97 protein-coding genes (2 of these 97 running past the window's edge) are annotated in these 115,343 nt (G+C 71.5%); 39 read left to right on the top strand and 58 right to left on the bottom strand.

Annotation, left to right across the window (positions count from 1 at the left end):
- The 7 genes from CP973_RS34260 to CP973_RS34290 form a co-directional block, all read right to left on the bottom strand.
- On the bottom strand, positions 1 to 951 hold the 5' portion of the coding sequence (locus CP973_RS34260) for an ABC transporter ATP-binding protein (RefSeq protein WP_150247773.1). It extends 102 nt beyond the left edge of the window; only the first 951 of its 1,053 coding nucleotides appear in the window; it begins with the start codon at positions 949 to 951; its stop codon lies beyond the left edge, outside the window.
- On the bottom strand, positions 944 to 1,981 hold the full coding sequence (locus tag CP973_RS34265; protein WP_150247775.1) for an ABC transporter ATP-binding protein: 1,038 nt from the start codon (positions 1,979 to 1,981) through the stop codon (positions 944 to 946). The genes CP973_RS34260 and CP973_RS34265 overlap by 8 nt, the downstream gene beginning before the upstream one ends.
- A gap of 11 nt (positions 1,982 to 1,992) precedes the next feature.
- Complete coding sequence (locus CP973_RS34270) at positions 1,993 to 2,919, bottom strand: ABC transporter permease (RefSeq protein WP_150247777.1); 927 nt, start codon at positions 2,917 to 2,919, stop codon at positions 1,993 to 1,995.
- On the bottom strand, positions 2,912 to 3,835 hold the full coding sequence (locus CP973_RS34275) for an ABC transporter permease (RefSeq protein ID WP_150247779.1): 924 nt from the start codon (positions 3,833 to 3,835) through the stop codon (positions 2,912 to 2,914). The genes CP973_RS34270 and CP973_RS34275 overlap by 8 nt, the downstream gene beginning before the upstream one ends.
- Positions 3,836 to 3,957: 122 nt before the next feature.
- Positions 3,958 to 5,586: a peptide ABC transporter substrate-binding protein gene (locus tag CP973_RS34280; RefSeq protein WP_150247781.1), complete on the bottom strand. Its 1,629-nt coding sequence runs from the start codon at positions 5,584 to 5,586 to the stop codon at positions 3,958 to 3,960.
- Between the two features lie 474 nt (positions 5,587 to 6,060).
- Complete coding sequence (gene typA, locus CP973_RS34285; RefSeq protein ID WP_150247783.1) at positions 6,061 to 7,965, bottom strand: translational GTPase TypA; 1,905 nt, start codon at positions 7,963 to 7,965, stop codon at positions 6,061 to 6,063.
- A 359-nt stretch (positions 7,966 to 8,324) separates the two neighbouring features.
- Entirely contained in the window at positions 8,325 to 10,718 is a 2,394-nt protein-coding gene (locus CP973_RS34290; protein ID WP_150247785.1) for an ABC transporter family substrate-binding protein, read from the bottom strand.
- Between the two features lie 504 nt (positions 10,719 to 11,222).
- Here CP973_RS34290 and CP973_RS34295 point away from each other — a divergent pair.
- The 4 genes from CP973_RS34295 (at position 11,223) to CP973_RS34310 (ending at position 15,307) form a co-directional block, all read left to right on the top strand.
- A complete protein-coding gene (locus CP973_RS34295; RefSeq protein ID WP_150247787.1) occupies positions 11,223 to 11,540 on the top strand; it encodes a hypothetical protein in 318 nt (105 codons plus the stop codon).
- A gap of 84 nt (positions 11,541 to 11,624) precedes the next feature.
- On the top strand, positions 11,625 to 12,485 hold the full coding sequence (locus CP973_RS34300) for a hypothetical protein (RefSeq protein ID WP_150247789.1): 861 nt from the start codon (positions 11,625 to 11,627) through the stop codon (positions 12,483 to 12,485).
- A 15-nt stretch (positions 12,486 to 12,500) separates the two neighbouring features.
- Positions 12,501 to 14,522, top strand: a complete 2,022-nt coding sequence (locus CP973_RS34305) for a fumarate reductase/succinate dehydrogenase flavoprotein subunit (protein ID WP_150247791.1) — start codon at positions 12,501 to 12,503, stop codon at positions 14,520 to 14,522.
- The gene (locus CP973_RS34310) at positions 14,519 to 15,307 is read left to right on the top strand and encodes a succinate dehydrogenase/fumarate reductase iron-sulfur subunit (RefSeq protein WP_150247793.1); all 789 of its coding nucleotides are present in this window, start codon (positions 14,519 to 14,521) and stop codon (positions 15,305 to 15,307) included. The genes CP973_RS34305 and CP973_RS34310 overlap by 4 nt, the downstream gene beginning before the upstream one ends.
- A 99-nt stretch (positions 15,308 to 15,406) precedes the next feature.
- Here the strand turns inward: CP973_RS34310 and CP973_RS34315 are convergent, their stop codons facing one another.
- The 6 genes from CP973_RS34315 to CP973_RS34340 form a co-directional block, all read right to left on the bottom strand.
- The gene (locus tag CP973_RS34315; RefSeq protein WP_150247795.1) at positions 15,407 to 18,469 is read right to left on the bottom strand and encodes a SpoIIE family protein phosphatase; all 3,063 of its coding nucleotides are present in this window, start codon (positions 18,467 to 18,469) and stop codon (positions 15,407 to 15,409) included.
- A gap of 71 nt (positions 18,470 to 18,540) precedes the next feature.
- Entirely contained in the window at positions 18,541 to 18,999 is a 459-nt protein-coding gene (locus CP973_RS34320) for an ATP-binding protein (RefSeq protein WP_150247797.1), read from the bottom strand.
- 474 nt (positions 19,000 to 19,473) lie between these two features.
- Positions 19,474 to 19,890, bottom strand: a complete 417-nt coding sequence (locus CP973_RS34325; protein WP_208853352.1) for a (deoxy)nucleoside triphosphate pyrophosphohydrolase — start codon at positions 19,888 to 19,890, stop codon at positions 19,474 to 19,476.
- 39 nt (positions 19,891 to 19,929) lie between these two features.
- Positions 19,930 to 20,109, bottom strand: coding sequence for an SPOR domain-containing protein (locus tag CP973_RS34330; protein ID WP_150247799.1), 180 nt, complete (start codon positions 20,107 to 20,109; stop codon positions 19,930 to 19,932).
- Positions 20,110 to 20,476: 367 nt separating this feature from the next.
- Positions 20,477 to 22,183: an APC family permease gene (locus CP973_RS34335; RefSeq protein WP_150247801.1), complete on the bottom strand. Its 1,707-nt coding sequence runs from the start codon at positions 22,181 to 22,183 to the stop codon at positions 20,477 to 20,479.
- 866 nt (positions 22,184 to 23,049) lie between these two features.
- Complete coding sequence (locus CP973_RS34340) at positions 23,050 to 23,802, bottom strand: GntR family transcriptional regulator (RefSeq protein ID WP_150247803.1); 753 nt, start codon at positions 23,800 to 23,802, stop codon at positions 23,050 to 23,052.
- Positions 23,803 to 24,130: 328 nt separating this feature from the next.
- Between CP973_RS34340 and CP973_RS34345 the strand changes: the two genes are divergently transcribed.
- Positions 24,131 to 24,853: a PIG-L deacetylase family protein gene (locus CP973_RS34345; protein ID WP_150250691.1), complete on the top strand. Its 723-nt coding sequence runs from the start codon at positions 24,131 to 24,133 to the stop codon at positions 24,851 to 24,853.
- On the opposite strand, the gene CP973_RS34350 is transcribed toward CP973_RS34345, so the two are convergent.
- The 3 genes from CP973_RS34350 to ychF form a co-directional block, all read right to left on the bottom strand.
- Entirely contained in the window at positions 24,850 to 25,812 is a 963-nt protein-coding gene (locus CP973_RS34350; RefSeq protein WP_150247805.1) for an alpha/beta fold hydrolase, read from the bottom strand. The genes CP973_RS34345 and CP973_RS34350 overlap by 4 nt on opposite strands.
- Before the next feature lie 125 nt (positions 25,813 to 25,937).
- Complete coding sequence (locus CP973_RS34355) at positions 25,938 to 26,327, bottom strand: hypothetical protein (protein WP_150247807.1); 390 nt, start codon at positions 26,325 to 26,327, stop codon at positions 25,938 to 25,940.
- Positions 26,328 to 26,682: 355 nt separating this feature from the next.
- Complete coding sequence (ychF, locus tag CP973_RS34365) at positions 26,683 to 27,771, bottom strand: redox-regulated ATPase YchF (protein ID WP_150247809.1); 1,089 nt, start codon at positions 27,769 to 27,771, stop codon at positions 26,683 to 26,685.
- Positions 27,772 to 28,515: 744 nt separating this feature from the next.
- On the opposite strand from ychF, the gene CP973_RS40260 reads away from it, so the two are divergent.
- Positions 28,516 to 29,205, top strand: coding sequence for a DUF6542 domain-containing protein (locus CP973_RS40260; RefSeq protein ID WP_167538564.1), 690 nt, complete (start codon positions 28,516 to 28,518; stop codon positions 29,203 to 29,205).
- On the opposite strand, the gene ppgK is transcribed toward CP973_RS40260, so the two are convergent.
- Positions 29,171 to 30,073, bottom strand: coding sequence for a polyphosphate--glucose phosphotransferase (gene ppgK, locus CP973_RS34375; protein ID WP_150247811.1), 903 nt, complete (start codon positions 30,071 to 30,073; stop codon positions 29,171 to 29,173). The genes CP973_RS40260 and ppgK overlap by 35 nt on opposite strands.
- A gap of 29 nt (positions 30,074 to 30,102) precedes the next feature.
- Positions 30,103 to 31,146, bottom strand: coding sequence for a 4-hydroxy-3-methylbut-2-enyl diphosphate reductase (locus tag CP973_RS34380; protein WP_150247813.1), 1,044 nt, complete (start codon positions 31,144 to 31,146; stop codon positions 30,103 to 30,105).
- Positions 31,147 to 31,575: 429 nt separating this feature from the next.
- Here CP973_RS34380 and CP973_RS34385 point away from each other — a divergent pair, with 429 nt between their 5' ends.
- The 4 genes from CP973_RS34385 to CP973_RS34400 all read left to right on the top strand — a co-directional run bounded on the left by CP973_RS34385 (position 31,576) and on the right by CP973_RS34400 (position 35,903).
- Positions 31,576 to 33,066, top strand: a complete 1,491-nt coding sequence (locus CP973_RS34385; protein ID WP_208853353.1) for an APC family permease — start codon at positions 31,576 to 31,578, stop codon at positions 33,064 to 33,066.
- Positions 33,067 to 33,310: 244 nt separating this feature from the next.
- Positions 33,311 to 34,546 (top strand): exodeoxyribonuclease VII large subunit, encoded by a 1,236-nt coding sequence (gene xseA, locus CP973_RS34390; RefSeq protein WP_150247815.1) that lies wholly within the window; start codon positions 33,311 to 33,313, stop codon positions 34,544 to 34,546.
- Between the two features lie 10 nt (positions 34,547 to 34,556).
- Entirely contained in the window at positions 34,557 to 34,853 is a 297-nt protein-coding gene (locus tag CP973_RS34395; protein ID WP_150247817.1) for an exodeoxyribonuclease VII small subunit, read from the top strand.
- Positions 34,854 to 35,309: 456 nt separating this feature from the next.
- The gene (locus CP973_RS34400) at positions 35,310 to 35,903 is read left to right on the top strand and encodes a malonic semialdehyde reductase (protein WP_150247819.1); all 594 of its coding nucleotides are present in this window, start codon (positions 35,310 to 35,312) and stop codon (positions 35,901 to 35,903) included.
- A 225-nt stretch (positions 35,904 to 36,128) separates the two neighbouring features.
- On the opposite strand, the gene CP973_RS34405 is transcribed toward CP973_RS34400, so the two are convergent.
- On the bottom strand, positions 36,129 to 36,665 hold the full coding sequence (locus CP973_RS34405) for a DUF4245 domain-containing protein (protein WP_150250695.1): 537 nt from the start codon (positions 36,663 to 36,665) through the stop codon (positions 36,129 to 36,131).
- A 209-nt stretch (positions 36,666 to 36,874) separates the two neighbouring features.
- Here CP973_RS34405 and glpX point away from each other — a divergent pair, with 209 nt between their 5' ends.
- A complete protein-coding gene (glpX, locus tag CP973_RS34410) occupies positions 36,875 to 37,906 on the top strand; it encodes a class II fructose-bisphosphatase (protein ID WP_150247821.1) in 1,032 nt (343 codons plus the stop codon).
- A gap of 112 nt (positions 37,907 to 38,018) precedes the next feature.
- Here glpX and CP973_RS34415 read toward each other — a convergent pair whose 3' ends face one another.
- Positions 38,019 to 38,378 (bottom strand): WhiB family transcriptional regulator, encoded by a 360-nt coding sequence (locus CP973_RS34415; RefSeq protein ID WP_063807882.1) that lies wholly within the window; start codon positions 38,376 to 38,378, stop codon positions 38,019 to 38,021.
- Between the two features lie 360 nt (positions 38,379 to 38,738).
- A complete protein-coding gene (locus CP973_RS34420; RefSeq protein WP_150247823.1) occupies positions 38,739 to 39,554 on the bottom strand; it encodes a DUF1707 SHOCT-like domain-containing protein in 816 nt (271 codons plus the stop codon).
- Positions 39,555 to 39,725: 171 nt separating this feature from the next.
- Here CP973_RS34420 and CP973_RS34425 point away from each other — a divergent pair, with 171 nt between their 5' ends.
- From CP973_RS34425 to CP973_RS34450, 6 genes are all read left to right on the top strand, one after another.
- Positions 39,726 to 41,396: a fumarate hydratase gene (locus CP973_RS34425; RefSeq protein WP_150247825.1), complete on the top strand. Its 1,671-nt coding sequence runs from the start codon at positions 39,726 to 39,728 to the stop codon at positions 41,394 to 41,396.
- 105 nt (positions 41,397 to 41,501) lie between these two features.
- Positions 41,502 to 42,914, top strand: a complete 1,413-nt coding sequence (locus tag CP973_RS34430) for a class II fumarate hydratase (protein ID WP_150247827.1) — start codon at positions 41,502 to 41,504, stop codon at positions 42,912 to 42,914.
- 93 nt (positions 42,915 to 43,007) lie between these two features.
- Complete coding sequence (fomD, locus tag CP973_RS34435; RefSeq protein ID WP_425282049.1) at positions 43,008 to 43,733, top strand: cytidylyl-2-hydroxypropylphosphonate hydrolase; 726 nt, start codon at positions 43,008 to 43,010, stop codon at positions 43,731 to 43,733.
- 282 nt (positions 43,734 to 44,015) lie between these two features.
- Positions 44,016 to 44,699, top strand: coding sequence for a class I SAM-dependent DNA methyltransferase (locus CP973_RS34440; protein ID WP_150247830.1), 684 nt, complete (start codon positions 44,016 to 44,018; stop codon positions 44,697 to 44,699).
- A 47-nt stretch (positions 44,700 to 44,746) separates the two neighbouring features.
- Positions 44,747 to 46,936 (top strand): SpoIIE family protein phosphatase, encoded by a 2,190-nt coding sequence (locus CP973_RS34445; protein ID WP_150247832.1) that lies wholly within the window; start codon positions 44,747 to 44,749, stop codon positions 46,934 to 46,936.
- A gap of 151 nt (positions 46,937 to 47,087) precedes the next feature.
- The gene (locus CP973_RS34450; RefSeq protein WP_150247834.1) at positions 47,088 to 48,551 is read left to right on the top strand and encodes a catalase; all 1,464 of its coding nucleotides are present in this window, start codon (positions 47,088 to 47,090) and stop codon (positions 48,549 to 48,551) included.
- An 82-nt stretch (positions 48,552 to 48,633) separates the two neighbouring features.
- On the opposite strand, the gene CP973_RS34455 is transcribed toward CP973_RS34450, so the two are convergent.
- Entirely contained in the window at positions 48,634 to 50,880 is a 2,247-nt protein-coding gene (locus CP973_RS34455; RefSeq protein ID WP_150247836.1) for a transglycosylase domain-containing protein, read from the bottom strand.
- Between the two features lie 280 nt (positions 50,881 to 51,160).
- On the opposite strand from CP973_RS34455, the gene CP973_RS34460 reads away from it, so the two are divergent.
- From CP973_RS34460 to CP973_RS34495, 8 genes are all read left to right on the top strand, one after another.
- Positions 51,161 to 52,138, top strand: a complete 978-nt coding sequence (locus CP973_RS34460; protein WP_150247838.1) for an SPFH domain-containing protein — start codon at positions 51,161 to 51,163, stop codon at positions 52,136 to 52,138.
- Entirely contained in the window at positions 52,135 to 52,473 is a 339-nt protein-coding gene (locus tag CP973_RS34465) for a type II toxin-antitoxin system antitoxin (protein WP_150247840.1), read from the top strand. The genes CP973_RS34460 and CP973_RS34465 overlap by 4 nt, the downstream gene beginning before the upstream one ends.
- Before the next feature lie 224 nt (positions 52,474 to 52,697).
- Complete coding sequence (locus CP973_RS34470) at positions 52,698 to 53,384, top strand: ABC transporter ATP-binding protein (protein WP_150247842.1); 687 nt, start codon at positions 52,698 to 52,700, stop codon at positions 53,382 to 53,384.
- Positions 53,381 to 55,798 (top strand): ABC transporter permease, encoded by a 2,418-nt coding sequence (locus CP973_RS34475; RefSeq protein ID WP_150247844.1) that lies wholly within the window; start codon positions 53,381 to 53,383, stop codon positions 55,796 to 55,798. The genes CP973_RS34470 and CP973_RS34475 overlap by 4 nt, the downstream gene beginning before the upstream one ends.
- An 85-nt stretch (positions 55,799 to 55,883) precedes the next feature.
- The gene (locus tag CP973_RS34480; RefSeq protein ID WP_003982738.1) at positions 55,884 to 56,408 is read left to right on the top strand and encodes a PadR family transcriptional regulator; all 525 of its coding nucleotides are present in this window, start codon (positions 55,884 to 55,886) and stop codon (positions 56,406 to 56,408) included.
- Complete coding sequence (locus CP973_RS34485; protein WP_150247846.1) at positions 56,405 to 57,094, top strand: ABC transporter ATP-binding protein; 690 nt, start codon at positions 56,405 to 56,407, stop codon at positions 57,092 to 57,094. Before CP973_RS34480 ends, CP973_RS34485 begins: the two co-directional genes overlap by 4 nt.
- A 61-nt stretch (positions 57,095 to 57,155) precedes the next feature.
- Entirely contained in the window at positions 57,156 to 59,600 is a 2,445-nt protein-coding gene (locus CP973_RS34490) for an FtsX-like permease family protein (protein WP_150247848.1), read from the top strand.
- 57 nt (positions 59,601 to 59,657) lie between these two features.
- Entirely contained in the window at positions 59,658 to 62,033 is a 2,376-nt protein-coding gene (locus CP973_RS34495; RefSeq protein WP_150247850.1) for an FtsX-like permease family protein, read from the top strand.
- A 78-nt stretch (positions 62,034 to 62,111) separates the two neighbouring features.
- On the opposite strand, the gene CP973_RS34500 is transcribed toward CP973_RS34495, so the two are convergent.
- Positions 62,112 to 63,068 (bottom strand): LysR substrate-binding domain-containing protein, encoded by a 957-nt coding sequence (locus CP973_RS34500; RefSeq protein ID WP_150247852.1) that lies wholly within the window; start codon positions 63,066 to 63,068, stop codon positions 62,112 to 62,114.
- A gap of 543 nt (positions 63,069 to 63,611) precedes the next feature.
- On the bottom strand, positions 63,612 to 63,953 hold the full coding sequence (locus CP973_RS34505; RefSeq protein WP_150247854.1) for a histone-like nucleoid-structuring protein Lsr2: 342 nt from the start codon (positions 63,951 to 63,953) through the stop codon (positions 63,612 to 63,614).
- A 361-nt stretch (positions 63,954 to 64,314) separates the two neighbouring features.
- Here CP973_RS34505 and CP973_RS34510 point away from each other — a divergent pair, with 361 nt between their 5' ends.
- From CP973_RS34510 to CP973_RS34520, 3 genes are all read left to right on the top strand, one after another.
- On the top strand, positions 64,315 to 64,869 hold the full coding sequence (locus CP973_RS34510; protein WP_030586925.1) for a peroxiredoxin: 555 nt from the start codon (positions 64,315 to 64,317) through the stop codon (positions 64,867 to 64,869).
- 37 nt (positions 64,870 to 64,906) lie between these two features.
- A complete protein-coding gene (locus CP973_RS34515; protein WP_030586921.1) occupies positions 64,907 to 65,440 on the top strand; it encodes an alkyl hydroperoxide reductase in 534 nt (177 codons plus the stop codon).
- Positions 65,441 to 65,528: 88 nt separating this feature from the next.
- On the top strand, positions 65,529 to 67,250 hold the full coding sequence (locus CP973_RS34520; RefSeq protein ID WP_150247856.1) for an alpha/beta hydrolase: 1,722 nt from the start codon (positions 65,529 to 65,531) through the stop codon (positions 67,248 to 67,250).
- Positions 67,251 to 67,305: 55 nt separating this feature from the next.
- On the opposite strand, the gene CP973_RS34525 is transcribed toward CP973_RS34520, so the two are convergent.
- The 4 genes from CP973_RS34525 to CP973_RS34540 all read right to left on the bottom strand — a co-directional run bounded on the left by CP973_RS34525 (position 67,306) and on the right by CP973_RS34540 (position 72,505).
- On the bottom strand, positions 67,306 to 68,754 hold the full coding sequence (locus CP973_RS34525) for an AI-2E family transporter (RefSeq protein WP_150247858.1): 1,449 nt from the start codon (positions 68,752 to 68,754) through the stop codon (positions 67,306 to 67,308).
- Positions 68,755 to 68,904: 150 nt separating this feature from the next.
- On the bottom strand, positions 68,905 to 69,609 hold the full coding sequence (locus CP973_RS34530; protein WP_150247860.1) for an aggregation-promoting factor C-terminal-like domain-containing protein: 705 nt from the start codon (positions 69,607 to 69,609) through the stop codon (positions 68,905 to 68,907).
- A gap of 404 nt (positions 69,610 to 70,013) precedes the next feature.
- Positions 70,014 to 71,336 carry an RNA 5'-3' helicase PhoH2 gene (gene phoH2 / locus CP973_RS34535; RefSeq protein WP_150247862.1) on the bottom strand — a complete coding sequence of 441 codons (1,323 nt, stop codon included), beginning with the start codon at positions 71,334 to 71,336 and terminating at the stop codon, positions 70,014 to 70,016.
- 371 nt (positions 71,337 to 71,707) lie between these two features.
- Complete coding sequence (locus tag CP973_RS34540) at positions 71,708 to 72,505, bottom strand: isoprenyl transferase (RefSeq protein ID WP_050500486.1); 798 nt, start codon at positions 72,503 to 72,505, stop codon at positions 71,708 to 71,710.
- A gap of 123 nt (positions 72,506 to 72,628) precedes the next feature.
- On the opposite strand from CP973_RS34540, the gene mgrA reads away from it, so the two are divergent.
- On the top strand, positions 72,629 to 73,666 hold the full coding sequence (gene mgrA, locus CP973_RS34545) for an L-glyceraldehyde 3-phosphate reductase (RefSeq protein WP_150247864.1): 1,038 nt from the start codon (positions 72,629 to 72,631) through the stop codon (positions 73,664 to 73,666).
- A 238-nt stretch (positions 73,667 to 73,904) separates the two neighbouring features.
- Here the strand turns inward: mgrA and CP973_RS34550 are convergent, their stop codons facing one another.
- Positions 73,905 to 74,660, bottom strand: coding sequence for a prepilin peptidase (locus tag CP973_RS34550; RefSeq protein WP_150247866.1), 756 nt, complete (start codon positions 74,658 to 74,660; stop codon positions 73,905 to 73,907).
- A gap of 32 nt (positions 74,661 to 74,692) precedes the next feature.
- Here CP973_RS34550 and CP973_RS34555 point away from each other — a divergent pair, with 32 nt between their 5' ends.
- Complete coding sequence (locus CP973_RS34555) at positions 74,693 to 75,145, top strand: DUF192 domain-containing protein (RefSeq protein ID WP_150247868.1); 453 nt, start codon at positions 74,693 to 74,695, stop codon at positions 75,143 to 75,145.
- Positions 75,146 to 75,491: 346 nt separating this feature from the next.
- Here CP973_RS34555 and CP973_RS41690 read toward each other — a convergent pair whose 3' ends face one another.
- From CP973_RS41690 to CP973_RS34640, 17 genes are all read right to left on the bottom strand, one after another.
- Complete coding sequence (locus CP973_RS41690; protein ID WP_341874886.1) at positions 75,492 to 76,208, bottom strand: DUF397 domain-containing protein; 717 nt, start codon at positions 76,206 to 76,208, stop codon at positions 75,492 to 75,494.
- On the bottom strand, positions 76,112 to 76,348 hold the full coding sequence (locus CP973_RS41695) for a helix-turn-helix domain-containing protein (protein WP_341874870.1): 237 nt from the start codon (positions 76,346 to 76,348) through the stop codon (positions 76,112 to 76,114). Before CP973_RS41695 ends, CP973_RS41690 begins: the two co-directional genes overlap by 97 nt.
- A gap of 79 nt (positions 76,349 to 76,427) precedes the next feature.
- A complete protein-coding gene (locus CP973_RS34570) occupies positions 76,428 to 77,666 on the bottom strand; it encodes a Cmx/CmrA family chloramphenicol efflux MFS transporter (protein ID WP_150250699.1) in 1,239 nt (412 codons plus the stop codon).
- Between the two features lie 126 nt (positions 77,667 to 77,792).
- Complete coding sequence (locus CP973_RS34575; protein ID WP_150247872.1) at positions 77,793 to 78,374, bottom strand: TetR/AcrR family transcriptional regulator; 582 nt, start codon at positions 78,372 to 78,374, stop codon at positions 77,793 to 77,795.
- A 145-nt stretch (positions 78,375 to 78,519) separates the two neighbouring features.
- Entirely contained in the window at positions 78,520 to 79,392 is an 873-nt protein-coding gene (locus tag CP973_RS34580) for an alpha/beta hydrolase (RefSeq protein WP_150247874.1), read from the bottom strand.
- Between the two features lie 247 nt (positions 79,393 to 79,639).
- Positions 79,640 to 80,269 carry an OmpA family protein gene (locus CP973_RS34590; protein ID WP_150247876.1) on the bottom strand — a complete coding sequence of 210 codons (630 nt, stop codon included), beginning with the start codon at positions 80,267 to 80,269 and terminating at the stop codon, positions 79,640 to 79,642.
- A 3-nt stretch (positions 80,270 to 80,272) separates the two neighbouring features.
- Positions 80,273 to 80,848 (bottom strand): hypothetical protein, encoded by a 576-nt coding sequence (locus CP973_RS34595; RefSeq protein WP_150247878.1) that lies wholly within the window; start codon positions 80,846 to 80,848, stop codon positions 80,273 to 80,275.
- A gap of 32 nt (positions 80,849 to 80,880) precedes the next feature.
- A complete protein-coding gene (locus CP973_RS34600; protein WP_150250701.1) occupies positions 80,881 to 81,615 on the bottom strand; it encodes a pilus assembly protein TadG-related protein in 735 nt (244 codons plus the stop codon).
- Positions 81,612 to 81,818, bottom strand: coding sequence for a hypothetical protein (locus CP973_RS34605; protein WP_244410188.1), 207 nt, complete (start codon positions 81,816 to 81,818; stop codon positions 81,612 to 81,614). Before CP973_RS34605 ends, CP973_RS34600 begins: the two co-directional genes overlap by 4 nt.
- 455 nt (positions 81,819 to 82,273) lie before the next feature.
- Complete coding sequence (locus tag CP973_RS34610; protein ID WP_150247880.1) at positions 82,274 to 83,176, bottom strand: DUF5936 domain-containing protein; 903 nt, start codon at positions 83,174 to 83,176, stop codon at positions 82,274 to 82,276.
- A 39-nt stretch (positions 83,177 to 83,215) separates the two neighbouring features.
- Positions 83,216 to 84,160, bottom strand: coding sequence for a type II secretion system F family protein (locus tag CP973_RS34615; protein WP_150247882.1), 945 nt, complete (start codon positions 84,158 to 84,160; stop codon positions 83,216 to 83,218).
- Between the two features lie 145 nt (positions 84,161 to 84,305).
- Positions 84,306 to 85,643 carry a TadA family conjugal transfer-associated ATPase gene (locus CP973_RS34620; RefSeq protein ID WP_150247884.1) on the bottom strand — a complete coding sequence of 446 codons (1,338 nt, stop codon included), beginning with the start codon at positions 85,641 to 85,643 and terminating at the stop codon, positions 84,306 to 84,308.
- Positions 85,640 to 86,065 (bottom strand): TadE family protein, encoded by a 426-nt coding sequence (locus tag CP973_RS34625; protein ID WP_150247886.1) that lies wholly within the window; start codon positions 86,063 to 86,065, stop codon positions 85,640 to 85,642. The genes CP973_RS34620 and CP973_RS34625 overlap by 4 nt, the downstream gene beginning before the upstream one ends.
- Positions 86,062 to 86,448, bottom strand: a complete 387-nt coding sequence (locus tag CP973_RS41230; RefSeq protein ID WP_244410189.1) for a TadE/TadG family type IV pilus assembly protein — start codon at positions 86,446 to 86,448, stop codon at positions 86,062 to 86,064. The genes CP973_RS34625 and CP973_RS41230 overlap by 4 nt, the downstream gene beginning before the upstream one ends.
- A gap of 3 nt (positions 86,449 to 86,451) precedes the next feature.
- Positions 86,452 to 87,849: a CpaE/TadZ family protein gene (locus CP973_RS34630; protein ID WP_244410190.1), complete on the bottom strand. Its 1,398-nt coding sequence runs from the start codon at positions 87,847 to 87,849 to the stop codon at positions 86,452 to 86,454.
- 13 nt (positions 87,850 to 87,862) lie between these two features.
- A complete protein-coding gene (gene cpaB, locus CP973_RS34635; protein ID WP_208853355.1) occupies positions 87,863 to 88,585 on the bottom strand; it encodes a Flp pilus assembly protein CpaB in 723 nt (240 codons plus the stop codon).
- 184 nt (positions 88,586 to 88,769) lie between these two features.
- A complete protein-coding gene (locus CP973_RS34640) occupies positions 88,770 to 89,786 on the bottom strand; it encodes a hypothetical protein (protein WP_244410191.1) in 1,017 nt (338 codons plus the stop codon).
- Between the two features lie 343 nt (positions 89,787 to 90,129).
- Between CP973_RS34640 and CP973_RS34645 the strand changes: the two genes are divergently transcribed.
- Positions 90,130 to 91,215, top strand: coding sequence for a chitinase (locus CP973_RS34645; protein ID WP_150247888.1), 1,086 nt, complete (start codon positions 90,130 to 90,132; stop codon positions 91,213 to 91,215).
- Positions 91,216 to 91,307: 92 nt separating this feature from the next.
- Here the strand turns inward: CP973_RS34645 and CP973_RS34650 are convergent, their stop codons facing one another.
- Positions 91,308 to 92,216, bottom strand: a complete 909-nt coding sequence (locus CP973_RS34650) for a S1 family peptidase (RefSeq protein WP_150247890.1) — start codon at positions 92,214 to 92,216, stop codon at positions 91,308 to 91,310.
- A gap of 203 nt (positions 92,217 to 92,419) precedes the next feature.
- Between CP973_RS34650 and CP973_RS34655 the strand changes: the two genes are divergently transcribed.
- Both CP973_RS34655 and CP973_RS34660 read left to right on the top strand, forming a co-directional pair.
- Positions 92,420 to 93,781 carry a M14 family metallopeptidase gene (locus CP973_RS34655; protein ID WP_150247892.1) on the top strand — a complete coding sequence of 454 codons (1,362 nt, stop codon included), beginning with the start codon at positions 92,420 to 92,422 and terminating at the stop codon, positions 93,779 to 93,781.
- Positions 93,782 to 93,875: 94 nt separating this feature from the next.
- Positions 93,876 to 94,406 (top strand): DUF1648 domain-containing protein, encoded by a 531-nt coding sequence (locus tag CP973_RS34660; protein WP_150247894.1) that lies wholly within the window; start codon positions 93,876 to 93,878, stop codon positions 94,404 to 94,406.
- 165 nt (positions 94,407 to 94,571) lie between these two features.
- Here CP973_RS34660 and CP973_RS34665 read toward each other — a convergent pair whose 3' ends face one another.
- The 4 genes from CP973_RS34665 to CP973_RS34680 all read right to left on the bottom strand — a co-directional run bounded on the left by CP973_RS34665 (position 94,572) and on the right by CP973_RS34680 (position 98,590).
- Positions 94,572 to 96,053, bottom strand: coding sequence for a GntP family permease (locus tag CP973_RS34665; protein ID WP_150247896.1), 1,482 nt, complete (start codon positions 96,051 to 96,053; stop codon positions 94,572 to 94,574).
- A 126-nt stretch (positions 96,054 to 96,179) separates the two neighbouring features.
- Entirely contained in the window at positions 96,180 to 96,590 is a 411-nt protein-coding gene (locus CP973_RS34670; RefSeq protein WP_150247898.1) for a RidA family protein, read from the bottom strand.
- A 12-nt stretch (positions 96,591 to 96,602) separates the two neighbouring features.
- Positions 96,603 to 97,361 (bottom strand): IclR family transcriptional regulator, encoded by a 759-nt coding sequence (locus CP973_RS34675; RefSeq protein ID WP_030373954.1) that lies wholly within the window; start codon positions 97,359 to 97,361, stop codon positions 96,603 to 96,605.
- Positions 97,358 to 98,590, bottom strand: a complete 1,233-nt coding sequence (locus tag CP973_RS34680; RefSeq protein ID WP_150247900.1) for a sugar kinase — start codon at positions 98,588 to 98,590, stop codon at positions 97,358 to 97,360. Before CP973_RS34680 ends, CP973_RS34675 begins: the two co-directional genes overlap by 4 nt.
- A 153-nt stretch (positions 98,591 to 98,743) precedes the next feature.
- Between CP973_RS34680 and CP973_RS34685 the strand changes: the two genes are divergently transcribed.
- Positions 98,744 to 100,084, top strand: coding sequence for an amino acid deaminase (locus CP973_RS34685; protein WP_150247902.1), 1,341 nt, complete (start codon positions 98,744 to 98,746; stop codon positions 100,082 to 100,084).
- 250 nt (positions 100,085 to 100,334) lie between these two features.
- Positions 100,335 to 101,951: an N-acyl-D-amino-acid deacylase family protein gene (locus CP973_RS34690; RefSeq protein ID WP_150247904.1), complete on the top strand. Its 1,617-nt coding sequence runs from the start codon at positions 100,335 to 100,337 to the stop codon at positions 101,949 to 101,951.
- Here the strand turns inward: CP973_RS34690 and CP973_RS34695 are convergent.
- Positions 101,887 to 103,737: a P-loop NTPase fold protein gene (locus CP973_RS34695; protein ID WP_167538566.1), complete on the bottom strand. Its 1,851-nt coding sequence runs from the start codon at positions 103,735 to 103,737 to the stop codon at positions 101,887 to 101,889. The genes CP973_RS34690 and CP973_RS34695 overlap by 65 nt on opposite strands.
- 274 nt (positions 103,738 to 104,011) lie before the next feature.
- Here CP973_RS34695 and CP973_RS34700 point away from each other — a divergent pair, with 274 nt between their 5' ends.
- Both CP973_RS34700 and CP973_RS34705 read left to right on the top strand, forming a co-directional pair.
- Positions 104,012 to 105,223, top strand: a complete 1,212-nt coding sequence (locus tag CP973_RS34700) for a pyridoxal phosphate-dependent aminotransferase (protein ID WP_150247906.1) — start codon at positions 104,012 to 104,014, stop codon at positions 105,221 to 105,223.
- 115 nt (positions 105,224 to 105,338) lie between these two features.
- A complete protein-coding gene (locus CP973_RS34705) occupies positions 105,339 to 105,755 on the top strand; it encodes an SCO4983 family protein (RefSeq protein WP_150247908.1) in 417 nt (138 codons plus the stop codon).
- Positions 105,756 to 105,877: 122 nt separating this feature from the next.
- On the opposite strand, the gene CP973_RS34710 is transcribed toward CP973_RS34705, so the two are convergent.
- A complete protein-coding gene (locus CP973_RS34710) occupies positions 105,878 to 107,701 on the bottom strand; it encodes a phosphoenolpyruvate carboxykinase (GTP) (RefSeq protein ID WP_150247911.1) in 1,824 nt (607 codons plus the stop codon).
- 243 nt (positions 107,702 to 107,944) lie between these two features.
- Between CP973_RS34710 and trhA the strand changes: the two genes are divergently transcribed.
- A complete protein-coding gene (gene trhA / locus CP973_RS34715) occupies positions 107,945 to 108,673 on the top strand; it encodes a PAQR family membrane homeostasis protein TrhA (RefSeq protein ID WP_150247913.1) in 729 nt (242 codons plus the stop codon).
- Positions 108,674 to 109,086: 413 nt separating this feature from the next.
- On the top strand, positions 109,087 to 109,719 hold the full coding sequence (locus CP973_RS34720; RefSeq protein WP_150247915.1) for a TetR/AcrR family transcriptional regulator: 633 nt from the start codon (positions 109,087 to 109,089) through the stop codon (positions 109,717 to 109,719).
- A 110-nt stretch (positions 109,720 to 109,829) separates the two neighbouring features.
- On the opposite strand, the gene CP973_RS34725 is transcribed toward CP973_RS34720, so the two are convergent.
- From CP973_RS34725 to CP973_RS34745, 5 genes are all read right to left on the bottom strand, one after another.
- Positions 109,830 to 110,297 carry a MerR family transcriptional regulator gene (locus CP973_RS34725; RefSeq protein WP_150250708.1) on the bottom strand — a complete coding sequence of 156 codons (468 nt, stop codon included), beginning with the start codon at positions 110,295 to 110,297 and terminating at the stop codon, positions 109,830 to 109,832.
- Positions 110,298 to 110,433: 136 nt separating this feature from the next.
- Positions 110,434 to 111,459: an MDR family NADP-dependent oxidoreductase gene (locus CP973_RS34730; protein WP_150247917.1), complete on the bottom strand. Its 1,026-nt coding sequence runs from the start codon at positions 111,457 to 111,459 to the stop codon at positions 110,434 to 110,436.
- A gap of 144 nt (positions 111,460 to 111,603) precedes the next feature.
- Complete coding sequence (locus CP973_RS34735) at positions 111,604 to 113,640, bottom strand: thioredoxin domain-containing protein (RefSeq protein ID WP_150247919.1); 2,037 nt, start codon at positions 113,638 to 113,640, stop codon at positions 111,604 to 111,606.
- A gap of 261 nt (positions 113,641 to 113,901) precedes the next feature.
- On the bottom strand, positions 113,902 to 115,164 hold the full coding sequence (locus tag CP973_RS34740; protein WP_167538568.1) for an MFS transporter: 1,263 nt from the start codon (positions 115,162 to 115,164) through the stop codon (positions 113,902 to 113,904).
- Positions 115,165 to 115,233: 69 nt separating this feature from the next.
- Positions 115,234 to 115,343 carry the 3' end of an alpha/beta fold hydrolase gene (locus CP973_RS34745; protein ID WP_150247923.1) on the bottom strand. Its footprint extends 1,018 nt past the window's final position, so 110 of the gene's 1,128 nt are visible here — the last part of the coding sequence; the start codon falls outside the window, past its right edge; it ends in the stop codon at positions 115,234 to 115,236.

The raw sequence follows: 115,343 nt of genomic DNA on the forward strand, positions 1-115,343 counted from the left end.
CGGGAGTTCCTCGGCGCACTTGTCCTGGGCCTTCCAGCAGCGGGTGCGGAAGCGGCAGCCGGACGGCGGGTTGGCCGGGGACGGGACGTCGCCGGTCAGGATGATGCGCTCGCGGCCCTCGCGCGCGTCGGGGTCCGGCACGGGGACGGCCGAGAGCAGCGCCTGGGTGTAGGGGTGCGTCGGGTGGTCGTAGATCTGCTCGTCCGTGCCGATCTCCGCCATCTTGCCGAGGTACATCACCCCGACCCGGTCGGAGATGTGCCGGACGATGGACAGGTCGTGCGCGATGAAGAGGTAGGAGAGGTTGAACTCGTCCTGGAGCTTCTCCATCAGGTTGATGACCTGCGCCTGGACGGACACGTCCAGCGCCGAGACCGGCTCGTCGCAGATGATGATCTCCGGGTTGAGCGCGAGGCCGCGGGCGATGCCGATGCGCTGGCGCTGGCCGCCGGAGAACTGGTGCGGATAGCGGTTGACGTACTCGGGGTTGAGGCCGACGACGTCCAGCAGCTCCTGCACCTTGCGGCGCCGGTCGCCCTTCGGGGCCACCTCGGGGTGGATGTCGAAGGGCTCGCCGATGATGTCGCCGACCGTCATCCGCGGGTTGAGCGAGGTGTACGGGTCCTGGAACACCATCTGGATGTTGCGCCGTACGGCCTTCAGCGCGCGCCCGGACAGCTTGGTGATGTCCTGGCCCTTGTAGAAGACCTCGCCGGAGGTCGCCCGCTCCAGGTTCATCAGCAGCTTGGCGACCGTGGACTTGCCGCAGCCGGACTCGCCGACGATGCCGAGCGTCTCGCCCTGGTACAGCTCGAAGGAGATGCCGTCCACGGCCTTGACCGCGCCGACCTGCTTCTTGAACAGGATGCCCTGGGTCAGCGGGAAGTGCTTGACCAGGTTGCGGACTTCGAGGATGGGCTCGCGCCGCGTGTCCTTCTCGGGCTCAGCCATTGATCGTCTCCTCCCAGAAGTGGCACGCGCTGCCGCGGGCGTCGGCGACGGTGTGCAGCGCCGGCACCTCCGTACGGCAGATGTCCTGCGCCTTCGGGCAGCGCGGGTTGAACGCGCAGCCCGGCGGAATGTTGAGCAGGTTGGGCGGCAGGCCCTTGATCGCGTACAGCTCCTGGCCCTTCTGGTCCAGGCGCGGGATGGAGTCGAGCAGACCGCGGGTGTACGGGTGCGCGGGGCTCTTGTACAGCTCGTGCACGGGAGCGTGCTCGACGATCCGGCCCGCGTACATCACCGCGATCTTGTCGGCGACGTCCGCGACCACGCCCAGGTCGTGGGTGATCAGGATCAGGCCCATGTTGAACTCGCGCTGGAGGTCCGCGAGCAGATCCATGACCTGCGCCTGAACGGTCACGTCGAGGGCGGTGGTGGGCTCGTCCGCGATGATCAGGTCCGGCTCCAGGGCCAGCGCCATCGCGATCATGATGCGCTGGCGCATACCGCCGGAGAACTGGTGCGGGTAGTCGTCCACCCGCTTCGAGGCGGCCGGGATCTTCACCCGGTCCATCAGCTCGACGGACTTGGCCTTGGCCGCCTTCTTGCTCAGGCCCTGGTGGACCCGGAACATCTCGCTGAGCTGGTAGCCCACGCTGAGTACCGGGTTCAGGGAGGACAGCGCGTCCTGGAAGATCATGGCGATCTTGGCGCCACGGATCTTGCGGCGCTGTTCGCCGGACATCTTCAGCATGTCCTGCCCGCGGAAGAGGATCTCCCCCCGCGGGATCTTGGCCGGCGGCATGTCGAGGATGCCCATGATGGCCTGCGCGGTGACGGACTTGCCGGACCCGGATTCACCGAGCACGGCCAGCGTCTCGCCCGCGCCGACACTGTAGTTGACGCCGTTGACGGCCTTGACGACGCCGTCCCGGGTGTGGAATTCCACGTGCAGGTCGCGGACTTCGAGGAGGGTGCCCTCGCTCTTGTCCCGGTCCCGCTGCGTGGGAACGTCCGCGGGTTTGGAGATGGTGGTCACGTACGCCTCCCTCAGCGCAGCTTGGGGTCGAGGGCGTCGCGCACCGCGTCGCCGAGCATGATGAACGCCAGCACCGTGATGCTGAGGGCGCCCGCCGGCCAGAGCAGCATGTGCGGCGCGTTGCGCACATCCGTGGCGGCGGTGGAGATGTCGATGCCCCAGGAGACCGTCGGCGGCTTCAGGCCGACGCCCAGGAACGACAGCGTCGCCTCCAGGGAGACATACGTACCGAGCGCGATGGTCGCCACGACGATGACGGGCGCCAGCGCGTTGGGCGTGATGTGCCGCAGCAGCATCCGCGAGGTGCTCGCGCCCAGGGCGCGCGCCGCCTGCACGTAGTCCTGCTGCTTGGCGGTGATCACCGAGCCGCGGGCGATACGGGCGATCTGCGGCCAGCCCAGGATCGCCATCAGCAGCACGACGGTGAAGATCGAGCCGCCCTTGATGACGGACAGGAAGACGATGCCGCCGAGCAGGATCGGGATGCCGAAGAAGATGTCGCCGATCCGGGAGAGGATCGAGTCCCACCAGCCGCCGAAGAAGCCGGCCAGGCCGCCCATCAGGCAGCCGAACACGGCGGCGAGCAGGGTGGTGCACACACCGACGACGACCGAGGCCCGGGCGCCGTAGACGGTGCGGGCGTAGACGTCGCAGCCCTGGGTGTTGAAGCCGAAGGGGTGGCCGTCGGCCGGGCCCTGCTTGGACTTGGTGATGTCGCAGGCGTACGGGCTGGTGCTGGTCAGCAGGCTCGGCCAGATCGAGATGACGACCAGGAAGAGGATCAGCACCGCGGAGATGTAGAAGATGGGGTTGCGCCGCAGGTCGCGCCAGGCGTCGCCCCACAGGCTGCGGGGCTTGTCCGCCTTCAGCTCCACGCCGACGACATCGGCCGCGTCCACGGGTGCCTGGGTGTGCACGGAGGTCTCGGTGTCAGGCATAACGGATCCTCGGGTCCAGGACCGCGTAAAGCAGGTCGACGAGCAGGTTGGCGGCGAGGAAGACGACCACGAGGATGGTCACGAAGCCCACCACGGTCGGTGAGTTCTGCCGCAGGATGCCCTGGTAGAGCTGGTAGCCGACGCCCTGGATGTTGAAGATCCGCTCGGTGACGACGGCGCCGGCCATCAGGCCGCCGATGTCGGTGCCGAGGAAGGTGACGACGGGGATCAGCGAGTTGCGCATCAGGTGGACGGTGACCACCCGGCGGCGCGGCAGGCCCTTGGCCGTCGCGGTGCGGATGTAGTCCGAGCGCAGGTTCTCCGCGATCGAGGTTCGGGTGAGCCGGGACACGTACGCCAGCGAGACGCCCGCCAGCACGATGCCGGGCAGCAGCAGCTGGTCGAAGGTGACGTCGATGGAGACCGCCGGGGCGGCCCAGCCGAGCTTCACGCCGATGAAGTACTGCAGCACGTAGCCGGTGACGAACGTCGGGACCGAGATCACCAGCAGCGTGAAGACCAGCACGCCGGTGTCCACGATCCGGCCTCGGCGCAGGCCCGCGATGACGCCGAGGGTCAGGCCGACCACCAGCTCGATGGCGAACGCCACCAGCGTCAGCTTGATGGTGTTCGGGAAGGCGTTGCCCATCAGTTCCACGACCGGGGTGCCGTTGAAGGACGTACCGAAGTCGCCCTGGAAGATCCCGGCCATGTATTGCAGGTACTGGCTCCACAACGGGTCGTTGAGGTGCAGGGACTCCCGGATCGCCGCGGCGGTGGCCGGGTCCGGTGTCCGGTCTCCGAACATGGCGGCGACGGGGTCGCCGATCGCGTAGACCATGACGAAGATCAGGAAAGTGGTGCCGATGAAGACGGGCACCATCTGGAGCAGTCGTCGTATGACGTAGCGCCCCATGTGTCCTCCAGGAAAGCGCCGACGCGGGAACAGCCGGACCCGTTCTCGACGGGTACCGACTGTCCCCTGCCGCCGTAAGCGGTTATGTTCTTCGCGCCCCGCTCAGGGGCGGCTGCGTCGGATCAGCCCTTGACCTTGATGTCGCTGAAGACAGGGACGCTGAAGGGGTTGAGCGTGACGTCGGAGACCTTGTCCGACCAGCCGACGGTGCCGTTCTGGTAGAAGAGCGGGATGTTCACCGCGTCCTGGATGACGATCTTCTCGGCCTGCTTGTAGATGTCGGTGGCCTTCTTGATGTCCGTCTCGGCGGCGGCCTCGTCCATCAGCTTGTCGAATTCCTTGTTGCTCCACTTGCCGTCGTTGGAGCTGGACCCGGTCTTGTACAGCGGGGTCAGGAAGTTCTCGATGTGCGGGTAGTCCATCTGCCAGCCGGCGCGGAACGGCCCGTTCATCTCGCCCTTGGTGATCTGGTTGCGGAAGTCACCGAAGGTGCCGACCGGGTTGCCCACGCAGGCCTTGTCGTCGCCGAGGACCTTGTTGATGCTGTTGCAGGCCGCGTCCGCCCACTGCTTGTGGGAGTCCTTGTCGGCGTTGTAGCTGATGGTCAGCTTGCCGCCGGGGATGCCGCCGCCCTCTTCGATGAGCTTCTTGGCCTCGGTCGGGTTGTAGGTGCAGACGTCACCGCAGAGGTTCTTGTCGTAACCGTTGGCCTCGCCGAGCACCGGAGAGGTGAGGTCGACCATCGGTGTACGGGTGCCGTTGTAGATCTTCTCCGTGATGCTCTTGCGGTCGATCGCCATGGAGATGCCCTTGCGGACCTTCTCCATGCCCGGCTTGTTCCACTCGGGCTTGTAGAACGGGAAGGTGACGGCCTGGTAGAGACCCGCGGGCTGGGTGTGGTAGTTGCCCTTGAGGTCGTTCTTGGCGTTCTTGATCTGCTCCGCCGGGATGTCGTCGTTGACATCGAGGTTGCCGGCCTGGAGGGCGGCGTACGCGGCGTTGGAGTCGGTGAAGACCTGGAGCAGTACGCCCTTGTTCTGCGGCTTGTGGTCACCGGTGTAGTACTTGTTCGGGACGAGCTTCATCAGCTTGCCCCGCTCGTACGAGTCCACGGCGTACGGGCCGTTGCCGACCGGCTTCTTCAGGTATTCCTCGTGCTTGTCGAAGAACATCTTGGGCAGCGGCGAGAACGCCTTGTAGCCCAGGCGGACCGGCCAGGTGCCGAACTTCTTGCTGAGCTTGACGGTGAAGGTGGTGTCGTCCACGACCTTCAGGCCCGACAGCGTCTGGGCGGTCGGCTTGCCCTCCTCCGGGGAGGTCTTGTCGTAGCCCTCGATGTCGGAGAAGAAGTAGGCGTTCTTCTGCTTGTTGGTGGCCAGCGCCGCGTAGTTCCAGGCGTCCACGAACGACTTGGCCGTGAGCGGCTCGCCGTTGGAGAACTTCAGGCCCTTCTTCAGCTTGATGGTGAAGTTCTGGGCGTCGGAGGTCTCGATCGACTCGGCGGCGGCGTTCTTCGCCTCGCCGGTCTTCGGGTCGTACTCCTTCAGATTCATGAAGATCTGGTCCAGCACCTTGCCGCCGAGCACCTCGTTGGTGTTCGCGGGCTCCAGCGGGTTCTGCGGGTCTCCCCAGTTGGCCCGGACGAAGCCGGCCTCGGCACCCGAACTACCGCTGCTTCCACCGCATGCCGTCGCCGACAGGGCGATGGCTATCGCCCCTGCGATCCAGGTGGCGCTCTTGGCACCGCGCATGGGACTGCCTCCTCATGAGTCCATTCACTTCATGGAAAGGAGCTGCCCGCAGCTGACACCCCTGACAGCCAGCGACCAGCCCCTGCTGCTCGTGAGTCGGCGCTCCCCACAGCGCGTGACCCATTGACCCGAGCTCAATGCCCCCCAGTCTCAGTCACCTTCGCCCCATAAACCACGTGTAAGGGGTCTCGGTTTGGTCACATCCGGTTTCCGGAAGTTCGGAATCCGGACAAAACAAACCATCCAGACGGTAACGAAACGGACTGTCGGTGCACCACGTCGCGATCTTCGTCCGCAATTCGGACTCACCATGGCCGGATCGCAACCCAAATCTTGTTGACTCATTGCGATCAATTGCGATATCGGCCGCGCCAGAACGGGAAACGGAAAGCGCCCCACCGGACGGTGAATCCGGTGGGGCGCTCTCGGAGCGTAATCGCCGCTCGTACGCCGGAGGTTACCCGGCGTGACGGATCAGCGCTTCGCGCGCGACGCCGTCCGCGCGCGCTCACGGGCGTCCAGGACGACCTTGCGGATGCGGACCGCCTCCGGGGTGACCTCGACGCACTCGTCGTCGCGGCAGAACTCCAGCGACTGCTCCAGCGAGAGCTTGCGCGGCGGGACGATCGACTCCGTGACGTCGGCCGTGGAGGAGCGCATGTTCGTGAGCTTCTTCTCCTTGGTGATGTTCACGTCCATGTCGTCGGAGCGGGAGTTCTCGCCGACGATCATGCCCTCGTACACCTCGGTGCCCGGCTCGGTGAACAGCACGCCGCGCTCCTGGAGGTTGGTCATCGCGAAGGCGGTGACCGCGCCGGCCCGGTCGGCGACCAGCGAACCGTTGTTACGGGTGGTCAGGGTGCCGAACCAGGGCTCGTGGCCCTCGTGGATGGAGTGCGCGATGCCCGTACCGCGGGTGTTGGTCAGGAACTCCGTACGGAAGCCGATCAGACCGCGCGACGGCACCACGAACTCCATGCGGACCCAGCCCGAGCCGTGGTTGGACATGTTGTCCATCCGGCCCTTGCGCACGCCCATGAGCTGGGTGACGGCGCCCATGTGCTCCTCGGGCACGTCGATCGTCATGCGCTCGACCGGCTCGTAGACCTTGCCGTCGACCTCCTTGGTGACCACCTGCGGCTTGCCGATGGTCATCTCGAAGCCCTCACGGCGCATCTGCTCGACCAGGATGGCCAGCGCCAGCTCACCGCGGCCCTGCACCTCCCAGGCGTCCGGGCGCTCGGTGTCCAGCACGCGCAGCGAGACGTTGCCGATCAGCTCGCGGTCCAGGCGGTCCTTGACCTGGCGGGCGGTGACCTTGCGGTCCTTGACCGCGGCCTTGGCGTCCGCGCCCTTGCCGGTGCCGCCGCGGCCGACCAGCGGGGAGGTGTTGGTGCCGATGGTCATCGAGATCGCCGGCTCGTCGACCGTGATCAGCGGCAGCGCGACCGGGTTCTCCGGGTCGGCCAGCGTCTCGCCGATCATGATGTCGGGGATGCCGGCGACGGCGCAGATGTCACCGGGGCCCGCCACCTCGGCCGGCTTGCGGGTCAGCGCCTCGGTCATCATCAGCTCGGTGATGCGGACGTTCTGCACGGACCCGTCGCGCTTCATCCACGCCACGGTCTGGCCCTTGCGCAGCTCGCCCTGCTCGACACGGAGCAGCGCGATACGGCCGAGGAAGTTGTCCGCGTCCAGGTTGGTGACGTGCGCCTGGAGGGGGGCCGACTCGTCGTACTCGGGGGCCGGGACGGTCTCCAGCAGCGTGGAGAAGAACGGCTCCAGGTTGTCGCTGTCCTGCGGGACGGTGCCGTCCTCGGGCTTGGTCAGCGAGGCGACGCCGTCACGGGCGCAGGCGTAGACGATCGGGAACTCGATCTGGTCCTCGTCCGCGTCCAGGTCCAGGAACAGGTCGTAGGTCTCGTCGACGACCTCGGCGATGCGCGAGTCCGGGCGGTCGGTCTTGTTGATGCACAGGATGACCGGCATCTTCGCGGCCAGCGCCTTGCGCAGCACGAAGCGGGTCTGCGGCAGCGGGCCCTCGGAGGCATCCACCAGCAGCACGACCGCGTCCACCATCGACAGACCGCGCTCGACCTCGCCGCCGAAGTCGGCGTGGCCGGGGGTGTCGATGATGTTGATGGTGATCGGGTCCCCGCCGTCCTTGGGGTGGTACTTCACCGCCGTGTTCTTGGCGAGGATCGTGATGCCTTTCTCACGCTCCAGGTCGTTCGAGTCCATCATGCGCTCGTCGAGGTTCTCCGCGGCGTGCGCGGCGAACGAGCCGGCCTGCTTGAGCATGGCGTCGACGAGGGTCGTCTTGCCGTGGTCGACGTGGGCGACGATGGCGACGTTACGAATGTCGTGGCGCGTGGGCATACTGCGGCGCTTCTCCCGGATCGTGGATGGCGGCACGTACGGTCCGGTACGTGTGCCTGCCGGGCATGAAGACGCCACGGCCTCACCCCATGGTACGTGGCTGGCGCGGCGTCGGCCGCCCCAGGTCGCTCGGACCGGCCCTGACCTGCGGCGATGCAAATCCGAACGGGCATCCCGCACGGGTTGGGCACCTGCCGTTCCCCGCCCGGCCGGACGCGTGACGGGTGGGCGTCACCGTACGCCACGGGTCCGTGCGGCGGGGGGGGGGGACGTACGGCGGCGGGACGTACGGCGGCGGGACGTACGCCCCGGACGATCACCCGGGGCGGCCGTCCCGCCCTGTCACTCGTAGCCCGCCGTCAGCTCTTCTTGTAGCCGATGTCCTGGTAGCGCGGCGTCGAGAAGCCGAAGGCTCCCGCGTTGACCAGGTTCTTCTTCGCGGCGACCACCTCGGGGCGCTGGTAGAGCGGCACCGAGCCGGCCGCCGCCCAGATCCGGGCGTCGGCGCGCTCGACCAGTTCGCGGGACGCGTCCTCGTCCAGTTCGGCCGCCGCTTGGTCGAAGAGCTGGTCGATGTGGTCGGTGCCGACCCGGGTGTAGTTCTGTTCGACGGTCAGGCTGCCGTCGGCGGCTGGCTGCGGCTTGGCGTAGATCGGACGGCCGTCGGTGGCCGGGTAGGCGGAGCCGGGCCAGGTGTAGAGCGCCAGGTCGAAGTCGCCGGCGGCGATGTGGTCCTCGAAGTAGCTCTTGTCCGGCACCTTCTGGACGACGGTCTGCACCCCGATCCGGGCGAGCATCCCGGAGATCCGGTCGGCGACGGTGCGCAGCCGCTCGGAGCCGGGCCCGTCCGGCAGCACGAAGCGCAGGGCGAGCGGCTTGCCGTCCTTCTTCACGGCCGCGGCCGGGCCGCCCGCGGCGGGGTCGGCCGGGCCGGCGAGCGCCAGGGCGTCCGCGCCGACCGGCTTGCCGTCCGCCGCCCGGCCCGCCCCGTCCGGTCCGTCGGGCGTCCGTACGCCGCCGGGCGCGGGGGCCACCTCGATCATCTCGGCGGCGCTCAGCGCGTTGGCCGCCAGCATCTCGTAGCGCCGGTAGTCCGCGTACGCGGCGGTGGCCGTGTCGCCCTCCGCGGTGGTGCGCCGGTCGGCGGCGGCGGTCTTGTAGAAGACGGCGCTCTGCCGCAGCAGCGTGGACCGCTGGAGGTCGGCGGACCGCACACCGGCCGAGGACAGCGGCGTCGTCGGTACGGAGACCCGGACCACGTCGCCGCCCTTCTCGTCGTCGTGGCCGGCGTCCACCTTCTTGTCCGGCTTCTGCGGCTGGGCCGTACCGCCCGGCGCGCGCCAGCCCGCGTCCGCCAGCATCGCCCGCGCGGCCCCGGTGTCCGGTCCACCGAGGGCGTCGCTGTGGTCCGCGTAGCCGGGCTGGCCCGCCATCAGCAGGTGGCTGCCGAGCGGGCGGTTCGGCAGGCCGAGCGGCTTGAGCACACTGTCGGCCAGCTTCTGCCGGTCGATGGCGCGGGCCACCGCGCGGCGCACCCGGTCGTCGTTGAGCGGATCGACGCTGCCGTTGAGGGCGAGCTGTGTGTAGGCGGGTTCGAGGGCCTTGCGGACGGTGTAGCCGCGCAGCGCCTGCTGCTCGGCGGTGGCCGCGCGGCGCGGCGGTACGTCGTCGCCACCGGGGGCCGGGGAGCGCTCGGCGTCATCCCCCGCGCCCTCCGCGCGCCCGGCTTGCGAGGCACCGTCGGGCGCCCCGGCGCCCGGCGAGCCCGAGCCGACACCGGGTGAACCGGCGTCGGGCGCCCCGGCGCCCGGCGATCCGCCCTTCCGGGACCCGGTCCCCGCCGCCCCGGACGGCGCCGGCCGCCCCGCCGCGGTGATCTTGCGGGCGTCCTCCGGGTCCACCTCGGCCAGGTCGAGCGTCCCGGCGGCCAGCGCGGCGGCCCGCCTGTCGCGCGGCACCGCCGTCAGCACCACCTTGTCCAGCTTGGCGGGCGCGCCCCACCACTTCGGGTCGCGGGCGAGGGTGAGGGTGCCCGCCTGCTCGTCACGGCCTTGCACCGCGAACGGCCCGGCCGTCTCCTTCAGCTGTTCGCGCGCGCTGTCGTTGAAGGCGCGCGCGTCGCCCATCACGCTCTTCGGGTACAGCGGCGTGAACAGCGACTTCCAGTCCGCGTACGGCTTGGCGAAGGTGACCTTGACCTCGCGCGCGCTGCCGCCCCGCTCGACCTTCTCGATCCGGTCGTACCCGGCGTTGCGCGCGCTCCAGTACGCGTTGTCCTTGCCACGCAGCGCGTTCCACTGGGCGGCGAAGTCCTCCGGGCCGACGGCGCGTCCGTCGCTCCACCGGGCCTTCGGGTTGATCTTGTAGACGACGGTCTGGCGGGGCTCGCGGTCGGTGACGTCGGCGGCGGCCAGGTAGTCCGGGTTGCGCTGCGGGCGGCCGCGCTGGTCCAGGGTGAACAGCCGGGGCAGTACGGCGTCGGTGACGCGCCGCGTGGCGGCGTCCGCGCGCGCCTGGAAGGCGTTCAGGGTGCCGGGCATGGCGTCCACCGCCCAGCGCAGCGTGCCGCCCTGGCGCACCCGGTCGCGGGCCGCGGCGGCGATGTCCTGGGTGCCGGGGGCGGCTTCCCCGGTGTCGTCGCCCCCGCCGCAGCCGGTCAGCACCGGCAGCGGCAGCAGCACTCCCGCGGCGAGGAGCGCGGCGCGGCGGCGCCTGCGGCAGGCCGCGCCGCCTGGCCTGACGGGGTGGGTCATCACGGTTACCTCCGGGGCTCGCCCGCGCCGGGCCACCGCGGCGGGCCGCGGGGCCACGGATCACGTTCGGCCGACTTTGCGGCTCATCACACCTATGGCTCCACCACTGAAGGCGACCGGCCCCGGTGCGCGCGGGCGACACGTCGGCCACGGCCGGGAAGGCCACCCGCCCGGCCCAACCGCGCGCGCTCCGGCGGCGGTCCCGGTGCGCGCGCGACCTCGTACGCGAGACCGTCCGGCCCCGGCCGTACGGGCCGCGCGAGGGGAGAGCGTACGGGCCGGCGCCCGCGGGCGTACACGCCGCCGTACAAACGCACGTCCCGCGGTACGGCACGACGGCGCACACCTGCCGAAACACGCCGGTCCGGTTCCGCAATCGCGGCAGATCCCTTCCCAATCGCGACTGTGACGCGCGACACTCGCAGGCGCACGCCGCTGCACCCGGGCCGGCGCCCGGGGCCGCGCGGAACGGTGCCGACCACACCCGCGGAGGTGAGGCAAGTCATGTCACTTCAGGACGACCTGACGGCTGTTCAGCGCAACTTGGACGATCTGGAACGGTCGGTCGGACGACTGGAGCAACAGGTCGGCGGCGGCCTGGACATACGCCGCGTGCGCAGCGACACGGATCATTTGCGCGAAAGCCTGCGACTGCTGCGGGAGGGCGCCGCCGGACCGGCCCGCGAGCGGCCCGCGGGCGCCGGGCCCGCCCCCGTACCGGGCCCCGAGATCGTGATCATCCCGGACACGCCGTATGACACCGCCCTGTGGGCCGGCGCGGAGGACGAGGGGCTCGGTTCCCTCGGCCGCCGGACGCCGTAGGGCACGCCCCCGTACCGCCGCTGAGCCGTACCGCCGCTGAGCGCCACCCGTCCCACCCCAGACAGCCGTCCACGGAGACCGACGTTGGCCACTGGCACCGAACCCCAACCGCATACCGACGCACGCGGCGCGAACGGCGCGTCCGGCCCGTACAGCGCCGGAGTGCACGCCCCTTCGCGCGCCGCGATTCCCGCCCGCCACCTGCGCACCGACCGCTGGTGGCTGTACCCCGCCACGACCGCGGCGGGACTGTTCGCCTTCGTCGTCTACTCGACGTGGCGGGCGTTCGCGAACGCGGACTACTACGCCGCGCCCTACGTCTCGCCGTTCTACTCGCCGTGCCTGGCGGAGAACTGCCACCCGATGCGCGGCGGCCCGAACTGGGAGGTGTTCGGCAGCTGGTGGGGCCTGTCCCCCGCGCTGCTGATCCTGATCTTCCCGCTGGGCTTCCGGCTGACCTGCTACTACTACCGCAAGGCGTACTACCGCGGCTTCTGGGCCTCGCCGCCCGCCTGCGCGGTCGCCGAGCCGCACAAGAAGTACACCGGCGAGACCCGCTTCCCGCTGATCCTCCAGAACATCCACCGCTACTTCTTCTACTTCGCGGTGATCGTGGCGGGCATCCTCACCTACGACACGGTGCTCACCTTCCGCAACGCGGACTACGAGTGGGGCCACATGGGCCTGGGCACCCTGGTCTTCCTCGTCAACATCGTGCTGATCTGGGCGTACACGCTCTCCTGCCACTCCTGCCGGCACATCGTCGGCGGCCGGCTGCGGCACTTCTCCAAACACCCGGTGCGCTACCGCCTGTGGGGCTGGGTCGGCAAGCTCAACGCACGGCACGCGGCGCTCGCCTGGGCCTCGCTGATCAGCGTGGCCGCCGCCGACTTCTATGTCTTCCTGCTCGCCACCGGGGTCTTCGACGACCCGCGGTTCTTCTAGGAAGGGTGCCTGGTGATGACGCAGCTGGACCGGCAGGAGTGGGACGTCGTCGTGGTGGGCGCGGGCGGGGCCGGGCTGCGCGCCGCCATCGAGGCCCGGGAGCAGGGCATGCGGACGGCGGTGATCTGCAAGTCGCTGTTCGGCAAGGCGCACACGGTCATGGCCGAGGGCGGCATCGCGGCCAGCATGGGCAACGTCAACGAGGGCGACAACTGGCGGGTCCACTTCCGCGACACCATGCGCGGCGGCAAGTTCCTCAACCACTGGCGGATGGCGGAGCTGCACGCCCGCGAGGCGCCGCAGCGGGTCTGGGAGCTGGAGACCTGGGGCGCCCTGTTCGACCGCACCCCGGACGGGCGGATCTCGCAGCGCAACTTCGGCGGCCACGAATACCCGCGCCTGGCGCACGTCGGCGACCGTACGGGCCTGGAGCTGATCCGTACCCTCCAGCAGAAGATCGTCTCCCTCCAGCAGGAGGACGAACGGGAGCTCGGCGCCCATGACGCCCGGTTGAAGGTCTTCCAGGAGTGCACCGTCACCCGCGTCCTGAAGGACGGCGACCGGGTCGCGGGCACCTTCTGCTACGAGCGGGAGTCCGGCCGCTTCTTCGTCCTCCAGGCGCCGTCCGTGGTGCTGGCCACCGGTGGCATCGGCAAGTCCTTCAAGGTGACCTCCAACTCCTGGGAGTACACCGGTGACGGGCACGCGCTCGCGCTGCTCGCCGGGGCGCCGCTGATCAACATGGAGTTCGTCCAGTTCCACCCGACGGGCATGGTCTGGCCGCCGTCCGTCAAGGGCATCCTCGTCACCGAGTCGGTCCGCGGCGACGGCGGGGTGCTGCGCAACAGCGACGGCAAGCGCTTCATGTTCGACTACATCCCGGACGTATTCAAGGAGAAGTACGCGCAGTCCGAGGCCGAGGGCGACCGCTGGTACGACGACCCGGACCACAACCGCCGCCCGCCCGAGCTGCTCCCCCGCGACGAGGTCGCGCGGGCCATCAACGCCGAGGTCAAGGCGGGCCGCGGCTCCCCGCACGGCGGTGTCTTCCTGGACGTGTCCACCCGGATGCCGGCCGAGGTGATCCGGCGGCGGCTGCCGTCCATGCACCACCAGTTCAAGGAGCTGGCGGACGTGGACATCACCGCCGAGGCGATGGAGGTCGGGCCGACCTGCCACTACGTGATGGGCGGCGTGGAGGTCGATCCGGACACCGCGGCGGCCACCGGCGTCCCGGGCCTGTTCGCCGCCGGCGAGGTGGCCGGCGGCATGCACGGCTCCAACCGGCTCGGCGGCAACTCCCTGTCCGACCTGCTGGTCTTCGGCCGCCGGGCGGGCCTGTACGCGGCCGAGTACGCGCGCTCGCAGTCCGTACGGCCCACCGCCGACCCGCTCCAGCTCGACGCGGCCGAGGCGGAGGCGCTGCGGCCGTTCAGCGCCGAGGGGCCGGACGCGGACCACGCCGGCCGCCCGGCCGAGAACCCGTACACCCTCCACCAGGAACTCCAGCAGTCGATGAACGACCTGGTGGGCATCATCCGCAAGCAGGGCGAGATGGAAGAGGCCCTGGAACGCCTCGCCGACCTGCGGGTACGGGCCCGGCGGGCCGGGGTCGAGGGCCACCGGCAGTACAACCCCGGCTGGCACCTGGCCATCGACCTGCGCAACATGCTGCTGGTCAGCGAGTGCGTGGCGCGTGCGGCGCTGGAGCGTACGGAGTCCCGCGGCGGGCACACCCGGGACGACTACCCGGAGATGGACCGGCGCTGGCGCCGGGTCAACCTGGTCTGCGAACTGGCCGACGGCGGCCCGGACTCCCCGCCGCAGGACCCGGCCACCGGGCAGATCCGCCTCACCCGCCGCCGGACCCCGCCGATCCGGCCCGACCTGCTGGAGCTGTTCGAGCGGGACGAGCTGGCGAAGTACCTGGCGGAAGCGGAACTGACGGCGGCGGCCGCGGGGACGGCCGAGGCGGCGCCTCCCGGGCCGGGGGTGCCGGCCGCCGGAACGACGGACGACGAGGAGACGAGCCGGTGAGCGCGCAGTCCGACGCCTACAAGGCGCACTTCAGGATCTGGCGGGGCGACGCGGACGGCGGCGGCCTGGAGGACTTCCGCGTCGAGGTCAACGACGGCGAGGTGGTCCTCGACATCATCCACCGGCTCCAGGCCACCCAGGCACCCGACCTGGCCGTGCGCTGGAACTGCAAGGCGGGCAAGTGCGGCTCGTGCAGCGCGGAGATCAACGGTCGGCCGAAGCTGATGTGCATGACCCGGATGTCGGTCTTCGAGCGCGACGAGACGGTCACCGTCACCCCGATGCGTACCTTCCCGGTCGTCCGCGACCTGGTCACGGACGTCTCCTTCAACTACGCCAAGGCCCGCGAGATCCCCAGCTTCGTCCCGCCACCCGGCCTGGCGCCCGGCGAGTACCGCATGCGGCAGGAGGACGTCGGCCGGTCGCAGGAGTTCCGCAAGTGCATCGAGTGCTTCCTGTGCCAGGACACCTGCCACGTCGTACGCGACCACGAGGAGAACAAGACCGCCTTCGCGGGGCCGCGCTTCCTGATGCGCATCGCCGAACTCGACATGCACCCCCTGGACGCCGCCCCCGAGACCGGCCTCGACCGCAAGCGCACGGCCCAGGAGAACCACGGCCTCGGCCACTGCAACATCACCAAGTGCTGCACCGAGGTCTGCCCGGAGCACATCCGGATCACCGACAACGCCCTGATCCCCCTGAAGGAACGGTCGGTCGACCGCAAGTACGACCCGCTGGTCTGGCTGGGCAGCAAGATCCGGCGGCGGAACCGTACGGACTGAGGTCGGGCCGTACGGACCGAGGTCCGGGACCGTACGGAGTGCTGCCCGGGCCCCGTACGGACCTGAGGGCGCCCGGGCCCCGTACGGATACGGGCCCGCTCAGAACAGGCTCAGCAGGGCGTCCGCCGGATCGGGGACGGCGGTTTCGCCGTCGGGCAGCGCCAGCTCGAACCAGACGGTCTTGCCGCGGGGCGTACGGCGGCTGCCCCACCCGGCGCTGAGGAGGCCGACGAGTTGCAGGCCCCGCCCGCCCTCGTCGGTGTCCCGGGCCCGGCGGCGGCGGGGCTGTGCCAGGTCCGCGTCCCAGACCTCGCACACCAGCGTGCGGTCCAGCAGCAGCCGCAGCCTGATCTCGCCGTGGCCGTGCCGCAGGGCGTTGGTGACCAGCTCGCTGACGAGCAGCTCCGTGGTGTCCACCAGGGCCTCCAGGCCCCAGTCCGTGAGCTGGTCACGGGCCAGCTCACGGGCGCGGGAGACCGAGCGGGCCTCGGGGGCGAGGTTCCAGTCGCCGACGGAGTCCTTGGGCAGGCCGTGCACCCGCGCCATCAGCAGGGCGATGTCGTCCTCGCCGTGCCGGGTGTCCAGCGCGTTCAGCACGTGGTCGCAGACGTCCTCCAGCGGGCGCCCGGTCTCCGACAGGGCCGTACGGAAGGCGTTCAGGCCCTCGTCCAGCGGATGCTCGCGGGATTCGACCAGGCCGTCCGTGTACAGGGCGAGCAGCGCGCCGTCGGGCAGTTCGACCTCGGTCTCCTCGAACGGCTCGCCGCCGACGCCGAGCGGCATGCCGGGCGGCACGTCCAGCAGCAGCGCGTCCTCGCCCTCCTCGACCAGGATGGGCGGCAGATGCCCGGCGTTGGCGAACGTACAGCGCCGGGTGACCGGGTCGTACACGGCGTAGACGCAGGTGGCGAGGTAGACCTCGGACAGGTCGGCGGTGCCGGGGCCCGGCCGGGGCGTCTCGGCGGAGCAGTCCGCGGACGCTTCGGCGGAGGCCGCGGTACGGCTGCGGGGGGCGCGCGCGGTCGTACGTGCGCCGCCGCCGGTGGCCCCGAGCCCGCGTGCGATCTCGTCGAGGGCGGAGAGCACCTCGGCCGGTTCCATGTCGAGCAGCGCCAGGGTGCGTACGGCAGTACGCAGTTCCCCCATCGCGACGGCGGCCCGCAGCCCGCGGCCCATCACATCGCCGACGACCAGCGCAGTCCGGTGGCCGGGCAGCTCGATGACGTCGAACCAGTCGCCGCCGACCTCGGTGGCGGTGGTGCCCGGCAGATAGCGGCAGGCGATGTCCAGACCGGCCGCCTCGGGGTCGCCGGGGGGCAGCAGACTGCGCTGGAGGATCAGCGCGCGCTCGTGCTCCCGGCGGTACAGCCGGGCGTTGTCGATGCAGACCGCGGCGCGCGCGGCCAGTTCGACGGCCAGGGCGGTGTCCCGTTCGCCGAACGACTCGCTGCCCTTCGTACGGGAGAACTGCACCAGCCCGACCACCGTGTCCCGGGCGACCATCGGCACCGCGAGCGTCGAGTGCACCACCGAGCCCAGCTCGGCCCGCTCCTCGCCCTCCCGGCCCGGGATGATCTGCGCCTGGGCCGTACGGAGTGCGCCCGCGCACGGGGAGTTGAACGGGTAGCGGTGGACGGCGCCGACCGCGACCGGGCCGTCCTCGCCCTCGCCCTCCGGGACACCGCTGGTCGTGGTGGCCAGCGGCGCGTCGGAGACGGCGCTGGCGAAGGCGACCCGGCGCAGCTCGGCGCTGCCGTCGGCCATCCCCGGCGGCGCCTCGTCACCGGCCAGCAGCCCCTGGTAGAGATCCACGGAGGCCAGGTCGCAGAACTGCGGTACGGCCACGTCCAGCAGCGTGCGGGCGGTGGTCTCCAGGTCCAGGGAGTTGCCGATACGGGCGCCGGCCTCGTTGAGCAGGGCCAGGTTGCGGCGGGCGCTGGCGGCCTCCCGCTCGGCCCGCCGCCGGCCCGTCACATCGGCGGCGAGGGCGGCGACGCCGATGGGGCGGCCGCTGGCGCCGTGCAGCCGGTACAGGGAGACGGACCAGCGGCGGCGGTCGGCTTCGGCGGCGGTCGGGGGCGCGGGGGCGGGGGCGGGGGCGGGGATGGAGGCGGGAGGCTCCGGGGTGGCGGGGGCGGGGCGCTCCGGGGCGGCGGGGGCGGGGATGGAAGCGGTGGGGAGAGAGGGAGTGGGGCCGGAGGGAGTGGGGCCGGAGGCGGAGGGAGTGGAGGCGGAGACCGTGGGGGCCGGTGAAGAGGGGGCGGGCGTCGCCGGCGGGACCGTACCGACCAGCTGCATCTCCGCGACCGGATCGCCGGTCTCCAGCACCCGCCGCAGCGCCGCCTGGAGCCGGTCCGCCTCGGAACGCGGCAGGAAGTCGTGCGGCCCGCCGCCGCGGTACTTGGCCGCGGGACCGCCGAAGACGGTCGCGAACCGCTCGTTGACGCGCCGGATCCGCAGGTCCGTGTCGAAGAGCACGAAGCCCATGGGAGATTGGCCGAAAACGGCCTGAGAAGCGGCTATATCGGTCTCGATGCCGCGCAGCGCGCGGACGTCGACCACCAGACAGACCGCGGCACGCTCACCGTCCGCGGTCTCGGACGGCATCACGTAGATCTCGGCGAGCCGCGGGCACCCCTGCTCCCCGGCATCCTCGCCTGTCTCCGTCCCCGTCCCCGTCCCCGTCTGCGTCGCCGTCTCGCGCGTGCGGTACGGGACCAGGCCGGTCCACTCCCGGCCGTCGAGGATCTGCGAGACCGTACGGCGGGCCTGTTCGTGCAGCTCATGGGGGACGAACGCGGACACCGGGTCCTTGCCGACGGCATGCCGGGCGGGGATCCCGAGCATCTCGGCGGCACGCTCGCTCCACCGGTCGATGCGGCCGTCGGGGCCGAGCGAGAAGGACGCGACGCGGATGTAGTCGTAGATGGAACCGGGCGGGCTGCTCTGCCATATCGGCGGGCCTTCCGGGCCCTCGGCCCCGGAAGGCCGCTCCGGCCGCGCCGGGCCCGCCGTACCGCCCGGCCCGGCCGGCTGCGCGGGTCCTGCCCCGCCAGATGACTTCTCGCTCACGAGCCCCGTCCCCTCCAGCTCATCGTGCCCGGACCGGACGAGCCGAGTATCCAGCACCGCGGCCATCCGGAACACGGTCTTCACGATCACAGCACAGTCTCGATCGCAGGCCGTCCACAGAATGTCAATGAAACGGCAACGATCAGGCCGCCACCAGACTCCTAACCCGCCACAGACAGCTCGAACCACACTGTTTTGCCCGTCCTGCCGTGCCGGGTGCCCCAACGCCGCGACGTGCACGCCACCAGTTGCAGCCCCCGGCCCCCCTCGTCCTCGGGGGCCGCGGCGCGCTCCTGGGGCGGGTCGGGCACCGGATCGGACACCTCGACCAGGAGATCGCCCCCGCTCTTGAGGACCATGCGCACCCCGATGGGCCCGCTGGCGTAGCGCAGGGAGTTGGTCACCAGCTCACTGACGAGCAGCACGGCCAGGTCGGCGGCGGATTCCAGCCCCCACTCCCGGAGTGTCTCGCGGACCACGGCGCGGGCGGTGCGCACGGAGCCGGGCTCGGCCGGGAAACTCCACTCGGCGATGGGGGAACCGGAGATCACACCGCGCCGGGGCGCGTAGGACGCGGACTCGGGGGCCCCTGCCGCTGCGCTGTCGCTCACGCCGATCACTTCCCAGCCCGTGCGAACACCCTCCGGATCGTCCGTGGTGAGGGGGTAAACAGCACATACCCGGTATCAGGGCTGCAATATCGCCCTCAATAGCGCACTGTGGCACAAACGGCGTATTGAGGCGGACGGGGGCTCGCCCCGTACGCCCCGTACGGCGCGGGGGTACTCCGAGGCGCCACCTCGTGCCGCCGGCCCCGGAGACGGCCTCGGTGGCGGCCCCGTACGAGGGAACCGCTCCGGTCCGATGATCGGCCCGTATGGGCGAGGAGAGGGCAGGAGGCGGCTGGGGGCGGGCGGGGTGCGGGTGCGGGTGCGGGTGCGGCACGCTTCCGGATCTCGGGCGCGTACGAGTCCCCGCTCAGGCGCCGGATACGTAGGCGTCCCCGCTCAGGCGCCGAATGCGTACGCGTTCCCGCTCACGCCCCGGCCGCGTAAGCGCTTGCGCTCAGGCACCGGACGGGCATGCGTCCCCGCTCACGCCTCGGCCGCGTAAGCGCTTCCGCTCAAGCGCCGCATCGCCTCCGCGACCGCCGGGCGGTCCTGGTCGAGCCAGTCGACCTCGTGCTCCTGGTCCGGCGCCAGCCAGCGCAGCGCGTCATGGTCCTGGAGGGCGCGGGGCTCGCCGGACACCAGCCGGGCCGTCCACACCCACAGGACGAGCCCGGGACGCAGCGCCCACTCCCCCGGGATGCGCTCCACCGGTTCGGCCTCGATCCCCAGCTCCTCGCGCAGTTCGCGCGTCAGCGCCTCCTCTGGCGTCTCGCCGGGCTCCACCTTGCCGCCGGGCAGCTCCCAGCGCCCGGCCAGCGCGGCCGGGGCGCTGCGCCGCGCGGCCAGCAGCCTGCCGCCGTCGAGCACCGCCGCGCCCACCACCACACGTACGTCCGTCATGCGCGGCAGCCTACGTCCCCCTGCCACCGTCCCCGCACGTCAGGTGGCGGCGTGGTCCACCCGCTCCACGACGTACAGCCGCCCGTGGCTGCGGGTGTCGAGCCGGTCGGCCACCTGCTCCGCTTCCGCGCGGGTGGCGTAGCGGCCGACGCGATAGCGGTTGCCGCCCTCGTCCTGACGAATGACGAGCCAGGGCAGCACCGCGCCACTGTCGGTCATCGCGCCCCTCCGTCCGCCGTCCGGCGCGCCGTCGCGCGCCCCTCCCGATCTGATGCCGAAACCGCATACCGCATATGCCCGAGCCTACGCCCGACCTTTACGCACCGGATACGGCTTTGCACAAAGAGATACCGAACCGGCCATCAGGCCGTGCACGAGAGGCGCCTGTAGTGCGTCCGGCCGCTCCCGGGTCCGTACGCGAACGGTCCGCCCTCACACGAACAGGCGCCGCCGGCGGCTCCTGCCACCGACGGCGCCCGTCGATTTCACTTCACCAGGGCCGCGAGGGGTTGCCCTGCGGTCACACCGCGCAGCCCTGCGAACGGCTCTGCGAACACCCTTGCAAAAGGCCCGGCAAAAGGCCCTGTCAGGCGGTCCCCGCCTCGCACTTGGCGTCCGGCTTGGCGTCGGTCTTCGCACCGTCCGCGCCCGGCTCCCCGGCCGCCTCGGCCTCGGCCGCCGCCAGCGACTCCGCCTCGGCCTGGACCAGCGTCGGGTTGCGCCAGGAGCTGCGGACGCCCCAGACGTAGAAGAGGAGGCCGATCACCGCGACCACGAGGATGTCCCAGCCCGCCGGCAGGTAGCCCTTGCCGCCGAACTCCTCGCCGCCCATGTACGAGACGCACGCCATGACCAGCAGGTACGCCACCATCCAGGCGCCCGCCTTCAGGTGCGGCTTCAGCTCGGCCCACGGCTTGCGCAGCTCGTACCAGGCCCAGACCGGCAGACCGACCGCCATGATCAGGATGACCTTGCCGGTGAGCGGCCAGCGGCCCCAGTACAGGACGAGCGAGCCGAAGACCATCGCGATGGGCGCGATGACCGGCATGATCTTCAGCTTCACCGGCCGCTTGATGTCGGGCGCGAGCCGGCGCAGCGACATCACCGCGACGGGGCCGGTGATGTACGAGATGACGGTGGCCACCGAGACGATCTCGGCGAGCGAGCCCCAGCCGCGGAAGACCGCGAGGAACAGGAAGGCGATGAACAGGTTGAGGACCAGCGCCGGACGCGGCACACCGGTCTTCTTGTCGACCCGGCCGAAGATCTTCGGCAGGTGGCCGTTCTCCTGCACGCCGTGGATCATCCGCGAGGTGGTCGCGGCGTAGATCATGCCCGTGCCGGACGGGGAGACGAAGGCGTCCGCGTACAGCAGCAGCGCCAGCCAGTTCAGGCCCCAGGCGATGGCGAGGTCGGCGAGCGGCGAGTTGTAGCCGAGGTGCGCCCAGCCGCCGGCGGACTCCAGCTTGCCGCCGGGGACGGCCATCAGGAAGGCGACCTGGAGCGCCACGTAGATGACGAGCGCGATGATGATCGAGTAGACGACGGCCTTGGGCAGCGACTTGCCCGGGTTACGCGCCTCGCCGGCCATGTTCAGCGGCGACTGGAAGCCGTTGTAGGCCCAGACGATGCCGGAGAGGGCGACGGCCGAGAAGACCGCGCTCCAGCCGTTCGGCGTGAAACCGCCGTGCTCCTTGATGTTGGCGGTGTCGAAGTGCGCCAGCATCAGCGCGCTGGCGGTCAGCACCGGCACCACGACCTTGAAGATCGTGATCGCGGTGTTGGTCTTCGCGAAGAGGGAGATCGCGAACCAGTTCAGGAAGAAGTAGAAGATCAGCAGGACGCTGGCCAGGGCGACACCGGTGCCGGTCAGCTCCTTGCCGTCGTAGAGCGCCTTGGTCCACTCGAAGTCCCAGGAGCTCATGTACTGGACGGAGGCGGTCGCCTCCCCGGGTATGACCGAGACGATCGCGATCCAGTTGGCCCAGGCGGCGAGGTAGCCGGCCAGCGAGCCGTGCGAGTACTGGCCGTAGCGGACCATGCCGCCCGCCTTCGGGAACATCGAGCCCAGCTCGGTGTAGGTGAGGGCGATCGTGAGCGCAACGGCCGCGCCGATGACCCACGCGAGGATGGCGGCGGGACCGGCGATGGCAGCGGCCCGCTCGGCCCCGAAGAGCCAGCCGGAACCGATGATCGACCCAAGACCCGTGGCGGTCAGGGCAATGGTCCCGAGGGACCGTCGGTAATTCGAGTGGGAGCCCTGCTCCGCGCTCTGGGTCTGCGTCGTGCTCAACGTGCTTGGTCTCCTGATCTTCCCCCGTGCCGTGCACAAACTTCGCCATCGTAAGAGCGAATTGGAAGATCGGATTCCCAAGCGGGGTCAAAACTCGGGTCTGGCTGAAGGTGTGTGAGGTTTCCAACACAACAATTGGCTGGGCAAATCCGGACATACACCCTTTTAGGGGGTGGCTACTTGCGGGTTACGCGTCAGTACGCAACGTGCGATCTTGGGTCTGGAACCGCCGAAATTGCTCTGAGGGAACGGGTTTCGGCCATTGATGGGGTGGGAAGGAGGCGCTGAATGTGGTGGAGGGCGGCTTCTGGGGGTCTCTTCGGGGGCTCCCTTCGGGGGGCGGAACGGGGCGCCGGAACGGGGGCGGTGGGTTGAGAGGTGGCGGGCGAGAGCCGACGGACGGGAGCGGGCGAGAGCCGACGGACGGGAGCGGGCGGGCGAGCCAGCGGGCAGAAAGGTGGGACAGGCAGGTGGGACAGACAGGCAGCGGACCGGTAGAGCCTTACGGGGACCCACGGCCGACCGGGCCCGGCTGGACCCGCAACCGCCGCCAGGCGTCCCATGGACCGGGCTCCGCCACCAAGCGCCCCGTGAACCGGTAACCACCGCCAGGCGCCCCGTGGACCGGCGACCCCACCAAGCGCCCCCGTGAACCAGCGACCCCCACCAAGCGCCCCATAGACCAACAACCACCACCAAGCGCCCCGTGGACCGGCGACCACCACCAGGCGCCCCGGCGCGATCCCGCCCCGGCCTCCAATGCACCGGCTATCGCACCGGCCATTGCATCGGCTACTGCACTGGCCATCGCATCCCGCTACCGCGCCCCGCTATCGCACCAGCCAGTGCACCCGCTAATGCACCCGCTAATGCACCGGCAGGTGATACGCGACCCGATGGCGGTCGGCGAGCGTGACGACGTCGGCGGTCTCCACCGGGCGGCCACCCGCGAAGTACGTACGCGAGATGACCAGCACCGCGTGGCCCGGCACCCCGCCCAGCGCCATGGCCTCCTCCGCCAGGCCCGGACGCGCGCCGACCTCCTCGACGACGTTGTCCACGATCACGTCGATGGCCGCCATCCGCTCCACCACGCCGCGCCCGGCCAGCGGACCCTCCTCAGGCAGCATGACCGGGGTGCGTCCCGTCAGGTCCAGCGGCTCCCAGGAGGTCGAGAGCATGGACGGCTCACCCTCCGCGCGGAAGAGATAACGCGTGCGCATCACCCGGTCGCCCACCTGGATGCGCAGCCGGGACGCGACGACCGGGCCGGCCTCCTCCCGCTCGCTGCTGGACTCCCAGGTGCCCTTCACCCGCTCGTCGGCCTGCTCCTGCCGGAACGGTGTGGCGCCCACGCCGGTGCGGTAGCCGGCGCGGGCGATGCGGCGCGGGACGGGCTGCTCTCGTACGTACGTCCCGGACCCGGAGCGGCCCTCCACCAGCCCCTCGGCCATCAGGACCTTGCGGGCCTCCAGGGCGACGGTGTCGGAGACGCCGTACTCCTCGCGGATGCGCGCCTGGGAGGGGAGGCGGGTGTGCGGGGGCAGCACACCTTCGACGATCTTCTGGCGCAGGTCGCCGGCGACGCGGAGGTACGCGGGCTGCTCACCGAAAGGCACATGCCCCTCCCAACAGCTTGACAGTCAGCAACAGCGTGGCAACCGCGCGTTGTTGACCGCAAGCCTGGGCCAGTAATTCACTCGAAGTGATGAAGCCCAGCTCAACCAAGGTGCCGATCATCGAAGTTGGCCACTTCAAGACGCGCTTTCCCGGCGGCCCGGCGCGGCCGTACGTTTCGTGCGAAAGTCGGTACGACACGTCGGCCGACAGCCCGGTACGACACGCCCTGCGCGCCGATCGGCGCCCGAGCGGTACGGGAAGGAGCCCACCGTGCCCGACGACACCCACAGCGGCACCGAACTGCCCTCCGCTCCTCCCCTCTCCCCCATGCCGGAGGACTGGCAGCGCGCCCTCGCCGTCGTCGCGCACCCCGACGACCTCGAATACGGCGCGGCCGCCGCCGTCGCCGAGTGGACGGCGGCCGGCCGCGAGATCACGTACCTCCTGGTCACGCGCGGTGAGGCGGGGATCGACGGCCTCGGCCCCCAGGAGTGCGCCACGATCCGCGAGGCGGAGCAGCGGGCGAGCGCCGCCGTGGTCGGCGTACGGACGGTGGAGTTCCTGGACGGGCACCAGGACGGCGTCATCGAGGCCGGGCTGCCGCTGCGGCGCGACCTGTCGGCCGCCATCCGCCGGTACCGCCCGGAACTGCTGATCACCCTCAACCACCACGACACCTGGGGCGAGGTCGCCTGGAACACCCCCGACCACCGGGTGGTGGGCCGCGCCGCCCTGGACGCGGCGGGCGACGCCGGCAACCGCTGGATCTTCCCCGATCTGACATCCGAACCCGGTCTCTCCCCCTGGGACGGCGTCCGGTGGGTGGCGGTGGCCGGGTCCCCGTACCCCACCCACGCGAAGGAGGTCGGCCCCGGTATCGAGCGGGCCGTCGCCTCCCTGGCCGAGCACCGCGCGTACATCACCGGCCTGGAAGGCGCCGGCCAGGACCCGGCCGCCTACGCCCGCGGCTTCCTCGAACCCATGCTGCGCCAGGCAGGCGACCAGTACCGCGGCACCCCCGCCACCCTTTTCCAGCTCTACCCCCGCTAAGACCGGGCCTTCCACTCCCCCGCCCCCACACGCCGGACAAAATCCGCCACCAAACCAGCGACCTCCCGCGGCCGCTGCAGCAACATCGCATGCGTGGCGTCCACCCCCACCACCTCGACCCACCTCTCGCTACGCGCCAACTCGTCCAAATCGGCGTGCAACCCCTTCACATACGCCGCCATCAATTCATCCACCCAAGGCATACCGGGCGTAGAGGGATTGGGCCGCAACGCCCGCGCGATCAACAAAGGCCGCCGCACCCGCCGATAAAGCCCGAACAAATCAATCCCCGCCATGGCCTCCTGCATCCCGAGCCCCGCCACCCGCTCAGGCCGCAGATAAACCTCCCCCTCCGCATTCCACACAGTTCCCCGCCGCACCCCCGCCTCCAACACCCCAGCCGATATACCCAACTCTTCCGCCATAGCAGCGTTATAGGCCAACACGCCCTCCAGCCCACCTCCCGGCAAGGGCCGCCCCATCGCCGCCTCAGCAATTTCCCGAGCTTCCGCCAACCGCCGCACCACATACGCCCTCTCCAACCCCACATACTGCTCGGGCCGCCCCATCCCGTGCCCATCCAGGTTCACCGCACCAGGCGTCCCGTCCAGCTCCTCCAAGCAACAAGCCGCGACCATCCCACCCAACGAGTGCCCCACCACCACGGCATCCGCAATCCCGAACCTCTCCAACACGGCCGCCACATCCGCGACCGCCGCCTCAAACGTCCAAGGCCGTTCCCCACCCCCGGACTTCCCATGCCCCCGCAAGTCCATGGCCACCACCCGATGCCCCTCAGCCACCAGCAGCGGCGCCACAAGCTCCCAATCCACCAGGTTCCGCCCGGCCCCGTGCAGAAGAAGCAGGGGCACCCCGTCCCCACCGTGATCCCGCACAGCGATCTCCACACCGTCCGGCGCGGCAACCCGAATGTCCTCAACGTCATGCGCAGCAGTCATGCCCCCACGCTAGGCCGCCGAAAACCTCCCAAGATCATCCGCAAGAACGTAGATTTCCGGCCCCCGCGCGGCCCATAATGGATCTACCGCACCCGGCGAACCGCACCATGCCGGGACGTCCCGCGTCAGCTCTGCCCAGTGACCTGGGGTACGACAACGGCAGCGACCGCGGAAACCAGCCCGCCGACAGCGATCACCCCGGCGAACTTCTCCTTGGCGTTGGGAAAGACTGCTTGCGTGAGATCGCCAGCTTTGCTGCGCAAGACGATCAGTTTCATCTTCTGCCACCTGTGCTGACGAAGTTCGCACCCCATGAGGATGCCCGCAGCATTTTTCCGGCAGTACGTTTTCCCGTCACGATTCACAGCACCACACCATGTCGGAACCTGAAACAGCGCAAAGGCGCTGACGGCCAACGACAGAATGATGATGAGCAGCCCGGACCCACCATTACCCCAGGCAGCAACCAAGACACCGGCGGCTACATAACCCCAGTACGCACGAATCCCCCTCATATTCACGAAATATACCCTCGGCATTTCCCCTTGAACAGGGCGCACGCAATCCGGCACGCGAGCCGTTGTGCGCCGGGCTCGTGACCTGAATTCCACGCCGGCATTGCCACGGTGCAGCCGGGTACCATCACTCCCGGCACAGCCGTCTCATCGCCGCCCTGCCCACCGCGCTCATGGCGCAGGCACCGACCGACTTCGAGGTCGAGCGGAAAATGACCATCCGGCTCAACGACCGATCAGCCTCGCCCTGGACGGTCTCGTCCCGGCTCAGCGCCGCGGCTGAAGAAGAGCACGCCAAAGGGCCGGTCCCGAAGGAGCCGGCCCTTGCAAACGCGAGAGAAGCTGAAGCGTCCGGTCAGACGTTGAAGCGGAACTCCACCACATCCCCGTCCTGCATCACATAATCCTTGCCCTCCATGCGCGCCTTTCCGGCAGCGCGGGCTTCGGCTACGGAGCCCGTTTCGACGAGGTCGTCGAAGGAGATCACCTCGGCCTTGATGAAGCCCTTCTGGAAATCGGTGTGAATCACACCCGCCGCCTCAGGCGCCGTCGCGCCCTTCTTGATGGTCCAGGCTCGGGTTTCCTTGGGGCCGGCGGTGAGGTAGGTCTGGAGGCCGAGGGTGTTGAAGCCTACGTGGGCGAGGGTGGCGAGGCCGGGTTCTTCCTGGCCTACGGACTGGAGGAGTTCGAGGGCTTCGGACTCGTCGAGTTCGGCCAGGTCGGCTTCCAGCTTGGCGTTCAGGAAGATGGCTTCGGCGGGGGCGACGAGGGCGCGCTGCTCGTTCCTGAAGTCCTCGTCGGTCAGCTCGTCCTCGTCGACGTTGAAGACGTAGAGGAAGGGCTTGGTGGTGAGGAGGTGGAGGTCGTGCAGGAGCTCGGAGTTCTCGGCGCCCTGGACGATGCCGGCGGAGAAGAGGGTGCGGCCCTCCTCCAGGATGGCCTTGGCCTCCTCGACCGCCTTGACCTTCGGGGCCACGTCCTTCTTGATGCGCGACTCCTTCTGGAGGCGCGGCAGTACCTTCTCGATGGTCTGGAGGTCGGCGAGGATCAGCTCGGTGTTGATGGTCTCGATGTCGTCCTTGGGCGAGACCTTGCCGTCGACGTGGACGACGTTCTCGTCCTTGAAGGCGCGGATGACCTGGCAGATCGCGTCGGACTCGCGGATGTTCGCCAGGAACTTGTTGCCCAGGCCCTCGCCCTCGGAGGCGCCGCGGACGATGCCGGCGATGTCGACGAAGTCGACGGTGGCCGGGAGGATCTTCTGCGAGCCGAAGATCTCGGCCAGCTTGGCCAGCCGCGGGTCGGGGACGCCGACGACGCCGACGTTGGGCTCGATGGTGGCGAACGGGTAGTTGGCCGCCAGCACGTCGTTCTTGGTCAGGGCGTTGAACATGGTCGACTTGCCGACATTCGGCAGACCGACGATTCCGATCGTGAGCGACACGGTGGCGACTTCCCGGAGAGGATGCGAGTGGACTGGGCGACGGTGCGTACGGCCCGCTGCGGGGCCGGGGCGGCCGTAAGGGGTGCGGTCCATGGAGGACCGGTCGTCCAGTCTACGGGGCGGGGGAAGGGCCCCGGGTGGGCGGTGGAGGTGCGGGCGTCGTGCGGGGTAGGGGCATGCCCCGGGCGGTGCGGGTACTGGGCGGTCATGCGGGGCGGAGGCACATCCCGGGCGGTGGAGGTACCAGGCGGTCGTACGGGCGGTCATACGGGACGGGCACGCCCCCGGCCGTGGAGGTACGGGCGGTCATACGGGACGGGCACGCCCCCGGCCGTGGAGGTACGGGCGGTCGTACAGGGCGGGGGCACGCCCCGGTCACGGCGGCGCAAGGCCTCCTTCGCGTACGTTGCGTCACACCCATCAGGTGATTTGTACGCCGAATGGTCCGGTCAGGTCAGTCGAAACGCGTGTCCTGTAACCGATTAATCCCACTTGGCGGCCTACCGTTGCCGAGTGGAGCAACACAGAGCGCGCAGCCCTCAGCACAGTCCGCCCCGGACCGTTCGTCCGGCAGCGGGCCAGGACGCACGGCTTCCCCGTCCCGCGGAGGCCGTGCCGCCGAACGCTCCGGACGCCCGGGGCGCGGCGAACACCCCGGGTGCCCCGCGGGCCCCGGGCGGACCGGGTGCCCCACGTGCGCCGGGCGCGGCGGGGCCCGGCGGCGAGACCTCGACCGTCTATCGCGTGCGGGCCCGCCGGCGCGGCCCGCTGGCGCCGCTGGCTTCGGCCGCCGCGCGGCTGCCCTCGCCCCGGCTCACCGGCCTGGGCTGCGGCCTGCTCGGCACCCTCGTCCTGTTCGCCTTCGCCTTCTTCGACCAGTTGCTGTTCGACGGCGCGCCGACGGCGTACGGGGTCTGCTTCGTCCTGGTGAGCGTGTGCGCCGGGCTGTGGGTACGGCCGTACGACCTGATCACGGCGCCGATCGCGCTGCCGATCATGTTCACCCTCGGCACCGTGCCGATCAGCCACCACACGGGCGGGTTCGCCGGGCTGCTGATGGGCGTCTTCACGGTGCTGGCGACACAGGCGGGCTGGCTGTTCACGGGGACGCTGGTCTGCGCGCTGATCGTCGCCGTACGGAAGGCGGCGGCCATCGCGCGGCGGCAGGCCGAGCGGCAGGCGCAGCGACAGGTGGCGCGGGCGCAGAGCCGGGAGTCCGGGAAGGGCAAGGGCGCGAGCGGCGCGGCCGGGAAGCCCCCCGGCCAGACGTCGGGCCCGGTGTCCGGGCGATGGCAGCGGAGGCGCGGGCAGGTGGACGAGGGGCCGGGCCCAGGGCAGCGGCCGGGGCTGGCCCAGGGGTCGCACCACCCCCGCAGCCCCGGGCCACGGGCGGGCCAGGTCAGGGATCGGCCGGCCAGCCGACCTGCGACGTAGACGTAGAGGTAGAGGTAGAGCCGTCGGGGGGAGGGGACGAGGACGAGGACGAGGCGGGGGTGGCCAGGGGGCCCGCTGACGCGCCGGCGCCGGCCGGGGCCGCCGCACCGTCCCGGCTCGCGCCCCCGGCCGCCATCGCCGCGCCCACGATGCCCGCGTTGTTCTGGAGCTGCGCGGGCACGATCTCCGCCCGGATGCCCTCGATCAGCGGCAGGAACTTCGCCGCCTTGCGGCTGACGCCGCCGCCGATCACGAACAGCCGGGGCGAGAAGAGCATCTCCACGTGGGCGAGGTATTTCTGCACGCGGTGCGCCCACTCCTGCCAGCTCAGGTCCTCGTCGTCCTTGACCTTGGTGGACGCCCGCTTCTCGGCGTCGTGGCCGTGCAGCTCCAGGTGGCCCAGCTCGGTGTTGGGGACCAGTTCGCCGTCGGTGAAGACGGCGCTGCCGATGCCGGTGCCGAAGGTGAGCACGATGACCGTGCCGCGGCGGCCCCGGCCCGCGCCGAAGCGCATCTCGGCCACGCCCGCCGCGTCCGCGTCGTTGAGGACGGTGACCGGGCAGCCGCCGGTCCCGTCACCGAGGCGGCCGGCCAGCAGCGCGGCGGCGTTCCGGTCGATCCATCCCTTGTCGACGTTGGCCGCCGTACGGGTGACGCCGTCGGTCACCACGCCGGGGAACGTCGCGCCGACCGGCCCCGACCAGCCGAAATGGTCCACGACCTGCTTGACGCAGTCCGCGACCGCGTCCGGGGTGGCCGGATGCGGGGTCAGCACCTTGAACCGCTCGTCCGCCAGGTCGCCGCGCTCCAGGTCGACCGGAGCGCCCTTGATGCCCGACCCGCCGATGTCCACACCAAAGACCTTCATGCCTAGAGGCTAGGCATGAACCGGTGGGTTCACCCCTCGGCCGCGGTTTTCGCCTCGGCGCGCAGGTCGCGGCGCAGCTCCTTGGGCAGCGAGAAGGTGATGGACTCCTCGGCGGCCTTGACGGTCTCGACGTCCTCGTAACCGCGCTCGGCGAGCCAGTCCAGAACGCCGTGCACCAGGATCTCGGGGACGGAGGCACCGGAGGTCAGGCCTACGGTGGTCACGCCCTCCAGCCAGCTCTCGTCGATCTCCTCGGCGCCGTCGACCAGATGGGCGGCGCCGGCACCCGCGCCGAGGGCGACCTCGACCAGGCGGACCGAGTTCGAGGAGTTCTTGGAGCCGACCACGATGACGAGGTCCGCCTGGGCGCCCATCTGCTTGACGGCGGTCTGGCGGTTCTGCGTGGCGTAGCAGATGTCGTCGCTGGGCGGGGAGAGGAGGTTCGGGTAGCGGCCCTTCAGGGCGTCGACCGTCTCCATGGTCTCGTCGACCGACAAGGTGGTCTGGGAGAGCCAGACGACCTTGTCCGGGTCGCGGACCTCGACGTTCGCCACGTCCTCCGGGCCGTCGACCAGGGTGATGTGGTCGGGGGCCTCGCCGCTGGTGCCGATGACCTCTTCGTGGCCCTCGTGGCCGATCAGGAGGATGTCGTAGTCCTCCTTGGCGTAACGGACGGCTTCCTTGTGGACCTTGGTGACCAGCGGGCAGGTGGCGTCGATGGTGGCGAGCTTGCCGCGCTTGGCCTCGTCGTGGACGACCGGCGCGACGCCGTGCGCGGAGAAGATGACGATGTTGCCCTCCGGCACCTCCGCCGTCTCGTCGACGAAGATCGCGCCCTTCTTCTCCAGGGTCTTGACCACGTACTTGTTGTGGACGATCTCGTGGCGCACGTAGACGGGCGCGCCGTACTGTTCCAAGGCTTTCTCGACGGCGATCACGGCACGGTCCACGCCCGCGCAATAACCACGCGGCGCGGCGAGCAGGACCCGGCGGCGGTCCTCGCGCGGCGTGGCGGCTCCGTCCGGAGCGCTGGCGGGCGACGGGCTGGGCGTAGCAGCAGTCATACGATCCATCGTACGGGGCGCACTTCGGGGTTCGTGCTGCCGTGGGGCGCGCCGGAGTGAACCCGGTGGCGGCAGGCGCACCGGAGTGAACCGGGTGGCGGGAGGTGCGCCGTACGGTAAGGGGCGCGCCGTACGGCAAGGGGCGTGCTGTACGAGGGCAGGACCGCGTCCTCGCCGGGTCACTCCCCCTGGCACGCCCGGTTCCGGTTCCAGTTCCGGTTCCTTCTGGCACGTCCGGTGCGGGCCCTTCTGACACGCCCGGTTTTCGTTCCCTTCCGACACGCCCGGTTCCGGCTCTTCCGGCCCGGCCGGTACCGGTCTCCCCTGACATGTCCCCTCCCCTGGCGCGTCACCTCACCCGGGGCGCGGGCTTGCCGGAAGCTGGAAGGCAGCCGACGATCATCGTCGGCACGTACGTCCCCCGCTGGAGTGACCGTCATGAGCGCACCGTCCGAGCCGAACCCGCCCTCCCGGCCGAAGCCGTCCTCCACACCAGATCCGTCCTCCCCGCCGAATCCGCCCTCCCCGCCGAGCGCGCCCTCCCCGCCACCGTCCGCCGGTGGGCCCCCCGGCGCGTCCACCGACGCCGGGCTCCGGCGCACGCTGACCTTCCGGGACCTGATCGTCTACGGGCTGCTGTTCATCGCCCCGATGGCGCCCGTCGGCATCTTCGGCACGCTCCAGGCCAAGTCGCACGGCGCGATCACCGTCGTCTACATCGTGGCGACCGTCGCGATGGCCTTCACCGCGTACTCATACGCGCAGATGGTGCGGGTCGCCCCGCAGGCCGGCTCGGTGTTCACCTACGCGCGGGTCGGGCTCGGCGACGGCGCGGGCTTCGTCGCGGGGTGGATGGCGATGCTCGACTACCTGCTGATCCCGGCGGTGGCGTACCTCTTCTCCGGCATCGCCATGCACGCGCTGGTGCCGTCCGTGCACCAGTGGGTGTGGACGGCGCTCGCGGTGGTCGTCACCACGCTGCTGAACCTCATGGGGGTACGGACGGCGGCGGTGGCCGGGTTCGTGGTGCTGGCGATGGAGCTGGCGGCGCTGGTGGTGTTCGTGGTGGCGGCGGTGTGGGTGCTGGCCACGGACGGGGCGCGGCGCGGGTGGTCGGTGCCGCTGACCGGTGAGGGCGGGTTCTCGACGAGCGCGGTGCTGGCCGCGGTGTCGGTGGCGGTGCTGTCGTATCTGGGGTTCGACGCGATCGCCGCGTTCGCGGAGGAGACCACGGGGAGTTCCGCGCGGGTGGCGCGGGCCGTGCTGACCTGCCTGGTGCTGGCGGGTGTGCTGTTCGCCGTACAGACCTACCTGGCGGCACTGCTCGCGCCGATGTCGGCGGCCGAGCTGGCGGCGAACCCCGCCGAGCAGGGTGACGCCTTCTACACGACCGCGAACACGGCCGTCGGCGAGTGGCTGCAGAAGCTGGTGGCGGCGAGCAAGGCGATCGGCGCGGCGTTCGCGGCGCTGGCGGGGCAGGCGGCGGCCGGGCGGCTGCTGTTCGCGATGGCGCGGGACCGGCGGCTGCCGGGCGCGATGTCGAAGGTGGACGCGGGCAGCGGGGTGCCGCGGCGGGCGCTGCTGGGCGCCGCGGTGGTGACGCTGGTCGCGGCGGTGTGGGCGGCCCGCCGCGACGACGGCCTGGACCACCTCTCCTCGATCGTCAACGTGGGCGCGCTGACCGCCTTCGGGCTGCTGCACGCCTCGGTGATCGGATGGTTCTGGGTACGCAAGCGGGCCGAGCGGCCGAACGTCCTCAAGCACGTCCTGGTGCCCCTGCTGGGCCTGGCGGTGGTGGTCGCCGTGATCGTGGAAGCGTCCGGGACCGCGCAGACCGTCGGGGCCGTCTGGTTGGTGGTGGGGCTGGTGGTGTTGGCCGTGCAGTACGGGCGCAGGAGGAGCGGTACGGCGGGCGACGCCGAGCGGTGAGCGGCAGGCACCGTCGAACGGTGAGCGGCAGGCGACGCCGAGCGGTGAGCGGCGGGCACCGTCGAACGATGAGCGGCAGGCGCCGTCGAACGGTTAGGGGCGGGCACCGTCGAACGGTGAGCGGCCGCCCACGCCGGAAACGGGCCTGTACGCGGTCGGCCTGGTACTGCCCCGCCCCGCCGCGCTCCCCTCCCCCCGCTCCGCGCCGCCCAGCGCTGTCAGTGCCTGCCTATACGCTCGTGGCATGAGTGTGAGGACGTCTGCGGAGGCGCCGATCCCCGTCGGCGAGGTGTCGCGGCTCATCGGGGGGTGGATCGACCGGCTGGGTGCCGTCTGGGTGGAGGGCCAGATCACGCAGCTGTCCCGGCGGCCGGGCGCCGGCGTGGTCTTCCTGACGCTGCGCGACCCGTCGTACGACATCTCGGTCAGCGTGACGTGCTACCGCCAGGTCTTCGACAAGATCGCCGACGTGGTGAGCGAGGGCGCGCGCGTCGTCGTGCACGCCAAGCCGGAGTGGTACGCGCCGCGCGGCCAGCTCTCGCTGCGCGCCGCCGAGATCAAGCCGGTGGGCGTCGGCGAGCTGCTGGCCCGGCTGGAGCAGCTGAAGAAGTCCCTCGCCGCGGAGGGCCTGTTCCGGGCGGAGCGCAAGCGCGGGCTGCCGTTCCTGCCGCAGCTGATCGGCCTGGTCTGCGGGCGGGCCAGCGCCGCCGAGCGCGACGTCCTGGAGAACGCCCGCCTGCGCTGGCCCGCGGTCCGTTTCGAGGTGCGCAACGTACCGGTGCAGGGGGTGCACGCGGTGCCCCAGGTCATCGAGGCGGTCAAGGAGCTGGACGCGCTGCCCGAGGTCGACGTGATCATCGTGGCGCGCGGCGGCGGCAGCGTCGAGGACCTGCTGCCGTTCTCGGACGAGCAGCTGGTCAGAGCGGTCGGCGCGGCCCGTACGCCGGTCGTCTCCGCGATCGGCCACGAGCCGGACTCACCGCTGCTCGACCTGGTCGCCGACCTGCGCGCCTCGACGCCGACGGACGCGGCGAAGAAGGTCGTACCGGACGTGGGCGAGGAGTTCGCCCGTATCCAGCAGCTGCGGGAACGGGCGCTGCGCGCGGTCGGCGGCTTCCTGGACCGCGAGGAGCGCGGCCTGGCCGCGGCGCTGAGCAGGCCCTCGATGGAGCGGCCCCACCGGATGGTCGAGGAGCGCGAGGACCAGGTCACGGCGCTGCTGGAGCGCGGTCGGCGGACGCTCGGGCATCTGCTCGACCGGGCCGACTCCGAGCTGTCGCACACTTTGGCGCGGGTGGTCGCCCTCTCCCCAAAGGCCACCCTGGAGCGCGGGTACGCGGTGCTCCAGAGGCCGGACGGCTCGGCCGTGCGCTCGCCCGACGAGGTCGCGCCGGAGGACGAGCTGCGAGCCCGGGTCGCCGAGGGCGAGTTCCGGGTACGGGTTTCCGGCGCACCGTCCGATGTCGGACCCCAGGATTAGGGTGGGAGCCATGGCGAAGGTGAAGACGGACGACACGGCGGCGGGCGGCGCGGCGGGCGCGACGGACGCGGCCCAGCCGGAGGGTTCCACGCTCGGTTACGAGCAGGCCCGGGACGAGCTGATCGAGGTCGTCCGCAGCCTGGAGGCCGGCGGAACCACCCTGGAGGAGTCCCTCGCGCTCTGGGAGCGCGGCGAGGAGCTGGCAAAGGTCTGCCGCCGCTGGCTGGACGGCGCGCGGGCGCGGCTGGACGCGGCGCTGGCGGAGGAGGCCGAGGACGAGGACGAAGCCGAGGCGGCGGCCGAGTAGGGGCTCGATAGCGGTCCGGCGACGGCCCGGGAGCGGTCGGCTGCGCGGGTACGGGGCGAGCCGCCCGGCTGAGCCATGTACGTACGTATATACGGCTGGGGGCCGACGCGGTGGCGTACGCCTGGGAGCCGAGACACGGTGGCGTACGGCTGCGGGCCGACGCGGTGTGCGTACGGCCACGGGCCACGGGCCGACACGTTGACGTACGACTGCGGGTCGGCACCGCCCCCCGCACACATACGGCACGGCACACATACGGCAAGCGTGGACACACATAGGACACGCACACGGCCATGCCCGCGGTAACGGGCGCCGGCACCGCCCTCCGCGCCGCATCCGCACCACACCCCACTTTGTGAACCGAGTCACGATTCCCCGGTATTAGTTGAAACTTAATCTATCTCGGTTAGGGTTGGTACCGAACACGGAAAAACCCCGACCCACCGAGGTGCCCTCATGTCTCTCGCGCTCGACGCCGCCGCCCAGGACCTCCTCTTCCGCGAGGCCCAGACCGCCAACTCGTTCACCGACGAGCCGGTGTCGGACGAGCAGGTGCAGGCCATCTACGACCTGGTGAAGTACGCGCCGACCGCCTTCAACCAGTCGCCGCTGCGGCTGACCCTGGTCCGCTCGGCGGACGCCCGTGAGCGCCTGGTCAAGTACGCCATGGGCGCCAACGGCCCGAAGACGCTGAGCGCGCCGCTGACCCTGGTGCTCTCCACGGACCTGGACTTCCACGAGAAGCTGCCGACCCTGTTCCCGCACGCCCCGGGCATCAAGGACGCCTACTTCTCCGAGCTGTCCGTCCGCGAGGTCGCCGGCGCCCAGAACGCGACGCTGCAGGCCGGTTACCTCATCCTCGGCATCCGCGCGGCCGGCCTGGCCGCCGGCCCGATGACCGGCTTCGACTTCGCCGGCATCGACAAGGAGTTCTTCGGCGACGGCAAGCAGAAGTCCTTCATGGTCATCAACATCGGCAAGCCGGGCGCCGACGCGTTCTTCCCCCGCTCGCCCCGTCTGAGCTTCGACGAGGCCGTGACCACCGTCTGAGCCCCTCCCGCTCAGGACCCCGCATACGACGAGGCCGCCGCACCCACTCCGAGTGCGGCGGCCTCGTCGTGCGGAAAAGTCGTACGGCCAAAGCCATACCGCTCTAGCCGTACAGCCAGAGCCATACCGCCAAAGCCACACCGCTCTAGCCGTACAGCCAGAGCCATACCGCCAAAGCCTCACCGACCTAGCCGTACAGCCAGAGCCGTCCGGCAGGGCAGGCCGTCAGCCCTTCTTGGCCTCCAGCGACGCGGCCAGCTCCGCGAGCCGCCCGTACGGCGCGGTGCCGGTGAGGACGGTGGTGACGCCCTCCTCCTCGCGCACCAGCGCGCGGTACTTCTCGCCCTTGTAGCGGTCCCACTTCACGCCGCCGACGGCCTGCTTGCCCGGCGCCTTCTCGGCGCCCAGCGTGACGTCCTGGATGAACTTCTTCGCGGGCGCGTCGCTCTGCTCCAGCGCCGCGTACTCCTGCTCGGGGTCGAGGAAGCCCAGGTGCCAGGCGCCGCCCTTGCCGTCGTTGCTCGCCTTGTACGTGACGGAGGTGGCGCGCCAGCCCTCGGGCAGGCCCTTGGGGGCGGCGACCGGATACGGCGCGGCACGCCGGGCGGTCGCGAGCTCCACGCGGTAGTCGACCGTCTTGACCGCGCCCACCTCGGCGGACCGGCTGTCGTCGTGCGGGATGAAGAGATAGATGCCCGCGACGAGGGCGCCGATCACCGCCATCGACAGGACCATGTCCCGAACCGTCTGCTTGCCTCGCATACCTGCCACGTCCCTATCGTCCCCCATGCCCGGCCCCGCGAAGACATGCCCCCGCCGTTCGGCGCCCGGCGCGCGCACCGCGGAGACACGCCCGTACAGCGCGTTAACACTGCTCATGCGTAGGGCCCACTGCTCATTCTGGCGACCTACCGATAAAGTCATAGCCACCCTCACCATTCCGGCCGTCGCCGTACAGAAAGGTGCGCTCGATGACCGAGCATCATCTGCCGTCCCAACTCGAGGTCAGCCCCGAGGCTCCCGACCGCAACCTCGCACTGGAACTCGTCCGGGTGACCGAGGCCGGAGCCATGGCCTCGGGCCGCTGGGTCGGGCGCGGCGACAAGAACGGCGCCGACGGCGCCGCCGTCAAGGCCATGCGCGCCTTGATCCACACCGTCTCCATGAACGGCGTCGTGGTCATCGGGGAGGGCGAGAAGGACAACGCCCCGATGCTCTACAACGGCGAGCGGGTCGGTGACGGCACCGGTGCCGAGTGCGATGTGGCCGTGGACCCGGTCGACGGTACGACGCTGACCGCCAAGGGCATGGCCAACGCGGTCTCCGTGATGGCCGTCGCCGAGCGCGGCGCCATGTTCGACCCGTCGGCGGTGTTCTACATGGACAAGCTGGCCACCGGACCGGAGGCCGCCGACTTCGTCGACATCACCGCGCCGGTCGGCGTCAACATCCGCCGGATCGCCAAGGCGAAGAAGTCCGCCGTCGAGGACGTCACCGTCGTCATCCTGGACCGGCCGCGCCACGAGGGCCTGGTCAAGGAGGTGCGGGAGGCGGGCGCCCGGATCAAGTTCATCTCCGACGGCGACGTGGCCGGCGCGATCATGGCGGCTCGCGAGGGCACCGGCGTGGACCTGCTGCTGGGCATCGGCGGTACGCCCGAGGGCATCATCGCCGCGTGCGCCCTCAAGTGCCTGGGCGGCACCCTCCAGGCCAAGCTGTGGCCGAAGGACGACGAGGAGCGGCAGCGCGCGATCGACGCCGGGCACGACCTGGACAAGGTGCTGCAGACCGACGACCTGGTCCGCGGCGACAACGTCTTCTTCGTGGCCACCGGCATCACCGACGGCGAGCTGCTGCGCGGGGTGCGCTACCGCGCCGAGACGGCGACCACCTCGTCGCTGGTGATGCGCTCCAAGTCCGGCACGATCCGCCGGGTCGACTCCGAGCACCGGCTCGCCAAGCTGCGCGCGTACAGCTCGGTCGACTTCGAGCGCCCCAGCTAGCGGCGGCCGGACCGGCGACGGCCGGTCGGCGCGCACAAGCGATCGGGCCGGGACTCCGCCGTCACACTCGGCGGGGTCCCGGCCCGTTACACGTGCCGGGTGCACGGGCCGCTCAGCCGGCGGCCTGCATCCGGGCCGAGCGCTGCAGCTCGGTCTCCCGGCGCCGACGGCGCGCGAGCACGACCCGGCGCTCGGCGGCGGTCAGACCGCCCCACACTCCGTAGGGCTCCGGCTGCACCAGGGCGTGCTCCCGGCATTCGATCATCACGGGGCAGCGGGCGCAGACCCGCTTGGCGGCTTCCTCCCGCGCCAGGCGTGCGGCGGTCGGCTCCTTGGACGGTGCGAAGAACAGTCCCGCCTCGTCACGGCGGCACACCGCCTCCGCGTGCCAGGGACCGGCCTCTTCGCGGGAGGGAACCCGCTGGGGCGGAACAACTGCGGTGTCCTGCAGAGGCTGATGCGGTAGCAGCACGGTCTACTCCTGACGACGGCTTCGGCGAAAGAGTCACCCTTGCCCGTCTCGCTGCGCACGACTTTTCGCACCCCGCAGCCGTACGAGAGACGATGCACCAGCCCTACCCGCTGTACGCGTGCTTATGCACACGGTTGCGAACGGCGTTTGAGCAGTGCGGAAGCGTGGTGAATTCGACCTTCCCGCAGTCCGGAAGACCACCGTCCGCCCGGTTTTCCCCGTCCCACCCGTCGCACCCCGACCGGCCACGGGCGCCGCCTTCACCGACTCCCGTCACAGCCTCCACCGTCACAGCTCCCGCCGCAGCCTCCCCCGCCGCAGGCACCATCTCCACCGGCACCGCCCCCACCGGCAGCCCCGTCAGTCCCAACGCCCCCCGTGCAGACGGCCGTGCCGCTCGCGCCGCTCGTCCCGGCGCTGCTCGTGCCAGGCCCGGCGCCCGTCCCGGCGCTGCTCGTGGATCGCCCGCCGTTCGTCGCGCCGCTGCTCCTGCCACGCGCGCCGGACGCCGCGCAGATCGTCGCGCAGGTCGCGCAGCCACTTGCCGCGCTTGGCCTTGGCCTCGACGCTGCCGAGCACCGCGTAGCCGTTGACCTGGACGATCGGCGCGTCGCCCTCGACCGACTCGTTCGTCTCGACCTCGAAGGCGCCGAGCACGCCGGAACCGCTGCTGCGCAGCGTGACGTTCTCCGGCACCCGGATCTCCACACTGCCGAAGATCGCGGTGACGTTGATCTGGATCTGCTGCTGCTGGAAGATGCCCTCGGTCAGGTCGATCTCCACGCTGCCGAAGACGGCGACGGCGTTGATCCGGCCCGGTACCCGCCAGCGGCCCTTGCGGGTCGAGGCGCTGAAGATCGCGACCATGGTCTGGTCCGGCGGCGCGGCGCCCGTTCCGTCGCCGTACGCGGCGGCGGGCTGCTGCCGGGGGCCGCCGCCCTCCGCGGGCAGGTCCCTCACCAGCGGCTCCAGTTCGCCCATCGTCTTGGCGCGGTAGACCAGGTCGATGCGCTCGGCGTGCTCCTCCGCGTCCAGCCGTCCCACCGCCAGCGCCTCGCGGAGGATCTCCGCGATCCGGTCCCGGTCGGCGTCGGAGGCCCGGATCTCGGCCTCCGCCACGGGCTTGGTCAGGTTCACCGGCTGCTGGGCTCGCTTGGCGAGCGACGATTCGTCCACGGGCAGCAGCGTACCGAAACGCGATAGATCGCGACTAGGGGACGCACGGTCCCGTTCGCGCCCCGGGTGAGCCTTACCTCACAACAGCAACCGCGGGTGGGGGTTCTACGCTGTTCAGGCGCTGCCGCAGATGTCAGCCGAAAACCGCCGCAGAGTGAGGAATGACCCCAGATGCCGGAGTTCGCCTATACCGACCTGCTCCCCGTAGGCGAGGACAACACCCCCTACCGTCTCGTCACTTCGGAGGGCGTGAGCACCTTCGAGGCCGACGGGCGCACATTCCTCAAGGTCGAGCCGGAGGCGCTGCGCAAGCTGGCCGCCGAGGCGATGCACGACATCTCGCACTACCTGCGCCCGGCCCACCTCGCCCAGCTGCGCCGCATCCTGGACGACCCGGAGGCCTCCGCCAACGACCGCTTCGTGGCGCTGGACCTGCTGAAGAACGCCAACATCGCGGCGGCGGGCGTGCTGCCGATGTGCCAGGACACCGGTACGGCGATCGTGATGGGCAAGCGCGGCCAGAACGTGCTGACCCAGGGCCGCGACGAGGAGGCCCTGTCCCGCGGCATCTACGACGCGTACACGCAGCTGAACCTGCGCTACTCGCAGATGGCCCCGCTGACCATGTGGGACGAGAAGAACACCGGCTCCAACCTGCCGGCGCAGATCGAGCTGTACGCCACCGACGGGGACGCGTACAAGTTCCTGTTCATGGCCAAGGGCGGCGGCTCGGCCAACAAGTCCTTCCTCTACCAGGAGACCAAGGCGGTCCTCAACGAGGCCTCCATGATGAAGTTCCTGGAGGAGAAGATCCGCTCGCTGGGCACGGCCGCCTGCCCGCCGTACCACCTGGCGATCGTCGTCGGCGGCACCAGCGCCGAGTACGCGCTGAAGACCGCCAAGTACGCCTCCGCGCACTACCTGGACGAGCTGCCCGCCGAGGGCTCCCCCACCGGCCACGGCTTCCGGGACAAGGAGCTGGAGGAGAAGGTCTTCGAGCTGACGCAGAAGATCGGCATCGGCGCGCAGTTCGGCGGCAAGTACTTCTGCCACGACGTACGCGTGGTCCGCCTGCCCCGGCACGGCGCGTCCTGCCCGGTCGCCATCGCGGTGTCCTGCTCCGCGGACCGCCAGGCCGTCGCGAAGATCACCGCCGAGGGCGTCTTCCTGGAGCAGCTGGAGAAGGACCCGGCGCGCTTCCTGCCGGAGACGACCGAGGAGGAGCTGACCGAGGGCGCGGGCCCGGACCTCGACGCCGTGCGCATCGACCTGAACCAGCCGATGGACGACATCCTGGCCGAGCTGACCAAGCACCCGGTCAAGACCCGGCTGTCGCTCACCGGCACGCTGGTCGTCGCGCGCGACATCGCGCACGCGAAGATCAAGGAGCGGCTGGACGCGGGCGAGGAGATGCCGGAGTACCTGAAGAACCACCCGGTGTACTACGCGGGTCCGGCGAAGACCCCCGAGGGCTACGCGTCCGGCTCCTTCGGCCCGACCACGGCCGGCCGGATGGACGCCTACGTCGAGCAGTTCCAGGCGGCGGGCGGCTCGAAGGTCATGCTGGCCAAGGGCAACCGCTCCAAGCAGGTCACCGACGCGTGCGCCGCGCACGGCGGCTTCTACCTCGGCTCGATCGGCGGCCCGGCGGCCCGCCTGGCGCAGGACTGCATCAAGAAGGTCGAGGTCCTCGAATACGAGGAGCTGGGCATGGAGGCGGTCTGGCGGATCGAGGTCGAGGACTTCCCGGCGTTCATCGTCGTCGACGACAAGGGCAACGACTTCTTCCAGGACCCGGCGCCGGCGCCCACGTTCACGAGCATTCCGGTGCGCACCGCCTGACCGCCCCACGGTTCCGCCGGGCGGTTCGCCGCGCGCGTACCGCCTGACGGACGAAACGTGCCGGTGCCCGGGAACAGACCGCCGTTCCCGGGCACTGACAAAGGTATGAGTGACAACGGCCTGAGCGGCGACAACGGCGAGTACCGGACCGAGCACGACTCGATGGGCGAGGTGAAGGTGCCGGCCCGGGCGAAGTGGCGGGCGCAGACGCAGCGCGCGGTGGAGAACTTCCCCGTGTCCGGGCAGCGGCTGGAGCGGGCGCACATCGAGGCGCTGGCGCGGATCAAGGCGGCGGCGGCCAAGGTGAACGCCGAGCTCGGGGTGGTGGACGAGGACGTCGCGCGGGCGATCCAGGAGGCCGCGGCCGAGGTCGCGGACGGGAAGTGGGACGAGCACTTCCCCGTCGACGTCTTCCAGACCGGGTCCGGTACGTCGTCGAACATGAACACCAATGAGGTGCTGGCCACCCTCGCCTCCGAGCGGCTGGGCCGCGACGTGCACCCGAACGACCACGTCAACGCCTCCCAGTCGTCCAACGACGTCTTCCCCTCCTCGATCCACATCGCGGCGACCGCGGCCGTCACCCACGACCTGATCCCCGCGCTGGAGCACCTGGCGGCCGCCCTGGAGCGCAAGGCGGAGGAGTTCAAGGAGGTCGTGAAGTCGGGCCGTACCCACCTGATGGACGCGACGCCCGTCACGCTCGGCCAGGAGTTCGGCGGCTTCGCCGCGCAGGTCCGCTACGGCGTGGAGCGGCTGCGGGCCGCGCTGCCGCGGCTGGCCGAACTGCCGCTGGGCGGTACGGCCGTGGGCACCGGCATCAACACCCCGCCCGGCTTCCCCGCCGCGGTGATCGCCGAGGTGGCGCGGACGACGGGGCTGCCGCTGACCGAGGCGCGCGACCACTTCGAGGCGCAGGGCGCGCGGGACGCGATCGTGGAGACCAGCGGGCAGCTGCGCACCATCGCCGTCGGCCTGACGAAGATCGCCAACGATCTGCGGTGGATGTCCTCGGGGCCGCGCACCGGCCTCGCCGAGATCAATCTGCCCGACCTCCAGCCCGGTTCGTCCATCATGCCGGGCAAGGTCAACCCGGTCCTGCCGGAGGCGGCGCTGATGGTGGCGGCGCAGGTCACCGGCAACGACACGACGGTGGCCGTGGCGGGCGCCGCGGGCAACTTCGAGCTGAACGTGATGCTGCCGGTCATCGCCAAGAACGTGCTGGAGTCGGTGCGGCTGCTGGCCAATGTCACGCGGCTGCTGGCGGACCGCACGATCGACGGGATCACCGCCAACGCCGAACGGGCCCGGGAGTACGCCGAGTCGTCGCCCTCCGTCGTCACGCCGCTCAACAAGTACATCGGGTACGAGGAGGCGGCGAAGGTCGCCAAGAAGTCGCTCGCGGAGCGCAGGACCATTCGCGAGGTGGTCATCGAGTCGGGGTACGTCGACAAGGGGCTGCTGACCGAGGAGCAGTTGGACGAGGCGCTGGACGTGCTGCGGATGACACGTCCGTAAGGCGCGGGCACTCCCGTAGCGTCGCCCCCGTCCGTAACGGACCGTGCGTCCTGCGTCACGGCGCGGCCACCGGTACGCCACTAAGATCTGCGCATGACAGCGGACATGGTGGAGACGAGGAAGGGCGCCGCCGGGGCGGGGGACGCGCGGGCCGCCGCGGAGCGGGCGGGGCGCTGGGCGCCCGGGGACCGGATTCTGTGGCGGTACCGCGACAACGCCGGCGACGGCATCCACATCTGCCGCCCGATGACCGTCGTCCAGGACACCGACGAGCTGCTCGCGGTGTGGATGGCCCCGGGCACGCCCTGCGTCAAGCCGGTGCTGGCCGACGGGACGCCCGTCCACCGCGAGCCGCTCGCCACCCGGTACACCAAGCCCCGGCGCACCGCGTTCGACCAGTGGTTCGGCACCGGGGTGCTGAAACTGGCCCGGCCGCACGACCCCTGGTCGGTGTGGCTGTTCTGGGAGCCGGGCTGGCACTTCAAGAACTGGTACGTGAATCTGGAGGAGCCGCGCCGCCGCTGGACGGGCGGCATCGACTCCCAGGACCACTTCCTGGACATCTGCGTGTATCCGGACCGGCGTTGGGAGTGGCGGGACGAGGACGAATTCGCGCAGGCGCAGCGGGACGGGCTGATGCCGCCCGCGCTGGCGGCGGACGTACGGGCGGCGGGCCGCGCGGCGGTCGAGCACATCGGCGCGTGGGGGGTGCCGTTCGGCGGCGGCTGGGAGGACTGGCGGCCGGACCCGGCGTGGGAGGTGCCGGGGCTGCCGGAGGACTGGGACCGGCCGGTGCCCGCATCGGATACGCGGGCGTGAGTTCTCCCGCGCGGGGCGCGGTCCGTCCGGTACGGCGGACGCGCCGCCCCGGCGGCAGCCGGGCGCGCTCCCTGGTGCAGGGGCGCGTCCGCCCGCCCCGGTGAGCAGGCCGGGCCGCCGTGTGGCGGGCGAGTGAGCCCCCTTGATGCGCCCCTGGGGATCAACCGTAGGATCGTCCTCCACAAGACTGCACAGGCGTAACTCAAGACTGCACGGAACTGCACGGAGGCGGCTCCCGCGCCGGAGCCCGAACTTGACCGCGGTCGCAGGAGAGGCGAGGTCGTGAGCGCTGAAGGCTACGACGGATACGAGGGCCTGAACGGGTTAGTCCTGGACCGGGCGGGGCAGGCGGAGGCGTTCGACGCGATCGGCGACCGCTACGACGAGGCCTTCCCGCACAAGGACGGCCAGCTCGCCGCGGGCGCCCGGCTCGCGGCCGCGCTGCCGCCCGGGTCCCGGGTGCTGGATCTCGGGTGCGGTACGGGGCTGCCGACGGCCCGTCAGCTGGCGGACGCGGGGCACTCGGTCGTCGGGGTGGACCTGTCCCCCGCGATGGTGGACCTGGCACGGGAGAACGTTCCGGCGGGTGAGTTCCACCGGCTGGACATCGCCGACCTGCGCCACGGCGAGCTCGGCGGGCCCGGCTCCTTCGACGGGGTCACCGCCTTCTTCTCGCTGCTGATGCTGCCCCGCGCGGAGATCCCGTTCACGCTGCGGATGCTGCACTCGCTGCTGCGGCCGGGCGGGCTGCTGGTGCTGGCCATGGTCGAAGCCGATCTGGACGACTGCCCGATTCCGTTCCTGGGCAGCACGATCCGGGTATCGGGTTACCTGCGGGACGACTTGCGCCAGGTCGTGCACGACGCGGGCTTCGAAGTCACCGGGGAGGACTCGTATGCGTATGCCCCGGCCAGTACGGACACCCCACCCGAAATCCAGCTCTTCCTGCACCTGCGACGCGCTTGAGACGCGGCGCGCCACGCGCGCAGCCCCGGACGGATGGAATCCCACGCGTGACGGAGCACCCGACCTCCCACGAACCGCGGCAGGCCGCCCCGCCTGCCGCGTCCTCGGCGACCCCGCACCGGGCGCCGTACACCGCGGCCGCCGGTCCCGGCGGTCTCCCGGGGCGGCCCACGCCCCACGGGCCGGCCGAGGTGGCTGACATGTCTCCCGCGGCACCGCGCGGTGACGATTCTGCGCACACCGCGGACAACCGCTCCGAGGAGCCCGCCGCCGACGCCGGGGGCACGTCCTGGCAGGCGCCCGGCGACGGCGGCACCGCCGGCGGCGTCGGCCGGCCGCGCCCGTGCCCCGAGGGAACGCCCACCGTCCCGCCGCCCGCCGCGCCGCACGGCGTGCCGGTGGAGTCCGGCGCGCGCGGCGACGCGCCCGCGCGGGCGTCCGAGCAGGCCGCGGGACCGGCCGCGCCGCCCGCGCGCTCCGCGCACCCCGCCGAGAGCGGCGAGGTGCTGGCGGCGCGTCAGGCGGGCGGCGACCGGCTGCGCTTCATCGGCGCGGCGACCCGGCGGATCGCGCGCGGCATAGACCTGGACGAGATCGTGCTGGGGCTGTGCCGGGCGACGGTGCCGACGTTCGCCGACGCCATCCTGGTCTACCTGCGCGATCCGCTGCCGGTGGGCGACGAACGGCCGACCGGCCCGGTGGTGCTGCGGCTGCGCCGTACCGACCGGATCCCCGAGGAGCCGGACACCAACGGCGGGCGGCTGCCGATGCTGCCCGCGCAGCCGGACCTGAGCCCGGCGATGGGCGGCAGCGCTGCGGAGCTGTCCGAGGTGCTGCCGGGCGGGCCGCTGGCGGAGGTGCTGCGCGGCGTACGGCCGCTGTTCGGCGAGGTGCAGGCGGCGCGCGCGGCACTGCCGGAGCTGCTCGGCCCGCTCACCCAGCTGCCGGCCGGGCACCGGGTGATCCTGGCGCCGCTGCGCGGGCGGCGCCGGGTGATCGGCGCGGCGGTGTTCCTGCGCCGCCCGGACCGCCCGGCCTTCGAGGCGGACGACCTGCTGGTGGCGGCGCAGCTGGCCACGCACACGGCGCTGGGCGTGGACAAGGCGGTGCTGTACGGGCGCGAGGCGTACATCGCGGACGCCCTCCAGCGCACGATGCTGCCGGACTCGCTGCCGCAGCCCACCGGGGTGCGGCTGGCCAGCCGCTATCTGCCGGCCGCCGAGACGGCCCGGGTGGGCGGTGACTGGTACGACGCGATCCCGCTGCCCGGCAGCCGGGTGGCGCTGGTCGTCGGTGACGTGATGGGGCACTCGATGACCTCGGCGGCGATCATGGGCCAGCTGCGCACCACCGCGCAGACCCTCGCCGGGCTGGACCTGCCGCCGCAGGAAGTGCTGCACCACCTCGACGAGCAGGCGCAGCGGCTCGGCTCGGACCGGATGGCGACCTGCCTGTACGCGGTCTACGACCCGGTCGCGCACCGCATCATGGTCGCCAACGCCGGGCACCCGCCGCCCGTGATGCTGCACCGCGGCGGGCGCGCGGAGGTGCTGAAGGTGCCGCCGGGCGCGCCGATCGGTGTCGGCGGGGTGGACTTCGAGGCGGTGGAGCTGGACGCGCCCGCGGGCGCCACACTGGTGCTGTACACGGACGGCCTGGTGGAGTCCCGCATCCGCGACGTGTGGACCGGCATCGAGCAGCTGCGGGAGCGGCTGACCGAGACGGCGCGGCTGACCGGGCCCAATCCGCCGCCGCTGGAGCCGCTGTGCGACGAGGTGCTGGACATGCTCGGCCCCGGCGACCGCGACGACGACATCGCGCTGCTGGCGGCCCGCTTCGACGGCATCGCGCCGAGCGATGTCGCCTACTGGTACCTGGACCCGAAGGCGCAGACCGCCGGGCAGGCCCGCCGCCTGGCCCGCCGGGCGCTGTCCCGGTGGGGCCTGGAGGAGCTGACCGACCAGCTGGAGCTGCTGGTCAGCGAGGTGGTGACGAACGCCGTACGGTACGCGGAGCGGCCCATCACGCTGCGGCTGCTGCGCACGGACGTGCTGCGCTGCGAGGTCGGCGACGATGTGCCGCAGCTGCCGAGGCTGCGGCAGGCCCGCCCGTCCGACGAGGGCGGCCGCGGCCTGTACCTGGTCAACCGGATGGCCCGGCGCTGGGGCGCGACGCGGCTGAGCACGGGCAAGGTGGTGTGGTTCGAGCTGTCCATGCCGTTCGGAGGCACGCAGTGAGGACAGCGGACGCCGGGCCGCCAACAGGCGTACCGGCGCCCGGACTTCGTCCCGAACTGGACGGCGTCCAACGGTTGCCGACACGGCGTCGGCGGAGTTGACTTCTGGGGTGGCAAGGGACTGACGACCCACCACCGGGAGGCGCACCGCCATGACCAGCTCCGCGCACGACGTCCCGCGTACGACGACCAACGCCGGCATCCCGGTCGAGAGCGACGAGCACTCGCTCTCGGTGGGCTCCGACGGCCCGCTGCTGCTCCAGGACCACTACCTGATCGAGAAGATGGCACAGTTCAACCGGGAACGGGTGCCCGAGCGGGTGGTGCACGCCAAGGGCAGCGGCGCGTACGGCTTCTTCGAAGTGACCAACGACGTGAGCCAGTTCACCAAGGCGGACCTCTTCCAGCCGGGGCGGCGCACGGAGATGCTGGCCCGCTTCTCGACGGTGGCGGGCGAGCAGGGCTCGCCGGACACCTGGCGCGACCCGCGCGGTTTCGCGCTGAAGTTCTACACCGAGTACGGCAACTACGACCTGGTCGGCAACAACACGCCGATCTTCTTCGTGCGGGATCCGAGCAAGTTCCAGGACTTCATCCGGTCGCAGAAGCGCCGCCCGGACAGCGGGGTGCGCGACCACGACATGCAGTGGGACTTCTGGACGCTGTCGCCGGAGTCGGCGCACATGGTCACCTGGCTGATGGGCGACCGCGGCATCCCGAAGACATACCGCCACATGAACGGCTACGGCTCGCACACCTTCATGTGGATCAACGGCGGCGGCGAGCGGTTCTGGATCAAGTACCACATCAAGACGGACCAGGGCATCGAGTTCCTGACACAGGAGGAGGCGGACCGGCTGGCCGGTGAGGACGGCGATGTGCACCGCCGCGACCTGTACACGGCGATCGCGGCCGGGGACGCCCCCTCGTGGACCATGTACGTCCAGGTCATGCCGTTCGACGACGCGCCGGACTACCGCTTCAACCCGTTCGACCTGACGAAGGTGTGGCCGCACGCCGACTACCCGCTGATCGAGGTCGGCCGGATGACGCTGGACCGCAATCCGGAGGACTTCTTCGTCCACGTCGAGCAGGCGGCCTTCGAGCCGTCCAACATGGTGCCGGGCATCGGCCCGTCGCCGGACAAGATGCTGCTGGGCCGGCTGTTCTCGTACCCGGACACCCACCGCTACCGCATCGGCCCGAACTACACGCAGCTGCCGCCCAACCGCCCGCACTCGACGGTGACCTCGTACGCGAAGGACGGCCCGATGCGCTACGAGCCGTCCCGCGCGGCGGCGCCGTACGCGCCCAACTCCTACGGCGGGCCGGCCGCCGACACGCAGAACTTCGGCGACCCGGCGGGCTGGCACGCGGCGGGCGAGATGGTGCGCGAGGCGTACAAGCTGCGCCGGGACGACGACGACTTCGGGCAGGCGGGCACCCAGGTGCGCCAGGTGCTGGACGACGCGGCGCGCGAGCGGCTGGTGAACAACGTGGTCGGGCACCTGTCGAACGGGGTGAGCCGGCCGGTGCTGCTGCGCGCCTTCCAGTACTGGCGCAATGTCGACAAGGCGCTCGGGGACCGGATCGCCGCGCGGTTCGACGGCAACTGAGCCGGAGCGCGGCCGGGACGGAAAACGGCCGTGGCCCCCACCTCGCAGGTGGGGGCCACGGCCGTCGGCGCCGGACGCCGGATCAGCCCAGGTCCTCGAAGCCGGGCGGGCGGCCGTCGTTGCCGTTGCCGCCGGTGCCGGCCGTCGGCGGGGAGGCGGGCGGCGTCTCCGGGGGCTTCGAGGGCGTCCGCGACGGCGAGTGCGACGGGGTCCGGGACGGCGTCTGCGACGGCGTGTGGGACGGCGTCTGCGACGGGGTCTGGGACGGCGTCTGCGAGGGCGTCTGGGACGGGGTGTGCGAGGGCGTGTTGCTCGGCGGCGGCGTGTTGGCCGGGCCGGATCCGGCGCCGAGGTCCGTTTCGAGGTCGAACTTGGCCCCGGTGTTGTCGCCGATCGCGGCGGCGGTGTAGGCGGCCCAGACCTTGGCCGGGTAGCCGCCGCCGTTGACGCGCCCGCCACCGCCGGTGCCCTTGAGCGTGACCTGCTTGCCGCCCTTGGACTCCTCGCCGAACATGCCGACCGCGGTGACCAGCTTGGGCGTGTAGCCGACGAACCACGCCGACTTGTTGTCGTCGGAGGTGCCGGTCTTGCCCGCGGCCTGGTAGTCCGTGTTGCCGATGGCTTCCTTGGCCGTACCGTCATTGACCACGCCGCGCAGCACGGAGGTGACGGTGTCGGCGGTGTTGCGGGTCAGCACCTGGGAGCCGATCGGGTCGGGCAGCTCGGTCTCCTGCGAGCCGTGCTCCGCCTTCTTGACCAGGGCCGGGGTGACCTTCCTGCCGTGGTGGTCGAGGGTGGCGTAGGCACCGGCCATCTGGAGCGGGCTGGCGCCCATGGTGCCGAGCGTCATGGCGGGCTGGACGTCCATCCGGCTGCCGTCCATGCCGAGGCTGACCGCGGTCTTCTTGACCTCGTCCAGGCCCACGTCGGCGCCCATCTGCGCGAAGACGGAGTTGACGGAGTTGTTGGTCGCCTGCTGGACGGTGATCCGGCCGTAGGTGCGCTCGTCCTCGTTCGGCGGGGCGAACGGCTTGGTGCCGCCCACGACCGGGCGCCGGTTGCGCCCGTCGTACACCGTGCCGGGGGTGATCGGCACGCCGGACTGGGTCTTGGCGTGGTTCTCCAGCGCGGAGGCGAAGATCAGCGGCTTGAACGTGGAGGCGGGCTGGAAGTCCGCCCGGGTGGCGTTGTTCGTGTAGTGCTTGGTGTAGCCCGCGCCGCCGTACATGGCGACCACGTGGCCGGACTCGGGGTCGACCGAGACGGCGCCGAGCTGGGCGTCCCGGTCCACCTTGCGGACGTCGGGCTTGAGGTCGTCGGTCAGCTTGTTCTTGACCGCCTTCTCCAGCTCCTGCTGCTTCTTCTTGTCGATGCCCAGGGTGATGGTCCAGCCGCCGGCCGCGAGTTCCTTCTCGTCGACGCCCTTGCGGATCAGCTCGTCGTTGGCGGCGTTGATGAAGTAGCCGATCTGGCCGGCCACACCGGGCAGCGGCTTGGGCTTGATGGGCTGCTGGAACGTCTGCTTCCGCCGGTCCTCGGGGCTGAGCCACTTCATCTCGACCATGTTGTCGAGCGTGTACGCCCAACGCTTCTGGACCAGTTCCTTGCCGCCGGCGGAGGCGATGGCCCAGTCGTACTGGCTCGGCGCCTGGAGGAGGGAGGCCAGGTAGGCGCCCTGGCTGACGGTCAGCTTGCCCACGTCCACGCCGTAGTACGCCTGGGCGGCGGCCTGGATGCCGTACGCGCCGCGGCCGTAGTAGCTGGTGTTCATGTAGCCGGCAAGGATGTCCTTCTTGTCCATCTTGTTGTCGACCTTGAGGGAGATGACGATCTCCTGGAGCTTGCGGCTGACCGTCTGCTCCTGGCTCAGGTAGTAGTTCTTGACGTACTGCTGGGTGATGGTGGAACCACCCTGCTTGCCACGGCCCATGAGCGTGTTGAGGATGCCGCGCGCCGTGCCCCGCAGGTCGACGCCGGAGTCCTGGTAGAAGGTCTTGTTCTCGGCCGCGACGAAGGCGTGCTGGACGTGCTCGGGGATCTCGTCGATCTTGACCGTCTCGCGGTTCACCGCGCCCTTGCGGGCCATGACGGAGCCGTCGGCGTACTTGTAGACGTTGCTCTGGGTGGTGGCCGCCGCGTTGCCCTGGTCGGGCACGTCCACGTACAGGTACAGGCCGATGAAGCCGAGGATGCCCAGCAGGCACACGCCGAGGAAGGCCCCGAGCAGCTTCTTCCAGGTGAAGAAGCGGCGTATGCCGCCCTTCTTGGCCTTCGGCTTCGCCCGGCGGTTACGTCCCTGCGCCGCCCGTCTCGCGTCCGCTCGCCCCATCGCTCCCGCAACTCCAGTCGTTCCGCCCCCAATAACTCAGCTCACGAAGCTAACACCGCATCTGTCGACAAATGCTCATCGATCAAGGCTTTTGCCGACGTGACAAAGAGCACCCGTTCCTGGGGGAACCTCCGGTCAAGGATGCCGCACCCGGCTGAGTACCCTCTTAAAGTGCTATCACTTTGCTAGGGTTGCGCTAGTACCACCGACCAGTACGGCCCGGGCCGCGGCGCCTTGTGCGCGGCAGCCCGGGCACGGCCCACCAGAAACGGGGAGAGACATGTCCGACCAGACACCGGCCGGCGGCAACGACGGGGCGGGCGACGGCGCGCAGCTCACGGCCGACGCGCCGGAGATGCCCCGCCCGCAGGTCCGCGAGACACCGGCGCACAGCATCCCGGGCGGCCTGGGCCTGCTGCTCACCGTCCTCGGCGCGTTCGCCGGGCTCGGCATGATCATCGGTGGCGGCGTGCTCGCCTCGAACGGGCACAAGGCGGCGGGCGTCCCGCTGATCATCGTCGGCGTCCTGCTGATGGTGGGCTCGCTGTTCTGCATGACGGGCGTGAAGATGGTCGCCCCGGGCGAGGCCCGCGTCATCCAGCTCTTCGGGCGCTACGTCGGCACCATCCGCGAGGACGGCCTGCGCTGGGTGAACCCGCTGACCGCCGACCGCAAGATCTCCACCCGGGTGCGCAACCACGAGACCGCGGTCCTGAAGGTCAACGACGCCTACGGCAACCCGATCGAGCTGGCCTCCATCGTCGTGTGGCAGGTCGAGGACACCGCGCAGGCGCTCTTCGAGGTCGACGACTTCCTGGAGTTCGTCGCCACCCAGACCGAGGCGGCGGTACGCCACATCGCGATCGAGTACCCGTACGACGCGCACGACGAGGACGCGCTGTCGCTGCGCGGCAACGCCGAGGAGATCACCGAGAAGCTGGCCGTCGAGCTGACCGCCCGGGTGCAGGCCGCGGGCGTACGGATCATCGAGTCCCGCTTCAGCCACCTCGCGTACGCTCCGGAGATCGCCTCGGCGATGCTCCAGCGGCAGCAGGCCGGCGCGGTGGTGGCGGCCCGCCAGCAGATCGTCGAGGGCGCGGTCGGCATGGTCGAGCAGGCGCTGGCCCGCATCAGCGAGCAGGACATCGTGGAACTGGACGAGGAGCGTAAGGCGGCCATGGTCAGCAACCTGATGGTGGTGCTGTGCGGCGACCGGGCCGCCCAGCCCGTACTGAACACCGGCTCCCTCTACCAGTGAGCGAGGGCGGCTCCCAGGACGCGACCGGGGCCACCGGCCCCGGGGACGGCGGGCAGGCGCCGAAGCGGCGGGCGGCGCAGCGGCGCAAGCAGATGCTGCTGCGGCTCGACCCGCTGGTGCACGACGCGCTCGCCCGCTGGGCCGACGACGAACTGCGCAGCGCCAACGCCCAGGTCGAGTTCCTGCTGCGGAAGGCGCTGGCGGACGCCGGCCGGCTGCCGAAGGGCGCGGGCGGCCTGCCCCGGCGGGGGCGGCCGCCGAAGCCGGCGCAGCCGCGGGAGCCGGCGGGGGACGAGGAGCCGCCGGGCCCGGAGGGCGCCGGACCGCGGGAGTGAGAGCCAAAGGCCGGGGGCCCGGCCCGTGCGCGGGCGGGGTCCCCGGCACCCTTTTCCCCGGCTATACACCATGGGTATACACACCATGTAGTGTGTGGCATGTCCATTGGGGCAGGTCCCTCGGGGCGGCCGCGCACCGTATCCGTACGGCTTCGGCGCCCCCGGCAGCGGCGTCGGCCGCCGCCGTCCGGACCACCCCTGCCCGTACTTCCGGAGGCCCTCGTATGACCCCGGCCGGTTCCCTGCTCACGGCCCGCGCGCTGCACAAGGCGTACGGCTCGACCCCCGCGCTCGACGGCGCGGACTTCTCCATCCACCCGGGCGAGGTCGTCGCCGTCATGGGCCCCTCCGGCTCCGGCAAGTCGACCCTGCTGCACTGCCTGGCCGGGATCATCCGCCCGGACTCCGGCAGCGTGCTCTACGGCTCCCGCGACCTGACCCGGATGTCCGACGCGCAGCGCAGCGCCCTGCGGCGCTCCGACTTCGGCTTCGTCTTCCAGTTCGGCCAGCTGGTCCCCGAACTGACCTGCCTGGAGAACGTGGCGCTGCCGCTGCGCCTGAACGGCGTCAAGCGCAAGGAGGCCGAGGAGCGCTCGCTGGAGTGGCTGGAGCGGCTGGAGGTCGGCGAGGTCGGGGCCAAGCGGCCCGGCGAGGTCTCCGGCGGCCAGGGCCAGCGGGTCGCGGTGGCCCGCGCGCTGGCCGCCCGCCCCCGCGTGATCTTCGCCGACGAGCCCACCGGCGCCCTCGACTCCCTCAACGGCGAGCGCGTGATGTCCCTGCTGACCGACGCGGCCCGGGACACCAGCGCCGCCGTCGTCCTGGTCACCCACGAAGCACGCGTCGCCGCCTACTCCGACCGCGAGATCGTCGTCCGCGACGGCAAGGCCCGGGAAATGGCGGGTCTGGCATGACCGCCCTTGAGCACCGCCCCGGCCCCACGGAGCAGCGGGAACCGTCCGGCAAGGCCCCGGCCGGGCTCGCCGTGTGGGTGCGCGACCTCGTCATGGGCATGCGCTTCGCGGTCGGCAGCGGCCGCGAGGGCTGGGTCCGTACGGCGCTGACCGCCGTCGGCGTCGGCCTGGGCGTGGCGCTGCTGCTGGGCGCCTCCTCCGTACCGAACCTGCTGGCCAACCGCGCCGAGCGCAGCAACGCGCGCAACATCGAGTTCGGGGAGCAGCAGGCGCAGCGCTCCGACAGCTCCTTCCTCTTCCACCGGGTGGGTTCCCAGTTCCGCGGCGAGAGCGTGGACGGCGTGCTGCTGCGCCCGGAGGGCGGCCACCCCGCGCTGCCGCCCGGCGTGGACAAGGTGCCCGGGCCGGGCGAGGCGGTCGTCTCCCCCGCCCTGAAGGAGCTCCTGGAGTCGCCGGACGGCAAGCTGCTGCACGACCGGCTCCCGTATCGCGTGGTCGGCACCATCGGCACAGCCGGTCTGATCGGCCCCAGCGAGTACTTCTACTACGCGGGCAGCGACCAGCTCGTCCTGAAGGACGGGAACGGGACCAACCGCGCCGACACCTACGGGTGGCAGGTCCAGTCCCCCGGCATGGACCCGGTTCTGATGGTGCTGATCCTGGTGGGCTGCGTCGTGCTGCTGATGCCGGTGGCCATCTTCATCGCCACCGCCGTCCGCTTCGGCGGCGAGCGGCGCGACCGGCGGCTGGCCGCGCTGCGGCTGGTGGGCGCCGACAACCACATGGCGCGCCGGATCGCCGCCGGGGAGGCCCTGCTCGGTTCGCTGTTCGGGCTCGCCGTCGGCGCCGGGCTGTTCCTGTTCGGCCGGCAGTTCATCGGCGCGGTCGACATCAGCACTCTCAACGCCTTTCCCAGCGACCTGTCGCCGGTGCCCGCCCTGGCCGTGCTGATCCTGCTGGCCGTGCCGGCGTCCGCCGTCGTCGTGACGGTCCTCGCGCTGCGCGGCATCGCCATCGAGCCGCTGGGCGTCGTCCGCAGCGCGGTGCCGCGCCGCCGGCGGCTGTGGTGGCGGCTGCCGATCCCGGTCATCGGCCTGGTGGTGCTGGCGGCGTTCGGCACGGTCGACAAGAAGACCGGCTCGGTCAACACGTACATGATCGGCGGCGGCGCGGTGCTGACGCTGCTCGGCCTGACGATGCTGCTGCCCTGGCTGGTGGAGGCGGTCGTGGCGCGCTTCAAGGGCGGCCCGGTCCCCTGGCAGCTGGCCACCCGCCGGCTCCAGCTGAGCAGCAGCAGCGCGGCCCGCGCGGTCAGCGGCATCACCGTCGCCGTGGCCGGTGCCATCGCGTTGCAGATGCTGTTCACCGCCGTCGGCGACGACTACACAAAGCCCACCGGGCAGGACGCGTCGCGGGCACAGCTCCAGGTGATGCTCCCGGCCCGGGACGGCGCCGGCACGCAGGAGATGATCGACGCGTTCAACGGGACGAAGGGCGTCAGCGGCGTCATCGCCACCATCAACTCGCGGGTCGTCTCCCCCGGTCCGGAACGGGACGAGGGCGGCCTCCCGCTGAGCACCTCGCTCACCGTCGGCAGCTGCGAGACCCTCCAGGAGATCGCCCGGCCGGGCCCGTGCCGGGACGGCGACGTCTTCCTGATCAAGGGCGGTCCCGGCTCCTACATGGACGAGAACCTGCCCAAGGTCACGTCCCCCGGCGCCACCGTGCTGCTCAACGACTTCGACGAGAACGGCAAGCTCAAGGGACGGCCCAGCCCCTGGGCCCTGCCCCGGACGATCCGCCCCGTCGACGCCCGGCCCGACCCGTCCGGTGAGCAGAACACCGGCCTGTTCGCCACCACGGGCGCGATCGACGTCAGGAAGCTGCCCGACCCCACGGCGCGGGCCATGGTGCGGCTCGACCCGTCCGTCCCGGACGCCGCCGAGCACGCCCGCAACACCGCGGCCCGCATCGACGTGACGGCCAACGCCTTCCAGCTCGTGGACACCAGCGACGACCGGCGCTTCGTCAGCGTCCGCAACGGCCTGCTGATCGCGTCGGTGGCGACCATGACGCTGATCGCCGCCAGCATGCTGGTCACCACCCTGGAACAGCTGCGCGAACGCCGCCGTCTGCTGTCGGTCCTGGTCGCCTTCGGCACCCGGCGCGGCACACTCGCCTGGTCCGTGCTGTGGCAGACCGCCATTCCGATGGTGCTCGGCCTGGCGCTGGCGGTGGCCGGCGGCATCGGGCTCGGCCGGGTGCTGCTGGGCCTGGCGGACAAGACCGGCGTCGCGTGGTCGGTGGTGTGGCCGCTGCCGCTGTTCGGTGCCGGGCTGGTGCTGCTCGTCACGCTGCTCAGCCTGCCGCCGCTGTGGCGGATGATGCGGGCGGACGGGCTGCGTACGGAGTGAGCCGAGCGCCGCCGGGCCCGGGCCCGGCGGCGCTATGCACCGCACGTATACACCACGGCTGTACCGACGAAGTAAGGTGGTCCGCATGTCAATCGGTCATACGCTGCTGGGCCTCCTGGAGTCCGGCCCCCGCCATGGCTACGACCTGAAGCGCGCGTTCGACGAGCACTTCGGCCACGACCGTCCGCTGCACTACGGACAGGTCTACTCGACCATGTCCCGGCTGCTGAAGAACGGTCTCGTCGAGGTGGACGGCGTCGAGGCGGGCGCGGGTCCGGAGCGCAAGCGGTACGCCATCACGGACGCCGGCGTGACCGACGTCGCCCAGTGGCTGGCCCGCCCCGAGAAGCCCGAGCCGTACCTCCAGTCGACGCTGTACACCAAGGTGGTGCTGGCCCTGCTCACCGGCCGGGACGCCGCCGAGCTGCTGGACACCCAGCGCACCGAGCACCTGCGGCTGATGCGCGGCCTGACCGAGCGCAAGCGCAAGGGCGACCTCGCCGACCAGCTCATCTGCGACCACGCCCTGTTCCACCTGGAGGCGGACCTGCGCTGGCTGGAGCTGACGGCCGCGCGCCTGGACAAGCTGGCCGCGGTGATCGGCTCGTGACGCCCGCGGGATCGCTGCTGGCCGCCGAGGGGCTGCACAAGGCGTTCGGGCGGACCACCGCGCTGGACGGGGTGGACTTCTCCATCCACCCGGGCGAGGTCGTCGCCGTCATGGGCCCCTCCGGCTCCGGCAAGTCGACCCTGCTGCACTGCCTGGCGGGCATCGTCCTGCCGGACTCCGGCACGGTCCGCTACGGCGACCACGACGTGACGGGCATGAACGACGCCCAGCGCAGTGCCCTGCGGCGCTCCGACTTCGGCTTCGTCTTCCAGTTCGGCCAGCTGGTCCCCGAACTGACCTGCCTGGAGAACGTGGCGCTGCCGCTGCGCCTGAACGGCGTCAAGCGCAAGGAGGCGCAGCGGCACGCCCGCGAGTGGCTGGAGCGCCTGGAGGTCGAGGACACCGCGGGCAGCCGGCCCGGCGAGGTCTCCGGCGGCCAGGGCCAGCGCGTCGCGGTGGCCCGCGCGCTGGCCGCCCGCCCCCGCGTGATCTTCGCCGACGAGCCCACCGGCGCCCTCGACTCCCTCAACGGCGAGCGCGTGATGTCCCTGCTGACCGATGCCGCCCGGGACACCAACGCGGCCGTCGTCCTGGTCACCCACGAAGCACGCGTCGCCGCCTACTCCGACCGCGAGATCGTCGTCCGCGACGGCAAGGTGAAGGACATGCTGGCGGGCCTGATATGAGCCCGTCCGACGCCCGTCCGCCCTCCGGTCCCGGCGGCGCCCCGATCGGCAGCGCGTCCGGATGACGCTGCTCGGCCCCCGTACCAACGGCGCACCCGCCGGACGCGGCGTCCCGTCGAGCGAAGCCGCCGGACCTACGCTCCCGGCCATGCCCGACTCCCCGCCCGCGGGTCCCGCCGCCTGGCTCCGCGACCTGGTCATGGGCCTGCGCTTCGCCGCGAGCGGCGGCCGGGAGGGCTGGGTCCGTACGGCCCTGACCGCCGTCGGTGTCGGTCTCGGCGTCGCCGTCCTGTTCCTCGGCGCGTCCGTGCCCTCCCTGCTCGACTCCTGGCACGGCCGGGAGAAGGCGCGCGAGAACCTCGGGCAGGCGCACGCGCCGCGGCCCGCCGACAACACGCTCCTGTACGCCCGCGCGGACACCCGCTTCCACCACCAGGACATTCGCGGCCGGCTGGTACGGCCCGACGGCACCCGCCCGCCGAAGCCGCCGGGCGTCGCCGAACTCCCGCGCCCGGGAACCATGCTGGTCTCCCCCGCCCTCAAGGAACTGCTGGACTCGTCCGGCGGCAGGGCGCTGCGCGAACGGCTCCCGTACCGCGTGGTGGGCACGATCGGTGACGACGGGCTGCGGGGCCCGGCCGAACTGACCTATCTCGCGGGCAGTTCCGCGCTGTCCGAACAGCGCGGGGCCGACCGCATCGACCACTTCGGGATGGAGTTCGTCCAGCGCCCGATGCGGGCCCCGGCGGTGGTGCTGGTCATCATGACGTGCGTGGCGCTGCTGACGCCGGTCATGGTCTTCATCGGCACGTCCGTACGGTTCGGCAACGAGCGCCGCGAACAGCGGCTCGCCGCGCTGCGCCTGGTCGGCGCGGACGTCCGCACGACCCGCCGGATCGCCGCCGGGGAAGCGCTGCTCGGCTCGCTGGCGGGCCTGCTGCTGGGCGCCGGGTTCTTCCTCGGCGGGCGGCAGCTGGCCTCGGTGGTGACGCTGTGGGACATCAACGTCTTCCCGTCGGACATCGTGCCGGACCCGCTGCTGGCCGCGCTGATCGCGGTGCTGGTGCCGGCCGCCGCCGTGCTGGTGACGCTGTTCGCGCAGCGCGGGGTGACGGTCGAGCCGCTGGGCGTCGTCCGCAACCGGCCGCCGGTGCGGCGGCGCCTGTGGTGGCGGCCGCTGGTGCCGCTGACCGGTGCCGGGCTGCTGGTGACGGTCTCGCGGGACGTCGGCCGGGTGGACAGCCCGCTCAACACGATCTGGCTGGCCACCGGCGCGACACTGCTGCTGCTCGGCGTCACGGCGCTGCTGCCGTGGCTGGTCGACGCGGTGGTCCGGCGGCTGCGCGGCGGCCCGGTGCCCTGGCAGCTGGCCACCCGCCGCCTCCAGCTGAACAGCGGCGCCGCCACCCGCGCGGTCGCCGGGATCACCGTCGCGGTCGCCGGGGCCATCGCCGTCCACATGACCTTCACCGGCATGCAGGCCGGTTTCGCCGGGGCCTACGCCCGTAACAGCCCGGTGGTCGAGATGACCGGGCGGACCGACGGCTGGGCGCAGGTCCGGCACGCGCTCACGCTGCTGCGCGGCACCGAGGGGGTCCGTACCGCCGGCGGCACGATCGACTCGACCGTCGCGGCGGCCGACGACCGCGGCCGGTACGTGGACGGCAGCGACTTCCGGATGGCGGACAGTGTGTTCGCCACCGTCGGCGACTGCGCCCAACTGGCCCTGATCGCCGACCTCGGCTCCTGCCGGGACGGCGACGTCTTCTTCACCGACAACCTGGAGGACCGCGCCTTCGTACGGCCGGGCGCCCGGCTCAACCTCGACCCGCCCGAGGGCGTCGGCCCCGTCCGCCCCCCGCAGCCGTGGACGCTGCCCGCCACGGCGCGCCCGGTCCGGGCGAAGGCCGACGACGACGGTCTGACCACCCACGGCATCCTGATCACCCCGTCCGCGGTGGACGTCGGCCGGATGCACCAGCCCCTCATGCACCTGAGCGTCCGCTACGACCCGCGCACGCCGGACGCGGTGGAGCACATCCGTACCACCGCCGCGCGGATCAACCCGACGCTGGGCGTGATCGCGCGGGCCGAGAACCAGCACGACGGGCAGTACGACAGTCTGCGCACCGGCTTGTTCATCGGCGCGGTGGTCACCCTGCTGCTGATCGGCGCGGGCCTGGTGATCTCCACCGTGGAGCAGTTGTACGAGCACCGGCGCCTGCTGGCGGCGCTGGACGCGTTCGGCACCCGCCGCGCCACGCTCGGCTGGTCGGTCCTGTGGCAGACCGCGATCCCCGTCGTGCTGGGCCTGCTGCTCGCCGTCGGCGGCGGGCTGGCGCTGGGCGCCCTGCTGCTGTCGCTGATCGACAGTGCGGTGTTCGTGGACTGGCCGGTGGTGGCGGGCATGGCGGGCGCGGGGGCGGCGGTGATCCTGCTGGTGACGGTGGTCAGCCTGCCGCCGCTGTGGCGGATGATGCGGCCGGACGGCCTACGGACGGAGTGAACGCAGGTGGGGGAATCCCGACGGCACCGGGCCCGGCGCTGGTGCCGTGATCTTTCCATGGGCGTACGGTTCGCCGTCGACGGCGGGCGGGAGGGCCGGCTCCGCACGGCGCTGACCGCGCTCGGCGTGGGGCTGGGCGTCGCCGTCCTGCTGCTGGCCGCGGCCGTCCCGCACGCCGTGGCCACGGCGGTCGCACGCGACAACGCCCGCTCCGACGGGGTGTTCGAGGGCACCCGTCCCAGCGCCCGTTCGCTGCTGGTCGCCGAGACCGACACCACCTATCGGCGGCAGCCCGTACGCGGCCGGCTGGTGCAGCCCGACGGCGGCCGGCCCGCCCTGCCGCCCGGCGTGACCCGGCTGCCGGACCCCGGCGAGATGGTCGTCTCACCGGCCCTCGCCGACCTGCTGGCCTCCCCGGACGGCACGCTGCTGCGCGACCGCTTCCCCGGCGTCCGCGTCGTGGGGCGGATCGGCGACGAGGGGCTGGCCGGCCCGGGTGAACTGGCCTACTACCAGGGGACGGACCGGCTCACCGGCACCGGCTCCGGTGTGACGCGGCTCCAGGGCTTCGGCCGCGGCCTCGACCCGCACGACTCCGGGGAGGCCGCCGCCGGCAAACCGGTGGTGCTGCTGACCGTCCTCGTCGGATGCGCCGCGCTGCTCACCCCGGTGGCCGTGTTCATCGCGGTGGCCGTGCGGTTCGGCGGGGAGCGCCGCGACCGGCGGCTGGCCGCGCTGCGGCTGGTGGGCACCGACCGGGCCACGACCCGGCGGATCGCGGCCGGCGAGGCCCTGGCCGGATCGCTGCTGGGCCTCCTCACGGGCGCCGCCCTCTTCCTCGCGGTCCGCTACCCGGTCGCACGGATACGGGTGCTGGGCCTCGGCGTCTTCCCCTCCGACGTGGTGCCCGACCCGTGGCTGACGGCGCTCGTCGCGGTGGCCGTGCCGGCCTGTTCGGTCGGCGTCGCGCTGTTCACGATGCGCCGGGTCACGGTCGAACCGCTCGGCGTGACCCGCTCCGCACCGGCGGTACGGCGCCGTCTGTGGTGGCGGCTGCTGCTTCCCGCCGCGGGCGTCGCGCTGCTGTGGCCGAAGGCGGCCGGTGACGCGGCGATCGTGGGCACCAGGGCCGGGGCCCAGGTGGTCGCGGGCACCTCGCTGCTCCTGCTGGGCGTGGCGGCGGTGCTGCCGTGGCTGCTGGACGCGGTGGTCTCCCGGTTCGGCGGGGGCGGCGCGCCGTCCTGGCAACTGGCCGTGCGGCGCCTCCAGTTGAGCACGACCGCGGCGGCGCGCTCGGTCAGCGGCATCACCGTGGCGGTCGCCGGAGCCGTCGCGGTGCAACTGCTGCTGGCGGGCGTGCGGACCACCGACCCGTCGCTGTCGTACCAGTCGTACCGGCCGTCCGACGCGCACCAGGTTCAGGTCGGCACCTGGTACGGACACCGGCTCGACACCCCTGCCGCCGAGGTGTTCCAGCGGCTGCGGGGCACCACCGGCGTGCGGAACGCGTACGGTGTGCTGCTCGACAGCGCGGAGCCCTTGTCGAGCGGCAGGCCCGACCCGGACGCGGGGACCGTCAGGGAGTCCTACGCGCTGGCCGTCGGCGACTGCGGCGCGCTGCGCAGGCTGGCCCGTATCGACCGGTGCGCGGACGGCGACGCGTTCCTCAGCCGGGGCAGCGGCATTCCGGACGACCCCGCCGACTCCGAAGCGCCACGCCTCCCGGCTCCCGGCGCGCGGCTGGTCATCTCCCCCGATTCCGGCCCGGAGGCCGCCCGCAACCCCACCACCTGGACGCTTCCGCACACCGCGCGCACCGTCGCCCCGCGCGCCAACTTCTTCTCCCTGGCGCAGACCAAGATCCTGGCCACACCCGGCGCCCTGGACCCCGCGCTGCTGCGGGCCCCGGTCGCCGAGGCCGAGGTCCATCTCGACCCGGGCCGCCCGGACGCGGTCGAGTACGTACGCAACGCGGCCGCGCGCGTCGATCCGCTGCTGCACGTGTCGGCACCGGGTGGCGGCCTGCGGGAACCCGGCGTGTACGACATCGTCGGCTCGGCGCTCCAGTCGGGCGCGGTGGGCGTGCTGTGCCTCATCGGCGCGGGCCTGCTCATCTCCGTACTGGAACAACTCCGCGAGCGCAGGCGGCTGTTGTCCGCCCTGGACGCCTTCGGCACCCCGCGCCGCACGCTCGGCCGGTCGGTGCTGTGGCAGACCGCCGTCCCCGTCGTCCTCGGGCTGGCGCTGGCCGTCGGCTGCGGTCTGGGCCTCGGCCTTGTGCTGCTGCACCTGGTCGGCAAGCCGGCGCTGCCGGACTGGCCGGGAATCGCCGCCCTCACCGGTACGGCCGGGGCGGTGATCCTCGCGGTGACGGCGCTCAGCCTGCCGCCGCTGTGGCGGATGATGCGGCCGGACGGGCTGCGTACGGAATAGGCGGGGCGGGCGGACATGCCGCGTACGGAGTAGGCGGGGGCGGGCGGACATGCTGCCTGCGGGGCCGCCCCGCCCGCCTCACTCCACGATCCGTACCGGAAGCCCCCGCATCGCCTCGCGCAGCGCCGCCGCGAACTCCTCGAACTCGCTCTGGCGTGCCGCGCCGGACCGCATCGCCAGGGCGATCCGCCGGGACGGTGCCGGGTCGGCGAAGTAGCCGGTCGTCAGCTGGTCGTTGCGCGCGGTCTCGACGCGCAGCGCGGTGCGCGGCAGGAGTGTGACGCCCAGGCCGCCCGCGACCAGTTGCACCAGGGTGGACAGTCCGGCCGCGCTGGTCGTCACCGGCGCGCCGTCCTCGCGGCCCGCCTCCCGGCAGATGTCCAGCGCCTGGTCGCGCAGGCAGTGGCCCTCGTCCAGCAGCAGCAGGTCCATGTCCTTCAGGGCCTCCCGCGGGATGTCCCCGCGGCCGCCCAGCCAGTGGTCCTGGGGCGCGACCAGGACGAAGTCCTCGTCGAAGAGCGGCAGTTCGGTGACTGTCGGGGCGCCCAGCGGGACCGCCAGCAGCAGCAGGTCGAGCCGGCCCTGCTGGAGGCCGTCCAGCAGCGAGCCGGTCTGCTCCTCGTGGACCTGGAGGTCGAGGTCCGGGTAGCGGTCGTGGACGAGCCGCAGCACGGTCGGGAGCAGGTACGGGGCGACGGTCGGGATCACCCCGAGCCGGAGCACGCCGGTGAACGGCGCGCGGGCCGCCTCCGCCTCCTCCATGAGGTCACCGACCGCTTCCAGGACGGTACGGGCCCGGGCCGCGACCCGCTCCCCGGCCGGCGAGAGCAGCACCTTGCGGGTGGTCCGTTCCAGCAGCTGTACGCCGAGGGCCTCCTCCAGCGCGGAGACGGCGCCGGACAGTGCGGGCTGGCTCATGCCGATCTCGGCCGCGGCCTCGCGGAAGTGCAGGTGCTCGGCCACGGCGACAAAGGCCCGCAGCTGCGCCAGACTGGGCTGTCGCGGACGGGTCCCGGCATTCGTGGGGGACGCCACCGATAGCCACCTCCGATCAGGACCGTCCAGTCTAATGGCGTCCGGACGCGCTCCACGGACCGGAGATTTCCGCGGCGGGTTCCGGCGGGCGGGCTGCCGGACAATTGCCACGGCGGGTTACCGCCCGGTTTCAAGGCGGTGTCCGCGGGCGTCCACCGGGGCGGCCGGCGACCGTACATTCCGGCCTCCAGGGATTCCCCCAGTCTTTTTCGCCGTCGGCCCGCCGGCTCCGGGATTGCCGCCCGGCCGGCCCGCGCCGGATTCTTCAGAGGCGGGCCGCGCATTTTGCGGGCACGGCGGCACACACGCCACACGGACACCTCGTAACGAGGCCGTCGCGGAAACGGATCCGCTCGGCGCGTACCGTTCGCGAATCGTGCGGTTCCGGCTTTTCCACGGCCGCAATCAGCCGCATTTCGGGCGGTGGCAGCCGTCGCCGTTTCCCCGGCGCACCGGCTGCCACCAGCACCTTTCAGCAGGCCGCGCCCCGGACAGCGGCGAAAGGGGCCACGGCGGCGGCATCGTCGCCGATGCCGCGGGGTCCTACTTGTTGGCGTTCTGGTACGCCTCACGGATTTCGGCCGACACGCGACCGCGCTCGTTCACCTCATAGCCGTTCTCCTTGGCCCAGGCGCGGATCTTCGCGGTCTCGCCCGAACCCGAGGAGGAGCCGCTCTTGCGCGCCCCGGCACCCGTCTTCATACGTCCGGTACGGCGTCCGGCCTTCAGGAACGGGCCGATCGCCTCCAGCAGCTTGTCGTAGCTGTCCGGCGCGAGGTCGACCTCGTAAGCAATACCGTCGACCGCGAGGGAGTGCGTGGCGACCTCCGAGGATTCTTCCCCGGTGAGGTCATCCGTGTAAATAGTGACGATCTTCTGTGCCATGCGGGTGATTGTACGTCTCGCGGCTCGCGATGGGGCGAAGCTTTGGCGAGGTGCACGATCCGGGGAACATCGTTTCGGGGATAGCCGGTGGATTCCCCGGATTCCCGTCCCTTTTCGACCGATCCGGCATTGTTGTGCACGAGCCTGCCCGACCTGGAACACCTCACCCGCATCTCGCGCACCCTTCCACCCCAGTCACCACCTCCCACCCCACCCCTCACGCGCGACTGATAGCCAGTACCGATCAACGCTTCTCGATCTGGCTATTTCACTGATCAATGAGGCCTGTGGCAGTGTAGGGAACCGTCCAACCCCTCGCGTAAGCCCTGTATCAGGACTTACGGCACACGAAGGAGAGCCTGTGCTCACTGTCGGTGACAAGTTCCCCGAGTTCGATCTGACCGCCTGCGTCTCCCTGGAGAAGGGCAAGGAGTTCGAGCAGATCAACCACAAGACCTACGAGGGCAAGTGGAAGATCGTCTTCGCCTGGCCCAAGGACTTCACCTTCGTCTGCCCCACCGAGATCGCCGCCTTCGGCAAGCTGAACGACGAGTTCGCCGACCGCGACGCCCAGATCCTCGGCTTCTCCGGTGACTCGGAGTTCGTGCACCACGCCTGGCGCAAGGACCACCCGGACCTGACCGACCTGCCCTTCCCCATGCTGGCCGACTCCAAGCACGAGCTGATGCGCGCGCTCGGCATCGAGGGCGAGGACGGCTTCGCGCAGCGCGCCGTCTTCATCGTGGACCAGAACAACGAGATCCAGTTCACCATGGTGACCGCCGGCTCCGTCGGCCGTAACCCCAAGGAGGTCCTGCGGGTCCTGGACGCCCTGCAGACCGACGAGCTGTGCCCCTGCAACTGGAGCAAGGGCGACGAGACCCTCGACCCGGTCGCGCTGCTCGCGGGCGAGTGAACTGCGGCGAACAGCGGAACTGGAAGGCTGATCTGACATGGCTCTCGACGAGCTGAAGTCCGCGATCCCGGACTTCGCCAAGGACCTGAAGCTGAACCTCGGCTCGGTCATCGGCAACAGCGAGCTGCCCAAGCAGCAGCTCTGGGGCACCGTTCTGGCCTGCGCGATCGCCTCGCGCTCGCCGAAGGTGCTGCGCGAGCTGGAGCCGGAGGCCAAGGCCAACCTCTCCGACGAGGCCTACGCCGCGGCCAAGTCCGCCGCCGCCATCATGGCGATGAACAACGTGTTCTACCGGACCCGGCACCTGCTGTCGGACCCCGAGTACGGCACGATGCGCGCCGGCCTGCGGATGAACGTCATCGGCAACCCGGGCGTGGAGAAGGTCGACTTCGAGCTGTGGTCGCTGGCCGTCTCGGCCATCAACGGCTGCGGCATGTGCCTGGACTCGCACGAGCAGGTGCTGCGCAAGGCCGGCGTGGACCGCGAGACGATCCTTGAGGCCATCAAGATCGCCTCCGTCCTCCAGGCCGTCGGCGCCACCCTCGACGCCGAGGCCACCCTCGCCGAGTAGGTGACCCGGGGGTGCCCGACGGCACCCGACCGGTACGACAGAGCCCCGCGGACCGCCGGTCCGCGGGGCTCTGCGCATAATGAGGCAAATGTCCGTGTCGCTGCTGCATCTGCCCGTCCGGTGGCTCAAGCGCCCCTACTGGGACGCGCCCGACCCCTCCTGGGTCGTCCGCCGCTGGCCCGACCTCACCGCCTGCTGCGTCGCGGCCCTCTTCTTCTGGCTCTCCCTCACCCCGTCGCTGCTCCCCCGCCCGTGGTACCTCCAGGGCCTGGTCGGCGGCATCACGGCCGCCATCGGCTACGCCCTCGGAGCCGCGGCGAGCGGCCTCTTCCGCGCGCTGTGCCGGCGCCGCCCCGGTGAACGCGCCCGCGCCCGCTGCTGGCTGGCCTTCCACGTCCTCGGCATCGTGCTCTCCACGGCGGCCGTCTCCTGGAGCGCCCACGCGCAGCGCCGCCTCCGCCGTCTCCAGGAGGTCGAGCCCTCCCTGGTCTGGCACACGCCGATGATCATTGTGATCGCGGTGGCGGTCTGCGCGCTGCTGGTGCTGCTGGCCCGGTGCGTACGGCTGACGGCCCGCCGGCTCGCCCGGTTCTTCGGCCGCTGGGTGCCGCGCCCGGCGGCGTACGCGATCGGCGTGGCGCTGACCGCCCTCCTGGTCGCCATCGGCTCCAAGGACGTCCTGTACGAGCGCGGTTTCATCGACATCGTGGACCGTATCTCCAAGGCCGCGAACCTGAGCACCGCCGACGGCATCACCCAGCCCCCCTCCGCCTACGTCTCCGGCGGCCCCACCTCCGTGGTCGACTGGACGGAACTGGGCGCCGAGGGCCGCAACTTCATCGGCTCGGTGCCCCGCAAGCGGGACATCGCCGCCTTCACCGGCCGCCCCGCCAAGGACCCGGTACGGGTGTACGTCGGCGAACAGGAGGGCGGTGACGCGCACTTCCGGCGCACCGCCGACCTCGCCGTACAGGAACTGGAGCGCACCGGCGGCTTCGGCCGCAAGGTGCTGGCGCTGCTGGGCACCACGGGCAGCGGCTGGGTGGACCCGCGGATGCCGGAGCCGCTGGAGTACATGTACGGCGGCGACTCGGCGATCGTCGCGACCCAGTACTCGTACCTGCCGTCCTGGATCTCCTTCCTGGTCGACAAGGAGCAGGCGGCGCGGGACGCCCGCGCGGTGTTCGACGCCGTGTACGCCAAGTGGTCCACACTGCCCGCCGACGACCGGCCGAAGCTGGTGGTCGGCGGCGAGAGCCTGGGGACGTACGCGACCGAGGCGGCGTTCGACGGCCTGGACGACATGCTCGGCAAGGTGGACGGCGCGCTGCTGGCGGGGCCGCCCAACGTCAGCCCCGTATGGAAGGAAGTGACCGCCGGGCGCGATCCCGGCAGCCCGGTGTGGCGGCCGGAGTACGACCGGGGACGGCATGTCCGCTTCGCCCAGTATCCGGAGCGGGACCTCAAGCGCCCGGACGGGCCGTGGGAGCACCCCCGGGTGGTCTACCTCCAGAACGCCTCCGACCCGGTGGTGTGGTGGACGCCCGACCTGCTCTGGCACCGGCCCGCCTGGCTCGACCGGCCGCTCGGCCCGGACGTCACCGAAGAGATGCGCTTCTGGCCCGTCATCACTTTCTGGCAGACGACGGTCGACCTGGCGGTGTCCTTCGGCGCGCCGCCGCCGCACGGGCACCGTTACGGCACCGGAGCGGTCGACGGCTGGGCGGCGGTCGTCCCGCCGCCGGGCTGGACCGCACAGGACACGGCCCGGCTGCGCGCGTACGAGGGCGCGAAGGACGCGCCGTACTGAGCCGGACGCCGTTCAGGGCCCGTGGCACGGCCCCGGCCGGGCGCCCGTCAGGTGCTCAGTCCTGCGGGTCGGCCCCCTTCGGCGGGGTCGGCGCGATGTCCAGGGCCGTGGCGCCGTGCGGGGGCGGCGCCATGCGCAGGGCCTGTTCGCGGGAGTACGAACGGAGGTAGCCGACGACGGTGTTGGTGACCGCGACCAGCGGCACCGCGACCACCGCGCCGCCGATGCCGGCGATCAGGCCGCCCGCGGCCACCGACAGGATGACGGCGAGCGGGTGGACCCGTACCGCGCGACCCAGGATGAAGGGCTGCAGGATGTGCCCCTCGATCTGCTGCACCGCCAGCACCACCGCGAGCACCATCAGCGACGCGAAGACGCCCTGCGTCACCAGCGCGACCACGCACGCCAGGGCGCCGGAGACCACCGCGCCCACCAGCGGGATGAACGCGAACAGGAAGATGAAGACGGCGAGCGGCACGGCCAGCGGCACGTCGAGGAAGTAGATGCCGATGCCGATGAAGATGGCGTCGATCAGCGCCACTATCACCGTCCCGCGCACATAGGCGGTCAGCGTGCGCCAGGCGCGCGGGCCGGCGCCCGCCACGCCCTCGCGCGCCGCGCTCGGCACCAGCTTGAGCACCCAGTTCCAGATGCGCCGGCCGTCGTACAGCAGGAAGAGCGTGGTGAACATCGCCAGCAGGATGCCGGTGAGCACCTCCAGGACCACGGTCACGCCCTCCAGCCCGGCCGAGGTGATGGCCTGGGTGTTGGCGCCGACCGCGTCCTGGAGGTTCTTGGCAATGTTGTTGATCTGGTCCTCGGTCACATGGAACGGACTCTTGAGGAGCCAGCCCTTCAGCTCGGTGATGCCTTCCTGGATACGGCTGGACACCGAGTCGATGTTGTCCTGGACCTGCCAGACGACGAACCAGCCGACCAGGCCCATGATGACGAAGCCGGCGATGAACGTCAGCGCCGTGGCGAGCCCCCGCGGCACGCCACGGCGCTTGAGCCAGGCGACGGTGGGCTGGAGCAGCGCGGTGATCAGCAGCGCGGCCACGAACGCCAGCACCACCAGCTGGATGGAGGTGATGGCCTTGGCCAGCACCCAGATCGTGCCGGCCAGGACCAGCAGCCGCCAGCCGGCCTCGGCGGCGACCCGTACGCCCCACGGCACGGCGGCCACCGGGTCGGGGCGGGGAGCGACGGCGGGCGCGTAGGCGGGCGGGGCGGGGACCGAGTTCGGCGGCTGGTGCGGCGCGTCCTCCGGGGGACCGGACGCCCGGCCGTCGGGCAGCCCGGCGGCGTACGGGCCGGGGGCCGGGCCGCCGTACGCGCTGTCGTGCGGCGCCCGGGAACCGTCCGCGCGCTCGGCACGCCTCAGTTCTTCCGGGTCGTTCTCCTCTGCCGCGGCCTCAGCGCGGCGGCGCTGGTCCTCCAGCCGCTGCGCGATCCGCGTCAGACCGGCGCCGAGGCCACCGACCCACTGAGGCAATCTGGACATGTCGCTTCCTCTTCCCCTCCCGCCCCCCGGTGCTGTCAGGACGACGTTACCGGTGACGGACGCACGAAACCCCCGACGCCGTCGCGGCCGGGGGTTTCGCGTACGAAGCGGAGCGGCGACCACCTTACGCGGGGGCCGTCGCACACGTTCCTAGTACCAGTGGTTGGCCTGCCAGAAGGACCAGGCGCCGCACGGACTGTTGTAGCGGCTGTTCATGTAGTTCAGCCCCCACTTGATCTGGGTGGCCGGGTTGGTCCGCCAGTCGGCGCCGGCGGAGGCCATCTTGGTGCCGGGCAGCGCCTGGACGAGGCCGTAGGCGCCGGAGGAGGCGTTGGTGGCGCGGTAGTTCCAGCCGGACTCGTGGTCCACGATGTTGCTGAAGCACTGGAACTGGTCGGCCGGCAGCATCTGCCGGGCGATCGCCTGGGTCTCGGCGATGCTGTAGGACGCCTTGGCGGCGAACGTGGACGCGTCGCGCGTGGCGGAGCGGGAAGCCTCTTCCTTCTCCTTCTCGCGCTTCTTGGCGTCCTCCTCGGCCTTCGCCTTCTTTTCGGCGGCGTCCTTCTTGTCCTGCGCGTCCTGGGCGGCCGCCTTGCGGGCCTCCTCCTGCGCGGACTTCAGCGCCGCGGCGTCCGCCTGCGTGGACGCCTCGTCCGCCTGCTGTGTCAGGGACGCGGTCTGCACCTGGGCCTGCTGGCCCGCGGGTATGTCGGCGATCGTGGTGTCGGCCGCGGCGGCCTCGGTGTGGGCGACCGAGCCCTGCTCCTGGCCTGACGCGACACCGACAACGGCGCCGACGGTGGTGACCGCGGTGGCGGAGGCCACGGCGAATCCCCGGACCGAAATCCGGCTCACACGCTTTCCTTCCAGCATCGTCCGCATAGGTGACCTCGCGGACGCAATCGTGCCCCTGGCGCTGGTCTCCCCTTGTTCCGGCCCCGAACGAGCGGAGGGGACGGCTGGTCACGGGAGGCACTGGCCCGGTACGTACCCCTCGGGGTCCGCGTGGTGCTCGGGCGGCATACGGCGCGCTATGCAGTTCTCGGGGTTCCGCACCGCTGGGGGTGCTGGTGTGCCGTATGCGGGGCCTGACAGGAACCAGACTTTGCCCGAAGCGGACTCGCCGAATCAATTCTCCGTTGCGTGTGAAAGCTCACACCCCGTTTGCCCCAGGTGATTTCCGGAAATGCCCGCGCAGCACGGCGCCGCCCGGCTAAGCTGCTGCGCTCCTGCCGGACGGCGCCGTATGCCACACCCGGTCAGATCCGGCCGTCCTCCAGCATTTCGGTCACCAGCGCCGCGATCGGCGACCGCTCCGAGCGGGTCAGCGTCACGTGCGCGAACAGCGGATGGCCCTTGAGCTTCTCGACGACCGCGACCACGCCGTCGTACCGGCCGACCCGCAGGTTGTCGCGCTGCGCCACGTCATGCGTGAGCACCACGCGCGAGTTGGCGCCGATCCGGGACAGCACCGTCAGCAGGACGTTCCGCTCCAGCGACTGGGCCTCGTCGACGATGACGAAGGCGTCGTGCAGCGAACGGCCGCGGATGTGGGTGAGCGGCAGCACCTCCAGCATGCCGCGGCCCACCACCTCGTCGATGACCTCCGTGGAGGTCACCGCCGACAGCGTGTCGAAGACGGCCTGGGCCCACGGGCTCATCTTCTCCGCCTCGGTGCCCGGCAGATAGCCCAGTTCCTGCCCGCCGACCGCGTACAGCGGCCGGAAGACCATCACCTTGCGGTGCTGACGCCGCTCCAGCACCGCCTCCAGGCCCGCGCAGAGCGCCAGTGCCGACTTGCCCGTGCCGGCCCGGCCGCCCATCGAGACGATGCCGACCTCCTGGTCGAGCAGCAGGTCCAGGGCGATGCGCTGCTCGGCGCTGCGCCCGTGGATGCCGAACGCGTCCCGGTCGCCGCGCACCAGCCGTACGCTGCCGTCGGCCGTCACCCGGCCGAGTGCCTTGCCGCGCTCCGACTGGAGTACGAGCCCGGTGTGCACGGGCAGCCCGGCCGCCTCGGGGAGGTACGCGCTCTCCGCGGCGAAGAGCTCGTCGATCTGCTCGGCGGTGGCGGTCAGCTCCGCCATGCCCGTCCAGCCGGAGTCCGTGATGGCCAGCTCGGCGCGGTACTCCTCGGCCAGCAGGCCCACCGCGGACGCCTTGATGCGCAGCGGCAGGTCCTTGGAGACGACCGTGACGTCGTAGCCCTCCGCCTGGAGGTTGCGGGCGACCGCGAGGATCCGCGAGTCGTTGTCGCCCAGGCGGAAGCCGGCCGGCAGCACCGCCGGGTCGGCGTGGTTCAGCTCGACCCGGAGGGTTCCGCCCAGGTCCCCGATGGGGATCGGGGCGTCCAGCCGTCCGTACCGCACCCGGTACTCGTCGAGCAGGCGCAGGGCCTGCCGGGCGAAGTAGCCCAATTCCGGATGATGCCTCTTCGCCTCCAGTTCGGTGACCACGACGACCGGCAGCACGACCTCGTGCTCGTCGAAGCGGGACATGGACCCTGGATCCGCCAGCAGGACGCTGGTGTCGAGGACATAGGTGCGCCGGCCGTTCTCACGGCGCTGCTTGCTGTTCACCACGGGTGGACGTACCCCCTCGGATGAGGTCGGGGTGCGACGGCGTCGCGGGAGAGAAGTCGCCGCGCCGTCGGGCGGCGGGCGACGGGACCGGGCTCGGGCCCTCGTGCGCGGGCCGAGCGCCGGCCCTCCGCGTCGTCCGTGCGGTCCGCACGGTCGTCCGTGGTGTGCAAAGGGCCTCCCGGGCGGACGGCCCCGTGCCGTCCGCTGAGATACGGCATCCGATGACTGGTCCTGCCGGATACCGACCTGGAAGGGATATTCCCGCGAACGCGCGCCCCCATGCAATGGCATATGACGCACGGTCGGTGAACGCTTGGTTACGGCTTTGGCGCGGGTGGAGTCCCGCGCCAGGAGTTCGTGATCCGGGTGGCCTAAAAACCGTAACGGCGGTGACGTGCGGCGTAGTCGCGCAGGGCGCGCAGGAAGTCCACCTTGCGGAAGGCCGGCCAGAAGACCTCGCAGAAGTAGTACTCCGAGTGGGCGCTCTGCCAGAGCATGAAGCCGGAGAGCCGCTGTTCGCCGCTGGTGCGGATCACCAGGTCCGGGTCCGGCTGGCCGCGGGTGTAGAGGTGTTCCGAGATGAGGTCGATGTCGACGATGTCGGCCAGTTCCTCGAAGGTGGTGCCGCGCTCGGCGTGGTCCAGGAGGAGCGAGCGCACCGCGTCCGCGATCTCCTGCCGGCCGCCGTAGCCGACGGCGACGTTCACCAGGATGCCGGTGTGGCCCTCGGTGGCCTGCTCGGCCTCCTTGAGCACCCGCTGCGTGTCGGAGGGCAGCAGGTCGCGGTTGCCCACGTGGTGGACGCGCCAGCGGCCGTCGGCGGCCAGCCCGCGCACCGTGTTCTCGATGATGCCCAGCAGCGGGGTCAGTTCCTTCTCGGGCCGGTCGAGGTTGTCCGTGGACAGCAGCCACAGCGTGACGACCTCGACGTCGGTCTCCGCGCACCAGCCCAGCAGCTCGGTGATCTTGTCGGCGCCGGCCTGGTGGCCCTGCACGGTGGTACGGCCGTCGGCCCGCGCCCAGCGCCGGTTGCCGTCGAGGATGACGCCGATGTGCTTGGGGACCTGGGCATGGTCGAGGCGGCCTTCGACCCGGCGGGCGTAGAGCCTGTAGACGAGGTTGCGCAACGCGGGCGGGTACGGGATGCGCACCCCGGAAGATCGCAGCATGTGTGGTCAAGCCCCTCCGTGCAAATGGCGGTCGCCCCCGTCGCCTCAAGTCGGCAACTTTACGTCGCGGATGTCCCGGCGACCCAATCAGGTGTGTCACAACTCCGTGATAAGGAGATGACCATGACCGACTCCCCTGTCCACATTGCCGCGAATACGCGCTACGACTCCATGGAGTACCGCCGCACCGGGCGCAGCGGCCTCAAACTCCCCGCCGTCTCCCTGGGCCTGTGGCACAACTTCGGCGACGACCGGTCGCTGGCGTCCCAGCGGGCGATCCTGCGCCGCGCCTTCGATCTGGGCGTGACCCACTTCGACCTGGCGAACAACTACGGTCCGCCGCCCGGTTCGGCCGAGCTGAACTTCGGGAAGATCTTCGCGCAGGACTTCCGGCCCTACCGCGACGAGATCGTCCTGTCCACCAAGGCCGGATATCTCATGCACCCCGGGCCGTACGGCGAATGGGGTTCGCGCAAATACCTCCTCTCGTCGCTGGACGCCTCGTTGAAGCGGATGGGCGTCGATTACGTCGACATCTTCTATTCGCACCGTTTCGACCCGGACACTCCGCTGGAGGAGACGATGGGCGCCCTGGCGTCCGCCGTCCGGCAGGGCAAGGCGCTGTACGTGGGCGTCTCGTCGTACTCCTCCGAGCAGACCCGCGAAGCCGCCCGCATCCTGCGGGAGATGGGCGTGCGGCCGCTGATCCACCAGCCCTCGTACTCGATGATCAACCGCTGGACGGAGGAGGACGCCCTCCTGGACACCCTGGAGGCGGAGGGCATGGGCTGCATCGCCTTCGCCCCCCTCGCCCAGGGCCTGCTGACGGACAAGTACCTGAACGGCATCCCGGAGGGCTCGCGCGCGTCCCAGGGCAAGTCCCTCGACCCGGGGCTGCTCTCGGAGGACGTACGGCGGCGGCTGCGCGGTCTGAACGAGATCGCCGCGCGCCGCGGGCAGTCGCTGGCCCAGCTGGCGCTGTCCTGGGTGCTGCGGGACGAGCGGATGACCTCGGCGCTGATCGGGGCGAGCAGCGTGGCGCAGCTGGAGGCGAACGTGGCCGCGGTGGGCGCACCGAAGATCACGGATCAGGAATTGTCCGAGATCGAGGAGTTCGCGAAGTCGACTGATGGTGTGAACATCTGGGCCAAGCGCGGCTGATTCTGTTCGGTCCGCAGCCCTTTTACGGAACCCTCCCTACTTTCCGTAGAGGCGTTCGTACGTTCCGTGTGCGAAACCCGCCCTGGCGTGATCATGGCGAGATCCGTACCCGGGGCACAAAAAGCGGGCCGGTCCGTGGGGGGGGATACGGACCGGCCCGAGGGGGGGTTTCCACCATAACCCCGCCGAGGGGGTGCTCAGTGCAACTTCAGGTGGAACGGCGCGGCCGTTTTGTGGATCAAGAGGCCGCCGCGGCCCCCAGGAGCACCCCCAGAAACGCCCCGGTGATCATGAAAGGGCCGTACGGGATGGCCTGTTTGAGCCCATCATTACGGCGTTCCGCGCGTCCGGCGCGCCTCAGCAGGACCCCGCAGCCGTAGAGCGCGCCGAGCAGCAGCCCCGCGAACGCGCCAGTGATCAGAATTGCCCAGCCGTACCACCCAAGAGTGACCCCCAGCCCGATCGCCAGCTTGACGTCCCCGAGCCCCATTCCCTCTGGATTGACCAGATAAAGGACGTAATAGAACCCCGCGAGGGCGAGCCCACCGAGGAGCGCCCCGCCCCACGACCCGGCCGCCCCGGTACCGAGCGCCGCACCCCCGAGCAGGAGCACCGCGCCCCCCGCCAACGGCAGGGTCAGCACATCCGGCAGCCGCCGCACCCGCCAGTCGACCACCGCGAGCAGCACCGCCACCGGCGCGCCCGCCAGCCAGGCCGCCAGCTCGGGGCGGGGACCGGTGGCAGCGGCAAGCAGCACGCACACCACCGCCGTGACCAGGACGATCGGCGCCGCGCGCGGCCCGTACGGCCCACACGGCCGGCAGCGTCCCAGCCCCAGCCACCCCCGCCACGGACCGACCACCGCATGGCCGCCCGGGCAGCGGTCCCGCCAGTCCTCCCCCGGCTCGACGGCCAGCCGATAAGCGGGCCGCGGTACGAGGACCCCGGCCACGCAGCCGTACACCGCGGCGCAAACCATCAGCATCACAGGCACACGGCCGACCCTAGGCTGATAAAACGCTCCCCATGGCCCGCTGGCAGAACGGATCAGGAACGCTCCGCTTTGTGCAGGGTGCCGCCGGAGAACCGACGGTTGCGGAAGCCCTCGGGCCGGACGGGGCGGCCGACAGCGCGTCGGGGGCGCCCGGCGGCCCGGCCGCGCCCACCGGCCGGGCGGCGATCCCCCTGGAGATCGCCGCGTCCTACCGTGCGCGCACCCGCGGCCTCCTCGGGCGCGACGGCATCGACGGCGCCCTGCTCCTCACGCCCGCGAGCGCGGTCCACACCTTCCGCATGCGCTTCACGGTCGACGTCGCCTACCTCACCCGGGACCTCACCGTGCTGGCCGTCCGCACCATGCGGCCGGGACGCCTCGGACGTCCCCGCCTCCGCGCCCGGCACGTCCTGGAGGCGGAGGCCGGCGCGATGGCCCGCTGGGACCTGCGCCCCGGCGTACGCGTCACGATCGCCACCCCCTGACCCTCCAGTCCGCCGGCCCGCCACCGCTCGGCAGCTCGGCACCGCCGGCACTCCGCATCAGCTGGTGGCTCGTCTCCCTGCCGCGGGCCGGTCTCTCCCAGGGCAGGAGCAAGCAGACAGGCCCGCGCGATGCGCTTCCAGCTGATCGCGCGTGAGCGGTGCGAAAACGACCATAGGGCACATACCCGCATATGTACTATCTTCCGGCGCCCAGCAGCCCGCCGACTCCGCGCAATTACCCCTTCCAGTCGGCAACCGGCGCCCACAGCCGCGAAATGGCGCCGCCGCGCCGTCAACCCAGGAATGACCGCGCCGCGCCGCACGCGTGCTCGAACGCCGCCCACCGCTACGCGGCGCCCGACGCAGATGCCGGCCCACATCGCCGACCAGCGCATACGGACGCGCCACGCCGCAGAACGCCACCGCCCGTACCGGCATGCCCGTCGGCCTCGATCGCGACATCGGACGTGACGCGCTGCGTCGTCTCCGGCGTGCCGTCGGCGTAGACGATCAGGTCACCTCGGGTGGCTCGTAGCAGTCCTCCGATCGCCGCAGTGCTGGCAGCGACGGCTATGGACGGATCATCGTTCTCACGAACCAGTACTCCGCCATCAGCGCCCACCGCGAGCTCCAAACAGTTGTTGCCTTCGCTGCTGTAGGACGACTTCTGCCAATAAAAGGGGGACACGGGCATGCCTCTTTCAGAGCTCGCTGATGACTTGATGAAGAAACTCACGAGATGCGGCCTCTTGAAGTGCCACGTCTTCGAAGCGACGCATGAAAGTGCGGTACTTCTCCAACTTGCGTAGAGCACCGTCTGCCCGGCACCGGGAAAGACCCCGGCCGAGTAGGGGATCACGAGCACGGTCGCATGTGGCAGCTCGCTCAACTCGGCTACCTGACCGAGCTGTTCCCCGGCAACTCGTCGGCCGCCGAACTGCATACGTAGCGCTGCCTCGTGGATGATCACCTTGAAGGGCGTCGGGGCGTCACCGTAGAGGATCTCCTGCCGCTTGATCCGATGAGAGATGCGGTGCTCGATCTCCGGGGGCAGCGCGGAAATGGGCTGGAGTTGTGCGCGAACATGCGTGCCCGCTCGGCGCTCACTCCGAAGTGACCGGACTCGATGCTGCTGATCCGCGCCGCATTCACGCTGAGCAGTTGGCCCGCGTCGCGCGTGGCAAGGCCTGCACGTTCGCGCAACTTCCGTAGCTCAGCACCGATTCGTTGCCGACGGCCAGTCGGCGCGCTGGTGCGAGCTGTATCGGTGACGGGGCGCCGATCAGTCGGTCACAGCCAGGGCGTCCGGCCTGGCCGCAGTCGTGACGGTCTCGGCCGCTCCCGACGAATGCACCGTTGCCGTACGGGCCTTCGTGCGGCGCTGCAACGCCGCCGCCCACAGGGCCGCCGGCAACACCGCCGCGCCGACCGCCGCGCCCACCCAGGCCACCGAGGTGTAGCCGTAACCCGCGTCGATGGTCAGGCCGCCCAGCATGGGGGTGAGGGTGATGCCCACGTTGAAGGCGGACGTGTTGACCGCCGGGGCCAGCGTCGGCGCGTCCGGGGCGAGGGTGAAGACGCGGGACTGGACCACCGGGTTGGTGACGTAGCCGGTCAGGCCGAGGGTGAAGATCAGCACGATGGTGGCGGCCAGGTTCGCGGCCGTGAGTGCCAGCAGCGCCGAGGCGATGGTCAGTGCGCCGATGCCGAGGAAGAGGGTGCGCAGGGGGTGGCGGTCGGCGGTGCGTCCGCCGAGGGTCATGCCGAGGAGGCCGCCGACGCCGTACAGGGCGAGTACGGCCGGTACCAGACCGGTCGGCAGGCCGCTCACTTCGGTCAGCAGCGGTGCGAGATAGCTGAACGTGACGATGGCGGCGCCGAAGCTGAGTGTGGTGAGGAGGTAGGAGACCCATAGGGCGGGCCTGGCCATGGCCCTGATTTCCCGGCGGGGGGACGGGAGTTCGCCGTGGTCCGCGCGACCGGCGGGCAGTACGGCCAGCAGGGCGAGCAGGCTGACGATGGTCAGGGCGACGACGGCCCAGAACGCCGCGCGCCATCCCACGTGCTGACTCAGTACCGTGCCGGCCGGTACGCCGACGATCGTCGCCAGCGTGAGGCCGGTGCCGACGACCGACAGCGCCTTGCCCTTGGCGCCGGCGGGGACAAGACTCACCGCCGTCGCGGCGGCCACCGCCCAGAAGCCCGCGTACGCGAAGGCGCTGACGACCCGCGTCGCAAAGAGCACCCCGTAGCTCGGGGCCAGGGCGCCGACCACGTGTCCCGCCACGAAGACGAGCTGGAAGGCGGCCAGGGCCGTCCGGCGCGGCATGCGCAGGGTGGCGACCGCGAGTACGGGCGCGCCCACGACCATGCCGATGGCGAACGCGGAGACCAGCAGTCCGGCGTCGGGGATGGAAACCCCGAGGTCGGCGGCCACGTTGGGCAGCAGCCCCGCGAGCATGAACTCGGAGGTGCCTTGGGCGAAGATTCCCAGCCCGAGGAGGTGGACGGCTATGGGCATGGCTTTCACGTGCTCCTGCTCCTGTTTCGGATACGGCGCGGGCGCAGTCGCCCGGCGTTATGTATTGATCAGTTCAAAACGAAGGCAAAAAAGAAGGCGGGCCGCCTCTCGCCGGCCCGCCCCTCCTCACAACGCCGCCATGACCCCCTCCACGACCCCGCTCAGCGCGGCCCGGCCGGCCCCGCAGCGCGCCGAGACGCGCAGGCCGCCGACGGCCGCGATGACCAGGTGCGCGAGGGCGCCGACGTCCTTGTCCGCGTCGATGTCGCCCACCCGCTGCCCGGACGCGAGCGCCGCGCGGATCACCTCCAGCCGCAGCCGGTAGTCCCGCGCGAGTTCGCCCGCGACCTGCTGGTCGCGGGCCGCGACCTCGACGGCGGTGTTGACCACCAGGCACCCCCGGCGGTCGTCCTGGTCGCCGCACTCCTCCTCGACGACCCGCTCAAGGTGCGTACGGATCTTCTCCCGCACCGGCAGATCGCTCTCCATCAGGGCGAACAGTTCACCGTTGCGCTCGCCCATGTACCGGTCGAGCGCCCGCTCGAAGAGGTCGTGCTTGCTCTTGAAGGTGTTGTAGATGCTGCTGCGGCCGAGACCGGTCGCCTCGCACAGGTCCTGCGTGGACGTGGCTTCGTAACCGGCGGCCCGGAACACGTTCATCGCGGCGTCGACCGCCCGCTCCTCGTCGAACTTCCTGGGTCGGGCCATGGGGAGGACAGTACAGGTATTGGAACGCACGGTTCAATACCGAGCCCGTGTCCCTGTCCCTGTCCCTGTCCACGTCCCTGCCTCTGCCTCTGCCTCTGCCTCTGCCCCAAGCCCACCCGCATCCCCATGCCCCGGAAGCCCGGCCTCACTTCAGGTGCCGGGCGAAGAACCGCGCCGCGTCCTCCCCCGCGAACCGCGGGACTCCGGCATGCCCGCCCATGTTGGCGACCAGGGTCTTCTCCCTGGAGCCGAAGGCGTCGAACAGGTCCAGGGCCGCCTGCCGGTCGTTCCCCTCGTCGTCCCACTGCAAGAGCACGTGCAGCGGGACGGTGACCTGCCGGGCCTCCTCGTACATCACGCGGGGCACGAGGCTCCCGGCGAAGAGTCCGGCGGCCACGATGCGCGGCTCGACCACCGCCAGCCGGATGCCGATGGAGATCACTCCGCCCGAGAACCCGACCGGGCCGCCGATCTCGGGGAGCCCCAGAAGGGCGTCCAGGGCGGTCTGCCATTCCGGGACCGCCTCGTCGACCAGCGGGAGGACGAGTGCGTCGACGATCTCGTCACCGACCGGCTCGCCGGCTTCCTTCGCCCGGCGCAGGCCGGCACGGGCCCGCTCGACGGCGGGCAGGCGGGGCCGGTCGCCGCTTCCGGGGAGTTCGATGGTGGCCGTGGCGAAGCCCTGGGCCGCGGCGTGCCGGGCCCGGGCCACCAGCCGGGGGTACATCTTGCGCAGCCCGAGCGGAGGGTGGCCGAGCAGGATCAGCGGTGCGGGCGCGGGTGCGGGTGCGGGTGTGGAGGCGGATGCGGATCCGGGCGCGGATGTGGACGCCGATGCGGGCGCGGATACGGATTCGGACGCGGGCGCGGATCCGGGCGCGGATGTGGACGCGGACGCGGATCCGGACGCTGATACAGACGCGGCCCCGGGCGTCCACAGGATGCCGGGGATCTCGCCGAGGATGAATTCGCGTTCGAGGACGCCGCCGTCGAGACGCTGCTCAGAAGTGAAGTACATGGTCGTGCCTTTCGGGAGTGCTCAGAGACGGCGCTCCCGGACGACGACCTATCGCCCGACCGTGACCCCGCAGGGGAGCACCCATGTCGAAACGTTCACGGGTACCACCTCCTGGTTCTCTCGCACGGCCTCCGAGAAAGTAGCAGTGGCCGCCGTGCTCCGCCAACGGGTTTTCGCCCCCTGTACGCGGAGAGCCGACCCTGCACGCGGACAACCGGCCCGTACGCGGCGAGCCGCCCCGCGAGAACTAACCCCCCGTACGCGGAAAGCTCACCTCGACCCGGCGGTTCTTCTTGCGCCCGTCCTCCGTGGCGTTGTCCGCTATCGGGTACTGCTCGCCGTAGCCGCGGATCTGGAACGTGACCGTCGGCCCGAGGGTCCTGGCCAGTTCCCGCTGGACGGCGTTGGCGCGGTCCTTGGACAGGACCAGGCCGTGGGCGGCCGTGCCCAGGTCGTCGGTGAAGCCGAAGACGCGCAGGTTGGTGGCGTGCTGCTGCTTGATCTCGGCGGCGATGGCGGTGATGCGGGACAGCGCGTCGGAGGTCAGCTCGGCACTGTCCTTGCCGAAGAGGACCTCGGCCTGGAGGGCGAAGGTCACATTGGCGTTGGTGTCCTGCCGCCGCTCGGCACCGTCGTCGGTCTCGACGATGGACTTGATGTTGAGGACCTTCGCGGGGGCGAGCGTCGCGCCCTGGACCATCCGCAGGTCCGGATCGTGCGGGTCGATCTTGACCGGTGCGGTGGTGTCCTCGGAGACACCGGGCGGGTCGTCGGCGCGGGCGGCCGGCGGACCGAGGGTGACGGCCAGGAGGAGGGCGGCGGCCGTGGTGACGGCGGCCCGCGCCGTACGGGTTCGGGTCCCGGACGTGGTGGCCATGGGTCAGTCCGAGATCGTGACGGTGGCGGGCGGCAGGGTCGGCAGCTGGAAGTCGACCTCGGTCACCTTCTCCGGCGGTGCCGGGAACTGGGCGAACAGGGGCCGGCTCTCCCCGGGCTTGAGGCCGCTGAGCCCGGTCGTGCACAGGCATTCGCCCTCGGTGTCGCGCAGGACCAGGTAGCGCTTCTTGCCGGCCTTGTCGACCAGGGCGGCGCCGGAGACGGAGGAGCGCGAGCGCATGCCGGTCTCGTTGGAGCGCCAGTTGATCGCGTTGAAGATCTTGGTGCCCTTGTTGGTGACCGTACCGCTGACCGTGACGAAGCCGCCGGAGTCACGGACCGCGGAATGCAGGGTGACGACCACCCCGTCCGGGCCCTTCATCTCGCCGATGGCCTGGGTGGCGTCGGCGGCCGGGGTGCCGCGGCCGGTGGTCTTGGGGGCGGCGGCCCGTGTCGGCGGTTTGCCGTCGGCCGCGGCGCCGCCGTCGTCCCCGCCGCAGCCGCTCACGACGAGAGCGAGTCCGGCGGCGATCGCCGCGGCGGCCACTCTCCTGGCCTTCGAAGGGCGCCCGGTACTCATGGATGCGATTCCCTCTGCTCGTCGTCGGCTGGTCATTCGGCAAGGCGTACGGAGAACAGGTCGGACGCTTCCGGCAGCTCGCCGCGCGGGTCGGCGAGGTCGATCGTCCACTTCTTGCCGTGCTCGCAGACGAGGTCGAGGGCGGAGCCGGGAGCGGGCCGGTCGTCACCCTGCCCCGTGCCGGGCTCCGGTTCCCGCCCCGTGCCGGGCTCCGGTTCCCGCCCCGTGCCGGGCTCCGGTTCCCGCTCCGGGCCCGCGACGCAGCGCGGCTCCACCACCGCCTTGGCCCGGGCCGAGGCGTGCTTGCCCTCGGTCCCCGGAATGACCGAACGGCCCACCGTCTTACGGGTGTCGGCCTTGACGGCGAACGAGGTGGGGTACGAGCCGGGGGTGCACGTCGCGTCGGCGTCGTTGCGCCCCGCGAACCACTGGGCGTTCCCGCACGCCTCGTCACCGGGAACGCCACGGCCGTCGAGGAAGTCCTGCCACGGCGCGCCCGTACGGACCGCGTCCAGGAGCTCGGTACTCAGCTGGTCGCGGTACTTCTGCCCCGCCGCGAGGGCCGCCGCGTCGGCCGCGGTCTGCGCGGAGTTGCGTACCGCGGCGGCCTGCCCGACCGCGAAGAACGCCAGGGCCAGGAAGAGCAGGCCGGCCACGGCCACGATGTAGACGGGGAACGCCTGCCCGGAGTCTTGGAGCCGTCGCGCGCCGCCTTCCGGCCCGGCGCGCCGGCCCCACCGGCGGGAACGGAGCGCGCGTCCCGTCAGATGCCCACGACCTGGGAGATCTTGTTCGAGATGGCCGTGGCGATCTGGCTGCCGAAGTCCGTGGTCGACAGCACCAGCACGATCGCCACCACCACGGCGATGATGCCCAGATACTCGATCGAGGTCTGTCCCCGGTCGTTCGAGGCCTGCCCCCGGCCGTTCGAGTCCTGTCCCCGGTCGTTTCCGAACAACCGCTTCGCCATCGTGTTCCCCTCCATGGGCGGCCGGGCCGCTCCGGTCCGGATGGTCTGCCCCCGTGGTGTCGCCGCGCGAGCGGGCGCCGTACGGACGGGCCCCGTCCGGTCGGGCGCCGGACGCCCGTGCACCGAACGTGAGCACGCTGCGCACACACGCGCTCGCGACACGAGAAACGTACGCCGGAACACCGGTCCCGGAACAGGGCACACGGCCCCATTCCTTTCCCGGCGAATCGAGTTGAAGCATTTCGCTCCCACCCCCGCCCCGTCCTCGTCGGCAGCGCCGTTTCCGGATGTCCCGGTGGGCCCGGCGGTGCGGCCGGGGCCGGGGAACACATGGATGCCGACTGTGCCATATACCGTTGCGTACGCGAAGGGCGTGTGCACAACGGGGGACCGTTTCGAGACGCGAAAACCGCGCGTGCGGTACGTGAGTTGACGCACCCGCCGCACGGTACGGATCACTTGCCCATGAGTGAGCCGAAGTCGGTGCCCGAGCCGAGGAAGAAGCCCGCGACCAGCAGGATCATCGTGCCGGGCACCATGAACGTGGTGACGACCACGGTCGCCTTGGGTACCGCGCGGGCGGCCCGGCGGCGGGCGTTCTGGGCATCTGTACGGCGCATGTCGTCGGCGATCTGGATGAGCGTGTCGACGATCGGGGAGCCGAGTTCCTCGCCCTGCTGGAGCGCGGTGACGAACTGGGCCACTTGATCGGAGTCGTTGCGTCTGCGCAGTTCCTCGAACGCCTCGCGGCGGCTGACGCCCATGTCCAGCTGCCGCAGGGTGATCCGCAGTTCGTCGGCCCAGGGGCCTTCATACTTGTCGGCCACCCGGTCCAGGGCCTGCCGGAAGCCCAGCCCGGCGCTGACCACGACGGCGAGCACGTCGAGGAAGTCGGGCAGGGTGCGTTCGATGGTGTCCTTGCGTTGGCGAATGGCGGCCCAGATGCCGACCTCGTTCCAGAAGAGGCCGAACGCGACCAGCAGGAGGGCGAGCAGGAGTTGGGAGCGCAGCAGCATGACGAGCGCCCCGCCGAAGCCGAGGAAGCCGTAGACCGCGCGGCGGGCCGCGTAGCGGTCCACGGTGAGGCCGCCCGGGTTGCCCGCGAGATCGATGCGCCTGCGCACCTTGGCCACCCGCTTCTCCCCCATCAGGCGTAGGACGAGAGGCGCGTAGCGCATGCCCATCCGGTCCACCGCCGAGCCGACGACGGTGGTACGTGACGCCCCCATCTCCAGGGCGACGGCGATGTCCGGGGGCAGTCGGGCCTCGCGGCGGTAGAGGGCGATGCCGTAACAGACGCCCGCCACGGAGAGGGCGAGCGCGAGGGCGAGGAGCAGGCCGGTCGTTCCGATTCCCATGGGCGGGTGCCTTCTGACAGGAGGGTGCGGGGGCGGCGGTCAGACGTCGATCTTGGAGATGCGGCGGATCACGAAGAAGCCGGCCGCGTACAGCACGCAGGCCACGACCACCGCGGCCTGCCCCAGGAACGTGGCCGTCATCCGGTCGATGGCCCCGGGCGCGATGCGGTCCATCAGCAGCAGCGTGCCCAGGCCGAGGAACGGCACGACGTACGCCGTGACGACGACCTGGGAGAGCTGGGTGCGCACCTCGCGCCGGGTCTCCTTGCGCTCCTCCAGGGTCTTGGTGAGGTTGCGCAGCGAGCCGACGACCGTGCCGCCCGCGCGGTTGGACAGCACGAGGGTGGTGACGAGCACGACGAGTTCGCGCGAGGGCAGGCGGGCGGCCAGCTCGTCCAGGGCGTCGTCGAGGGAGTGGCCGACGGCGAGCTTGTCGGAGACCTTGGCCAGTTCCTCGCCGGCCGGCGCCTCCAGCTCCTCCGCCGCCATGCCCAGGGCGGTGCGCAGCGCCAGCCCCGCCTGGGTGGCGTTGGCGAGGATGCGGGACAGTTCGGGCAGCTGGTTGATGAACCGCTCGATACGTTTCTGCCGCTGCCAGTTGAGGAAGGCGTACGCGGCCCAGACGGCCGCCACCGCGGCGATCGGCCCGAAGAACGGCGCCAGGACCGCCTGCGCGACGAGCCACACCCCGGTGACCACGGCGAGCAGGTAGACGAAGAACTCGCCGGGGGTGATGTCCAGGCCGGTGGCGGCCAGCCGCAGTTCGAGGCCGCGGCCGAGGCGGGTGGCGCGCAGCCGGCGGTCGACGCCCGTGAAACGGCGGCCGCGGCCCGTCCGGGGCAGGCCGGGGTCGTCGGAGAGCCGGTCGATGAGGGCCTGGTGGCGCTCGCGTCCGGTCGCGTACAGCCGCAGGCCCACCACGGCCAGCACCGCGCAGAGCAGCGTGGTGCCGAGGGTGAGCAGGGCGATGCTGTCCAGGGACATGGGGGTGGGTCCGTCCTCCTGCTGCGGGCTGTGTGGACTGTGGGCTGCAGGTTATGGGCTTATGGGCTGCGGGCTGTGTGGACTGTGGGTCATGGGCTTGTGAGCTGTGGACTGTGGGCTACGGGTCATACGGTCTACGGGGCTGTCACAAGGCTTCCCGGGTGGCCAGCTGGTCCGCCGTGGCGGCGACGCCGAAGGCCGGCGGCACCGGTTCGTCGGCCAGGTAGAGGCGCTCGGCGACCCGGCGCGGCAGCGGGAAGTAGCGGAAGCGGCCGCGTACGGTGCGGTCGGCGCCGCTGGGCTCGGCCTCGAAGCGGCAGACGGTGGCGAGGCGGTAGTCGGCGTGGCCGTGCGAGTCGAGGATGGCGATCTCGCCGATCCGGCGGGAGCCGTCGGCGTGCCGGGCGATCTGCACGATGCAGTCGACGGCGCTGTTGATCTGGTCGCGCAGCGCCTCGAAGGGGACCTTGACGTCCGACATGGAGGCCAGCGTCTGGAGGCGCATCAGGGCGTCCTCGGCGCTGTTGGCGTGCACGGTGGCCAGCGAGCCGTCGTGGCCGGTGGACATCGCCTGGAGCATGTCCAGCGTCTCGCCGCCGCGGACCTCGCCGACGATGATGCGGTCGGGACGCATGCGCAGCGAGTTGCGTACGAGGTCGCGGATGGTGATACGGCCCTTGCCCTCCACGTTCGGCGGCCGGGACTCCAGGCGGATCACATGGGTCTGCTGGAGCTGGAGTTCGGCGGCGTCCTCGACGGTGATGATGCGCTCGCCCTCCGGGATCAGCCCGGAGAGGGCGTTGAGCAGGGTGGTCTTGCCCGCGCCGGTGGGCCCGGAGACGACGACGTTGAACTTGGCGCGCACCAGCGCGGCCAGCAGCATCACCATCTGGTCGTCCAGCGTGCCCATGCCGATCAGCTCGCGCAGCGTGTAGGCGCGGGGGAAGCGGCGGATGGTGAGGGTGGCGCCGTTCAGGGCGAGCGGCGGGATGATGACGTTGACGCGCTCGCCGGACGGCAGCCGCGCGTCGACCATCGGATTGGACTCGTCCACCCGGCGGTTGACGGTCGAGACGATGCGCTCGATCGTCTGCATCAGCTGTTCGTGGGAGGCGAAGCGGACGGGGACAAGTTCCACCCGGCCGTGCCGTTCCACGTACACCTGGTCCGGGCCGTTGACCATGATCTCGGTGACCGAGGCGTCTTCGAGGAGCGGCTCCAGGACGCCGAGGCCGAGCGCCTCGTCCACCACCCGGCGGATGAGCTGCGCGCGCTCGGCGGTGGACAGGACCGGGCCCTCGCGGCTGATGATGTGGCCGAGGACGCGCTCCAGACGGGTGCGGCGCTCGGCCGCGGCCAGCGCGGACATCTCGGCGAGGTCGATCTCTTCGAGGAGTTTGGCGCGGTAGACGGCGACGAGGTGGCCGTCCTCGCGGCCGGTCGGCGGGGCCTCCGGCGCGGCGATGCGGGCTTTGAGGCTCATGGGGCGGTCGTTCCTCCGGGTTCGGCGGGGAGGGCCATGGTGGCGCTGCGGGTGGCGTGCAGGTCGCCGATGCCGGGCAGCAGCACGGGGATCCTGACGGTGGCGGTGGCCTGGACCTCGTCGCCGCCCCCGGTCGCCACGACCTTGGCGCCCGCGGCGGCCCAGTCGCTCATGGCCGCCCTGCCCGCCGCCTCCGGGGTGGTCTTGCGGTCGGCCTCGTCCAGGGTGGCCGTACGGGCCGCGGCGCGCGCTCCCGTACCGGCCTGCTGGACGGCGTACGCGGCCAGGCCGAGCTGCACCACGCCGAGCGCGACGAGCAGCAGGATCGGCAGGAAGCCGAGGAATTCGATGGAGACCTGGCCGCGGTCGTCGCGCCGGACGCGCGGCCTCCTGCCGCTCCGGGTCCTCTCCGTTCCCGTCACGTCCCCTCCTCCTCCGCCGCCCCCGCCGAACCCGTGACCGTCCCCCACGGGAAGTCCGCGACGCCGGGGAAGAGCACCGGCACCTTGAGCCCGACCCGGGCCGTGAAGAGGCCGCCCTGCGCCCCGCACGTGATCTCGGCGCCGCCCTGCCAGGCGCCGGGCAGATCCTTCTTGGCCGCCGCCGCGCAGGCGCCCGCGCCGCCGGTCTCGGTGGCGGTGCCCGCCCGCGCGCCCTTGTCCGCCGCGTTGCCGGCGAGCGCGTACGTATAGCCGACGAGCGCGAACTGCCAGACCAGGGCGAGGGTGACGAGGATCAGCGGCGCGAGGCCGAGCAGCTCGACGGAGACCTGCCCGCGGTCGTCGCCCGGCCGGGCGCGGCGCACGCCTCAGCCCTCCTCGTACGGGCCGGCCGGACCGTAACGGCCGCCCGAGCCGTGCGGACCGGCCGGGCCATGCATACCGGACGACGCGCCCGCCTCCCCGCCGCCCGGCCCGGCCGTCAGCGCCTTGCGGCGCCGCCCGGTCAGCGACGTACGCGCGCGGTGGCTGCCCCGCCCCTGGCGTGCGGCGGGCGCGTCGACCAGGCCCAGCTCCCCCGCCAGCGCCCACAGCGCCTGCCGGACCGTGGAGCGGGCGTCCAGGTCCTGCATCCGGCCGGCGTCGACGTACGGCTGGAGTTCCTTGAAGCCGGCCGGTACGGGTGTGCGCGCGACGTGGGTGCCGGTGGCCTTGGCGACCAGCGGCGGCTGGATCTCGGTGTTACGGGTGAGGCGGTTGACGACGGTCGTGGTGTCCTCGGCCTTGCGGATCTGGAGGCGGTCCCACAGCCGTACGAGGCGCTTGGCGGCCCGTACGGAGACCACGTCCGGCGTGGTCACCAGCAGGGCGACATCGGAGAGCTCGACGGCGGCGGCGTTGGCGGACTGCATCTGGGCGCCGCAGTCCACCACCACCAGCTCGTAGCGCGAGCGCAGCGCGGAGAGGACCGTGCGGGCGGCCCGGTCGTCCACCTCCTCGCCGCGCTCGCCCTCCTCCGGCGCCAGCAGCAGGCCGAGACCGGTGTGGTGGGCGTGCACGGCGTCCTGGAGGACGCGTACGGAGATGTCCTGGATGCCCGCGAGGTCGACGATCGAACGGCGGAACTGGACGTCCAGGTAGGAGGCCACGTCACCGGACTGGAGGTCCATGTCCACCAGCGCGACGCTGCGTCCGGCGGCGCGCGCGGCGAGGGCGAGTTGGACGGCGGTGAGGGTCGTCCCTACGCCGCCCTTGGCGCCCGTGACGGTGACGAGCGTGCCGGCGGGCCCGGCCGCCGCTTCCTGGCCGCCGCCCAGGTGCACCCGTACGCCAGTCGCCCACTGGGCGGCGGCCTGCACCCGGGCGGCCAGTTCGTCGTAGCCGAGCGGCAGGCCGACGACGCCGCGCGCGCCCGCGTCCATGGCGGCGGCGAACAAGGCGGGCCCCGCGTCGGCGGTGATCAGTACGACGCCGACGGCGGGGAAGCGCAGCGCGATGTCGCGGATCAGCTCCAGCGCGGGCACCGGGCCGATGCGCTCGTGGACGAGGACGACCTCGGGGAGTTCGTCCACGGCCGCGGCCGGCGGCCCCGGCGGGTCCGCGGCACCGGCCACCGACCGGGACGCGGCCTGGTCGAGGGCGTTGACCAGGGCCGTCGAGTCGGCGACCGGCGGCGCGGGCTCGGCGCCCGGCAGCTGGCCGATCAGCGAGGACACGGCGCGGGCCGCGTCCGGTTCGCCGACGGCCGCGAGGATGCGGATGGTCACCTGGGCCTCCGGGTCATGTGTCGCCGTCGAGGGTGTAGGTGCGCTCGCCCGGCGGGATGGCGGACTCGGTGCCGGGGGCGACGAGGGCGAGCCGTACGTGGGTGGCGAAGGATTCCGCGTAGGCGACGCGCTGGGCGTCCGCGGTGCTCAGCGCGAAGGTGATCGGCACCGCCTCGGCGGCGCGGCGGTTACTGGCGGAGCGGGTGTCGCCGGGGTCCTTGCTCTCCAGCGGTGTCAGCTTGCCGCGGTCGATGACCTGCGCGTTGGCCACGATCACCTTGGAGACGGGCTTGTCCTCGGGGCGCTTGCCCTCGAAGGTGGCGTAGATGTTCACCCGCGCCCCGGGGTTGATCTTCCCGGCCACGCCGGTGGCCGCGTCGATCATGATGGCGATCTCCTGCTGCCCCGGTTTGAGCGCCGGCCGGTCGACGACCATGTCGTCCTGGAGGAGCGAGCCCTTGTGCAGCGGCGTGACGGCGATCTTCCCGCGCACCCGGGCCAGATCGGTGACGGCGGTGTCCGGCAGCCAGCGCTCCGGTATCGCGACCTGCTCGAACTGGCCCGGGTCGAGCGCCTGGTAGGCGGCCACGTCCGACTTGAGCCGGTACGCGGTGCGCTCGGGCCCGACCTTGGACTCCACGTCGCGGATCACCGACAGCACGCCGACGAACGCGCCGAGCGCGCAGAGGACCGACAGGAGCAGCAGGATCACTCCGCGGCGCTGGCGTGAGTTCATGAGCGCGGAACCTCGCTGGGGACGGGGCGGGCGGGGGCGGTACCGGCCGGGGCCGGGCGGGGCGGGTCGCACGGGTGGGGGCGGGGCACGCGGGGGCCGGCCGGGTCGTCAGGTACGGACGGGCACGGTACGGGCGGGTCCGGCACGGACGGGTCCGGCACGGACGGGCCCGGCACAGGCCGGCTCAGCGTGCCCGTACGGCCGCCCGCCGGCCGGGCTCGGGGCCGGGAACGCCGCCCGGTGCCACCGGGGCCAGGCCGCGCCGCCGCAGCAGGGAGGAGGCGGGCGTGTCGGCGTCCGGGCCGGGGAGGGAGCGCGCGGACCCGTTCGTACGGCGCCCGCTGCCCGGGCCCGCGCCCGGGGTCGGAGCGGCGGACGGCGCGCAGCAGAACGCGCACCGGTCGCCGATGAGTTCGAGACCACACCAGCGGCACTCCTCTCTCCGTACGGACGCCACGAGCTGGTAGAGCACCGAGAGATCCGGGATGGCCGCCGCGAACTCGGCCAGTTTGCGCGTGCCCCACCAGGCCGCCGACTCGGCGGGCAGCGGGACCTCGTACGTCCCCTGCACCTGCCAGCAGCGGGCCAGGACGCCGTCGACCCAGTCGCCGGCCAGCTGGCCGCGCGCGTGGACGAGGCGGGTGGCGAAGCCGGGTGGGCGCAGTCCGGCGTCGGCGGCCCGTTCGGGGTGCCGGTCGAGGTGGACGAGGTGTGGTTCGGGGTTGGCGAGCACCGCGAAGTGCGTACCGGGCACCCAGGAGCGCAGGTGGGAGCGTAGGTCGGTGGCGACCCGGTCGAGCCGGGCCACGCTGCCCAGCAGGGCGCCCGCGTGCACGTAGTGGGACAGCAGGCGGGCCGCGCAGGCCAGCAGGCCGGGGCTGAAGTCGCACAGCGACAACTGCCGGAGCTGGTGGGCCAGTACGGCGAGGCCGAGCGGCGGCAGGTCGAGCGGCACGATCGCGAACCGGTCGCTCTCCAGGACGGCGCGCAGGGTGTGTAGGCGGCGTACGTGGCCCGGCGGGCAGGCGGTGGAGCAGAGCGCGACGAGGTGGCCGTGGTGTTCCAGCACCGCGCCCAGCTCGGTCAGCGCCTCGTCCAACGGCTGGGCGTGCGGCGGGCGGACGACCACGGCGGCCGGGATCTGCCGGTCGGTGGCGGGCAGCGCGAGGTCGGCGCTGGTGACTGCAATCGCGGTCGGCACGTCGCGTCCCCCACTGCGCTGCTGGCGCTGTCGGCACTGTTGGCGCTGTCGGCACTGCTGTTGGCTCAGCACCTTATCCACGAGTTCCGCCCCGGAGAACACGTTCCGGGGTACTCGACCCCCGTCTTGGCATCTCCTTTCCCCCGCCGCCCCCTTGCCTCCGCCCCGCCCGGGGGAAGTCCGCGTTCCGCGCGACCCCTTGACACGCACATTGGTCTGGACCACCTTGTACGCCAGCGCGACGCACCGTGTGCATCACGCACAACACTCGCACCACAACAGCTCAGGGGCCCCTGAACGCGCAGCAGAACCACCAAGCCCAACTCCCCCCACGGAGGCACCAGTGGTACGCGCACGATCAGGAAGAGCAGCACGTTCGGGACGTACGGCACGACGCCGCGCACGGACGCTGGCGGGGCTCGCCGCCGCGGCCCTGACCGCCGCCGGCGTCGTCGCGGCGGGCACCGCAGACGCGTCCGAGGCCACCACGACCGCCACGTCCGCCGCGTCGCGGACCGGCCACTCCCCCACAGTGGCCCGCACCGCGGCCGTACCGAAGCACGCCGTCACCGGCTACTGGCAGAACTTCGACAACGGCGCCACGGTCCAGAAACTCAAGGACGTGAACGACGCCTACGACATCATCGCGGTGTCCTTCGCGGAGGCGACCGGCACGCCCGGCGCCGTGGACTTCCACCTTGACCCGGCGGTCGGCTACGGCTCCGCCGACGCGTTCAAGGCGGACGTCAAGGCCAAGCAGGCGGCCGGGAAATCGGTGATCATCTCGGTCGGCGGCGAGAAGGGCGCGGTCGCGGTCGCCGATGACGCCTCCGCGAAGAACTTCGCCGACTCGGTCGGCAGGCTCATGGACGAGTACGGGTTCGACGGCGTCGACATCGACCTGGAGAACGGCCTCAACTCGACCTATATGACGAAGGCGCTGAAGGCCCTGCACGCCGCGCACAGCGGCGTGGTGGTGACGATGGCGCCGCAGACGGTCGACATGCAGTCGCCGCGGAACGAGTACTTCAAGACGGCCCTGGCCATCAAGGACTTCCTCACGGTCGTCAACATGCAGTACTACAACAGCGGCTCGATGAACGGCTGCGACGGCAAGGTGTACGCGCAGGGCACGGTGGACTTCCTCACCTCGCTCGCCTGCGTGCAGCTGGCGGGCGGACTCGCGCCGTCGCAGGTGGGGATCGGCGTCCCGGCGTCGTCGCGCGCGGCGGGCGGCGGGTACGTGGCGCCGTCCGTGGTGAACGCGGCGCTGGACTGTCTGACGAAGGGTGAGCACTGCGGCGCGTTCAAGCCGCCGAAGAAGTACCCGGAGCTGCGGGGTGCGATGGCCTGGTCCACCAACTGGGACGCGGCGAACGGCAACGCGTTCGCGGCTCAGGTGGGGGCGCACGTGCACAAGCTGCCGTAGCCCCCGTAGGGACGACCGGCCGCGCGGCGCTCGGTGCGCCGCGCGGCCGGTGCACTCCTATGGTCTACGGACCACGTGGGTCCACCCCGCCGTCACGGCTTGGGGAGCACGCACCCCTGCCGCCCCAGGTCCAGCTTGTTGCCGGTGCCGAAGCAGTTGGGGATGGTGTAGATCTGCTGCGCGTAGTTGATGCCCTTGCGCACCGTGACCTTGCCGTTCTGGTCGACCTCGCACGGGTTGTTCATGGTGCAGCGACCGCCGTTCTCGTTGCCCGTGTTGTTGATGGCGGCGACCTTGCCGGAGGCGGTGTCGATGACCGGCGACCCGGACGTACCGCCGATCGTCTTGCAGGCGGGGGTGTAGCGCACGGAATCCTTCATCACGTAGCCCCCCTCCTTCAACTGGTGCACGAACCCGTCGATGTTGCAGGAATAGGTCTTCTTCCAGTAACCGGACACGACGGTGATCCCGGCGCCCTTGACCGGGTGGGTGGTGGCGATGTCCAGCGCCTTGATGCCGTAGCGCTGCTTTATCTGGGCGTAGGTCGAGGAGAGTTCGTAGAAGGACACGTCGGTGTCGGTCATCGTGCCGTAGACGACCTTGGTGGCGCGGACCGTGCCGAGGTTGCCGGCCGAGGCGCTGAGCACGGTGAAGCTGCGGCTGGACGGCTGGTCGACGACGACCTCGCCCGGGTCGGGCATGCCGCTCTCCAGGCAGTGGCCGTTGGACATGACCAGGGCCGGGTCGTTGTCGGTCGAGTTGGGCATCCGGACGATCGAGCCCGAACAGTTGCTGAGCGCGACCGTGCCCGCGAAGGTGACGGCCTTCGCCTTGGGAGCGGTCTGCGCCACGGCCTGGAGCCGCGGTGCCGCCGCGGTCCGGGCCGCACCCCGGTCCGCCGTGTCCGACGTCGTGGTCGCATGGGCCGTACCGGCGGTGCCCGCGAGCGCCGTGGCGCCCAGGACGGCCGTGGCCAGGGCGCCGACGAGAGGTCTGTTCATGTGGGGGTCCTCTCACGCTGGTGAGTCCGGCGTGGCGCCGGACTTGTCGTGCGCATTGTTGGTGCGGCACCGGCCCGTGACAAGAATCTTCCGGAAACACGCGTGAATTTGGCGTGTTTGCGTCAACGAAAGGGATTGACCGAGGCATGCCAACGCCCGAACACTGGCGCCGTCGCTCGCCTCACACCCCCACGGAGGACACCATGCGACGACCCCGAAGACGCGGCAGACGGACCACCGTCCTCACCGCGCTCGTCTCCCTCGCCCTGGCCGCACCCTTCGCCGCGCAGGCCGAGGACTCCCCGCTCCGCTCCCGGCAGGACACGTCCGCCCGCACCGCCGCCGGCACCACGGCCGCGGACACCGGCACACCCCGCCAGTACGAGATCACCGGCCCCGCCACCGCCGCGCAGCGCAGCGCGCTCGCCTCGACGGGCGTGTCCATCGACGAGGTGCACGGCCGCACCGTCGTCATCACCGCGGACACCGCCCAGGCCGCCCTCGTACGCGAACTCGGCTACCGGCTGCGGGCCTTGCCCGCACCGCCGTCGGGCACCGGCGACCGTGTCAAGGACTTCCCCTCCGGCTACGGCAAATACCACAACTACGCCGAGGCCACCGCCGAGATCAACGCCCTCGTGGCCAAGTACCCGGCCATCCTGAGTAAGCGCGTCATCGGCAAGTCCTACGAGGGCCGGGACATCCTCGCCCTCAAACTCAGCAAGAACGTCGCCCAGGACGAGCAGGAACCCGAGGTCCTGTTCACCGCGCACCAGCACGCGCGCGAACACCTCACCGTGGAAATGGCGCTCTACCTGCTCAACGACTACACGTCCAAGTACGGCAGCGATCCGCGCGTCACCAAGATGCTCGACTCCCGCGAGATCTGGGTCATCCCGGACGTGAACCCGGACGGCGGCGCGTACGACATCGCCAGCGGCTCGTTCCGCAGCTGGCGCAAGAACCGCCAGCCCAACGCCGGCTCCGCCAACGTCGGCACCGACCTGAACCGCAACTGGGACTACAAGTGGGCCTGCTGCGGCGGCTCCTCGGGCAGCACCGGCTCGGAGACCTACCGCGGCCCGTCCCCCGCCTCGGCCCCCGAGGTCAAGGTCGTCAGCAACTTCGTCCGCGGCCGTGTCGTCGGCGGCGTCCAGCAGATCAAGACCGCCATCGACTTCCACACGTACAGCGAACTGGTCCTGTGGCCCTACGGCTACACCTACAGCGACACCGCCCCCGGCATGACGCAGGACGACCGCGACGCGTTCGCCGCCGTCGGCAAGTCCATGGCCGCCGGCAACGGCTACACCCCCGAACAGTCCAGCGACCTCTACATCACCGACGGCTCCATCGACGACTGGCTCTGGGGCAACCAGAAGATCTTCGCCTACACCTTCGAGATGTATCCGTCCTCGGCGGGCCAGGGCGGCTTCTACCCCCGTGACTCCGTGATCGCCCGCGAGACCTCCCGCAACCGCGACGCGGTCCTCCAACTGCTGGAGAACAGCGACTGCATGTACCGCTCGATCGGCAAGGAGGCGCAGTACTGCAAGACCGGGTGATCCCTCCCGTGACCGGGGCCGGCCGTGGGCGGGCCCCGGTCACGGCGTACCACGCCTGCTTCCCCACCCGGGACTTTCATCGGACGATTGCCCCATGGCGATCTTCTCCTCCCCGATCCGGCCGTGGCTGCTCCCCAGCGCCGTCCTGCTCGCCGCCCAGACGATCTGGGGCGCGCTGCGCTACCCGCACCTGCCGGGGCGGATACCGTGGCACATCGGGAGCGGCGCAGTGGACACCTGGGCGGACAAGTCGGTCGGCAGCGCGTTCATCCTGGTCTTTGTGTACGCGGGAGTGACGGTGGTGACGGCCGGCAGCGCGGAGCTGACGCTGCGGGTGACACCGCGCGACGAGCTGACGGCCGCGAACACCCCGTTCGCCGCCGCACGGGCCGCCTCTTCCTTGATCAACAGACCCGCCAGCCGGGCCTCGGCCCGCCGCATCGCCCGCGCCGTGCTCCTGCTCAACGCCTGCATCGGCACCTCCCTCCTCATGGGCTGCGGCCTGTTCTGGCGCTCCACACCGGACCCGAACGTGCCCGTCGGGCTGCTCGCGGCGATGCTCGTCCCGGTGCTCATCGGCACCGCGGTGGTGATCGGAGCGGCCGCGCGCGACCGGAAGCGGTGAGGCGGGGGCCCGCCGCCGCTTACGGGCACCATGGGCAGGTTCATGCGCGGCCGCCCGCCCCGGCCGGCTCGGGCGGCACCGTCGTCACCTCGTACGTTCACCACCGCCACGGGATACCGCCCCGAACGTTCATCACCACCCGGGATACCGCCCCGTACGTACCCGCTAAACCACCAGGCTGACCAGCGCCGCCACCCCGAACCCCACCACCGACAACACCGTCTCCAACACCGTCCACGACTTCAGCGTGTCGCGTTCGGAGATGCCGAAGTACTTGGCGACCATCCAGAAGCCGCCGTCGTTGACGTGGGAGGCGAAGATCGAGCCGGCCGAGATGGCCATGATGATCAGGGCGAGGTGGGGCTGGGAGAGGTGTTGGCCGTCCACCAGGGGGAGGACGATGCCGGCGGTGGTGACGATGGCCACGGTCGCGGAGCCCTGGGCCACGCGGAGGACGACGGAGACCAGCCAGGCGAGCAGGATGACCGGCAGGCCGGCGTTCTGGAAGGTGTCGGAGAGGGCGTCGGCCACGCCGCTGCCCTTGAGGACGGCGCCGAAGATGCCGCCCGCGCCGACCACAAGCAGGATGTTGCCCACCGGCTTGAGGGACGCGGTGGAGACGGTTTCCAGGGACTTGCGGGACCAGCCGCGGCGGATGCCGAGGAGGTAGTAGGCCAGGAGCAGGGCGATCGTCAGGGCCACGAAGGGGTTGCCGAAGAATTCGACGACCGAGCGGAGGGTGGAGGGGGCCAGGGCGACCGAGGAGAAGGTGGCGAGGAGGATCAGGACGAGGGGGGTGCCGATGATGGTGAGGACGGTGCCCAGGGCGACCGGCTTCTCGTGGGGCCGGACGCCCGCGGCGGTCTGTTCGGCGATCACCGCGGCCCGGGCCTCCTCGGCAGCCTCCACCATGTCCTGCGGTACGGGGACGAAGATCCGCTTGCCGATCCACGCGGCGTAGGCCCAGGCGGCCAGGACGGCGGGGATGCCGCAGACGATGCCCATGAGGATGATCCAGCCCAGGTCCACCTTGAAGAGGCCGGCGGCGGCGACCGGGCCGGGGTGGGGCGGCAGGAACGCGTGGGTCATGGAGAGGCCGGCGAGCAGCGGCATGCAGTAGAGGAGGATGGATTTGCCGCTTCGCTTTGCTGCTGCGTAGACGATGGGGGCCAGGACGAAGATGCCCACGTCGAAGAAGACGGGGATGCCGAAGATGAGGCCGGTGAGGCCCATCGCCAGGGGGGCGCGGCGTTCGCCGAAGAGGCCCAGCAGGCGCGCGCTCAATACTTCTGCCCCGCCGGACACTTCGAGGATCGCGCCGAGCATGGTGCCCAGGCCGATGATGATGGCGACGTGTCCGAGGATGCCGCCCATGCCGCTCTCGATGAGGGAGGGGAGGGAGGATTTCTGGACGGTGCCGAAGAGTTCGGTGACGGACAGGCCTGCTGCCAGGCCCACGGCTATGGAGACGCCCAACAGCGCTACGAACGGCTGGAGGCGGACTTTGATGATGAGGAAGAGGAGAAGGAGGATTCCCAGGGCGGCGACCGTGAGGAGGCCGGGCGTGCCTGGTATGAGGGCCAGCAGGCCGCCGGTGTGGGGTGGCGTCGGTGGTGTGGCGGGGGCCGCGGCAGCAGCGTGGAACATGTGGTGACTCCGTTGTCAGACAGGGTGGTTCCAGGCAGGGGGGACCGCGGCACGGCGCCCCGTGGGTGTGGGGCGCCGCACCGTGCGGCGGGTTCAGCGGCAGTAACGGCAAGGGGGTCGTCCCGGTCAGCCCAGTACCGCGAGGGCGTCGATCTCGATGAGCAGGCCCTTGGGCAGGCCGACGTACACGGTCGTACGGGCGGCCGGCGCTTCCTTGAGGCCCTCGGCCTCGAAGTAGGCGTTGTAGATCTCGTTCATCTCGGCGAAGTGGTCGACGTCGGTCAGGTAGACGCGCATCATCATGACGTCGTCCCAGGTCGCGCCGCCTTCCTCCAGGATCGCCTTGACGTTGGCGAAGGTCTGGAGGGTCTGCTCGCGCAGGGTGGGGCCGGCCGGGGTGGGGGCCTGGCCCTCGACGGCGGGCAGGAAGCCGACCTGGCCGGCGACCTGGAGGATGTTGCCCTTCTTCACGCCGTGCGAGAACTTGGCGGGCGGGGCGGTGTGGGTGGCGGGGGTGAGGGCGGTCTTCTCGGTCATGGTCAGGCTTCCTTACTGGTCCTTCTGCGGGGTGTTGCCGGAGTACTCCCGGCTGATGGCGTCCGCGGTACGGCGTACCGACGGAAGCAGGGTGAGGAGTTCCTCGGCCGTGACGACCACGTTCGGCGCGGACACCGACATGGCGGCGACGACCCGGCCGTCCGCGCCGCGGATGGGGGCCCCGACGCAGTTGATGGACTCCTCGTGGCCGCCGAGGTCGGTGGCCCAGCCCTGTTCGCGCACCTTGGCCAGTTCGGCGAGGAACGCCGTGGCGTTGGGTGTCGAACGGGACGTGTAGAGGGGGTAGTCGAGCTTTTCGGCCAGCGCGCGGCGCTCGGCCTCGGGCAGGTCGGCCAGCAGCAGCTTGGCGACGGCCGCGACGGTGATGGCGACGGGCTTGCCGATGCGCGAGTACATCCGTACGGGATAGCGGCTCTCCACCTTGTCGATGTAGAGGACCTCGTTCTCCTCGTACACCGCGAGGTGCACCGTGTGCCCGCACTTCTCGTTCAGCTCGACCAGGTGCGGGTGGGCGATCTCGCGTACGTCCAGGTTCTCCACGGCCTGCTGGGCGAGGGCGAAGAGCCGGGCGCCGAGGCGGTAGCGCTGGTCGCCCTGCCGGTAGACCATGCCGTGCTCGTGGAGCGTGCGCAGCAGCCGCAGCGCGGTGGACTTGTGGACGCCGAGGCGGCCGGCCACCTGTTCCAGGTTGGCCGGGCCCTCCGCCAGCAGCGGCAGGATGCTCAGTGCGCGGTCGACTGTCTGACTCATCGTGTACGGACCTCCACCCGTGGGTCGTGCACCCCGTGGCTGGTGGTCTCACCGCTGCGGTCGGTGGGTGTGTCACCGTCGGTCGTCCAGCCGGGGCCGAGTCGCAGTCTCCCCCAGGCGGCGGGGTCGAGGCCCGCAAGGTGGTCGGCGAGGTCGCGGGACGGGGGTGTGCCGAGGTCGCCGGGGACGGTGAGGGAGGCGGCGGCCATGAGGTGGCCGTGCCGGATGCGCTCGAACACGGGCAGGTCGCGGAGGGTGGCGGAGAGGAATCCGGCGGCGAAGGCGTCACCGGCGCCGACGGGCGCGACCACGTCGACCGCGAGGGCGGGCGCGGTGGTGAGCGTGTCGGTGCCGTCCGCCTGGCGGGCGTACACGGTGGCGCCGTGGGCGCCCTGTTTGACGACGAGGACGGCGGGTTCGGGCAGCGCGGCGCGCAGGGCTTCGGGCCCGTGCAGGTCCCAGGCGGCCGCGGCCTCGTCCTCGCCGGCGAAGACCAGGTCGCAGCGGCGGGCGAGGTCGAGGACGATCTCCGGGCCGCGTACGGTGCGGTCCTGCCAGAGGCCGACGCGGTAGTTGACGTCGAAGGAGACGAGCGGGCGCCCGGGGGACGGCGCGGTGAGGGTGCGCAGCACGTCGAGGCAGCTGTCGGACAGGGCGGCGGTGATGCCGGTGAGGTGCAGGACGCGGGTGTCGCGCAGCACGTCGTGGTCGAGCAGGTCCGGGGCCATGGCGGAGGCGGCGGATCCGGCGCGGTAGTACGCCACCTCGGCTTCGCCGGCCTCCGTCCGCGTACCGGTGGCGCGTTCGCCCGCCGTACGGAAGTAGACGCCGGTGGGGCGGTCCGGGTCGCGCTGCACGTGGGAGACGTCCACGCCGCAGGCGGCGACGGCCGCGCGCAGGTGGTCGCCGAAGGCGTCGGCCCCGACGCGGGATATCCAGCGGGCGCGGTGGCCGGTACGGGCGAGGGCGCAGGCGACGTTGGACTCGGCGCCGCCGATGCCGCGCTCGAAGAGGGATACGTCGGCGAGCCGCCCGGGTTCGGTGGGCATGAAGGTGACCATGGATTCACCGAGGCAGACGACGTCGGTGCCCGGCTCCGCGGACCCGGTGCCGGCGGGCGCGCCGACACCCTCCGGCGTGCTGGTGCCGTACGGCGTCCCGCTGCCGTCCGTCGTGTCGGTGCCGTCCGTGTCGGTGCCATCGGTGCGAGCGTTCTGGGACGTGGTCACGATCTCCTGCACTCCTTTGCGTACGGGCTCGTTGAGCCGTTCCGCGACGTGTTACGCACCATTGACCCGGCGATGGCTCGGATGTTAGACAGCTGTAAGCGATATGCGCAATGGGTGTTGCACACAGTGCAACATGAACTGGAGGAGGCCCCCATGGCCGCCGCGCCCCACGCCGACCGCAGCACCACCGGTGCCGCGTCCGGCGCCGACGCAGCAACCGCCGCCCGGCACGCGAAGACCCTCGCGGACGAACGCGTCGACCACCGCTTCAAGGGCCTTCCCCCGGACGCGGACGGCCGTACCGTCGGCGAGCTGGCGGCGGAGCGGCGGAATCTTTTCACCGGCGGCTTCACCACCCCCGTACTCGCCCTGTCCGCCGAGTCGCTGGAGCACAACCTCGCGCTGCTGGAGAGCTACGCCGAGCGGCACGGCCTGGCCTTCGCCCCGCACGGCAAGACCTCGATGGCCCCGCAGCTGTTCGCCGGCCAGCTCGCCCGCGGCGCCTGGGGCATCACCGCCGCCGTCCCCCACCAGGCCCGCGTCTACCGCGCCTACGGCATCCAGCGGATCTTCCTCGCCAATGAAGTCGTCGACGCGGTCGCGCTGCGCTGGCTCGCCGCCGAACTGGACGCCGACCCCGGCTTCCGCTGCGTCTGCTACGTCGACTCGCTGCGCGGCATCGAGCTGATGGACGCCGCGCTGCGCGAGGCGGGCGCCACCCGTCCGCTGGACGTGGTGATCGAGCTGGCCGCGGGCGAGGGCGCGCGGACCGGTGTCCGTACCGACGCCGAGTGCTTCGAACTGGCCGACGCCGTCGCGGGGGTGGACACGCTGCGCCTGGTCGGCGTCGCCGGGTACGAGGGCGAGGTGCCCGACGCGACGCACGAGCGGGTGACCGCCTGGCTGCGCCGCCTGCTCGCGCTGACCGTGGCCTTCGACCGGGCCGGGCGCTTCGCCGACCTGGAGGAGATCGTGCTCAGCGCGGGCGGCAGCGCCTGGTTCGACGCGGTCGCCGAGGTCTTCGCCGAGGCGCCGGAACTGTCCCGGCCGCTGCTGAAGCTGCTGCGCTCCGGCGCGTACGTGTCGCACGACGACGGCCACTACCGCCGTCTGACCCCCTTCAACCGCGTCCCGGACGAGGGCGCCCTGCGGCCCGCCTTCCGCCTGTGGGCGCAGGTCGTCTCCCGCCCCACCCCGGAACAGGCGTTCCTGAACGCGGGCAAGCGGGACGCGGCGTACGACCTCGACCTGCCGCAGGCCCAGGTCGTACGGTCCGGCCGGGACGGCGGCGAGCGGCCCGCCGACGGCATCACCGTCACCGGGCTCTCCGACCAGCACACCTGGCTCCGTACGGAGCGGGGCGACGCCCTGGAGGTCGGTGACTGGGTCGGCCTGGGGCTGTCGCACCCGTGCACTTCCTTCGACAAGTGGCAGCTGATCCCGGTGGCCGAGGCGGACGGCACGGTCGTGGACTACGTCCGTACGTTCTTCTGACCGCCCCTCCCCGGTTCCGGGAGACCCCACGGCGGCCCGGCAGGGCCCCACGATCCCGGCGCGGAGCACCACCCCCGAGCCCCGCGCCGAGCGCCGGGGGCGCCCCCTGCCCCCGGCCGGCGCGTCCCATCCCGGACGCGCCCGGGTCCCGCTCCGGTGCACCCCCCTTCACCGGAGCGGGGCCCGTACGCTACGGCCGCACGCCGCGGCCCGGCCCCGGCCTTCGTTCGACAGGAAAGGCAGTTCGGTCATGGACACCGTGGTCCGCGACGTACGCGTCATCGACGGCACCGGCACTCCCTCCTACCGCGCGGACGTCGCCCTCGACGGCGGCCGGATCGCCGAGATCCGCCGGGAGACCGACTCCGGGCCGCGCCCCGGCGCCGCACGCGTCGTGGACGGCGCGGGCCTGGCCCTCTCCCCCGGCTTCATCGACATGCACGCGCACAGCGACCTGGCGCTGCTGCGCGACCCGGCGCACGAGGCGAAGACCGCGCAGGGCGTGACCCTCGAAGTCATCGGGCAGGACGGCCTGTCGTACGCGCCGGTCGACGACCGTACGCTCGCCGAGGTGCGCGCCCAGATCACCGGCTGGAACGGGGACGGCTCGGACATCGACTTCGGCTGGCGCACGGTCGGCGAGTACCTGGACCGCCTCGACCACGGCTTCGGCGGCCAGGGCATCGCCGTCAACGCGGCGTACCTCGTCCCGCAGGGCACCGTGCGGATGCTGGCGCTGGGCTGGGAGGACCGCGCGGCCACGCCCGGCGAGCTGGACCGGATGCGGCAGCTGGTCGCGGAGGGCATGGAGCAGGGCGCGGTCGGGATGTCCTCCGGCCTCACCTACACCCCCGGCATGTACGCGGACGACGCCGAACTCACCGAACTGTGCCGGGTCGTGGCCCGCTACGGCGGCTACTACTGCCCGCACCACCGCTCGTACGGCGCGGGCGCCCTGGAGGCCTACGCGGAGATGCTCGGCCTGACCCGGGAGGCGGGCTGCGCCCTTCACCTCGCCCACGCCACCATGAACTTCGGCGTGAACAAGGGCCGCGCCCCCGAACTCCTCGCCCTCCTCGACGAGGCCCTGGCGTCCGGCGCCGACATCACCCTCGACACCTATCCGTACACACCCGGCTGCACGACGCTGGTCGCCATGCTGCCGAGCTGGGCGAGCGAGGGCGGCCCCGACGCGATCCTGGCCCGGCTGCGGGACGACGCGGCGGCGGAGCGCATCCGGCACGTCATGGAGGTGGAGGGCGCGGACGGCTGCCACGGCGTGCCGATCGAGTGGGACACCATCGAGATCTCCGGCGTCTCGGACCCGGCGCTGGCGGGGTACGTCGACCGTACGGTCGCCGAAGCGGCGCGGGAGCGCGGCGAGGAGCCGTGGGCGACGGCCCGCCGGCTGCTGGTCGAGGACCGGCTCGGCCCGACGATCCTCCAGCACGTCGGCCACGAGGAGAACGTCCGCGCGATCATGCGCCACCCGGTGCACACCGGCGGCAGCGACGGCATCCTCCAGGGCGCCAAGCCGCACCCGCGGGCGTACGGCACGTTCCCGAAGTACCTGGGGACGTACGCGCGGGAGCTGGGCGTGCTGTCGCTGGAGGAGTGCGTGGCGCACCTGACCGGGCGCCCGGCGGCGCGGCTGCGGCTGCCCGACCGCGGCCTGGTCCGCGAGGGCCACCGCGCCGACCTGGTCCTCTTCGACCCGGACACGGTCGCCGCCGGGTCCACCTTCGACGCGCCGCGCACCCTGCCGACGGGCATTCCGCACGTCCTGATCGACGGCCGGTTCGTCATCGAGGACGGGCGGCGGACGGAGGTACTGGCGGGGCGCTCGGTCCGGCGAACGCGCCTCTGATCAGCCGTATCAGCTCGTCCGCGTCGGCCGCCACGCCGAGCGCGCCCAGCTCGCGGGCGGTGTCCTGGCGGGCGGGCGTGACCCGGCCGGCGAAGAAGACGACGGGGCCGGTGTAGCGCCGCTCCCGGCGCAGCGCCGCCACATGCGCGAACCCGGCCCGGTCGTCCGTGCCGCGGGCGATGTCGGAGATGATCAGGGACGGCATCCGGGCGGCGATGGCGGCGTCGGCGGCCCCGGAGTCCACGGCGATCTCCACGGTCGCCCCTTCCCGGCGGAACCAGGCGGCCAGGGAGGTGTTGTTCTCGGGGCGGTCGTCGACCCAGAGAATCGTGCGGCCGACGAGGGGCGCCTGCGGGTCGACGCCCGGGAAGCCGGCCGTGCGCCGTACGACCGTGCCGGTGCGGGCGTCCGGTATCGCCCCGGCCCCGACGTCCGGCTGCTCCCGCCCCGGCGCCGCCACCAGCGCCGGCGCCCCCTCGCGCAGCCTGCGCACCAGGTTCTCGGAGCGCGGCAGGTCGAGCAGGCCGTCGAGCAGGGAGTTGAACGCGGGGTCGGTGACCATGTCGGGGAAGACGGTGGGCAGTTCGCGTTCCAGCCGCTCCAGCACGGCGTACGGGTCGGTCAGGTTCCGCGGTACGTCGCGCTGCGCCAGGAAGGCTTCGACCACCGGCCGTTCCTCGTCGGACACGGTCGCCGACGTCCGCAGCAGCGTCCGCACCCGCCGGTACGTACAGAAGTCCGCGATCACATCGCCCCCGTCGGCGCCCGGCGGGCTGGTCATCATCCGGTAGAAGTCGGCGTAGAAGTACTGGATCAGTAACGTGCGCAGCACCGCCTCCGGCGGGTGGTCGGCCCACATCGGGTTCAGGGTGGCCTCCAGGACGAAGCCGTTGACCAGCCGTTTGATGCGGCGCGGGTTGCGGGCCGAGCGCTCGGCGAGCAGATCGACCAGCGGCTCGTCGAGGAGTTGCTCGATCCCGGCGGTGCGCGCGCACCACCTGATGTACTCCCGTACGCCCTGGCCGTCGGCCACCGGGATGCGGTAGCTGGTCTGGAAGATCTTCTCCATGAAGGTGGCGCCGGCCGGGGACAGGTCGCGCAGCAGGCCGCTGGGCCCCATCGCGGACCGGTCGCAGCCGATCACGAACGCCAGCCCCGGTACGTCCAGGTAGACCTTGACCGCCTCGCACACCGCCAGCACCGTCTCCTCGGGGCAGCGGTCCAGGTCGTCGATGAAGACGACGAGCATCCGGCGCGGCGAGTAGGCCGCGGTCTCGGCCCACTCCTGGGCCAGGTCGCGGATCGCGTCGCGCATCTCGTTACGGGCCTGGGAGTTGACCGACAGGCTGCTCCACAGTTCGTCGACCAGCCCGGCGGCGCCGAGCGGACCGGCCGCGACGGTCGCCAGCGCGCGCAGGACGCGCAGCACGGCCCGCTGTTCGGAGACCCGGTGCAGGGCCCGCCGCAGCAGCCGCCGGTCGAAGCGCATCAGCACCGACTTGATCAGCCCTTCCAGGGCGTCCGCGCCGGTCGAGGTCCAGGCGTTGTACCAGACGGTGTGCACCTCGGGCGCCGTCGTCAGCTCCGCGTCGACCAGGCGCATCAGGCTGCTCTTGCCCATGCCCCACCCGGCGTCGACGGCGAGGGTGAAGGGGGTGGCGGAGCGGGAGGCGATCAGCAGGTCGGCGAGCTGCCGGGCGGCGCGGCCCGCGCCCAGCAGGTCGCCACCGGCCGAGTCCACCGGCTCGTCGTTGAGCAGCGAGAGCCGCTGCGCGGATGACACCATGTCGCCCCCGTGGTTCGGTGCCGATGGTCCCGCGCCCGGCACCGGCCGGAGTGCGGGCACCGGCGCTCAGCGCCGTGGTGCGCGCCTCCCCGTGCGCGCACCCGCCGGGAGCGTACGCCAGTACGCCCGCCCGGCGGTCCGGCCCCGCCCCGGCCGCCACCGGAACGGCACGTTCCGCACCGTCACGGCAGGTGACCAAACCCACACCCTCCGGCCCCCGAAGGTGAACAAGAACACCAGGCGGGGCGTATGACGCGCCCGTAAGGTGGCTGGCATGCAGGTGATCCAGTCAACGAAGCTCGCCAACGTCTGCTACGAGATCCGGGGACCGGTCCTTGAGGAGGCGATGCGACTCGAAGCAGCGGGACACCGCATCCTCAAGCTGAACACCGGGAATCCGGCGGCCTTCGGTTTCGAGTGCCCGCCGGAGATCCTGGAGGACATCCTCCGCACCGTCGGCACGGCGCACGGCTACGGCGACGCCAAGGGCCTGCTCTCCGCCCGGCGCGCGGTCATGCAGCACTACCAGACCAAGGGCATCGAGCTGTCGGTCGACGACATCTACCTCGGCAACGGCGTCTCCGAGCTGATCCAGATGTCGATGCAGGCGCTGCTGGACGACGGCGACGAGGTGCTCGTACCGGCACCGGACTACCCGCTGTGGACGGCCTCGGTCTCGCTGTCGGGCGGTACGGCGGTGCACTACCGCTGCGACGAGCAGGCGGACTGGATGCCGGACCTGGCCGACATCGAGCGCAAGATCACCGACCGCACCAAGGCGCTCGTCGTCATCAACCCGAACAACCCGACCGGCGCGGTCTACGACGACGAGCTGCTGCGCGGCCTCGCCGAGATCGCCCGCCGGCACAACCTGATCGTGTGCGCCGACGAGATCTACGACAAGATCCTCTACGACGGCGTCACCCACACCCCGTTCGCCGCCATCGCCCCCGACCTGCTGACCCTGACCTTCAACGGGCTCTCGAAGTCCTACCGGGTGGCGGGCTACCGCAGCGGCTGGATGGCGGTCTGCGGCCCGAAGGCGCACGCCGCCTCGTACATCGAGGGCCTGACGATCCTCGCCAACATGCGGCTGTGCGCGAACATGCCCGCCCAGCACGCTGTGGCCACCGCCCTCGGCGGCCGGCAGTCGATCAACGACCTGGTGCTGCCGGGCGGCCGGCTGCTGGAGCAGCGCGACACCGCGTACGACCTGCTCACCCGGATCCCGGGCGTCACCTGCACCCGGCCGAAGGGCGCGCTCTACGCCTTCCCGCGGCTGGACCCGAAGGTCTACAAGATCAAGGACGACCGGCAGATGGTGCTCGACCTGCTGCGTGCCGAGAAGATCATGATCGTGCACGGTACGGGCTTCAACTGGCCCGAGCCGGACCACTTCCGCCTGGTCACCCTGCCGAACAAGGACGATCTGACGGACGCGGTGACCCGTATCGGCACGTTCCTGGACGGCTACGGGCAGTACTGAGTGCCTCCGGGACTCACGCCACACCCACCCCCGGCTGTACGGATCACAACTTTAGACACTGTCTAAGCTAGGATGGTCTCCTAGCCGCCGTTCCGCGTTGCCAGGAGGCCATCCCATGTACGAACCGATCCGCACCAAGTCGGTCCACTCCATGGCCGCCGACCAGGAGGTCCCGCACCGCTCCCGCGCGGAGGAGCTGGACATCCGGCTCGCCGGCCATCTGACCGCGCTGCTCACCGTCACCGACGAGCTGCGCGCCGCCGTGCCCGACCCCGCGCTGGACGACGCCGCCGAGCGCATCGCCGAGCAGGTCGCCCGGCTGCGCGGCGGGGCGTATCCGCTGCGGGCCGCACCGAGCGGCGGCGGCGACCCGGCCCGCGCGCCCCGGCTGCACCGGCGGGCGCGGATGCTGGCCGGCAGCGCCCTGGCCGTGGCCACCTCGCGGGCCGACGGCGCCGCCGCCGCGCTGGCGGCCGAGCGCATGGAGGCCCATGAGGCCGACGCCGCCGTGCAGGAGCTGGCGACGGCCTGAGCGCAAGCCGCCCGCGCCCGTGAGCAGAGACGGCCGGGGCCACGTGTTCGTGCACGTGGCCCCGGCCGTCGACCGTGGCGGTCCGGCGCGCTTCCGCGTCCCCGCCGGACCGTTTCGCCGTACTACCCCAGGCGGCGTACGAGCGCGTGGTACTCCTCCCACAGCTCCTTCGGCGTGTGGTCACCGAAGGTGTTCAGGTGATCGGGGATCAGCGCCGCCTCCTCGCGCCACACGTCCTTGTCGACGGTGAGCAGGAAGTCGAGGTCCGCGTCGGCCAGGTCGAGGCCGTCGGTGTCCAGCGCCTCCTTCGTCGGCAGGATGCCGATCGGGGTCTCGACACCCTCGGCCTTGCCGTCCAGGCGCTCGACGATCCACTTGAGCACCCGGCTGTTCTCGCCGAAGCCCGGCCACACGAAGCGGCCCGCGTCGTCCTTGCGGAACCAGTTCACGTAGTAGATCTTCGGCAGCTTCGACTGGTCCTTGTCCGCGCCGACCTTGATCCAGTGGCCCATGTAGTCGCCCATGTTGTAGCCGCAGAACGGCAGCATGGCGAACGGGTCGCGGCGCAGCTCGCCGACCTTGCCCTCGGCGGCCGCGGTCTTCTCGCTCGCCACGTTCGCGCCGAGGAAGACGCCGTGCTGCCAGGTCAGCGACTCGGTCACGAGCGGTACGGCGCTGGCGCGGCGGCCGCCGAAGAGGATGGCCGAGATCGGCACGCCCTTGGGGTCCTCCCACTCGGGCGCGATGATCGGGCACTGGCCGGCCGGCACGGTGAAGCGGGCGTTGGGGTGGGCCGCCGGGGTCGGCGACTCCGGGGTCCAGTCGTTGCCCTTCCAGTCCGTCAGGTGCGCGGGCTTCTCCTCGGTCATGCCCTCCCACCACACGTCGCCGTCGTCGGTCAGCGCGACGTTGGTGAAGACCGAGTTGCCCCACAGGGTCTTCATCGCGTTGGCGTTGGTGTGCTCACCGGTGCCGGGCGCGACGCCGAAGAAGCCGGCCTCCGGGTTGATCGCGTACAGGCGGCCGTCCTCGCCGAAGCGCATCCAGGCGATGTCGTCACCGATGGTCTCGACCGTCCAGCCGGAGATCGTGGGCTCCAGCATCGCGAGGTTGGTCTTGCCACAGGCGCTCGGGAACGCGGCGGCGACGTACTTCGGCTCGCCCTGCGGAGGGGTGAGTTTGAGGATGAGCATGTGCTCGGCGAGCCAGCCCTCGTCGCGGGCCATGACCGAGGCGATGCGCAGCGCGTAGCACTTTTTGCCCAGCAGGGCGTTGCCGCCGTAGCCGGAGCCGTAGGACCAGATCTCGCGGTCCTCGGGGAAGTGCGAGATGTACTTGGTCGAGTTGCACGGCCACGGCACGTCGGCCTCGCCGTCGGCGAGCGGGGCGCCGAGGGTGTGCACGGCCTTCACGAAGAAGCCGTCCGTGCCCAGTTCGTCGAGGACCGCCTGGCCCATCCGGGTCATGGTGCGCATCGAGACGGCGACGTACGCCGAGTCGGTGATCTCCACGCCGAGCGCGGAGAGCGGGGAGCCGAGCGGACCCATGCAGAACGGGACGACGTACATCGTCCGGCCGCGCATCGCGCCGCGGAAGATGCCCTGCTCACCGGTGAAGATGTCGCGCATCTCCGCCGGGGCCTTCCAGTGGTTGGTCGGGCCCGCGTCCTCCTCCTTCTCGGAGCAGATGAACGTCCGGTCCTCCACCCGGGCGACGTCCGACGGATCGGACGCGGCGTAGTACGAGTTGGGGCGCTTGACCGGGTCCAGCTTCGTGAAGGTGCCCTTCGCGACGAGCTCCTCGCACAGGCGCTCGTACTCCGCCTCCGAGCCGTCGCACCACACGACGCGGTCCGGCTCGGTGATGGCTGCGATCTCATCGACCCAGGAGATCAGCTCCTGGTGGTTGGTCGGGACGGGGGAGGGAGCCGCGTTGTCGCGCGCCACGATCGCTCCTAGATGAGGGTTTGGTCGGACCACTGTCTGCGCACATGCCGGCAGAGCCCGCTTGATGAAGGTGTCTGCCCCTTGGGGGCTGCGACCCGGATGCTTCGCGACCGCTCATCCGGTGCCGACCGCACTCATTTGATCATCCGACCCCGATCCACATCTGTCCAGAGGAGGTTCTCGTGACCGTCACCACTTCCGGACCGAGCCGTAACCTACGGTTGCGTAGGTAGCATTGCGGCCATGACTTCCGCGCCCGACGCCGCCGAAAGCCGCACTTCCCCCGTGACCAGCGCGGCCGCCGACGCAGTCTCCGCGGTCGCCGCGGTGGCCGCGCCACTCAAGCCCAAGCTGCGGGGCTGGCTGCACGCGGGGATGTTCCCCGCCGCCCTCATCTCCGGTGTGGTGCTCACGGCCCTGGCCGACAGCACCCGAGGCCGGATCGCCTGCGCCGTCTACACCCTCTCGGCCTGTCTGCTCTTCGGCATCAGCGCCCTTTACCACCGCGGCAATTGGGGCCCGCGCACCGGCGCGGTCCTGCGCCGACTGGATCACGCCAATATCTTCCTGATCATCGCGGGCACCTACACCCCGCTGACCATGCTGCTGATCCCCGGCACCCGCGGACAGATACTCCTGTGGGCCGTCTGGGCGGCCGCCCTCGCCGGCATCGCCTTCCGCGTCTTCTGGGTGGGCGCGCCACGCTGGCTCTACACCCCCTGCTACATCGCGCTCGGCTGGGCGGCCGTCTTCTTCCTGCCCGACTTCCTGCGCAAGGGCGGCATCGCCGTCCTCGTCCTCGTCGTCGTCGGCGGCATCCTCTACAGCGCCGGCGGCATCATCTACGGCATCAAGCGCCCCAACCCCTCACCGCGGTGGTTCGGCTTCCACGAGGTCTTCCACTCCCTGACGCTGGCGGCGTTCGCCGTGCACTACGTCGGCATCTCACTGGTGGCCTATACGCATTCCTGAGGCGCCCGGCGCGGCATCCGGCCCGCCCGCGGCCCCTCGTCCGCCCCGCGCGCCGACGCCCTCACCGCGCCGGCCCGCGAACCCCCTGCCCACGCGTGGCCGCGGTCTCGACGCCGCGGCCACCTGCCATGTCAGGGCGGCCACCCCGGCCAGGACCAGCGCCACCACCACGGCCGTGCCCCCGACGAGGAAACCTCCGACACACACCGCTGCCGCGAACACGGCGAACACATTGATCGCGGTACGCATACCCGCAACACCCCCTCCGGCATCACTGACAGTGATTTCGCTCTGGCCACAGCGTTACACACGCCACTGACAAACCACAGCCCTCCGGCGAGCAAGGGGACGTCAAGGAAGGCACGGGCGGCCCGGTCCGCACCCGTGGTTCCCGGTCCGAGGGATGTCCGACAATGACCTTCATGGCCTCCGCACAGGAAACCGCCGCGCAGCCCGCCGCACCCAAGGTCGGACTGCGCGAACGGAAGAAGATCCAGACCCGGCAGGCGATCCGCCGGGCCGCCTACCGGCTCTTCGAGGAGCGGGGATACGAGGCGACCCACGTCGACCGGATCGCCGAGGCCGCCGACGTCTCCCCCAGCACGGTCTTCCGCTACTTCCCCACCAAGGAGGACATCGTGCTCACCGACGAGTACGACGCACTCCTGGAGGCCGGTCTGCGGGCCCGGCCCGCCGACGAGACGGTGGCCGAGTCGCTGCGGCACGTCGCCGTCGAGTCGCTGCGGCACATCGCCGGCGAGGAGCGCGCCGAACTGGTCCAGCGCGTCCGGCTCATCCGGGAGGTACCGGCGATCCGCGGCCGTACGGCGGAGAACGCCGCGCGGCACACCGAGCTGATCGGCACCGTACTGGCGGAACGCACCGGGCGGCCCGCCGACGACCTGGAGGTCCGGGTGATCGCCTCGGCCGTCCTGGCGGCCCTCCAGGAGGCGTTGCTGCGCTGGGTGGCGGACGGGCAGCGGGACGATCTCGAAGAGCTGGTCAACCGGACGATGGATGTGCTGGCGCGGGGGCTGCGGCTCTGAGGGGGCGGCAAGAGCCCAGGACTCCCGTGAAAGCTCTCCCCTGCTCCCGGAGGGCTCCCGTAAGAGTTCGCCCCCTACTCCCTGAGAGCCCTCCCAACGAGAGCTCTCCCCTACTCCCTGAGAGCCCTCCCGTACGGAGCCACCCGCCCCGGCACCCTGGCCGGTTCCCCGAGCTGCCGGGCCAGCCGGCCGCGCAGCCTCGTCAGCCGCTCTATCCGGGCGTCCAGGTCGGCCAGCCGGCGGCGGGCCACCGCTTCCGCCGCGCGGCAGTCGTCCCGCCCGGGGCCGTCCTCGTGGTCGCCCTCCGCGCCGTCGCGGGCGCCGTTCCCCGGGGCGAACAGCGCGGCGACGCCGCCCGGCGGCAGCGAGTCGAGCAGCGGCGCGAACGACCGGATGTCCCCCACGGTCAGCCCCGCGTCGAGCAGTTCGCGCACCGTACGCAGGCGGTGTACGTCCTCCGGCGCGTAGACCCGGTGGCCGGACGGCGTGCGCCCGGCGGTCACCAGCCCCTGCTCCTCGTAGTAGCGCAGTGCCCTGGCCGTCATGCCTGCGGCGGCCGCGGCGTCCCCGATGCGCATCCGGTCCTCCCCCGACGGGGCCCGGCCGGTGGTGCCCCGCTGCGTACGTCGTGCCACTCAGACCGTACGCCGTCCTCCTCGGACCGTATGCGGTCGGCCGGGGACGCACCGGCGGGCCCGCGCCGCGGGCGGCCGCTCAGAGCTCCACGAGCACGGCGCCCATGTGCCGCCCCTCGATCAGCTCCATGAGGGCGCGCGGCGCCTGCTCGATGCCGTGCAGCCGGGCGTGCGGGAACGTGAGCGTGCCGTCCCGCAGCCCGCGCCCGAACTCCTCGTTCCACTCGGGGATCAGGTCGAGGTGGTCGTAGAGCGCGACGCCCCGCAGGGTCACGCTGCGGGCCAGCAGCGACAGGGTGTCGATCTCGGTGGTGTGCGCTCCCGCATCGGAGAGCTGGGTGGACAGCGCGCCGACGAGCGCGATACGGGCGCCGCGGTTGGCGAGCGCGATGGCGGCCTGCAACTGCTCGCCGCCCACGTTGTCGAAGACCGCGTCGACGCCGTCGGGGGCGGCCGCGCGCAACTGTTCCTCGATGGGGCCCGCGCCGCGGATCACCGCCGCGTCGTACCCCAGCTCCTTGACCAGGATGTCGGCCTTGCGCTGTGACCCCGTACTGCCGATGATCCGTGCGGCGCCCCGCAGCCGGGCGATCTGACCGGCCAGCGACCCCACGCCGCCGGCCGCGCCGGTCACGAAAACGGTGTCACCCGCGCGTACTTCGGCACCTCGTACCACCCCCATGTAGGCGGTGGGACCCTGGGAGAGGTACGCGGCCGGGTCGGGCAGCAGGTCCCGGTCCCGGCGCTGTACGGCGGTGGCGTCCACAAGGGCGTACTCCCGCCAGCCGAAGTGGTGTTCCACCAGGTCGCCGGGGGTGAGATCGGTGCCGGGGGCCTCGACCACCACTCCGATGGCCGAGCCGTACAGCGGTTCGCCGACCACGAAGGACGGCATCGGGACGGCGGTGACCTCGTCCATCAGCGTGCGCATCACGGCGGCGACGGCCATGGTCGTGTTGCGCACGAGCACCTGGCCCGGGCCCGGCCGGGGCACCGGCACCTCGGCCACCTCGAAGAGGTCGTCGGTGACCGGCCCCTGCGGGCGGGCGGCCAGGCGGACTTCGCGGTGGGTGGCGGGCAGACCGCCTTCAGTACGGTTCGTCATGCCGTCACGCTAGAACTTGACGCCCGCGTGAAGTACAAGTCGGCTGCTGGACCTAGGACTTTGGGCCAAGGGCGCGCTTCCCACAAGGAGCGCGAGCCGGGTCCCGCGCGGTCCGGCCCCCTCGGCCTCCCCTCGGCCTCTCCCTCACCCCCGCAGCTTCTCCTCCAGCTCCTCCGGGTCCGTCGTCGGGCGCTCGCACGTGAAGTGGCGGCAGACGTACGCGGCGGGCCGGCCGTCCACCAGCGGGCGGTCCTTCAGGAGCGGCACCTCGTCCGAACCGGGCGCCCCGAGGGCGACCACCGCTCCGGGGGCGGTCCCCAGGAGCGCGGCGCGGTGCAGCGCCCGGGTGGCCGGGTCACCGTCCGGGCCGACGACCGCGACCTCGCGCGGCCCGTCCAGTGCCGCTTCGGCCACCGCCAGCCCCCACCCGATGAAGCGCGGCGCCCGGCCGCCCAGCGCCCGCACGACGCCCAGGGCGCGCTCGGCGGCGTCCCGGTGCGGGCCGCTGCCGGTCAGCGCCGCGTACGACAGGAGCGCGCCGGCGGCGGCGGTCCAGCCGGACGGCGTGGCGTTGTCGGTCGGGTCCTGCGGGCGGCGGATCAGCTGCTCGGCGTCGTTCGCGGTGTCGTACAGCGTGCCGTCCTCGGCGGCGAAGTGGACGAGCACCGTGTCCAGGAAGAGGCCCGCGAAGTCCACCCAGACGCCCTCCCCGGTGACCGAGGCGAGCGCGAGGAAGCCCTCGGAGACGTCCGCGTAGTCCTCCAGGACACCGGAGTTGGTGCCGGCCACGCCGTCCCGCGAGGTGCGGTGCAGCCGCGCCTGCCCGTCCATGTGGACGCGGACGAGCAGGTCGGCGGCGTCCGTGGCGGCCTGCACCAGGTCCGGGCGGTCGAAGTAGGCGCCGGTCTCGGCGAGGGCGGCGATGGCCAGGCCGTTCCATGCGGCGACGACCTTGTCGTCCCGTCCGGGGCGCGGCCGGGAGTCGCGGGCCGCGCGCAGCCTCTCCTTGATGCTCACGATCCGCTCGGCGTCCACCAGGTCGTCGGTGTCCGGGAGCTGGAGGACGGACGCGCCCTCCTCGAAGGTGCCCTCCTCCGTCACGCCGAAGTAGTGCGCGGCGGCGGCCGCGTCCTTCTCCCCCAGGACGGTACGCAGTCGGCCGGGCGTCCATACGTAGTACGCGCCCTCGACGTGCTTGCCGCTGCCGTCGTCGGAGTCCGCGTCCAGGGCGGAGGCGAACCCGCCCTCCGAGGTGCGCAGTTCGCGCACCATGAAGTCGGCGGTCTCGACGGCGACGCGCCGGGCCAGATCCGATCCGGTGACGCGCCACAGGTGCGCGTACGTACGGCACAGCAGCGCGTTGTCGTAGAGCATCTTCTCGAAGTGCGGCACCGTCCAGGTCGCGTCCACCGCGTACCGCGCGAAACCGCCGCCGAGCTGGTCGTAGATGCCGCCGCGGGCCATCGCCTCGGCGGTCGCCTGCACCATCTGGAGGGCCGCCTCGGACTCCGTACGGGCGTGGTGGCGCAGCAGGAACTCCAGCGCCATGGACGGCGGGAACTTGGGCGCGCCGCCGAAGCCGCCGTGCACGGCGTCGAAGTCCCTGGTCAGGGCCAGCAGCGCGGTGGCCAGGTCCTCCGGGCCGGGCGGCACCTGACCGCCCTTGGCCAGCGTTTCCGACACCGACCGCGCCGACAGGTCGGCGACGATCCGCCCCGCCACCTCGCCCACCTCGTCCCGGCGATCCGCCCAGGCGCTGCGCACGCCCTGAAGGATCTGCGGGAAGGACGGCATTCCGTGGCGCGGCTCGGGCGGGAAGTACGTACCGAAGTAGAACGGCTCGGCGTCGGGCGTCAGGAAGACCGTCATCGGCCACCCGCCCTGCCCGGTGGCGGCCTGCACCGCCTCCATGTACACGGCGTCCACGTCGGGCCGCTCCTCGCGGTCCACCTTCACCGCCACGAAGTGCTCGTTGATCACCGCGGCGACGGCCTCGTCCTCGAAGCTCTCGTGCGCCATGACGTGGCACCAGTGGCACGCGGAGTAGCCGACCGACAGCAGCACGGGCACATCGCGCCGCCGCGCTTCCTCGAAAGCTTCCGCTCCCCAGGGCCACCAGTCGACGGGATTGTCAGCGTGCTGAAGCAGATAAGGCGAGGTCACACCAGCCAGCCGGTTCATACGGACCAGCCTCTCACAGCGCCCGCCCCCATCGGCGGGGCCCGCGCGGGCCCGCCCCGCGCGCCTCGCTCGGCGAACCGTGCTCATGCGTCATCACGGGGAGAACGGCTGCCGCGCCCTTCCCCGTCACCGTCGCCCTGGGGACCGTCTGACGGCGCCGGCACCGGTGACACGCCGGGTGACCGGCCGACAGCACCACGGGAACACCGAGCCGCCCCGGCCGCTCGACGGCGCCCGGAGACCGGCCCGCGCTCCGGGCCGTCACGCCACCGCCGCCTCGCCGGTACGGATCTCGACCGGGCGGCGGGACAGAGCGCGTACGTCGTCGAGCATGAGCGGCGCGGCGGCGACGGCGAGGATCGCGGCGGCGCTGAGGCCCAGCGCGACGTTCAGCCCCACCGCTTGTACCGCCGGGCCGACGAGGACGTACCCGAGGGGCACCAGCGCCAAGGGGCCCACGTTCGAGAAGGACAGGACGCGGCTGAGTTCTTCCACGGGGATGCTCTCCTGCATCAGGCCGGTCCAGGTCACCATCGCCGTGTCCACCCCGGCGCCCGCGATCAGCATGGCCAGGGACAGGACCGCCAGTCGCCCGTGCGTGGCCATCACCAGGACCGGGAGGGCCATCGTCGCGATGCACCCGCAGATGAGCGGACCGGCCCGGCGCGGGCGCCAGGCCACGGCCGCCGCCGATCCCGCGGCCAGTCCGGCCGCGAGCGCGGTGACCGCCAGGCCCCAGGCCCGCGGGCCGCCCAGTTCCTCGTTCGCGTAGACCGGGCCCATGACCTGGGCGCTCGCCAGCCACACCATCAGGGCGACGGCGTTTTGCAGGACCATCACCCACAGCCACCGCCGGCTCTTGAAGACCCGCCAGCCTGCGATCACATCATGGATGACCTTGGTCTGTCCGGCGTCCTCCTTTCGCAGCAGCGGAACACCGACCCGCGAGAGCAGCAGCGCCGCGCCGAAGAAACTCAGCGCGTCGCAGGCGATGGCCCAGCCCGGACCCGCGAACGCGACCACCACCCCGCCCACCGCGCGCCCCGCCATCTTCGAGGCGTTCTGCGGAAACCTGACCAGGGCATTGGCCTGTTGTCTCAGCTCGGGTCCGACGATCTGCGGGACGACGCTCTGCTGCGCCGGGACGAAGAAGCCATTGGCGGCGCCGGTCACCAGCGCCAACAGCGTCAGGTGCCATACCTGGGCGATTCCGCCGAGAAGGAGAACCACGGCCGCCGCCTGGGCCAGCCCGGAGACCAGATGCGCGCTCACCATGACGCGTTCCGTCGAGGTCCGATAGGCGGCCGCGCCACCGACCACTGCCAGCAGCGGCTGCGGAATCATCCGCGCGGCGAGCACCAGCCCCAGGCTGCCGGGTCCGCCCCCGACGTCGAATACCGCGAAAGCAAGAGCGACGACGGAAATGTCGGAACCCAGCTGCGACAGCACCTGTCCCGTCCAGTACAGCCGGTACGGCCGGTTCCGCGCCAGCGCGCCCACCCCGCGCAAACCGCCCGGGCCCACACCGCTTCGGCCTTTCCTCTCTTTGGCACCGAGCACCGGCAACGCCAACAGCCTCCGCTTCGCTCCGCGTCAGAGTTCCGCGAGCAACTCCGCGAGTACCCCGGCGATGTCCGCCAGTGGGCCCGGCCGGGTCATCTCCAGGTGGGAACATTCCACGGGGTATTCAGTGACCGGGCCTT

It is taken from the genome of Streptomyces albofaciens JCM 4342, from assembly GCF_008634025.1.
In the GTDB taxonomy this organism is placed as follows: Bacteria; Actinomycetota; Actinomycetes; order Streptomycetales; family Streptomycetaceae; genus Streptomyces; species Streptomyces albofaciens.

Coding starts and splice junctions, on each gene's coding strand:
- CP973_RS34270 (WP_150247777.1), bottom strand. CDS start 2,919: ATGCCTGACACCGAGACCTCCGTGCACACCCAGGCACCCGTGGACGCG.
- CP973_RS34275 (WP_150247779.1), bottom strand. CDS start 3,835: ATGGGGCGCTACGTCATACGACGACTGCTCCAGATGGTGCCCGTCTTC.
- CP973_RS34280 (WP_150247781.1), bottom strand. CDS start 5,586: ATGCGCGGTGCCAAGAGCGCCACCTGGATCGCAGGGGCGATAGCCATC.
- typA (WP_150247783.1), bottom strand. CDS start 7,965: ATGCCCACGCGCCACGACATTCGTAACGTCGCCATCGTCGCCCACGTC.
- CP973_RS34290 (WP_150247785.1), bottom strand. CDS start 10,718: ATGACCCACCCCGTCAGGCCAGGCGGCGCGGCCTGCCGCAGGCGCCGC.
- CP973_RS34295 (WP_150247787.1), top strand. CDS start 11,223: ATGTCACTTCAGGACGACCTGACGGCTGTTCAGCGCAACTTGGACGAT.
- CP973_RS34305 (WP_150247791.1), top strand. CDS start 12,501: ATGACGCAGCTGGACCGGCAGGAGTGGGACGTCGTCGTGGTGGGCGCG.
- CP973_RS34325 (WP_208853352.1), bottom strand. CDS start 19,890: ATGACGGACGTACGTGTGGTGGTGGGCGCGGCGGTGCTCGACGGCGGC.
- CP973_RS34330 (WP_150247799.1), bottom strand. CDS start 20,109: ATGACCGACAGTGGCGCGGTGCTGCCCTGGCTCGTCATTCGTCAGGAC.
- CP973_RS34345 (WP_150250691.1), top strand. CDS start 24,131: ATGCCGGAGGACTGGCAGCGCGCCCTCGCCGTCGTCGCGCACCCCGAC.
- CP973_RS34350 (WP_150247805.1), bottom strand. CDS start 25,812: ATGACTGCTGCGCATGACGTTGAGGACATTCGGGTTGCCGCGCCGGAC.
- CP973_RS34355 (WP_150247807.1), bottom strand. CDS start 26,327: ATGAGGGGGATTCGTGCGTACTGGGGTTATGTAGCCGCCGGTGTCTTG.
- ppgK (WP_150247811.1), bottom strand. CDS start 30,073: ATGAAGGTCTTTGGTGTGGACATCGGCGGGTCGGGCATCAAGGGCGCT.
- CP973_RS34380 (WP_150247813.1), bottom strand. CDS start 31,146: ATGGATCGTATGACTGCTGCTACGCCCAGCCCGTCGCCCGCCAGCGCT.
- CP973_RS34385 (WP_208853353.1), top strand. CDS start 31,576: ATGAGCGCACCGTCCGAGCCGAACCCGCCCTCCCGGCCGAAGCCGTCC.
- xseA (WP_150247815.1), top strand. CDS start 33,311: ATGAGTGTGAGGACGTCTGCGGAGGCGCCGATCCCCGTCGGCGAGGTG.
- CP973_RS34395 (WP_150247817.1), top strand. CDS start 34,557: ATGGCGAAGGTGAAGACGGACGACACGGCGGCGGGCGGCGCGGCGGGC.
- CP973_RS34400 (WP_150247819.1), top strand. CDS start 35,310: ATGTCTCTCGCGCTCGACGCCGCCGCCCAGGACCTCCTCTTCCGCGAG.
- CP973_RS34405 (WP_150250695.1), bottom strand. CDS start 36,665: ATGCGAGGCAAGCAGACGGTTCGGGACATGGTCCTGTCGATGGCGGTG.
- glpX (WP_150247821.1), top strand. CDS start 36,875: ATGACCGAGCATCATCTGCCGTCCCAACTCGAGGTCAGCCCCGAGGCT.
- CP973_RS34425 (WP_150247825.1), top strand. CDS start 39,726: ATGCCGGAGTTCGCCTATACCGACCTGCTCCCCGTAGGCGAGGACAAC.
- CP973_RS34430 (WP_150247827.1), top strand. CDS start 41,502: ATGAGTGACAACGGCCTGAGCGGCGACAACGGCGAGTACCGGACCGAG.
- fomD (WP_425282049.1), top strand. CDS start 43,008: ATGACAGCGGACATGGTGGAGACGAGGAAGGGCGCCGCCGGGGCGGGG.
- CP973_RS34450 (WP_150247834.1), top strand. CDS start 47,088: ATGACCAGCTCCGCGCACGACGTCCCGCGTACGACGACCAACGCCGGC.
- CP973_RS34455 (WP_150247836.1), bottom strand. CDS start 50,880: ATGGGGCGAGCGGACGCGAGACGGGCGGCGCAGGGACGTAACCGCCGG.
- CP973_RS34460 (WP_150247838.1), top strand. CDS start 51,161: ATGTCCGACCAGACACCGGCCGGCGGCAACGACGGGGCGGGCGACGGC.
- CP973_RS34470 (WP_150247842.1), top strand. CDS start 52,698: ATGACCCCGGCCGGTTCCCTGCTCACGGCCCGCGCGCTGCACAAGGCG.
- CP973_RS34475 (WP_150247844.1), top strand. CDS start 53,381: ATGACCGCCCTTGAGCACCGCCCCGGCCCCACGGAGCAGCGGGAACCG.
- CP973_RS34480 (WP_003982738.1), top strand. CDS start 55,884: ATGTCAATCGGTCATACGCTGCTGGGCCTCCTGGAGTCCGGCCCCCGC.
- CP973_RS34490 (WP_150247848.1), top strand. CDS start 57,156: ATGACGCTGCTCGGCCCCCGTACCAACGGCGCACCCGCCGGACGCGGC.
- CP973_RS34495 (WP_150247850.1), top strand. CDS start 59,658: ATGGGCGTACGGTTCGCCGTCGACGGCGGGCGGGAGGGCCGGCTCCGC.
- CP973_RS34505 (WP_150247854.1), bottom strand. CDS start 63,953: ATGGCACAGAAGATCGTCACTATTTACACGGATGACCTCACCGGGGAA.
- CP973_RS34515 (WP_030586921.1), top strand. CDS start 64,907: ATGGCTCTCGACGAGCTGAAGTCCGCGATCCCGGACTTCGCCAAGGAC.
- CP973_RS34520 (WP_150247856.1), top strand. CDS start 65,529: ATGTCCGTGTCGCTGCTGCATCTGCCCGTCCGGTGGCTCAAGCGCCCC.
- CP973_RS34525 (WP_150247858.1), bottom strand. CDS start 68,754: ATGTCCAGATTGCCTCAGTGGGTCGGTGGCCTCGGCGCCGGTCTGACG.
- CP973_RS34540 (WP_050500486.1), bottom strand. CDS start 72,505: ATGCTGCGATCTTCCGGGGTGCGCATCCCGTACCCGCCCGCGTTGCGC.
- mgrA (WP_150247864.1), top strand. CDS start 72,629: ATGACCGACTCCCCTGTCCACATTGCCGCGAATACGCGCTACGACTCC.
- CP973_RS34555 (WP_150247868.1), top strand. CDS start 74,693: ATGGCCCGCTGGCAGAACGGATCAGGAACGCTCCGCTTTGTGCAGGGT.
- CP973_RS34570 (WP_150250699.1), bottom strand. CDS start 77,666: ATGCCCATAGCCGTCCACCTCCTCGGGCTGGGAATCTTCGCCCAAGGC.
- CP973_RS34575 (WP_150247872.1), bottom strand. CDS start 78,374: ATGGCCCGACCCAGGAAGTTCGACGAGGAGCGGGCGGTCGACGCCGCG.
- CP973_RS34580 (WP_150247874.1), bottom strand. CDS start 79,392: ATGTACTTCACTTCTGAGCAGCGTCTCGACGGCGGCGTCCTCGAACGC.
- CP973_RS34590 (WP_150247876.1), bottom strand. CDS start 80,269: ATGGCCACCACGTCCGGGACCCGAACCCGTACGGCGCGGGCCGCCGTC.
- CP973_RS34595 (WP_150247878.1), bottom strand. CDS start 80,848: ATGAGTACCGGGCGCCCTTCGAAGGCCAGGAGAGTGGCCGCCGCGGCG.
- CP973_RS34605 (WP_244410188.1), bottom strand. CDS start 81,818: ATGGCGAAGCGGTTGTTCGGAAACGACCGGGGACAGGACTCGAACGGC.
- CP973_RS34610 (WP_150247880.1), bottom strand. CDS start 83,176: ATGGGAATCGGAACGACCGGCCTGCTCCTCGCCCTCGCGCTCGCCCTC.
- CP973_RS34615 (WP_150247882.1), bottom strand. CDS start 84,160: ATGTCCCTGGACAGCATCGCCCTGCTCACCCTCGGCACCACGCTGCTC.
- CP973_RS34620 (WP_150247884.1), bottom strand. CDS start 85,643: ATGAGCCTCAAAGCCCGCATCGCCGCGCCGGAGGCCCCGCCGACCGGC.
- cpaB (WP_208853355.1), bottom strand. CDS start 88,585: ATGAACTCACGCCAGCGCCGCGGAGTGATCCTGCTGCTCCTGTCGGTC.
- CP973_RS34650 (WP_150247890.1), bottom strand. CDS start 92,216: ATGAACAGACCTCTCGTCGGCGCCCTGGCCACGGCCGTCCTGGGCGCC.
- CP973_RS34655 (WP_150247892.1), top strand. CDS start 92,420: ATGCGACGACCCCGAAGACGCGGCAGACGGACCACCGTCCTCACCGCG.
- CP973_RS34660 (WP_150247894.1), top strand. CDS start 93,876: ATGGCGATCTTCTCCTCCCCGATCCGGCCGTGGCTGCTCCCCAGCGCC.
- CP973_RS34665 (WP_150247896.1), bottom strand. CDS start 96,053: ATGTTCCACGCTGCTGCCGCGGCCCCCGCCACACCACCGACGCCACCC.
- CP973_RS34670 (WP_150247898.1), bottom strand. CDS start 96,590: ATGACCGAGAAGACCGCCCTCACCCCCGCCACCCACACCGCCCCGCCC.
- CP973_RS34675 (WP_030373954.1), bottom strand. CDS start 97,361: ATGAGTCAGACAGTCGACCGCGCACTGAGCATCCTGCCGCTGCTGGCG.
- CP973_RS34685 (WP_150247902.1), top strand. CDS start 98,744: ATGGCCGCCGCGCCCCACGCCGACCGCAGCACCACCGGTGCCGCGTCC.
- CP973_RS34690 (WP_150247904.1), top strand. CDS start 100,335: ATGGACACCGTGGTCCGCGACGTACGCGTCATCGACGGCACCGGCACT.
- CP973_RS34695 (WP_167538566.1), bottom strand. CDS start 103,737: ATGGTGTCATCCGCGCAGCGGCTCTCGCTGCTCAACGACGAGCCGGTG.
- CP973_RS34700 (WP_150247906.1), top strand. CDS start 104,012: ATGCAGGTGATCCAGTCAACGAAGCTCGCCAACGTCTGCTACGAGATC.
- CP973_RS34705 (WP_150247908.1), top strand. CDS start 105,339: ATGTACGAACCGATCCGCACCAAGTCGGTCCACTCCATGGCCGCCGAC.
- trhA (WP_150247913.1), top strand. CDS start 107,945: ATGACTTCCGCGCCCGACGCCGCCGAAAGCCGCACTTCCCCCGTGACC.
- CP973_RS34720 (WP_150247915.1), top strand. CDS start 109,087: ATGACCTTCATGGCCTCCGCACAGGAAACCGCCGCGCAGCCCGCCGCA.
- CP973_RS34725 (WP_150250708.1), bottom strand. CDS start 110,297: ATGCGCATCGGGGACGCCGCGGCCGCCGCAGGCATGACGGCCAGGGCA.
- CP973_RS34730 (WP_150247917.1), bottom strand. CDS start 111,459: ATGACGAACCGTACTGAAGGCGGTCTGCCCGCCACCCACCGCGAAGTC.
- CP973_RS34735 (WP_150247919.1), bottom strand. CDS start 113,640: ATGAACCGGCTGGCTGGTGTGACCTCGCCTTATCTGCTTCAGCACGCT.